The 93,496-nt window shown below is 72.8% G+C and carries 87 protein-coding genes, 8 pseudogenes and 1 riboswitch (1 of these 96 running past the window's edge); of the genes and pseudogenes, 41 read left to right on the forward strand and 54 right to left on the reverse strand.

The window, feature by feature from the left end:
- Both KYY02_RS18545 and KYY02_RS18550 read left to right on the forward strand, forming a co-directional pair.
- On the forward strand, window positions 1-969 hold the 3' portion of the coding sequence (locus KYY02_RS18545; protein ID WP_371239198.1) for a pectinesterase family protein. It extends 153 nt beyond the left edge of the window; 969 of the gene's 1,122 nt are visible here — the last part of the coding sequence; the start codon falls outside the window, past its left edge; it ends in the stop codon at window positions 967-969.
- The gene (locus KYY02_RS18550; protein ID WP_371239201.1) at window positions 953-2,029 is read left to right on the forward strand and encodes a dienelactone hydrolase family protein; all 1,077 of its coding nucleotides are present in this window, start codon (window positions 953-955) and stop codon (window positions 2,027-2,029) included. The genes KYY02_RS18545 and KYY02_RS18550 overlap by 17 nt, the downstream gene beginning before the upstream one ends.
- Here the strand turns inward: KYY02_RS18550 and KYY02_RS18555 are convergent.
- The 7 genes and pseudogenes from KYY02_RS18555 to KYY02_RS18585 form a co-directional block, all read right to left on the reverse strand.
- Window positions 2,022-2,390, reverse strand: a pseudogene (locus KYY02_RS18555) (SGBP N-terminal domain-containing protein); the annotation flags it as partial. The gene KYY02_RS18550 and the pseudogene KYY02_RS18555 sit on opposite strands and share 8 nt — an antisense overlap.
- Window positions 2,391-2,642: 252 nt before the next feature.
- Window positions 2,643-3,473, reverse strand: coding sequence for a pectate lyase (locus KYY02_RS18560; protein ID WP_371239203.1), 831 nt, complete (start codon window positions 3,471-3,473; stop codon window positions 2,643-2,645).
- Window positions 3,474-3,558: 85 nt separating this feature from the next.
- Window positions 3,559-4,425 (reverse strand): hypothetical protein, encoded by an 867-nt coding sequence (locus tag KYY02_RS18565; protein WP_371239205.1) that lies wholly within the window; start codon window positions 4,423-4,425, stop codon window positions 3,559-3,561.
- A complete protein-coding gene (locus tag KYY02_RS18570) occupies window positions 4,422-5,027 on the reverse strand; it encodes a SigE family RNA polymerase sigma factor (protein WP_371239207.1) in 606 nt (201 codons plus the stop codon). The genes KYY02_RS18565 and KYY02_RS18570 overlap by 4 nt, the downstream gene beginning before the upstream one ends.
- Before the next feature lie 352 nt (window positions 5,028-5,379).
- A pseudogene (locus KYY02_RS18575) lies at window positions 5,380-5,687 on the reverse strand (penicillin-binding protein 2); the annotation flags it as partial.
- 93 nt (window positions 5,688-5,780) lie between these two features.
- Window positions 5,781-6,254, reverse strand: a complete 474-nt coding sequence (locus tag KYY02_RS18580) for a GNAT family N-acetyltransferase (RefSeq protein ID WP_371239209.1) — start codon at window positions 6,252-6,254, stop codon at window positions 5,781-5,783.
- Window positions 6,255-6,257: 3 nt separating this feature from the next.
- Window positions 6,258-7,031 (reverse strand): IclR family transcriptional regulator, encoded by a 774-nt coding sequence (locus KYY02_RS18585; protein ID WP_371239211.1) that lies wholly within the window; start codon window positions 7,029-7,031, stop codon window positions 6,258-6,260.
- Window positions 7,032-7,173: 142 nt separating this feature from the next.
- Between KYY02_RS18585 and KYY02_RS18590 the strand changes: the two genes are divergently transcribed.
- Window positions 7,174-8,703: an aldehyde dehydrogenase (NADP(+)) gene (locus tag KYY02_RS18590; RefSeq protein ID WP_371239213.1), complete on the forward strand. Its 1,530-nt coding sequence runs from the start codon at window positions 7,174-7,176 to the stop codon at window positions 8,701-8,703.
- 3 nt (window positions 8,704-8,706) lie between these two features.
- On the opposite strand, the pseudogene KYY02_RS18595 reads toward KYY02_RS18590, so the two are convergent.
- Window positions 8,707-8,848: pseudogene (locus tag KYY02_RS18595) on the reverse strand (DNA-binding response regulator); the annotation flags it as partial.
- Between the two features lie 310 nt (window positions 8,849-9,158).
- Here KYY02_RS18595 and KYY02_RS18600 point away from each other — a divergent pair.
- The 3 genes from KYY02_RS18600 to KYY02_RS18610 all read left to right on the forward strand — a co-directional run bounded on the left by KYY02_RS18600 (window position 9,159) and on the right by KYY02_RS18610 (window position 11,709).
- Window positions 9,159-9,767, forward strand: coding sequence for a DUF1349 domain-containing protein (locus KYY02_RS18600; protein ID WP_371239215.1), 609 nt, complete (start codon window positions 9,159-9,161; stop codon window positions 9,765-9,767).
- An 82-nt stretch (window positions 9,768-9,849) separates the two neighbouring features.
- Complete coding sequence (locus tag KYY02_RS18605; RefSeq protein WP_371239217.1) at window positions 9,850-10,560, forward strand: DsbA family oxidoreductase; 711 nt, start codon at window positions 9,850-9,852, stop codon at window positions 10,558-10,560.
- 96 nt (window positions 10,561-10,656) lie between these two features.
- A complete protein-coding gene (locus tag KYY02_RS18610; RefSeq protein ID WP_371239219.1) occupies window positions 10,657-11,709 on the forward strand; it encodes an aminotransferase class V-fold PLP-dependent enzyme in 1,053 nt (350 codons plus the stop codon).
- An 89-nt stretch (window positions 11,710-11,798) separates the two neighbouring features.
- On the opposite strand, the gene thpD is transcribed toward KYY02_RS18610, so the two are convergent.
- The 6 genes and pseudogenes from thpD to KYY02_RS18645 all read right to left on the reverse strand — a co-directional run bounded on the left by thpD (window position 11,799) and on the right by KYY02_RS18645 (window position 17,095).
- Entirely contained in the window at window positions 11,799-12,695 is an 897-nt protein-coding gene (thpD, locus tag KYY02_RS18615) for an ectoine hydroxylase (protein ID WP_371239221.1), read from the reverse strand.
- Between the two features lie 6 nt (window positions 12,696-12,701).
- Window positions 12,702-13,100, reverse strand: a complete 399-nt coding sequence (locus tag KYY02_RS18620; protein ID WP_371239223.1) for an ectoine synthase — start codon at window positions 13,098-13,100, stop codon at window positions 12,702-12,704.
- Window positions 13,101-13,135: 35 nt separating this feature from the next.
- Window positions 13,136-14,407 carry a diaminobutyrate--2-oxoglutarate transaminase gene (gene ectB / locus KYY02_RS18625; protein WP_371239225.1) on the reverse strand — a complete coding sequence of 424 codons (1,272 nt, stop codon included), beginning with the start codon at window positions 14,405-14,407 and terminating at the stop codon, window positions 13,136-13,138.
- Between the two features lie 78 nt (window positions 14,408-14,485).
- The gene (gene ectA / locus KYY02_RS18630) at window positions 14,486-14,992 is read right to left on the reverse strand and encodes a diaminobutyrate acetyltransferase (protein WP_371239227.1); all 507 of its coding nucleotides are present in this window, start codon (window positions 14,990-14,992) and stop codon (window positions 14,486-14,488) included.
- A gap of 337 nt (window positions 14,993-15,329) precedes the next feature.
- A pseudogene (locus KYY02_RS33960) lies at window positions 15,330-15,865 on the reverse strand (DinB family protein).
- Between the two features lie 129 nt (window positions 15,866-15,994).
- Complete coding sequence (locus tag KYY02_RS18645) at window positions 15,995-17,095, reverse strand: pyridoxal-phosphate-dependent aminotransferase family protein (protein ID WP_371239231.1); 1,101 nt, start codon at window positions 17,093-17,095, stop codon at window positions 15,995-15,997.
- Between the two features lie 186 nt (window positions 17,096-17,281).
- On the opposite strand from KYY02_RS18645, the pseudogene KYY02_RS18650 reads away from it, so the two are divergent.
- The 3 genes and pseudogenes from KYY02_RS18650 to KYY02_RS18660 all read left to right on the forward strand — a co-directional run.
- Window positions 17,282-17,707: pseudogene (locus tag KYY02_RS18650) on the forward strand (transporter substrate-binding domain-containing protein); the annotation flags it as partial.
- A gap of 2 nt (window positions 17,708-17,709) precedes the next feature.
- Window positions 17,710-17,928: pseudogene (locus tag KYY02_RS18655) on the forward strand (amino acid ABC transporter ATP-binding protein); the annotation flags it as partial.
- A 21-nt stretch (window positions 17,929-17,949) separates the two neighbouring features.
- Window positions 17,950-19,041, forward strand: a complete 1,092-nt coding sequence (locus tag KYY02_RS18660; protein ID WP_371239233.1) for an amidohydrolase family protein — start codon at window positions 17,950-17,952, stop codon at window positions 19,039-19,041.
- 316 nt (window positions 19,042-19,357) lie between these two features.
- Here KYY02_RS18660 and cobC read toward each other — a convergent pair whose 3' ends face one another.
- Genes cobC through cobM form a run of 6 tightly spaced genes read right to left on the reverse strand, consistent with a single transcriptional unit; the run spans window position 19,358 to window position 25,648 of the window.
- A complete protein-coding gene (cobC, locus tag KYY02_RS18665; RefSeq protein ID WP_371239235.1) occupies window positions 19,358-20,425 on the reverse strand; it encodes an Rv2231c family histidinol phosphate aminotransferase CobC in 1,068 nt (355 codons plus the stop codon).
- The gene (locus tag KYY02_RS18670; RefSeq protein WP_371239237.1) at window positions 20,415-21,323 is read right to left on the reverse strand and encodes a sirohydrochlorin chelatase; all 909 of its coding nucleotides are present in this window, start codon (window positions 21,321-21,323) and stop codon (window positions 20,415-20,417) included. Before KYY02_RS18670 ends, cobC begins: the two co-directional genes overlap by 11 nt.
- Window positions 21,320-21,916 carry a precorrin-8X methylmutase gene (locus tag KYY02_RS18675; protein ID WP_371239239.1) on the reverse strand — a complete coding sequence of 199 codons (597 nt, stop codon included), beginning with the start codon at window positions 21,914-21,916 and terminating at the stop codon, window positions 21,320-21,322. Before KYY02_RS18675 ends, KYY02_RS18670 begins: the two co-directional genes overlap by 4 nt.
- A complete protein-coding gene (gene cobJ, locus KYY02_RS18680) occupies window positions 21,913-23,595 on the reverse strand; it encodes a precorrin-3B C(17)-methyltransferase (protein WP_371239241.1) in 1,683 nt (560 codons plus the stop codon). Before cobJ ends, KYY02_RS18675 begins: the two co-directional genes overlap by 4 nt.
- Complete coding sequence (gene cbiE, locus KYY02_RS18685) at window positions 23,592-24,833, reverse strand: precorrin-6y C5,15-methyltransferase (decarboxylating) subunit CbiE (protein ID WP_371239243.1); 1,242 nt, start codon at window positions 24,831-24,833, stop codon at window positions 23,592-23,594. The genes cobJ and cbiE overlap by 4 nt, the downstream gene beginning before the upstream one ends.
- Window positions 24,830-25,648 carry a precorrin-4 C(11)-methyltransferase gene (cobM, locus tag KYY02_RS18690; protein WP_371239245.1) on the reverse strand — a complete coding sequence of 273 codons (819 nt, stop codon included), beginning with the start codon at window positions 25,646-25,648 and terminating at the stop codon, window positions 24,830-24,832. Before cobM ends, cbiE begins: the two co-directional genes overlap by 4 nt.
- Before the next feature lie 95 nt (window positions 25,649-25,743).
- Between cobM and KYY02_RS18695 the strand changes: the two genes are divergently transcribed.
- Entirely contained in the window at window positions 25,744-26,472 is a 729-nt protein-coding gene (locus tag KYY02_RS18695) for a ZIP family metal transporter (RefSeq protein WP_371239247.1), read from the forward strand.
- Window positions 26,473-26,489: 17 nt separating this feature from the next.
- On the opposite strand, the gene cobI is transcribed toward KYY02_RS18695, so the two are convergent.
- The 9 genes from cobI to KYY02_RS18740 form a co-directional block, all read right to left on the reverse strand.
- The gene (cobI, locus tag KYY02_RS18700; protein ID WP_371239249.1) at window positions 26,490-27,221 is read right to left on the reverse strand and encodes a precorrin-2 C(20)-methyltransferase; all 732 of its coding nucleotides are present in this window, start codon (window positions 27,219-27,221) and stop codon (window positions 26,490-26,492) included.
- A complete protein-coding gene (locus tag KYY02_RS18705; protein ID WP_371239251.1) occupies window positions 27,218-28,645 on the reverse strand; it encodes a cobyrinic acid a,c-diamide synthase CobB in 1,428 nt (475 codons plus the stop codon). Before KYY02_RS18705 ends, cobI begins: the two co-directional genes overlap by 4 nt.
- Window positions 28,639-29,238, reverse strand: coding sequence for a cob(I)yrinic acid a,c-diamide adenosyltransferase (gene cobO / locus KYY02_RS18710; protein ID WP_371239253.1), 600 nt, complete (start codon window positions 29,236-29,238; stop codon window positions 28,639-28,641). Before cobO ends, KYY02_RS18705 begins: the two co-directional genes overlap by 7 nt.
- Window positions 29,238-31,253, reverse strand: coding sequence for a putative cobaltochelatase (locus KYY02_RS18715; RefSeq protein ID WP_371239255.1), 2,016 nt, complete (start codon window positions 31,251-31,253; stop codon window positions 29,238-29,240). Before KYY02_RS18715 ends, cobO begins: the two co-directional genes overlap by 1 nt.
- Complete coding sequence (gene cobN, locus KYY02_RS18720; RefSeq protein WP_371239257.1) at window positions 31,250-34,900, reverse strand: cobaltochelatase subunit CobN; 3,651 nt, start codon at window positions 34,898-34,900, stop codon at window positions 31,250-31,252. The genes KYY02_RS18715 and cobN overlap by 4 nt, the downstream gene beginning before the upstream one ends.
- Window positions 34,897-36,408, reverse strand: a complete 1,512-nt coding sequence (locus KYY02_RS18725; RefSeq protein ID WP_371239259.1) for a cobyric acid synthase — start codon at window positions 36,406-36,408, stop codon at window positions 34,897-34,899. Before KYY02_RS18725 ends, cobN begins: the two co-directional genes overlap by 4 nt.
- The gene (locus tag KYY02_RS18730) at window positions 36,405-37,346 is read right to left on the reverse strand and encodes a cobalamin biosynthesis protein (RefSeq protein ID WP_371239261.1); all 942 of its coding nucleotides are present in this window, start codon (window positions 37,344-37,346) and stop codon (window positions 36,405-36,407) included. Before KYY02_RS18730 ends, KYY02_RS18725 begins: the two co-directional genes overlap by 4 nt.
- Window positions 37,347-37,468: 122 nt before the next feature.
- Window positions 37,469-37,606, reverse strand: a riboswitch (cobalamin riboswitch).
- 154 nt (window positions 37,607-37,760) lie between these two features.
- Window positions 37,761-37,982 carry a hypothetical protein gene (locus tag KYY02_RS18735; RefSeq protein ID WP_371239263.1) on the reverse strand — a complete coding sequence of 74 codons (222 nt, stop codon included), beginning with the start codon at window positions 37,980-37,982 and terminating at the stop codon, window positions 37,761-37,763.
- 40 nt (window positions 37,983-38,022) lie between these two features.
- Window positions 38,023-39,276: an inorganic phosphate transporter gene (locus KYY02_RS18740; protein WP_371239265.1), complete on the reverse strand. Its 1,254-nt coding sequence runs from the start codon at window positions 39,274-39,276 to the stop codon at window positions 38,023-38,025.
- A 162-nt stretch (window positions 39,277-39,438) separates the two neighbouring features.
- Between KYY02_RS18740 and KYY02_RS18745 the strand changes: the two genes are divergently transcribed.
- From KYY02_RS18745 to KYY02_RS18770, 6 genes are all read left to right on the forward strand, one after another.
- Entirely contained in the window at window positions 39,439-40,134 is a 696-nt protein-coding gene (locus KYY02_RS18745) for a class II aldolase/adducin family protein (protein WP_371239267.1), read from the forward strand.
- Between the two features lie 200 nt (window positions 40,135-40,334).
- The gene (locus tag KYY02_RS18750; protein WP_371239269.1) at window positions 40,335-41,462 is read left to right on the forward strand and encodes an alpha/beta hydrolase; all 1,128 of its coding nucleotides are present in this window, start codon (window positions 40,335-40,337) and stop codon (window positions 41,460-41,462) included.
- 168 nt (window positions 41,463-41,630) lie between these two features.
- Window positions 41,631-43,103: a hypothetical protein gene (locus tag KYY02_RS18755; protein WP_371239271.1), complete on the forward strand. Its 1,473-nt coding sequence runs from the start codon at window positions 41,631-41,633 to the stop codon at window positions 43,101-43,103.
- A gap of 410 nt (window positions 43,104-43,513) precedes the next feature.
- Complete coding sequence (locus KYY02_RS18760) at window positions 43,514-45,112, forward strand: ABC-F family ATP-binding cassette domain-containing protein (protein ID WP_371239273.1); 1,599 nt, start codon at window positions 43,514-43,516, stop codon at window positions 45,110-45,112.
- 354 nt (window positions 45,113-45,466) lie between these two features.
- Window positions 45,467-45,688 carry a helix-turn-helix domain-containing protein gene (locus KYY02_RS18765; protein WP_029385158.1) on the forward strand — a complete coding sequence of 74 codons (222 nt, stop codon included), beginning with the start codon at window positions 45,467-45,469 and terminating at the stop codon, window positions 45,686-45,688.
- Between the two features lie 106 nt (window positions 45,689-45,794).
- Window positions 45,795-46,598 (forward strand): enoyl-CoA hydratase/isomerase family protein, encoded by an 804-nt coding sequence (locus tag KYY02_RS18770; RefSeq protein ID WP_371239275.1) that lies wholly within the window; start codon window positions 45,795-45,797, stop codon window positions 46,596-46,598.
- A gap of 243 nt (window positions 46,599-46,841) precedes the next feature.
- On the opposite strand, the gene KYY02_RS18775 is transcribed toward KYY02_RS18770, so the two are convergent.
- Entirely contained in the window at window positions 46,842-47,576 is a 735-nt protein-coding gene (locus tag KYY02_RS18775) for a nucleopolyhedrovirus P10 family protein (RefSeq protein ID WP_371239277.1), read from the reverse strand.
- Between the two features lie 86 nt (window positions 47,577-47,662).
- Here KYY02_RS18775 and KYY02_RS18780 point away from each other — a divergent pair, with 86 nt between their 5' ends.
- The 5 genes from KYY02_RS18780 to amaP are packed head-to-tail and all read left to right on the forward strand — an operon-like array spanning window position 47,663 to window position 49,933.
- The gene (locus tag KYY02_RS18780) at window positions 47,663-48,151 is read left to right on the forward strand and encodes an Asp23/Gls24 family envelope stress response protein (protein ID WP_371239279.1); all 489 of its coding nucleotides are present in this window, start codon (window positions 47,663-47,665) and stop codon (window positions 48,149-48,151) included.
- A 30-nt stretch (window positions 48,152-48,181) separates the two neighbouring features.
- Window positions 48,182-48,367 (forward strand): hypothetical protein, encoded by a 186-nt coding sequence (locus tag KYY02_RS18785; protein WP_371239281.1) that lies wholly within the window; start codon window positions 48,182-48,184, stop codon window positions 48,365-48,367.
- Window positions 48,364-48,744 (forward strand): hypothetical protein, encoded by a 381-nt coding sequence (locus KYY02_RS18790; RefSeq protein ID WP_371239283.1) that lies wholly within the window; start codon window positions 48,364-48,366, stop codon window positions 48,742-48,744. Before KYY02_RS18785 ends, KYY02_RS18790 begins: the two co-directional genes overlap by 4 nt.
- Window positions 48,741-49,352 carry a DUF6286 domain-containing protein gene (locus KYY02_RS18795; RefSeq protein WP_371239285.1) on the forward strand — a complete coding sequence of 204 codons (612 nt, stop codon included), beginning with the start codon at window positions 48,741-48,743 and terminating at the stop codon, window positions 49,350-49,352. Before KYY02_RS18790 ends, KYY02_RS18795 begins: the two co-directional genes overlap by 4 nt.
- Before the next feature lie 2 nt (window positions 49,353-49,354).
- Entirely contained in the window at window positions 49,355-49,933 is a 579-nt protein-coding gene (gene amaP, locus KYY02_RS18800; protein ID WP_371239287.1) for an alkaline shock response membrane anchor protein AmaP, read from the forward strand.
- 366 nt (window positions 49,934-50,299) lie between these two features.
- Here the strand turns inward: amaP and KYY02_RS18805 are convergent, their stop codons facing one another.
- From KYY02_RS18805 to KYY02_RS18845, 9 genes are all read right to left on the reverse strand, one after another.
- Window positions 50,300-51,055, reverse strand: coding sequence for an SDR family oxidoreductase (locus KYY02_RS18805; RefSeq protein WP_371239289.1), 756 nt, complete (start codon window positions 51,053-51,055; stop codon window positions 50,300-50,302).
- A 5-nt stretch (window positions 51,056-51,060) separates the two neighbouring features.
- A complete protein-coding gene (locus KYY02_RS18810; protein ID WP_371239291.1) occupies window positions 51,061-52,842 on the reverse strand; it encodes a glycoside hydrolase family 15 protein in 1,782 nt (593 codons plus the stop codon).
- A gap of 295 nt (window positions 52,843-53,137) precedes the next feature.
- A complete protein-coding gene (locus KYY02_RS18815) occupies window positions 53,138-53,932 on the reverse strand; it encodes an SURF1 family cytochrome oxidase biogenesis protein (protein WP_371239293.1) in 795 nt (264 codons plus the stop codon).
- 51 nt (window positions 53,933-53,983) lie between these two features.
- Entirely contained in the window at window positions 53,984-54,217 is a 234-nt protein-coding gene (locus KYY02_RS18820) for a metallothionein (RefSeq protein WP_142196184.1), read from the reverse strand.
- Between the two features lie 97 nt (window positions 54,218-54,314).
- Window positions 54,315-55,301, reverse strand: coding sequence for a DEDDh family exonuclease (locus tag KYY02_RS18825; protein ID WP_371239296.1), 987 nt, complete (start codon window positions 55,299-55,301; stop codon window positions 54,315-54,317).
- Between the two features lie 105 nt (window positions 55,302-55,406).
- Window positions 55,407-56,393: a CopD family protein gene (locus KYY02_RS18830; RefSeq protein WP_371239359.1), complete on the reverse strand. Its 987-nt coding sequence runs from the start codon at window positions 56,391-56,393 to the stop codon at window positions 55,407-55,409.
- Between the two features lie 198 nt (window positions 56,394-56,591).
- On the reverse strand, window positions 56,592-57,959 hold the full coding sequence (locus tag KYY02_RS18835; protein WP_371239298.1) for a CoA transferase: 1,368 nt from the start codon (window positions 57,957-57,959) through the stop codon (window positions 56,592-56,594).
- A 69-nt stretch (window positions 57,960-58,028) separates the two neighbouring features.
- On the reverse strand, window positions 58,029-59,564 hold the full coding sequence (locus KYY02_RS18840; RefSeq protein WP_371239300.1) for a S8 family peptidase: 1,536 nt from the start codon (window positions 59,562-59,564) through the stop codon (window positions 58,029-58,031).
- Window positions 59,565-59,624: 60 nt separating this feature from the next.
- Window positions 59,625-61,154, reverse strand: a complete 1,530-nt coding sequence (locus tag KYY02_RS18845; protein ID WP_371239302.1) for a S8 family peptidase — start codon at window positions 61,152-61,154, stop codon at window positions 59,625-59,627.
- A 266-nt stretch (window positions 61,155-61,420) separates the two neighbouring features.
- Here KYY02_RS18845 and KYY02_RS18850 point away from each other — a divergent pair, with 266 nt between their 5' ends.
- The 3 genes from KYY02_RS18850 to moaA all read left to right on the forward strand — a co-directional run bounded on the left by KYY02_RS18850 (window position 61,421) and on the right by moaA (window position 64,551).
- Window positions 61,421-61,777: a DUF485 domain-containing protein gene (locus KYY02_RS18850; protein WP_371239304.1), complete on the forward strand. Its 357-nt coding sequence runs from the start codon at window positions 61,421-61,423 to the stop codon at window positions 61,775-61,777.
- Window positions 61,774-63,411: a monocarboxylic acid transporter gene (locus KYY02_RS18855; protein WP_371239306.1), complete on the forward strand. Its 1,638-nt coding sequence runs from the start codon at window positions 61,774-61,776 to the stop codon at window positions 63,409-63,411. The genes KYY02_RS18850 and KYY02_RS18855 overlap by 4 nt, the downstream gene beginning before the upstream one ends.
- A gap of 150 nt (window positions 63,412-63,561) precedes the next feature.
- On the forward strand, window positions 63,562-64,551 hold the full coding sequence (gene moaA, locus KYY02_RS18860) for a GTP 3',8-cyclase MoaA (protein WP_371239308.1): 990 nt from the start codon (window positions 63,562-63,564) through the stop codon (window positions 64,549-64,551).
- Window positions 64,552-64,556: 5 nt separating this feature from the next.
- On the opposite strand, the gene KYY02_RS18865 is transcribed toward moaA, so the two are convergent.
- Both KYY02_RS18865 and KYY02_RS18870 read right to left on the reverse strand, forming a co-directional pair.
- The gene (locus KYY02_RS18865) at window positions 64,557-64,781 is read right to left on the reverse strand and encodes a hypothetical protein (protein WP_371239310.1); all 225 of its coding nucleotides are present in this window, start codon (window positions 64,779-64,781) and stop codon (window positions 64,557-64,559) included.
- A 244-nt stretch (window positions 64,782-65,025) separates the two neighbouring features.
- Window positions 65,026-65,424 carry a DUF3099 domain-containing protein gene (locus KYY02_RS18870; protein ID WP_371239361.1) on the reverse strand — a complete coding sequence of 133 codons (399 nt, stop codon included), beginning with the start codon at window positions 65,422-65,424 and terminating at the stop codon, window positions 65,026-65,028.
- Window positions 65,425-65,668: 244 nt separating this feature from the next.
- On the opposite strand from KYY02_RS18870, the gene KYY02_RS18875 reads away from it, so the two are divergent.
- Window positions 65,669-65,947 carry a GlsB/YeaQ/YmgE family stress response membrane protein gene (locus KYY02_RS18875; protein WP_371239312.1) on the forward strand — a complete coding sequence of 93 codons (279 nt, stop codon included), beginning with the start codon at window positions 65,669-65,671 and terminating at the stop codon, window positions 65,945-65,947.
- Window positions 65,948-66,026: 79 nt separating this feature from the next.
- Here the strand turns inward: KYY02_RS18875 and tyrS are convergent, their stop codons facing one another.
- The 4 genes from tyrS to KYY02_RS18895 form a co-directional block, all read right to left on the reverse strand.
- On the reverse strand, window positions 66,027-67,295 hold the full coding sequence (gene tyrS / locus KYY02_RS18880) for a tyrosine--tRNA ligase (RefSeq protein ID WP_371239314.1): 1,269 nt from the start codon (window positions 67,293-67,295) through the stop codon (window positions 66,027-66,029).
- A gap of 66 nt (window positions 67,296-67,361) precedes the next feature.
- Window positions 67,362-68,756: a metallopeptidase TldD-related protein gene (locus KYY02_RS18885; protein ID WP_371239316.1), complete on the reverse strand. Its 1,395-nt coding sequence runs from the start codon at window positions 68,754-68,756 to the stop codon at window positions 67,362-67,364.
- Between the two features lie 82 nt (window positions 68,757-68,838).
- Complete coding sequence (locus tag KYY02_RS18890; RefSeq protein ID WP_371239318.1) at window positions 68,839-70,362, reverse strand: TldD/PmbA family protein; 1,524 nt, start codon at window positions 70,360-70,362, stop codon at window positions 68,839-68,841.
- Window positions 70,363-70,452: 90 nt separating this feature from the next.
- A protein-coding gene (locus tag KYY02_RS18895) for an IS5 family transposase (protein ID WP_371239320.1) occupies window positions 70,453-71,407 on the reverse strand; the annotation gives its coding sequence in 2 pieces (ribosomal slippage) (window positions 70,453-70,987 and window positions 70,986-71,407; 957 coding nt in all).
- Between the two features lie 315 nt (window positions 71,408-71,722).
- Here KYY02_RS18895 and KYY02_RS18900 point away from each other — a divergent pair.
- The 4 genes from KYY02_RS18900 (at window position 71,723) to fabI (ending at window position 74,036) form a co-directional block, all read left to right on the forward strand.
- On the forward strand, window positions 71,723-72,007 hold the full coding sequence (locus tag KYY02_RS18900) for a type II toxin-antitoxin system Phd/YefM family antitoxin (protein ID WP_019522103.1): 285 nt from the start codon (window positions 71,723-71,725) through the stop codon (window positions 72,005-72,007).
- 5 nt (window positions 72,008-72,012) lie between these two features.
- On the forward strand, window positions 72,013-72,399 hold the full coding sequence (locus KYY02_RS18905; protein ID WP_371239363.1) for a type II toxin-antitoxin system VapC family toxin: 387 nt from the start codon (window positions 72,013-72,015) through the stop codon (window positions 72,397-72,399).
- A gap of 159 nt (window positions 72,400-72,558) precedes the next feature.
- On the forward strand, window positions 72,559-73,263 hold the full coding sequence (fabG, locus tag KYY02_RS18910) for a 3-oxoacyl-[acyl-carrier-protein] reductase (RefSeq protein ID WP_371239322.1): 705 nt from the start codon (window positions 72,559-72,561) through the stop codon (window positions 73,261-73,263).
- Between the two features lie 5 nt (window positions 73,264-73,268).
- Complete coding sequence (gene fabI, locus KYY02_RS18915) at window positions 73,269-74,036, forward strand: enoyl-ACP reductase FabI (protein ID WP_371239324.1); 768 nt, start codon at window positions 73,269-73,271, stop codon at window positions 74,034-74,036.
- Window positions 74,037-74,097: 61 nt separating this feature from the next.
- On the opposite strand, the gene KYY02_RS18920 is transcribed toward fabI, so the two are convergent.
- The gene (locus tag KYY02_RS18920; protein ID WP_371239326.1) at window positions 74,098-74,790 is read right to left on the reverse strand and encodes a FadR/GntR family transcriptional regulator; all 693 of its coding nucleotides are present in this window, start codon (window positions 74,788-74,790) and stop codon (window positions 74,098-74,100) included.
- Window positions 74,791-74,872: 82 nt separating this feature from the next.
- On the opposite strand from KYY02_RS18920, the gene KYY02_RS18925 reads away from it, so the two are divergent.
- The 4 genes from KYY02_RS18925 to KYY02_RS18940 all read left to right on the forward strand — a co-directional run bounded on the left by KYY02_RS18925 (window position 74,873) and on the right by KYY02_RS18940 (window position 77,599).
- Window positions 74,873-76,165 carry a CynX/NimT family MFS transporter gene (locus KYY02_RS18925; RefSeq protein ID WP_371239328.1) on the forward strand — a complete coding sequence of 431 codons (1,293 nt, stop codon included), beginning with the start codon at window positions 74,873-74,875 and terminating at the stop codon, window positions 76,163-76,165.
- A 367-nt stretch (window positions 76,166-76,532) separates the two neighbouring features.
- Complete coding sequence (locus KYY02_RS18930) at window positions 76,533-76,649, forward strand: SGM_5486 family transporter-associated protein (RefSeq protein ID WP_006132620.1); 117 nt, start codon at window positions 76,533-76,535, stop codon at window positions 76,647-76,649.
- Between the two features lie 159 nt (window positions 76,650-76,808).
- Window positions 76,809-77,015 carry a hypothetical protein gene (locus KYY02_RS18935; protein ID WP_371239330.1) on the forward strand — a complete coding sequence of 69 codons (207 nt, stop codon included), beginning with the start codon at window positions 76,809-76,811 and terminating at the stop codon, window positions 77,013-77,015.
- A gap of 65 nt (window positions 77,016-77,080) precedes the next feature.
- On the forward strand, window positions 77,081-77,599 hold the full coding sequence (locus tag KYY02_RS18940; RefSeq protein WP_371239332.1) for a SixA phosphatase family protein: 519 nt from the start codon (window positions 77,081-77,083) through the stop codon (window positions 77,597-77,599).
- 78 nt (window positions 77,600-77,677) lie between these two features.
- On the opposite strand, the gene serB is transcribed toward KYY02_RS18940, so the two are convergent.
- Both serB and KYY02_RS33965 read right to left on the reverse strand, forming a co-directional pair.
- On the reverse strand, window positions 77,678-78,886 hold the full coding sequence (serB, locus tag KYY02_RS18945) for a phosphoserine phosphatase SerB (RefSeq protein WP_371239334.1): 1,209 nt from the start codon (window positions 78,884-78,886) through the stop codon (window positions 77,678-77,680).
- A 617-nt stretch (window positions 78,887-79,503) separates the two neighbouring features.
- Window positions 79,504-80,019 (reverse strand): annotated as a pseudogene (locus tag KYY02_RS33965) (streptophobe family protein); the annotation flags it as partial.
- 234 nt (window positions 80,020-80,253) lie between these two features.
- Between KYY02_RS33965 and KYY02_RS18955 the strand changes: the two are divergent.
- A complete protein-coding gene (locus tag KYY02_RS18955) occupies window positions 80,254-82,737 on the forward strand; it encodes an ABC transporter ATP-binding protein/permease (RefSeq protein WP_371239338.1) in 2,484 nt (827 codons plus the stop codon).
- An 83-nt stretch (window positions 82,738-82,820) separates the two neighbouring features.
- Here KYY02_RS18955 and KYY02_RS18960 read toward each other — a convergent pair whose 3' ends face one another.
- Window positions 82,821-83,561, reverse strand: a complete 741-nt coding sequence (locus KYY02_RS18960) for a transglycosylase SLT domain-containing protein (RefSeq protein WP_371239340.1) — start codon at window positions 83,559-83,561, stop codon at window positions 82,821-82,823.
- Window positions 83,562-83,823: 262 nt separating this feature from the next.
- Window positions 83,824-84,215, reverse strand: a pseudogene (locus KYY02_RS18965) (S-adenosylmethionine:tRNA ribosyltransferase-isomerase); the annotation flags it as partial.
- Window positions 84,216-84,460: 245 nt separating this feature from the next.
- Between KYY02_RS18965 and KYY02_RS18970 the strand changes: the two are divergent.
- The 3 genes from KYY02_RS18970 (at window position 84,461) to KYY02_RS18980 (ending at window position 86,644) form a co-directional block, all read left to right on the forward strand.
- Entirely contained in the window at window positions 84,461-85,606 is a 1,146-nt protein-coding gene (locus KYY02_RS18970; protein WP_371239342.1) for a GAF domain-containing sensor histidine kinase, read from the forward strand.
- Window positions 85,599-86,240 (forward strand): response regulator, encoded by a 642-nt coding sequence (locus KYY02_RS18975; protein ID WP_371239344.1) that lies wholly within the window; start codon window positions 85,599-85,601, stop codon window positions 86,238-86,240. The genes KYY02_RS18970 and KYY02_RS18975 overlap by 8 nt, the downstream gene beginning before the upstream one ends.
- 158 nt (window positions 86,241-86,398) lie before the next feature.
- Window positions 86,399-86,644, forward strand: coding sequence for a chaplin (locus KYY02_RS18980; protein ID WP_030833995.1), 246 nt, complete (start codon window positions 86,399-86,401; stop codon window positions 86,642-86,644).
- Between the two features lie 226 nt (window positions 86,645-86,870).
- On the opposite strand, the gene KYY02_RS18985 is transcribed toward KYY02_RS18980, so the two are convergent.
- The gene (locus KYY02_RS18985; protein ID WP_371239345.1) at window positions 86,871-87,659 is read right to left on the reverse strand and encodes an Rv1486c family protein; all 789 of its coding nucleotides are present in this window, start codon (window positions 87,657-87,659) and stop codon (window positions 86,871-86,873) included.
- A 162-nt stretch (window positions 87,660-87,821) separates the two neighbouring features.
- On the opposite strand from KYY02_RS18985, the gene KYY02_RS18990 reads away from it, so the two are divergent.
- The 3 genes from KYY02_RS18990 to KYY02_RS19000 all read left to right on the forward strand — a co-directional run bounded on the left by KYY02_RS18990 (window position 87,822) and on the right by KYY02_RS19000 (window position 90,239).
- Complete coding sequence (locus tag KYY02_RS18990; protein WP_371239347.1) at window positions 87,822-88,619, forward strand: ABC transporter ATP-binding protein; 798 nt, start codon at window positions 87,822-87,824, stop codon at window positions 88,617-88,619.
- Between the two features lie 93 nt (window positions 88,620-88,712).
- The gene (locus KYY02_RS18995) at window positions 88,713-89,144 is read left to right on the forward strand and encodes an NfeD family protein (RefSeq protein ID WP_371239349.1); all 432 of its coding nucleotides are present in this window, start codon (window positions 88,713-88,715) and stop codon (window positions 89,142-89,144) included.
- A gap of 147 nt (window positions 89,145-89,291) precedes the next feature.
- Window positions 89,292-90,239, forward strand: coding sequence for an SPFH domain-containing protein (locus KYY02_RS19000; RefSeq protein WP_030834003.1), 948 nt, complete (start codon window positions 89,292-89,294; stop codon window positions 90,237-90,239).
- A 77-nt stretch (window positions 90,240-90,316) separates the two neighbouring features.
- Here the strand turns inward: KYY02_RS19000 and KYY02_RS19005 are convergent, their stop codons facing one another.
- The 3 genes from KYY02_RS19005 to KYY02_RS19015 form a co-directional block, all read right to left on the reverse strand.
- Complete coding sequence (locus KYY02_RS19005) at window positions 90,317-90,823, reverse strand: HNH endonuclease (RefSeq protein WP_371239351.1); 507 nt, start codon at window positions 90,821-90,823, stop codon at window positions 90,317-90,319.
- Window positions 90,824-91,032: 209 nt separating this feature from the next.
- The gene (locus tag KYY02_RS19010) at window positions 91,033-91,572 is read right to left on the reverse strand and encodes a YbhB/YbcL family Raf kinase inhibitor-like protein (protein ID WP_371239353.1); all 540 of its coding nucleotides are present in this window, start codon (window positions 91,570-91,572) and stop codon (window positions 91,033-91,035) included.
- Window positions 91,573-91,614: 42 nt separating this feature from the next.
- Window positions 91,615-92,397, reverse strand: coding sequence for a sporulation protein (locus KYY02_RS19015; protein WP_371239355.1), 783 nt, complete (start codon window positions 92,395-92,397; stop codon window positions 91,615-91,617).
- A gap of 189 nt (window positions 92,398-92,586) precedes the next feature.
- Between KYY02_RS19015 and KYY02_RS19020 the strand changes: the two genes are divergently transcribed.
- A complete protein-coding gene (locus tag KYY02_RS19020; protein WP_371239357.1) occupies window positions 92,587-93,228 on the forward strand; it encodes a DNA-3-methyladenine glycosylase in 642 nt (213 codons plus the stop codon).
- Window positions 93,229-93,496 lie beyond the last annotated feature (268 nt).

Below are 93,496 nucleotides of genomic sequence, written 5' to 3' on the forward strand. Positions count from 1 at the left end.
ACCCTGTACGTCCACCCGCACGGCGCCGGCGACTTCACAGCGGTCCAAGCCGCCGTCACCGCAGCCACCGGTACCGGACGCGTCCTCGTCATCGCCCCGGGCACCTATCGCGAGACGGTCTCCGTCGACGCCGACCGCACCGGCATGACCTGGCTCGGCGCCTCCGAGGACCCCCGCGACGTGGTGATCGTCTACGACAACGCGGCCGGCACCCCCAGGCCGGACGGCTCCGGCACCCACGGCACCTCCGGCTCGGCCACCACCACCGTGCGCCCCGACGGCTTCACCGCCCGCTGGATCACCTTCGCCAACGACTGGCTGCGCACCGACCTCCCCGGCACCAGCGGCACCCAGGCGGTCGCCCTCAAGGTGCAGGGCGACCGCAGCGCCTTCACCCACTGCCGGTTCCTCGGCCACCAGGACACCCTGTACGCCGACACCCGGTCCCTGGACACCTTCGCCCGCCAGTACTTCTCCCACTGCTACGCCGAGGGCGACGTCGACTTCGTCTTCGGCCGGGCCACCGCCGTCTTCGAGCACTGCCACTTCCGCACCCTGGTCCGCCCCGACCTCACGGCCCCGCCGTACGGCTTCGTCTTCGCGCCCTCCACCGCCGGCGCCAACCCACGCGGTTATCTGGTCACCCGGAGCAGGATCGGCAGCGAGGCCCCCGACGGCCACTACAAGCTGGCCCGCCCCTGGGTGCCCAGCTCCGACACCACCGCCCGCCCCATGCTCACCGTGCGCGAGACCCACCTCGGCGCGGGCATCGACGCGGTCGCGCCCTACGCCAACATGCGGGACGCGTACCCCTGGCAGGACCAGCGCTTCGCCGAGTACCGCAACACCGGCCCCGGCGCGGTGATCACCGTGCCCGAGAACCGTCCCCGGCTCACCCGCGCGCAGGCCGCCTCGCACACCCGGGAGACGTACCTCGGCGACTGGCGGCCGTATGCCCGCCACCGGTGAACTGCCCGGATTCCACACGGTGCTCAAGGAGGAGCTGACCTTCCCGCTCGCCTGGGGCACCTCGCCGGTCCGGGACTTCGACGCGTGGCGGCGCACGGCCCGCGCGGTGGTCGAGGAGCACCTCCTCGTCGACCGGCAGGACGGGACGCCGTACGCCCCGGAGTTCACCGCCCGCTCGGACGGCGACGGGTACACGCGGGAGCTGGTCACCCTCTCCCTCACCCGCTACGGACGGGTCCGCGGCGCCCTGCTCACCCCGCGGGGCGCCGGCCCGTTCCCGGCGGTCCTGCTGCTGCACGACCACGGGTCCCGGTTCGACATCGGCAAGGAGAAGGGCGTCCGGCCCTGGTACGACGACCCCCGCCTCGCCTCCGCCGAGGAGTGGGCGCACCGGTACTTCGGCGGGCGCTTCGTCGGCGACGAACTCGCCCGGCGGGGATACGTGGTGTTCTGCGCGGACGCCCTCGGCTGGGGCGACCGCGAGCCGCTCGTCCACGAGCGGCAGCAGGCCCTGGCGAGCACCCTCTTCCACCTCGGCGGCTCCCTGGCCGGTCTGCTGGCCCGGGAGGACGTGCGCGCCGCCGGCTTCCTGGCCGGTCTCGACCGCGTGGACGCCCGGCGGATCGCGGCCCTCGGCTTCTCGATGGGCGGCTACCGCGCCTGGCAGACGGCCGCCCTCAGCGACGACGTCGCCGCCGCCGCGAGCGTGTGCTGGATGACCGGGCTCAAGGAGATGATGGTGCCCGGCAACAACGTCCTGCGCGGACAGTCGGCGTTCCACATGCTCCACCCGGGGCTCGCCCGGCACCTCGACATCCCCGACGTGGCGAGCATCGCCGCGCCGAAGCCGATGCTGTTCTTCCACGGCGGGCGCGACACCCTGTTCCCCGCCGACGGGGTGCGGGTCGCGTACGACAGGCTGCGGGCCGTGTGGCGCTCGCGCGGCGCCGAGGAGCGGCTGCGGCTGAGGACGTGGCCGGAGCGCGGCCACGTCTTCGACGCCGTGATGCAGGACGAGGTCTTCGCCTGGCTGGAGTCGGTCAGCGGCGCACCGGCCTGACCGACTCCGGGGTCGGCACGACCGGTTCGATGGTGCCGTCGGCGGCCGTCACCGTGCAGGTCTGCGGCGCGCGGAAGTCGCGGCGCGCACCGGGCCTCGGGCTGACCGTCGCGCCCGCGGCCGGCCACAGCTTCGGCGCGAGGCGCCGCAGGTCCGCGTCCGGCTCCATCGGCAGCACGACCTTGTTCGTCTCCTCGCCGACGACGGCGTACCCCTTCCGGCCGGGGGCCGTGGCGTCCGCGATCGACGTGGGGCTCCGCGGGTACGCGGCGAGCAGCCGGTCGTACTCCGCCTGCGTCACCGGGATCACGGTACCGTGCCGCGGGCTCGCGGGCAGCCGGTGGTCCGTCGACGGGGTCCACAGTGGGGTGCGAGGCGTCGACAGATGCGGTCGGGGGCGGGGAGCGCCGAAAGTTCTCGGGTGCTCCCGCCGTTCGGAGGCCCGGACACAAGGCGGACGCCCCGCCGGGTGAACCGGCGGGGCGTCCTGGTCGGCGGGCCGGATGGGGGTCCGGACCGCCAGGGGTCCCGGCCGCCCGAGGGGGGGTCGGGCAGCCGGTCACCGGGCCGCCGCACGTCGGGGCGGCGGCCCGGGGTCATGGGCCCGGCGGGATCACTTGTAGGTGATGTCCGACGCCGAGAACTTGCAGTACTTCCCGTCGGGGCCGGAGCCGAGGTCCTTCGGTTCCTTGCCCGTGTTGTTGCCCTGGTAGCGGGTGCAGGTCTTGATCTTCTTCTTGCTGTCGCCCTGGATGCGGATGTTCGACAGCGTGGCGGTGTCGCCGTAGTTGGTGTTGATGCCGACGAGCGACTTGCCGGGCGCGACGACGTCGATGTCCTTCAGCACGATCGTGCGCTTGTACTGCGTCTTGCAGTTGCCGCAGGAGCGCACCAGCTTGCCGAAGTCCTCGACCCGGAAGCCGCTGACGGTCAGCGTGCCGGCGCCGTTGAACTGCAGCACCTTGTCGTCGGCCTTCCTCGCGCCGCCGCCGATCACCTTGTACTGGGCCGACGACGACTTGCCCTTGAAGCTGGCGGCGTCCTCGCCGACGTCCAGCCACCACACGTTCTGCAGGGTGCAGCTGCCCTTGCAGTGCACGCCGTCGGCGGCCGGGGTGCCGATGATCACGTTCTTCAGTGTGGCGCCGTCGGCCAGCTCGAAGACCGGGTCCTGGCCCTCGTCCTGGCCGCCGCCGCCGAGGGCGCCGGTGCCGTAGAACTTCTTCATGCCGCCGTCGTACGTCCCGGAGACCGGGACGGTCTTGGACACCGGCTTGCTGCCGGTGTCGGAGGGCCAGGTCGATGCGGCGCCCGCGGTGGACAGCATCGTCGTGGTGACGATCGCCGCCCCCGTGATGCCGAGCGCGGAGACTCCGGCGATCACGGCCCGCCGCGTGGTGGTCCGGCGGCGGTGGGAGGCGCGCTGTTCGGGTCGTGCAGTCATGCGCAATGTCCTTGCATGGAGAGGGTCTTTGCGCCTACTGGTCGCCGCCGCCCCGGAAAGGGTTGCCGCTCCGGACGATCTTTTTTCACGAGTCCTCGTCGTCCGCCTCGTCCCCGTCGCCCTCGTCGTCCTGCGCCGCGAAGCCGCCGCCGACCGCGAGCTGTTTGGAGCCGGTGCCGGCCCTCACCGTGTAGGTGTCGTCCCCGGCGTCCCGGCCGCCGCGCTCGTGGTCGTACTGCCCCGCGAAGACCCACTCGCCGGGCTTGATCGCACGGCCGTCCTTGAGCGTCCAGACGTAGACGAGGAAGCCGTCCCGCTCGTCCACCGAGAGCTCGAAGTCGTCCTCGGGCAGCGAGCGCCAGGCGCCCGTGGAGGTCACCCCGCCGGTCTGCGCGATCCGCAGTTCCACGGTGAGCGAGGCCAGCCGCTCGGTGGTCTTCAGGGTGACGTTGCTCTGCGCCCAGAACTCGTTGCTGTGCGGGTCCACCGAGCCGTCCGACCACAGCGGCCCGTCCTCGACCCCGGCCGGCGGGCGGGCGGGGCCGCCGGCCGGACTCGGCGTTCCCGCGGGCTCGGTGGCCGTGTTCCGGGGCTGCTCGGAGATGTCCGGCACGGGGTTCACCGACGGCTCGGGCGGCCGGCTCGTCGCCTCCGGGGACGGTGTGGGCGTCGGTGAGACGGCCACCTGCCGCTGCGGCGGCTTCTCGTCCTGCACCGAGGACGCGACCGCGTAGCCGCCCACCGCCAGCACCCCGGCCACCGCGGCCGTCGCACCCGCCACCCGGAACCAGCCGAACACCGGCGGGCGCGCGGCCCGGTGCTCGGGGCGGGCCGGTCCGGCCATGCCGCGCTCCACCCGGGCCAGCATGCGCTCCCTGTCGGGCTCGTGGGCCCCGGCCGCCTCCTGCAGCCGGGCGCGCAGCTCCTCGTGCACGTCCCGCCGCATCGTCATCGCTTCCTTCCCCTGGCCCCGTGGGGGCGTTTGCGCGCGTTCCCGACCGCTTCCCCGCCCGCGGTGGCCGCCACTGCCGCGTGCACCTGACGCGGTACCTCCCGCGTGCCCAGCAGTCGCTGCAGTTCGGCCATCCCCTTCGAGGTCTGGCTCTTCACCGTACCCACCGAGACGCCCAGAGCCAGCGCGGTGTCCTTCTCCGACAGGTCGAAGGCGTGTCGCAGCACCACACACGCCCGCTTGCGGAACGGCAGCCGGCGCAGCGCCTCCTGCACGTCCACCACCCCCGGCACGTCGGGATTCTCGATCCGTTCCTCGCGCGGCGACCAGAACAGCGCGATCCGCCGCCGTTCGCGCACCGCGCTGCGGATCCGGGTACGGGCCAGATTGGCCACCACGCCCCGGGCGTACGCCGCCGGATGGTCGGCGGCGCGCACCCGGTCCCAGCGGTGCCACAGTGCCAGCAGCGCGTCCGCCGCCAGATCGTCGGCGGTGTCCGCCTCACCCGTCAGCAGATGCGCCAGCCGGGACAGTTCGGCGTAGTGGCGTTCGAAGAACGCGTGGAACTCCGCGGAGGCGGTGTCGTCGACGACGGTGCCCACGGGCGACCTCCCCTCGCAGCGGCGTCGGGCGCCCGACGGGCACCGGTGACGGTGTGTGTCATGTAGATGACATGTGAACGACCGGAGTGACCGGCACGATTTCCGGAGCGTAGCAGTGATCATTCACAGGTCCGTGCGGAGGGTCGAACGATGTCTGGCCGGTCGGTGTACGCATCCGTACCACGGGCCGCGGCGGAGCGAGATCCGACACGGGCCCGGCCGCGTGGACGACCGACACGGAACAGCCGTCCGCGCGACGGGGGGCAGCCACCCGCGCGAGGTGACGGGCCGCCCCCGGGAGGAAGGGGCGGTCCGTCCGCACGGACGGCCTGCCGGCCGGGGAGACTCAGTCCTCCGGCTGCGTCGGCGCGTAGGCCTGCGAGGCGTAGCCCGTCACCGCCGCGTACAGCGGGCCGCCCTCGTACGTGCGCTTGTACGCGCGAGGTCGCCTCCCTCCGTCCGCGCCGAGCCGGTGACCGATTCACCGGCCACGACGATGTTCCCGAGCGGCTCCGCGTAGGTCTCGATCGCGTTGCGCCGGGTGTCACTGTCGTCCGCGAGCGCCCGGCCCTCGTAGAACTGCACCCAGGCCGCCCTGACCAGCAGGGCGGGCACCAGGAGCGGGGTGAGGACGCAGGCGCGCCTGATCGTCCTGTTCACCGCGATCGGACAGAAGAACGAGCGGCGTCGGATCGTTCCCGTCCCCCCGTTTTCTCGTCGGACGTTCATCGAGCGGCCGTGCCGCCCGGACGGTCAGCGGTCCAGTGCGAGCACCAGCTCGTCGACCTCCGCACCCCGCGCGGGCGCGTACGCGGCGGCCCGCCCGGAGACCTCGAAACCGCACCGCTCCAGCACCCGCCGCGACGCCGCGTTGTCCGCGGCCACGCGCGCGTACAGCGGGCGCTCGCCCACCTCCGCGAGGAGGGCGCGCAACGCGGCCGTGGCGATCCCCTTGCCCCAGTGGGCGCGGTCGACCCAGTACGTCACCTCGCGCTCGCCCGCCTCCCCGTACACCGACGCGTGTCCCACCACGTCGCCGTCGCCCAGCACCGTGCGCACCACGATCCCCGGCGAGCTGCGGAGGTGCGCCCAGTGGGCGTCGAAGCGGTCCCGGTCGGCCGGGTCCTCGGGGGTGAAGGCCGCCATGCGCAGCGCCTCCGGGTCGTTCAGCTGCCGGTAGAGGACCGGCAGGTCGCTGTCGTGCACCGGACGCAGGGCGATGTCCACGGGTCAGAGCCTCCGGGTGGCCAGGGTCAGCCGGTCGCGGGCGTCGAGCAGGGCGTCCTTGACCATCTGCTCGTGCGCGGGCGTGAGCCGTGCCACCGGCACCGAGCAGCTGATCGCGTCCCGCGCGGGGGTGCGGTACGGGATCGCCACACCGAAGCAGCGCAGCCCCAGCGTGTTCTCCTCGCGGTCCACGGCGAAGCCCTGCTCCCGCACCAGGCGCAGCTCCTCGATGAGCTTCTCCCGGTCCGTGATGGTGTTCTCGGTCAGCGCGGGCAGCGTCTCCGGGAGCATCTTGCGCACCTGCTCGTCCGGGTACGTGCTCAGCAGCGCCTTGCCCAGCGACGTCGAGTGCGCGGGCAGCCGTCGGCCGACCCGGGTGAACGGGCGCAGGTAGTGCTGCGACTGACGGGTGGCGAGGTAGACCACGTTGGTGCCGTCGAGCCGGGCGAGGTGGATGGTCTCCGTGGTGTCGTCGGAGAGCCGGTCCAGTGTGGGGCGGGCCGCCGCGACGACCTCGTCGCCGTCGATGTACGACGTGCCCACCAGCAACGCCCGTACGCCGATGCCGTACCGCGTGCCCGTCGCGTCCGTCTCCACCCAGCCGAGGTCCACGAGGGTGCGCAGCAGCATGTAGAGGCTCGACTTGGGGTACCCGACGGCCTCCTGGACCGCCGCCAGGGAGTGCATGCCGGGGCGCCCGGCGAAGTACTCGAGCAGTTCGACGGTCCGCACCGCGGACTTGACCTGCGCCCCACCGCCCGTCTCGCCAGCCGACATCGCCCTTGACCCCCTCGTTCGCCGGGAAATAGTCTCCGAAGTACATTCACCCACAGAGACACTGTTCAGTATATCGAACACGCCTGTGGGGTGAGGCACATACTGCGGCATCGCATGCGGCAATCAAGTGGAGGGACCCACGGTGGCAGCAGCACCAGTCTGGAGTGTCGACCCCCGAACCGGGAAGCAGCGTGAACAGGTTGCGGTGGAGGCCACAGCCCAGGAGGTCGACGCCGCCGTCCGCGCCGCGCACGACGCGCGCGGCGCGCTGACGGACCGCACCGTCCGCGCGGCCTTCCTGCGCACGGCCGCCGACGAGCTCGAGGCGGCCAGGGACCAGCTTGTCGAGGTCGCCGACGCGGAGACCGCGCTCGGTCCGGTCCGGCTCACCGGCGAACTCGCCCGCACCTGCTACCAGCTGCGGGCCTTCGCCGGCATCGTCGAGGAGGGCGCCTTCCTCGACGTCGTCATCAACCACCCCGACGACACCGCGACCCCGCCCGTCCCGGACCTGCGCCGCTACAAGATCCCGCTCGGCGTCGTCGCCGTCTACTCGGCGTCCAACTTCCCCTTCGCCTTCTCCGTGGCCGGCGGCGACACCGCGAGCGCGCTCGCGGCCGGCTGCCCGGTCGTCGTCAAGGCCCACCCCGACCACCCCGGACTGTCCGAACTGGTCGCCAAGGTGCTGCGCCGGGCCGCCGCCCGCCACGACGTCCCCGAGGGCGTGCTCGGCCTGGTGCACGGCTTCGAGGCCGGCATCGAACTGATCGAGCACCCGCTGGTCTCGGCGGCCGGTTTCACCGGTTCCGTCCGAGGGGGCCGTGCCCTCTTCGACGCGGCCGCCGCCCGGCCCGTCCCGATCCCGTTCCACGGCGAGCTGGGCTCGCTGAACCCGGTCGTCGTCACCGAGGCCGCCGCCGCCGAGCGCGGCGAGGCGATCGGCGCCGGGCTCGCCGGTTCGATGACGCTGGGCGTCGGCCAGTTCTGTGTGAAGCCGGGCCTCGTCCTCGCGCCGGCCGGCGCGGCCGGCGACGCGCTGGTCAAGTCGCTGACGGACGCCGTCAGCGACACCGACGCGGGTGTCCTGCTCGACCACCGCATGCGCGACAACTTCGTCGCCGGGGTCGCCGAACGCGCCCAGCTGCCCGACGTGGAGTCCCCGGTGACGCCGGGCGCGGGCGGCGAGCACACCGTCAGCGCGGGCTTCCTCACCGTCCCCGCGAGCCGGCTGGCCCAGGAGGGCGAGCACGACCTGCTGCTCGAGGAGTGCTTCGGGCCGGTCACCGTCGTGGCCCGCTACGAGGACGACGCCGAGGTGCGGGGTGTGCTGTCGCGGCTGCCGGGCAACCTCACGGCGACCGTGCAGCTGTCCGCCGAGGAGGCGGCGGGGGAGGGCCGCGGGGCGGAGCTGGTGCAGGAGCTGACGCCGCTGGCCGGGCGGGTCCTGGTCAACGGCTGGCCGACGGGCGTCGCGGTCGCCCCGGCCCAGCACCACGGCGGCCCGTACCCGGCGACCACCTCCACCTCCACGTCGGTGGGTGGCACGGCCATCGAGCGGTGGCTGCGGCCGGTCGTCTACCAGGGCACGCCCGAGGCCCTGCTGCCCGCGGAACTGAAGGACGACAACCCGTTGGGGCTGCCCCGGAGGTTCAACGGCCGGCTGGAGCGCTGAGGCTCACCCCGCGCTCGGCTCCTGGCCCGCGTCGCGGGCCAGGAGCGCCGCCCGCACCCTGTCGTCGCAGTCGAGCTTGGTCAGGATGCGGCTGGTGGGTCTTCACCGAGACCCCGGTCATGTGCAGGCGGGCGCCGGCGTCCGCGCGGCGGCGAGCCGGTGACGGAGCGGCAGGCCGGTACGGGGTGTCTTTGCTGCGTCCACGCGCAGACGATGGAAGGCCGCCCCCGGAGGCCCGCATCCCCCTTCGGCGCGGCTGCGGACGGCGAAAGTGGACCCCGGCCGTCAAGGGACCTGCCTCTTCGGTCGTTGCGGATGACGCCTCACGGAGAACGCTGCCGCGCCCGGTCCGGACCCGTGCCTCGTCACCGCCCGGGCCGTGGCCCCGGACAGGCTCCGGGACCGCCGACCGGAACCGCCCCCGGGCACCGGGCCCCGCCTGGAAGAATCCCGCCATGGACCTCGAGATCCCCGAACTGCCCTTCCCCTTGCACACCTACGGCCCCGACGGCCACTGGTCCCACGAGGACGGCGTCCTCACCGGATGGGCCGGGCCCCGGCAGGACCGTTTCGTGCCGCCCACCGACGAGGCCCTGGACCCCGCCTCCGACGCGCCGCGCCTGCTGGGCGCGCCCGAGGGGGACTTCCAGCTGATCGCCCGCGTCACGGTCGGCTTCGCCGCCTCCTTCGACGCCGGCGTCCTCTACGTCCACGTGGGCGAACGGACGTGGGCCAAGCTCTGTCTGGAGTACTCGCCGGACGTGCCCACCGTCTGCACGGTGGTCACCCGGGGCCACTCCGACGACGTCAACTCCTTCACTGTCGAAGGCAGTTCCGTCTGGCTCCGGGTGAGCCGCACCGGGCGTGCCTTCGCCTTCCACGCCTCCCGGGACGGCGAGCGCTGGATCTTCGTCCGCCTCTTCACCCTCGGTGACGAGAAGGAGACGGGGGCCGCCCTGGTCGGCTTCATGACCCAGTCGCCGACCGGGGAGGGGTGCGCGGTGACGTACGACCACATCGAGTACCGGCCCCACTGGCCGCGTGACCTGCGGGACGGCGGCTGAGGGAATGGAAGCAGCTCGTTGAACGTTCACGTAGTCACCGGAGGGAGTCTCCGTACCCGTACGACCTGGAGTGCCGATCACGATGCGCGTCGAAATCTGGTCCGATATCACCTGCCCTTGGTGCTATGTCGGAAAAGCCCGCTTCGAGAAGGCGTTGGCGGCCTTCCCGTACCGGGATCAGGTCCAGGTCGTGCACCGCTCCTTCGAGCTGGACCCGGGCCGCGCCAAGGACGACGTGCAGCCGGTGATCTTGATGCTCACCAGGAAGTACGGCATGAGCGAGGCGCAGGCCGAGGCCGGTGAGGACAATCTGGGCGCCCAGGCCGCCGCCGAGGGCCTGCCCTACCGCACCCGGGGCCGCGACCACGGCAGCACCTTCGACATGCACCGGCTGCTGCACTTCGCCCGCGAGCGGGGCCGCCAGGTGGAACTGCTCGACCTGCTGTACAAGGCGAACTTCGCCGAGGAGCGGTCCGTCTTCGACGACGACGAACGTCTCGTCCAGCTCGCCGGCGCCGCCGGTCTCGACACCGACGCGGTGCGCGAGGTCCTCGCCGACCCGCAGGCGTACGCCGACGCGGTGCGCGCCGACGAGCGCGAGGCCGCGCAGTTCGGCGCGAACGGCGTGCCGTTCTTCGTGCTGGACCGCAAGTACGGCGTCTCCGGCGCCCAGCCCGCCGAGGTGTTCACCCGGGCGCTGACCCGGGCCTGGGACGAGCGCCCGCCGCTGGCGCTGGTCGACGGCGACGCGGAGGCCTGTGGTCCGGACGGATGCGCGGTGCCGCAGAAGTAGGACGCGCCGGCCGGCGCGTACGCATAAGCCTTCCTTCGGGACACCGAACGGAACCCGGCAATGGACGGGGAGGCCCCGGGGCCGCAGAGTGGTCCCATGGAGACCTTCGAGAACCTCGTCCGTGCCGAGTTCGTCCCGGAGAACGCCTACCTGAACACCGCGAGCAACGCTCTCCTGCCCGCACGCACCGTGGCCGCGCTCCAGGACGCCGTGCGCCTGCGCGCACAGGGCCGTCCCCTGGATCCGCTGTTCGCCGACGTCGAGGCCTGTCGTGCCGCGTACGCCCGGCTGGCCGGCGTCCCGGCCGAGCGGGTGGCGGCCGGCGCCACGGTCGCCCTGCACACCTCACTGATCGCCGCCTCGCTGTCGCCGGGCGCAGAAGTCCTCACCGCGGAGGGCGACTTCACCTCCGTACTGAACCCCTTCCACGCGCGCGGCGACCTCAAGGTCCGGACCGCGCCGCTGGAGCGGCTCGCCGACTCCGTGCGGCGCGGCACCGCGCTGGTCGCGGTCAGCGCCGTACAGTCCGCCGACGGCCGGATCGCCGACCTGCCCGCGCTGGGAGAGGCGGCGCGCGGCCACGGGGCGCGCACCTACGTCGACTTCTCCCAGGCGGCCGGCTGGCTCCCGATCACGGCGGACGCCTACGACTACAGCGTCTCCATCACCTTCAAGTGGCTGCTCGGCCCGCACGGGGTGGCCTTCCTCGTCGTCCCCGAGGACTTCGGCGACCTGACGCCGGTGCAGGCGGGCTGGGTCGCGGGGGAGGACCCCTGGGACAGCTGCTACGGTCCCGTCACCGAACTCGCCCGCTCCGCCAGGCGGTTCGACTCCAGCCCCGCCCTGTTCGACTACGCGGGACTGCGCGCCTCCCTCGAACTCGTCGAGGAACTCGGGGTGGACGCCGTCCGCGCCCACGACCTGGCTCTCGCCGACCGCTTCCGCGCGGGGCTCGCCACGCTGGGCCACACGCCCGTGCCCTCGCCCGGTTCGCCGATCGTGTCCGTGCCCGGGCTCGGACGCCTCCAGCCGGAACTGGCCGAGGCGGGCATCCAGGTGTCGAACCGCGCGGGCAACCTGCGGGCGTCCTTCCACCTCTACAACACGGCCGCCGACGTGGACCGGCTGCTGGACGTGCTGTCCGGCTGACCGCAGAGCGGCGGGCCGGCGCCTCCCGTCCCTACTTCAGGAGGCCCGGCCCGCAGCCCTGTGGTGCGCCCACCGCACCGTCCCAGCGCCTACTTCACCGGGGTGAAGTCCCGCGCCCCGATGAACTCGGGCCGCCGGATCGGTGCCGCGAACGGTTCGACCGCCGCGTTCTCCACGCTGTTGAACACGATGAACACGTTGCTGCGCGGGAACGGCGTGATGTTGTCCCCGGAGCCGTGCATGGCGTTGCAGTCGAACCAGGTGGCCGAGCCGGCCTTGCCGGTGAACAGCTTGATGCCGTACTCCGACGCCATCTTCGTCAGCGCCTCGTCGGACGGCGTCCCCGCGTCCTGCATCTGCAGGGACTTCTTGTAGTTGTCCTTCGGCGTGGCCCCCGCGCACCCGAGGAACGTCTTGTGCGACCCCGGCATGATCATGAGGCCGCCGTTGGTGTCGTAGTTCTCGGTGAGCGCGATCGAGACCGAGATGGTGCGCATGTTCGGCAGGCCGTCCTCGGCGTGCCAGGTCTCGAAGTCCGAGTGCCAGTAGAAGCCGCTGGCGCCGAAGCCGGGCTTGACGTTGATCCGTGACTGGTGGACGTAGACGTCCGAGCCGAGGATCTGCCGGGCCCGTCCGACCACCCGCTCGTCGCGCACCAGGTTCGCGAACACCTCGCTGATCCTGTGCACTTCGAAGACGGACCGGATCTCCTTGGACTTCGGCTCGACGATCGAGCGCTCGTCCGCGCGGATCTCCGGGTCGCTGATCAGCCGCTCCAGCTCGCGCTGGTAGACGGTGACCTCGTCCGGCCCGATCAGCTGGTCGATGGCGAGGAAGCCGTCGCGGTCCAGGGCCTGCAGGTCAGCGGTCGAGACGGGACCGGGTGTGTCCGGGGAGCCCCAGACGACCGGGTCCTGGCGGGGGGTCGCCACCTCGGTGGCACCACGGGTCGGGTAGAGATCGGTGACGTGCGTACTCGTGGTCACGGTGACTCACACCTCCTCGGTGAGCAGCGGGTAGACGCCGTTCTCGTCGTGGTCCTCCCGCCCGGTGACGGGCGGGTTGAAGACACAGATGCAGTGGAAGTCCTCCTTGACCTTGAGCGTGTGCCGCTCGTGGCCGTCCAGGAGGTACATGGTGCCGGGCGTGATGTGGTACGTCTTCCCGGTCTCGCGGTCGGTCAGTTCGGCGTCGCCCTTGGTGCAGACGACGGCCTCGATGTGGTTCGCGTACCACATGTCGGTTTCCGTGCCCGCGTAAAGGATCGTCTCGTGCACGGAGAAGCCGACCTTCTCCTTGGCGAGGACGATGCGCTTGCTCTCCCACGTGCCGGACGCCGATCTCACGTGCCGGTCGGTGCCTTCGATCTCCTTGAACGAACGGACGATCACGGTGTTGCGATGCCTCCTCGGCTCGGATGTGTCTTTCAGGCGGTTTCCCGGACGGCCCGGGCGAGGGTGGTGAGACCCTCGTCCAGCTCGTCCGGGGTGATGGTCAGGGACGGCAGCAGCTTGACGACCTCGCTCTCGGGGCCGGACGTCTCGATGAGCAGCCCGAGTGCGAAGGCGCGCCGGGCGATGCGGTCCGCGCGCTCCTTGTCGTGGAACTCCATGCCCCACACCAGGCCGCGGCCGCGGTACTCCTTGACGTCGGCGAGGTTCTCCTCGGTGATGGCGATCAGCGCCTGCTCGACCTGCTCGCCGCGCGCACGGGTCTGCTTCTCCATCGCGGAGCCGTCGGCCCAGTACGCCTCCAGGGCCGCGGTGGCCGTGACGAAGGCGGGGTTGTTGCCGCGGAAGGTGCCGTTGTGCTCGCCCGGCTCCCAGACGTCCAGTTCGGGCTTGAACAGGGTCAGCGCCATCGGCAGCCCGTAGCCGCTGATCGACTTGGAGACGGTGACGATGTCGGGCGTGATGCCGGCCTCCTCGAAGGAGAAGAAGGCGCCGGTGCGGCCGCAGCCCATCTGGATGTCGTCGACGATCAGCAGCATGTCCTGGCGTTCGCACAGCTCGGCCAGGGCGCGCAGCCACTCGGGCCGGGCGACGTTGATGCCGCCCTCGCCCTGCACGGTCTCGACGATCACGGCGGCGGGCTTGTTGAGGCCGGACCCCTGGTCCTCGAGGAGCCGCTCGAACCACAGGAAGTCCGGGACCTGGCCGTCGAAGTAGTTGTCGAACGGCATCGGCGTGCCGTGCACCAGCGGGATGCCGGCGCCGGCCCGCTTGAAGGCGTTGCCGGTCACGGCGAGCGAGCCCAGCGACATGCCGTGGAAGGCGTTGGTGAAGGAGACGATCGCCTCACGCCCCTTCACCTTCCGGGCCAGCTTCAGCGCGGACTCCACGGCGTTGGTGCCCGTCGGTCCCGGGAACATGACCTTGTACGGCAGGTCGCGCGGACGCAGGACGTAGTTCTGGAAGGACTCCAGGAACGTGCGTTTGGCCGTCGTCGACATGTCGAGGCCGTGGGTGACGCCGTCGCGCTCCAGGTAGTCGATCAGGGCCCGTTTCAGCACGGGGTTGTTGTGCCCGTAGTTGAGTGAGCCGGCTCCGGCGAAGAAGTCGAGGTACTCGTGGCCGTCCTCGTCGTACATGCGGCTGCCGTGCGCGCGGTCGAAGACGGTGGGCCAGCCGCGGCAGTAGCTGCGCACCTCGGACTCGAGGGTCTCGAAGACGCTGAGGTCGGGCTGGGTGATGGTCACGACGAATCGCTCCTCGGTGGCGTGGGAGGTCAGAGGGAGTCGGAAGAAGTCGGGGGAATCGGGGGCCGGGCCGCGCGGTCAGCGCGTGAGCGGCCCGATGCGGTACAGCACCTCGGGGTCGTGCGGTCCGTCGGGGAACTGGCCGGAGTCGAACAGCACCTCGCGCTCCAGCAGGGCGCCGCGGCGCTCCGCGAACGCGGTGAACAGGCGCTCGGACGCGGTGTTGCCCGGCGTGATGGTGGTCTCCACGGTGTCCACACCGTGCTCCTGGGCGGTCCGGGCGGTCAGTCCGTCGAGCAGGGCGGCGGCGATACCGCGGCCGCGGTGCGACGCGTCGACCGCGACCTGCCAGACGAGCAGGGTGCGCGGGCTGTCCGGCCGCAGGTATCCGCTGACGAAGCCGATCGGCTCTCCGCGCTCGTCGCGAGCGACGGCCGAGGTGGCGGCGAAGTCACGGCACCACAGCAGATAGCTGTACGACGAGTTCAGGTCGAGGACCTTCGAGTCCCTGGCTATCCGCCACAGCACGGCTCCGTCCGCCACGGTGGGGCGGTCGATTTGCAGGTCTGCTTGTGCGGCAGTCATGTGAATTGAACTTACCCAGGTAAATTGAAAATTGCATCGCCTGTTGGGGTTACGCGCAGGCGAGATCTGTGTTATCACGCGGGCGGGTGGGGTCGCGCGAGGCGCAGCGAGATGCCTGATTTGTACCGGTACATAAGCCGCAGAACGGGCATCATGTGGAACCGGTCACAAGTGCGTAACTCCCGTGACGCCCTGCTCCCGGTCTCGAAAACGTGGCGTTTAGGTTCTGGAGAAACGGGCAGAAGAAGACGGGAAGCTGCTCCGCGAAGCAGCCGGTAAATGAGTAAAGAATGTCGCGGGAGAATTTGTGCGAAGGGTTCCGATGATTCCACGGAATTCAGGACCCGGTCACTCCGTCGATACGCTCCCGCAACAGATCCGCGTGGCCGTCGTGCCGCGCGTACCCCTCGACGAGGTGGATGAGCACCCAGCGCAGACCGACCTCCGCCCCGGCGAGCGGCCCCTCGGCGAGCCGCCCGGTGTCCTCAAGCGCCGGCCCCGCGCACAGCCCCCGCCCGCGCGCCACCTCCCGGCGCCGGACGCCGAGCGCCTCGTCGACCCCCGCGCGGGATCGAGGGCGAACCCGCCCCGGTCCTCGAACAGCGGCGGGGCACGTCGAGGCCGGCGATCACCCGCTGGAACCGGCTCCGCTCGACCTCGGCGAGGTGCTGCACCAGCCCCGGCAGGGTCGGCGACGACGGCTCGGCGGACGCGCGACGCGCCTGGGCGTCGTCCGGCCCCGCACACTGCAGCGCGAGCGTCCCGCGCTGGTGCTCCAGCCGCTCCTCCAGCATCGGCCGCTCCTCACCGGTGGACCGGGGGGCGTCCGTCGGGCAGTGCGGTCGGCACCGGCGGGGACGGGCCGGCAGTCATGGGGCGGCATGGTACGGCCCCCGGCGGCCGGACGCGGCTTTGAGGGAGAACGGCCGTGGGGCGCCCCCGCCTCCCGGCTGGTGGCGTCCGGTGCGCCGTCGGCCGACGCCGGGCCTCCTCCGGACCCGGCTACCGCCAGGCCTTCTCCGCCGCGTCCAGTGCTGCCGGGAGGTCCGCCGTCAGGCCCGCGTCCGTCATCGCCGTGCTCAGGGCCGTCAGGCAGGCGCGTACCGTGCCCGGAGCCGCCTCGGGGCCGTAGTGGTTGACGCGGATCATCTCCTGGGCGAGCGCGCCGCCGCCCGCGGCCAGCGGGAGGGCCGGATCGGCGGACAGGGCGCGGGCCACCAGGTCCGCGGCCGCCGTGCCGGACGGCGCCCGCAGGGTCGTGGCGACGGGCGCCGCCTCCGCCGCGTCGCGCACGTACGGCTCCAGGCCTCCGCCCAGCGCGAGGGCGCCCGCCCGCGTCGCCGCCGCCGCCGACGCGTGCCGTGCCACCAGCGCGTCGAGTCCCGCCGCCTCGATCCGCTCCACGCACGCCTCGAGCGCCAGCATCTCCAACTGCGCCGGAGCGTGCAGCAGCGCCTTGCGGCCGCCGTCGATCCAGCGCTCCTTCCAGTCCAGCAGCGACAGGTAGGAACGGCGCGGCGCCCGCGGGTTCGCCGCCATCCGCGCCCACGCCCGCTCGCTCACCGACACCGCCGACACCCCGGCCGGACCGCCCATCGCCTTCTGCGCCCCGATCACGCACAGGTCCACGCCCCACGCGTCCGGCAGCACCGGCTCCGCACCGACCGACGCCACCGCGTCCAGGTAGAACAGCGCCCCGTGCGCCCGCACCACCTCGCCGATCTCCGCGACCGGGTTGGTGTTCCCGGTTGCCGCCTCCGCGTGGACCAGGGACACGAAGTCGATCTCCGGGTGCTCGGCGAAGGCGGCCCGGACCTGCCCGGCCGTCACCGCCGTGTGGAACGGCACCGCCAGGTCGATCACGGTGGCGCCGCAGTCCCGCAGCCAGTCGCCGAAGGTCTGCCCGTAGGGGCCGGTGATGACGTTCAGCGCGGTCGTGCCGGGACCGGCCGTCGCGCGGATCGCGCCCTCCAGCGGCAGCAGTGCCTCACCCTGTGTGATCACGACGTCCTGCCCGGTGCGCAGCAGCCGCGCCACCCGGTCCTCGATCGAGGCGAAGCGTGCGGCGCTCAGCGGGGGCAGGTCGAGGAGGAGGTGGGTCACGGCGGTGCTCTCTTTACTTCGCGACGGCGCGGGTACGTACGACGAGGTCGAGGGTAAACCTTCGCCCGGTGCGCGGTCCGACCGCAGGGTTCCCAGGCCGGGCGGCCCCGTGACCATCGGTTTGGTTTGAGGGTCTCCAGCCTTTCCTTATCATGTGAAGCCACAGTTCCTTGACAGCAGGCTCCTGTGAAGACGCTTCCCGGCCGCCGGGCCCGTGCTCTGGCCGCCACCACCGCGACGGCCGGGCTGGTCCTCCTGACCGCCTGCACCTCCAGCGACGACGGAGGCGGCGGCTCGAAGACCGCCGCCGACGGGGTCGAGGTCGTCAAGGCGGTGCAGCTCACCACCTGCACCCACCTCCCGTACCCGCCCCTCCGGTCGGAGATCGACGGCAAGGTCCAGGGCTTCGACGTCGCGCTGATCGACCTGGTCGCCGAGGACCTGGAGGTGGAGCAGGAGGTCCTCGACAGGCCCTTCGAGAACTTCAGGACCGGCGCCTTCCTCAACTCCGGCGAGTACGACCTGGCCGCGGCCGGCATGACCATCACCGAGGAGCGGAAGAAGAACGTCGACTTCTCCGACCCGTACTTCCACGCCACCCAGGCCGTCCTCGGACGATGATGGTCGTCACCCACGAGATGACCTCCGCCCGCGAAGTCGCCGACCGGGTCGTCTTCATGGACGGCGGGGTGATCGTCGAGGACGGAGCCTCCGAACAGGTCATCGGCCGGCCCCGGCACGAACGCACCCGCCACTTCCTCCCCCGCCTCCTCGACCCCGCCATGGCGGACGTGGAGGAGGAGACCTCGGACCAGGTGGGCGGGCCCGGGTAACCCCTCATTAGGGTGCCGGGTATGAGCGAACGCGCGGTGCTGCACGTGAAGGGGCGGATCCTCGTCGGCCCGGACGAGGTCCGCGACGAGCTGTGGGTCGTCGACGGCCGGATCTCCTACGACCGTCCTGTCGGCGCCCGTGACGTCCGCGCCGTCGACGGCTGGGTGCTGCCCGGCCTGGTCGACGCCCACTGCCACGTGGGCCTCGACCGGCACGGCGCGGTTCCCCAGGGCGTCGCCGAGAAGCAGGCGCTCACCGACCGCGCCGCCGGCGCCCTGCTGCTGCGCGACGCGGGCTCACCGTCGGACACCCGCTGGACCGACGACCGCAACGACCTGCCGAAGATCATCCGAGCCGGCCGGCACATCGCCCGCACCCGCCGCTACATCCGCGGTTACGCCTGGGAGGTCGAGCCCGACGACCTCGTCGCGTACGTCGCGCAGGAGGCCCGGCGCGGCGACGGCTGGGTGAAGCTGGTGGGCGACTGGATCGACCGTGACCTGGGCGACCTGTCGGCCTGCTGGCCGCGCGGCGCGGTCGAGGCGGCGATCGCCGAGGCGCACCGGCTGGGCGCCCGCGTCACCGCGCACTGCTTCGCCGAGGACTCCCTGCGGGACCTGGTCGAGGCCGGCATCGACTGCGTCGAGCACGCGACGGGCCTGACCGACGACACCATCCCCCTCTTCGCCGAACGGGGCGTCGCGATCGTCCCCACCCTGGTCAACATCGCCACCTTCCCCGCCCTCGCCGACGGCGGCGAGTCCCGGTTCCCCCGCTGGTCGGCCCATATGCGCCGGCTCCACGAACGCCGCTACGACACCGTGCGCTCCGCGCACGACGCCGGCATCCCCGTGTTCGTCGGCACGGACGCCGGCGGCACCCTCCCGCACGGCCTCGCCGCCGACGAGGTCGCGGAGCTGACCAAGGCCGGCATTCCACCGGTCGAGGCGCTCGCGGCCGGGACCTGGGCGGCCCGGAAGTGGCTCGGACGGCCGGGCCTGGAGGAGGGTGCCCCGGCGGACCTGGTGGTCTACGGCACCGACCCGCGCGCGGACGTCCGTGTACTGGCGGATCCGCGCCGGGTGGTGCTGAACGGGCGCGTGGTCGGGTGAGGCGGACGCCGTGCGGGGCGCACGAGGGTGACGGCGGGGGACGGCCGCGCCTCCGGAATCCGCACGCATGCGCCAAGTCGCCCCCGAAGGGGTGAAGAAAGCTCGGATCGCCGACGAATCGCTCCCGGCGCGGACGTCCCCTCCGGCCCCGTACCTGCCTCATGGGATCCCACCGCCTCGGACAGCACCGGCTTCTGCACGCCGCACGCCGCCCGGCCGTGGTCGCCGCCCGCACGCGGGTCCCGCCGCCCCTCCTCCTTTCCGAACCCGGAACTCCGCGCCCCGGGGGCCGGGAAGGAGGAGGGGTGGGGGCGGATCACACTGTTCTCAGCGCCTGTCCCAGCGCGCCCAGGAACCCGTCCGCCGTCTTCCGGTCCCGCACCGCCAGACGCAGCCACTCCTCGCCCAGCCCCGGGAACGTGTCCCCGCGCCGCACCGCGTAGCCGAGGGCACGCAGCCGTCGCCGCACCGTCGCCGCGTGCGGCAGCCGGACCAGGACGAAGGGCCCCTCGGCGGGTTCCACCACCCGGAGGCCGTGCCCGGCGAAGTCGCGCAGCCCGGCGGTCAGATGAGCCCGCTCCGCCGCGATGCGGCGGGCCGCGTCGGCCGCCTCCGCCAGGGCCCGCGGCCCCACGCACGCCTCCGCCGCCGCCAGCGCCGGTGTGGACACCGGCCACAGCGGCTGCGCGCGTTCCAGTTCCACGACGGTCTCCGGGTCCGCCAGGACGTAGCCGATCCGCAGCCCCGCCAGCCCCCACGTCTTGGTGAGGCTGCGCAGGACGACGAGACCGGGGAGGTCCGTGCGCCCGGCCAGCGCCTCGCGCTCGCCCGGCACCGCGTCCATGAACGCCTCGTCCACCACCAGCGTCCGTCCCGGCCGGGCGAGCCGGGCGAGCGCCGCGGCCGGGTGCAGCACCGACGTCGGGTTCGTCGGGTTGCCGACCACCACCAGGTCCGCCTCCTTCGGCACCGCCGCCGGTTCCAGCCGGAAGCCGTCCGCCTCCCGCAGCAGCACCCGGTCCACCGTGTGCCCGGCGTCCCGCAGCGCCGCCTCCGGCTCCGTGAACTGCGGATGCACCACCACCGGCCGGCGCACCTTCAGCGCCCGCGCCAGCAGCACGAACGCCTCCGCCGCCCCGGCCGTCAGCAGCACCCGCTCCACCGGCAGCCCGTGCCGCGCCGCCACCGCCGCCCGCGCCGCCCGCCCGTCCGGGTAGGCCGCGAGCCCGGACAGCGACCCGGCGATGTGCTCCCGCAGCCACCCCGGAGGCGCGTCCGCGCGGACGTTCACCGCCAGGTCGACCAGCGCGCAGCCGTCGTCGCGGACCTCGGCGTCCCCGTGGTGCCGCAGGTCGTGCCCGCCGGCCGTCGGCTCAGTGTGCATGGGAGTGCGCGTGGCCGTGCCCGTGGTGGTGATGGCCGTCGTCGTCCGGGTGGAAGTGCGGCTGCTGCGCCAGTCCCACCTTGTCCTCGAAGCCCGGCAGCGCGATCCGGTACACGCACGAGTCGCAGTTCATCCGCAGGTCGCCCTTGACGGCCTCCTCGTACCGCTCCCACACCAGGTCCAGCAGTTCCGACTCCGGACCGATGACGTCCGCCGACCGCACCCCGGTGCCCGGGTTCGCCGCCGCCCACTCCTCGGTCTGCTGCCGCACCCGGTCCGGCAGGATCCCGGTGAACAGGAAGTAGGGCAGGACGACGACCCTGCGCGCCCCCAGCCGTGCGCACCGGTCGAGCCCGCTCGGCACGTCCGGTGCCGCCAGCGACACGAACGCCGTCTCCACGCCCGCGTACCCGCGGCCCTCCCACAGCAGCCGCGCCGCCTTGAACACCTCGGCGTTGGCGTCCGGGTCCGTCGACCCGCGCCCCACCAGGAGCACGGTCACCTCGGACGGGTCCCAGGAGGGGTCCACCGCCTGGGCCAGCCGCCGCTCCAGCACGCTCAGCAGCGCGGGGTGCGGGCCCAGCGGACGGCCGTAGGTGTACGAGATGCCCGGGTGCCGTTCCCTCTCGCGGGCCAGCGCGGCCGGGATGTCCCCCTTGGCGTGCCCGGCGGACACCAGCATCAGCGGCACGGCGGCGAACCGCCGCGCCCCCCGCTCCACCAGCTCGGCGACGGCCTCGCCCAGCGGCGGCGGGGACAGCTCGATGAACCCGCCGGCGACGGGCAGTTCGGGGTGGCGGCGCCCCAGCTCCCGCACGAAGTCGCGGAACGCCTCCGCTCCGGCGTCGTCCCGGGTGCCGTGGCCGGCGATGAGCAGGGCGGGCGGCGGGGTGGTCACAGGTTCTCCTCGGAATCCTCGGGTGAAGCGGGGTGGTACAGCAGGGCGTTGAGCGCGGCGGCGGCGACCGCCGACCCGCCCTTCTCGGACACGTTGCTCACGGCGGGCAGCCCGCTCTCCCGCAACGCGGCCTTGGACTCGGCCGCCCCGACGAAACCGACGGGCAGCCCGATGACGAGCGCGGGGGAGGCGTCCAGGGTCAGCAGTTCCTCCAGGGCGGTCGGCGCGCAGCCGATCACCCACAGGGCGCCGGGCCCGACCTCCTCGTACGCCAGCCGTACGGCGTGCGCGGAGCGCGTCAGCCCCGGCCCGGAGCGCGCGTCCCCGAGCCGGCACACGGTCTTCCGGCGGGTGATCCCGGCCGCGACCATCTCCACGTCCGCCACGACCGGCGCCCCGGCGTGCAGCGCGGCATGGGCCTTCGCCAGCTCGTCCTCGTCCATGACGAGGTCGGACGCGTACTCCAGGTCGGCCGCGGAGTGGATGACCCGCTCCACCACCGCCCGGGTCAGCGGCGAAAGGTGCGAGGTGTCGAGGCGGGCGCGCAGCCGTCGGAAGGACTCCTGCTCGATGGGGTGCACCACGCGGTTCACCGTGCCTCCTCCTGCCAGCGGTAGCCACGCGGGGTGACCATGCGCCCCGCGATCTCCCGGGTCGCCGTGTTGCCCACGGTCACGACCGTCATCATGTCGACCGTCGCCGGGTCCAGCGCGGCCAGCGTGGTCAGCCGGCTCGACTCGTCCGCGCGGGACGCGTTGCGCACCACCCCGACCGGCGTCGCCGGTTCCCGGTGCCCGGCGAGGATCGCGAGCGCCTTCGGCAGCTGCCAGTCACGGCCCCGGCTGCGCGGGTTGTAGAACGTCACCACGAGGTCCGCCTCGGCCGCCGCCCGCACCCGCCGTTCGATGACCTCCCACGGCGTGTGCAGGTCGGACAGGCTGATCGACACGTGGTCGTGGCCCAGCGGCGCGCCCAGGACCGCCCCGGCCGCCAGCGCCGCCGTCACGCCCGGCACCCCGACCACGTCGATGTCGTCGGACGCCTCCGCGAGCGCCGGGGAGGCCATGGCGTACACCCCGGCGTCGCCGCTGCCGATCAGCGCGACCGCCTGCCCGCGCCGGGCCTCGGCGACGGCCGTGCGGGCCCGCTCCTCCTCCGCCCCGAGACCGGACTCCAGCACACGCGTGCCGGGCCGCAGCAGATCGCGGATCTGGTCGACGTACTGGTCGAGCCCCACCAGCACGGAGGCGCGCCGCAGCTCGTCCCTCGCCCGCGGGGTGAGCAGGTCCCGGGCGCCGGGCCCCAGCCCGACCACCGCGAGCCGCCCGCGCCCCGGCCGCCGTACGACGGCGCAGGTCGCCATCGCGGGCCGTGCCGCCGACTTCCGCTTGGGCACGAGCAGTTCGCCCCCGCCCACCAGCGCGGCGGCCTCCGCGACCGACGGGGTGCCGACGGCGGCCAGCGGTGCGTCCGACGGGTTGGGCACCTCGACGCGCGCCAGCTCCTCGGCGGCGTACGTCACCAGGGGCACCCCGAGCCGTCGGGCCGCCGCCACGATGCCGGGCTCGTCGGCCTTGGCGTCCACGGTGGCCAGCTCGGCGAGCGACGCCGCCGACAGTCCGGCCTCGCGCAGGGCGTCCTCGACCAGACCGAGCACCTCGTCCACGGGGGCGCCCTTCGAGGCGCCGACGCCGACGACGAGGGTGGGCGGCCGGAGCACCGCCTCCCGCTCGCCCGGCTCGACCAGCCGGTCCGTGACCCGGAGCGTGTACGCCCCCTCGTCCGCGACCGGGAGCGGTGGCAGCGGCCAGGCCACCTCGGCCCGCAACGCCACCGCCTCCCCGTCCAGCAGGGCCCGCGACACGGCGGCGACGCCGCCCTCCACCGGCAGACCGAGGGTGTCCAGACCCGGCAGACCGGCCGCGTCGGTCGCCGTCGTCACCACCGGCTCGGCGCCCAGCACCTCGCCGACCGCGCGGGCCAGCTCGTTCGCCCCGCCGCCGTGCCCGCCGACCAGCGACACCGCGAACCGTCCGCCCTCGTCGACACAGACCACACCCGGGTCGCTCGCCTTGTCGTCCAGCAGCGGCGCCACCAGCCGCACCACGGCCCCGGTGGCGAGGAAGCACACGAGCTGCTCGCACTCGGCGAACGCGGTCCGCACGGCGTCCGGCACGGGACCCTCGTACACACGCGTGCGGTCCGGCCACACGGCGGCCAGCCGGTCCCGCGCGGCCGCTCCGGCCGCCGTGGCGGAGATGAGGCCGATCACTCGCAGACTCCTTCGGTGTACGCCGGGGGCCTGACGCCCCACAGCAGGAAAACGGGATTGGCCGCCGCCAGCCGGGTCACGTCCCCGGGCAGCGGCGCCAGCCGCGACGACTGCAACAGCACGCCGTCGCAGCAGAGACCGGCGTTCGTCAGCGCCTCGCGGGCCGCCGGAACCCGGTCCAGCGCGGCCACGGCGACGACGACCGTCCGCCGCGCCCGGCGCGCGCACGCGGTGACGACCGCCGGCAGTTCGCGTCCCCCGCCGCCGACGAACACGGCGTCGGGTTCCTCGTCGAGGCCGGCCAGCACATCCGGCGCCGCCCCGTGCACCACGCGCACGTCGACCCCGTGCGCGGCGGCGTTGGCGCGGACGCGCTCCACCCCGTCGGGCGCCTTCTCGACGGCGGTGACGGCGGCACCGAGCCGCGCGCACTCCACGGCCACGGACCCCGACCCCGCGCCGATGTCCCACACCAGCTCGCCGGGGCGCGGACCGAGCCGGGCCAGGGCCAGGGCCCGCACCTCGAACTTGGTGATCATGGAGTCACGGTGGTCGAACCCGGCCTCGTCCAGCGCCCAGCCGGCGGGCTCCCCGCCCCCGGCCCCGCCCGCGACGGTCCGTACCGGCCCGAGGGCCCGCGCCTCGTCCAGGCACAGCACCACGCTCACCGCCGGACCCCAGTCCCGCGCGGCGGCCTCGGCGGGCGTCACCCGCTCCACCCGCTCCTCGGCGGAGCCGAGCGCGGAGGCGACGACCAGCACCCGCGCGGTGTCCCGCAGCGCGGCCCCCAGCTCGGCCGGGCCCGCACCCGGCCCCGTCAGCACGGCGACCTTCGGACGGGCCCGGCACAGGTGCACCGCCGTACGCGGATCCCTGCCGTGCGCGCTCACCACCACGGCGTCGTCCCACGGCAGCCCGACCCGCGCGAAAGCGGCGGCCACGGAGGAGACGCCGGGCCGCACGTCGAGCCGCTCCGGCCCGAACCGCTCGGCCAGCGCCCGCACGATCCCGAAGAACCCGGGGTCCCCGGACGCCAGCACCACGACCGGCCGCTCCTCGGCGACGTACTTCTCCACGATGTCGAGCGCGGGCGCCAGCGGTCCGAGCACGATCCGCTCGGCCCCCTCCGGCAGCCGCACGGCGTCCAGGTGCCGCCGCCCGCCGACCACCAGCTCCGCCCCGGCCGCGCACCGCTCGTCGAGCGGCGTCCCCGCTCCCATCCCGACGACGGTGATCACGTGCTCGCACCCCGCGAACGCAACGCCCGGCGCGCCTCCGGGTCGGCCTTGCGGAAGCCGTGGAAGTGACCGGGGTGGTACAGGTGCGAGCGGGTGCCGTGCGCGTCGAGCGCCGGGCCGACCAGGAACAGCGTGTGCTTCCAGAGCTTGTGCTCCTTGACCGTCTCCTCCAGCGTGCCGATCGTGCACTTCACGACCAGCTCCTCCGGCCAGGTCGCCTGGTACGCGACGACGACCGGCGTGGACGTCGGATAGCCGCCCTCCAGCAGCTCCCGCACCAGCTGCCCACTGCGGGCGGCCGACAGGAAGACCGCCATGGTGGTGCCGTGCCGCGCGAACTCGCGGACCTCCTCACCGGGCGGCATCGGCGTCTTGCCGCCGCCGAGCCGGGTCAGCACCACGGACTGCGCCACCTCGGGAATGGTCAGTTCCCGCCGCGCGAGCGCCGCGACGGCGGAGAACGACGACACACCCGGCACGATCTCGGTGGCGACACCGAGCTCCGCGCACCGGTCGACCTGCTCCTGGGTGCCGCCCCACAGCGCGGGATCGCCCGAGTGGATCCGCGCGACCTTCAGCCCTTCCGCGTGGGCCCGCTCGTAGACGGCCACGACGTCCTCCAGGGACATCGTCGCCGAGTCGAGGACCTCGGCGTCCTCACGCGCGTGCCGGAGGACCTCCTCCTGCACCAGGCTTGCGGCCCAGATCACGACATCGGCCTCGGCGATGGCGCGCGCGGCACGGAACGTCAGCAGATCGGCGGCGCCGGGGCCGGCTCCGACGAAGGTCACCTTGCCGCCTGCGGCATCGGCCATGGAAATCGGTCCTCTCTGGCGAACGGTCAAAGACAGTGGGCGGTGAGCGGCTGTCACGCGTGCGTGAACGAGCGCCGATCGGATACGAAGAGCACATGGCGGTCCTCGTCGCGCTCGGCGCGTTCCTGATGACGCTGGCCGGCGGCTGGGCGGCGCACCGCGTGACCGACCGACGCCACCTGGTGCTGGGCCTGGCCGGCGGGCTGATGCTCGGCGTCGTCGGCCTCGAACTCCTCCCGGAGTCCCTGGAGGCGGCCGGCACCGAGGTGTACGGCGTCCCCGCGGCCCTGCTGCTCTTCGTCGCCGGCTTCCTGCTGGCCCACCTGGTGGAACGCCTGCTGGCCCACCGCCAGGCCGCGCACGGCGCCGGGGAGAGCGACGGCCGCACGCCCGAGGTGGGCCTCACGGCCGCCGCCGCGATGGTCGGCCACAGCGCCATGGACGGCGTGGCGATCGGCGCCGCCTTCCAGGTCGGCGGCGGCATGGGCGCCGCCGTCGCGGTGGCCGTGATCGCCCACGACTTCGCGGACGGCTTCAACACGTACACGCTCACGCGCGTCTACGGGAACGCCCGCCGCCGCGCGCTGACGATGCTGTTCGCGGACGCGGCGGCGCCGGTGGCGGGCGCCGCCTCGACCCTGTTCCTCACCATCCCGGAGCCGCTGCTCGGCGGCTACCTCGGTCTGTTCGGCGGCGCCCTGCTCTACCTCGCGGCGGCCGAGATCCTGCCCGAGGCCCACCACGAGCACCCGGCCCGTTCCACTCTGCTGTGCACGGTCGCGGGCGCGCTGTTCATCTGGCTGGTGGTGGGCGTCGCGCACTGAGCGCGACCCGGCCCGGCTCACAGTTTCCCGCCCCGCCCGCCGTCACGCCGCGGCGGCGCGATGAGCGTCGAGAGGTACGGCAGCGGCGCCCCGTCCAGCTCGGCGGCCGGCCGCACCGACTCCTCCGGCAGCCCGAGCGCCGACCCCCACACCGCGTCCCCGATCCGCCCGGTCTCCCGCAGCGCCTCGGCGACCTCGCCGGCCTGCCGCCCGAACTTGTACGCGACGACGGTCCCGGGTCCGGCCAGGGCGTCCCTGAGCACGGCGGCCCCGGCGGTCACCGGAACCAGCGTGAGCGGCTCGGTCCCCTCGGTCAGCACCGCACCCGACCGCGCCGCCAGATCCTGCATGGCGGTGATCCCCGGAACGGTCTCGACGACGGTGTCCGGCACCAGCTCCACGAGGGTCTGGGCCAGATACGTGAACGTCGAGTACACGTTGGGGTCCCCGATGGTCGCGAAGGCGACGGCCCCGTGCTCCCGCAGCAGTCCGGCGACCCGCTCGCCGGCGGCGTCCCAGGCCGCCTCGCGCCGTGCCCGGTCGCTCTGCTCGTTCAGCGCGAACACCACCCGGACGACCTTCCCGGCGGGCACGTAGTGCAGCACGGTCGCCTCGGCCCGCCCGCGCTCACCGGAGTCGAGGACCGGCACCACGACGACGTCGGCGGCCCGCAGCGCGTTGACCCCCTTGACGGTCACCAGCTCCGGATCCCCGGGTCCGACCCCGACCCCGACCAGCCTGCTGCTCATGACGTCCGGCACCTCTCCACGAACCGACGGGCGACACCGGGCTCGGACGCCCAGTGCGTGTGCAGATAGCTCGCGTGCACACCACGCTGTACGAATCCCTCGACACGCCGTTCGGGCGCCCGCATCCCCCAGGCGGGTTCCTGCCCGGCCCCCGGCTCGACGACGGTCCGGTGGAACTCGTGCCCCCGCATCCGGGTACCGGCGCCGGCCAGCACACTGTCGCCCACGGCCACGGCGTCCCGGTACCCCAGGGTCAGTCGCTCCGACATCCGCGCGGAGGCGTCCAGCACCCCGCACATGGGCAGCCCGTCGAGTTCCCGGCACAGGTACAGCAACCCGGCACACTCGGCCGCGACGGGAGCACCGCCGAGGGCGAGTTCGGCGACGGCCTTGCGCAGCGACCCGTTGGCGGACAGCTCCGAGGCGTACACCTCGGGGAACCCCCCGCCGATGACCAGCCCGGCGGTCCCCTCGGGCAGTTCCTCGTCCCGCAACGGATCAAAGGTGACGACCTCGGCCCCGGCAGCGGTCAGCAGCTCGGCATGCTCCGCATAGGAGAACGTGAAAGCCGCTCCACCGGCGAGCGCGACGACCGGCCCGCCCGGGGGAGTCGGAGGAGGGGACCCGGCCGGGGCCGAAGGGGAGCCCGGGGACGGGACCGGAAGGGACGGCGAGGGCGAGGAGAGCAGAGCCGCACCCGCATCCCACGCCGCACCGGGCAACGCCCCCGCACTGCGCGCCAGCGAGACCAACGCCGCCAGATCACACCCGTCGGCGACCTGAGCGGCCATCGCCGAAACGGCCTCGACAGCAGCGGCCCGCCGCTCGGCCACGGGCACCAGCCCCAGATGCCGCGACGGCGTGTCGACCTGCCGTGCCCGCCGCAGGACACCGAGCACCGGCACCCCGACGGAGTCCAATGCCTCCCGCAGCAACCCTTCGTGCCGGTCCGAGGCGACCTTGTTCAGGATCACGCCCCCGACCCGCACCTTTGGGTCCCAGCTCACGAACCCGTGCACCAGCGCCGCCACCGACCGCGACTGCGCCGACGCGTCGACGACGAGCACGACCGGCGCCCGGAGCGTCTTCGCCACCTGCGCGGTGGACGCCAGCTCGCCCTCACCGGCCGCCCCGTCGTACAACCCCATCACGCCCTCGACGACGGCGACGTCGCACCCGCCCGCACCGTGCGCGAACAGCGGGGCGACCAGCTCGGGACCGCACAGGTACGCGTCGAGGTTCCGCCCCGTCCGCCCGGTGGCCAGCGCGTGGTAACCGGGGTCGATGTAGTCGGGCCCCACCTTGTGCGGGGACACGGTGAACCCCCGCGCGGACAGCGTGGCCATCAACCCCGTGGCGACGGTGGTCTTCCCGCTCCCCGACGAGGGCGCGGCGATCACCAGCCGCGGGACGGAGCTCACCACTCGATGCCCCTCTGCCCCTTCTGCCCGACGTCCATGGGGTGTTTGACCTTGGACATGTCGGTCACGAGGTCGGCGACCCCGACCAGCTTCTCCGGCGCGTTCCGCCCCGTGATCACCACGTGCTGCGTCCCCGGCCGCTCCCGCAGCACGGACACCACCTCGTCGGTGTCGACCCACCCCCAGTGCATCGGGTAGGCGAACTCGTCGAGCACGTACAGCCTGTACGTCTCGGCGGCGAGGTCCCGCTTGACCTGTTCCCAGCCCTCGCGGGCCTTCTCCTCGTTGTCCATCTGCGCGTCGCGCTGGACCCAGGACCAGCCCTCGCCCATCTTGTGCCAGTCGACGGTCCCGCCCTCACCGCTGGCGCCCAGCACGCGCAGCGCGTTCTCCTCGCCGACCTTCCACTTCGCCGACTTGACGAACTGGAACACCCCGATCGGCCACCCCTGGTTCCAGGCCCGCAGGGCAAGCCCGAACGCGGCGGTCGACTTCCCCTTGCCGATGCCCGTGTGCACGACGACCAGCGGACGGTTGCGCCGCTGGCGGGTCGTCAGCCCGTCATCGGGTACGACACTCGGCTGTCCCTTCGGCATTACGCGGCCCTCCTCGAAGTCGAAGTCCCCTGCACGTCCCTCACCAGCCCGGCGATCGAGTCGGCCCGCAGCTCGTCCAGCGTCACGGCGCTGCCGCCCAGCTCACCGGCCAGCCGCCCGGCGAGCCCCAGCCGCACCGGCCCCGACTCGCAGTCCACGACCACCGACGCGATCCCCTCGGCCGCGAACAGCCGCGCCGCGCGCGAGGCCAGCGCGACCGGATCCGGACCACCGGTGGCCCGCCCGTCCGTCACCACCACGACCAGCGGACGCCGTGCCGGGTCCCGCAGCCGCTCCACCCGCAGCACGTCGTGCGCCTTGAGCAGTCCCGCCGCCAGTGGGGTCCGCCCACCGGTCGGCAGCGACTCCAGCCGGGCCGCCGCCGCGTCCACCGACGACGTGGGCGGCAGGGCGACATCGGCCGCCGACCCCCGGAAGGTCACCAGACCCACCTTGTCCCGCCGTTGGTAGGCGTCGAGCAGCAGCGACACCACGGCACCCTTCACGGCGCCCATCCGCTGCCGCGCCGCCATCGACCCCGAGGCGTCCACGACGAACAGCACGAGGTTCGACTCACGCCCCTCGCGCGTGGCCTGCCGCAGATCGTCCCGGCGCACCACCAGCCCCGGCCCGGAGCGGCCCCGCGCCCGCTGGTGCGGAGCCGCCGCCCGCACGGTCGCCGCCAGATGCAACTTCGTCAGCGCAGCCCCGGGCCGCCGCGCACCCGTCGTGCGCCCGTGCTCGGTCCGCGCCCGTGACCGACGCCCGGCGGCGCCCTCACCGATCCCGGGCACGCTCAGCACCTTCGTGCGGAAGGGATCGGCGGCGCCCGCCGGGGACCGCTCACCGGAACCGGTCCCCGCGGACTGCTCGGCCTCCCCGGTTTCCCCGGCCTCGGCCGGCGCCCCCGCGTCACCACCGCCCTGCGGGCCCTCCGGGCCTTCCGCGGGCGGCTGCCCGCCACCCCCGTCGGGCCCGTCCGGATCGGTGTCGGGGCCGTCGTCGCCCCCGGACTCCTCCAGCGTCTCGTCGAGCTTGTCCTCGTCGAGGCCCGGCGCGTCGAACGGATTCCGCCTCCGCCGGTGGGGGAGGGCCAGCAGCGCGGCCTGCCGCACGTCCTCGGCCAGCACGTCCGTCCGCCCCGCCCAGGCCGCCAGCGCGGTCGCCGTACGCGCCATCACGATGTCGGCCCGCATGCCGTCCACCTCGAACGCCGCGCAGGTCGCCGCGATCTGCCGCAGCGCCGCGTCCCCGAGCCGCACCGACGGCAACAGCTCCCGCGCCGCCACGATCCGTGCCCGTACGGCGGCCTCCTCGCCGGCCCACCGGGCGGCGAAGGCGGCGGGGGCGTCGTCGTACGCCAGCCGCCGCCGTACGACCTCCACCCGCTGGTCGGGTTCGCGCGAGGCGGCCACCTCGACGGTCAGCCCGAACCGGTCGAGGAGCTGCGGACGCAGTTCGCCCTCCTCGGGATTCATGGTCCCGACGAGCAGGAACCGCGCCGCGTGCCGCACGGAGACGCCCTCGCGCTCGACGTACGAGGCGCCCATCGCCGCGGCGTCCAGCAGCAGGTCGACCAGGTGGTCGTGGAGGAGGTTGACCTCGTCGACGTACAGGATCCCCCGGTGCGCGTCGGCCAGCAGCCCCGGCTCGAACGCCTTCACGCCCTCCGCCAGCGCCCGCTCGATGTCGAGCGCGCCGACCAGCCGGTCCTCGGAGGCGCCCACGGGCAGTTCGACCATGCGGGCGGGCCGCGCGGCACCGCCGCCGCTCTCGTGCGGACCGTCCGGGCAGCCGGGGTCCGGGGCCGCGGGGTCGCAGGAGAAACGGCAGCCGGGCACCACGGCGACCTCCGGCAGCAGCGCCGAGAGGGCACGCACCGCCGTCGACTTCGCGGTGCCCTTCTCGCCGCGCACCAGCACACCGCCGACCGCCGGGGAGACGGCGTTCAGCAGCAGCGCGAGCCGCAGGTCGTCCTGGCCGACGACGGCCGTGAACGGAAAGGGGGTGGTCACTGGTCGCCCTCCAGATCGCCTTCGAGTTCCAGGTAGGTGGCGCGCAGCCGCTCCAGCGTGTCCGCGTCCGGTTCGGCCCACAGCCCGCGGTCGGCGGCCTCCAGCAGCCGCTCGGTGATGCCGCGCAGGGCCCACGGGTTGGACTGCTTCATGAAGTCCCGGTTCTCCGGGTCGAAGACGTACTCCGCGCTGAGCTTCTCGTACATCCAGTCGTCCACGACACCGGCCGTGGCGTCGTACCCGAAGAGGTAGTCGACGGTGGCCGCCATCTCGAAGGCGCCCTTGTAGCCGTGCCGCCGCATCGCCGCCATCCAGCGCGGGTTGACCACGCGGGCCCGGAAGACCCGGTGCGTCTCCTCGCCGAGCGTGCGGGTCCTCACCTGGTCCGGAGTCGCCGAGTCCCCCACGTACGCCTCGGGGCTGGCCCCCGTCAGGTGCCGCACCATGGCGACCATGCCGCCGTGGTACTGGAAGTAGTCGTCGGCGTCGACGAGGTCGTGCTCGCGCGTGTCGACGTTCTTCGCCGCCACCGCGATCCGCCGGAACGCCGTCTCCATGTCCCCGCGCGCCGCCCGCCCGTCGAGCCCGCGACCGTAGGCGTAGCCGCCCCAGACCGCGTACACCTCGGCGAGGTCCGCGTCCGAGCGCCAGTTCCGCGCGTCGATCAGCGGCAGCAGACCGGCCCCGTAGGCCCCCGGTTTCGAGCCGAAGATGCGCGCGGTGGCCCGCCGCCGGTCGCCGTGCCCGGCGGTGTCCTCGTCGGCGTGCGCCCGTACGTAGTTGGACTCGGCGGGCTCGTCCAGCTCCGCCACCGCCCGCACCGCGTCGTCGATCAGCCCCACCACGTGCGGGAACGCGTCCCGGAAGAACCCGGAGATGCGGACCGTCACGTCGATGCGCGGCCGGCCCAGCTCCTCGAGGCCGACCACCTCGAACCCGGTCACCCGCCGCGACGCGTCGTCCCACACCGGACGGCACCCCAGCAGCGCCAGGATCTCGGCGATGTCGTCGCCCTGGGTGCGCATCGCGGAGGTGCCCCACACCGTCAGGCCGACGGACTTCGGGTACGCGCCCGTGTCCTGCAGGTACCGCTGCACCAGCGAGTCCGCGAGGGACTGCCCGACCTCCCAGCTCAGCCGCGAGGGGATCGCCTTGGGGTCGACGGAGTAGAAGTTCCGCCCGGTCGGCAGCACGTTGACCAGCCCGCGGGTGGGCGATCCCGACGGTCCCGCCGGGACGTAACCGCCGTCCAGCGCCCGCAGGATGTGCCCGATCTCGTCCGTCGTCCGGGCCAGCCGGGGCACGACCTCCTCACAGGCGAACCGCAGCACGGCCACGGCGTCGGGGAGCTCCGTGCCCAGCACCTCCCGCACCAGCGGGGGGACCGAGCCGGCCGCCCAGCCGCGCTCCTCCATCCCCTCCGCGAACCGCCGGCACAGCTGCTCCAGCAGGTCGATCACGTCCGCGCCGCTGCGCGCCGGACCGTCCACCAGATCCGTCAGTTCCACCGGCGCCTTCACCGGTGCGCCCGGCTCGGCCAGCAGTTCCTTCTCCACCAGCCCGAAGTGCGCGGCCAGCGCGGCCCGCAGACCCGGCAGCGCGTTCGCCCGCCCGCCCCACACCTGCGAGGCGCGGAGCACCGCCAGCACGAGGTTCACGCGCGGCTCGCCGACCGGGCCGCCGCCGAGAACGTGCAGGCCGTCCCTGATCTGCACGTCCTTGATCTCGCACAGATAGCCGTCGATGTGCATGACGAACTCGTCGAAGGCGTCGTCGTCCGGCTGGTCGTCCACGTGCAGGTCGTGGTGGAGCTCGGCGGCCTTCACCAGCGTCCAGATCTGCGCGCGCACCGCCGGCGCCTTCGCCGGGTCCAGGTCGGAGACCAGCGCGTACTCGTCGAGCAGCTGCTCCAGCTTGGCCAGATCGCCGTACGTGTCGGCCCGCGCCATCGGCGGCACCAGGTGGTCGACCACCGTCGCGTGCCCGCGCCGCTTGGCCTGGGTGCCCTCGCCGGGGTCGTTGACGATGAACGGGTAGATCAGCGGCAGGTCGCCGAGCACCGCGTCCGGCGCGCACCCGGCGCCCAGCCCCAGCCCCTTGCCCGGCAGCCACTCCATCGTGCCGTGCTTGCCCATGTGCACGATCGCGTCGGCGCCGAAGCTGTTCTCCAGCCAGCGGTAGGCCGCCATGTAGTGGTGCGAGGGCGGCATGTCGGGGTCGTGGTAGATCGCGATCGGGTTCTCCCCGAAGCCGCGCGGCGGCTGGATCATCACCACGACGTTCCCGAACCGCAGGCACGCCAGCACGATGTCGTCCCCGTCGACGTACAGCGACCCCGGCGGCTCGCCCCATGCCTGACGCATCCCGTCCCGCAGCTCCGGGTCCAGCTGCTCGAACCATGCCCGGTAGTCCGCCAGCGGCACCCGCGCGGGCGCGGCGGCCAGCTGCTCCTCGGTCAGCCACTCGACGTCGTGTCCGCCGGCCTCGATGAGCCGGTGGATCAGCTCGTCACCGCCGGAGGGGTAGCCGTCGACCGCGTACCCCGCCTCCCGCAGCGCGTCCAGCACCCGGACCGCCGACGCGGGCGTGTCCAGGCCGACCGCGTTGCCGACGCGGGAGTGCTTGGTCGGGTACGCGGTGAAGACGAGCGCGAGCTTCTTCCCGGCGTTCGGCTTGTGCCCCAGCCGGGCGTGCCGTACGGCGATCCCGGCCACCCGCGCGGCCCGCTCCGGATCGGCGACGTACACCGGGACGTCGTCGGGGCCCTGCTCCTTGAAGGAGAACGGGACGGTGATCAGCCGGCCGTCGAACTCGGGGATGGCGACCTGCATCGCCGCGTCCATGGGGGACAGGGCGGCGTCGGACTCCTCCCACGCGGCGCGCGAGGAGGTGAGGCAGAGCCCTTGCAGCACCGGCACGTCCAGGTCGGCGAGCGCCCCGATGTCCCAGGCCTCCTCGTCACCGCCCGCCGACGCCTGCGAGGCGTGCGTGCCGCCGGCCGCCAGCACGGTGGCGACCAGGGCGTCGGCCTCGGCCAGCAGCCCGTAGAGTTCCGGGTCGGCGCCGCGCAGCGAACCGCAGTACACGGGGAGGGCGTTGGCGCCCCGCGCCTCGATCGCGTCGCACAGCGTGTCCACGAAGGCGGTGTTGCCGCTCAGTTCGTGGGCGCGGTAGAACAGCACGCCGACCGTCGGGCGGCCCCGCTCCAGGGCACGCTCGCCGTGGACGCCGTACTCCGGCATCTTCCGCGGCTCCTCGAAGCCCTCGCCGGTCAGCAGCACGGTGTCCGACAGGAAACGGGCCAGTTCGGTGAGGTTGTCCGGGCCGCCCTCGACGAGGTACCGCAGCGCCTCCGCCACCACACCGGCCGGCACCGTCGACTCGGCCATGAGCTCCGCGTCCGGCACCGTCTCCCCGCCGAGCAGCACCGCGGGGATCCCGGACGCCTTCAGCGCCGCGAGCCCGTCCTCCCAGGCGCGCTTGCCGCCCAGCAGCCGTACGACGGCGAGGTCCGCCCCGTCCAGCAGCGCGGGCAGCTCGGCCGCCACGTCCACGCGGGTCGGGTTGCCGATCCGGTAGGGGGCGCCGGAGGCACGGGCCGCCAGCAGGTCCGTGTCGGCGGTCGACAACAACAACACAGTGCTCATGCGGGTGCTCCCGGTGGGATGAAGGGCAGTCCTTGCGGCGCGCCGGACTCGATGAGCCGCCACAGCGCGTCCGTGTCCGCGTGCTGTTCGATCAGGTCGCCGAGCCGGTCGAGCTGCTCCTCGCGCAGCGCGGCGAACGAGGTGTCGGGGGACGGTACGAAGCGGCGCCCCGCGGCGGCGGCCACCTCGCGCAGGAAGGCCCGCCGGAAACCGTCCGACTCCAGCGAGCCGTGCCAGTGCGTGCCCCAGGTCTGTCCGACCCGGCAGCCGTCCAGGAAGGGGTCTCCCCCCAGCACGTCGGCGACCCCGTGATGGATCTCGTACCCCTCGACGGGCTCCCCGAGCGCCCGGCCGGCGGGGCGGGTGAGCGTCTTCTCGTGGGCGAACCGCACCCGTACGGGCAGGACGCCGAGCCCGGCGACCCGGCCCCGCCGGCTCTCGACGTCGTCCTCGATGCGCTCCCCGAGCACCTGGAACCCGCCGCAGATCCCGAGCACCGGGCGTCCCTCGGCCGCCCGCCGCCGCAGCGCGTCCGCCAGCCCGCGCTCCCGCAGCCACTCCAGCGCCCGCACGGTGCCGCGCGTACCCGGCACCACCACGAGGTCGGCGTCGGCCAGCTCCTCGGGACGGTCCACGAACCGCACCACGACACCCGGCTCGGCGGCGAGCGCGTCCACGTCGGTGAAGTTGGACATCAGCGGCACCGCGCACACGGCGACCCGCAGCACGTCCTCACCGACCGGCGCGGCGACCACGGACTCCCGTACGGCGCCGCGCAGCGACACCCTGAGTCCGTCCTCCTCGTCGATGCCGAGCCCGTGCCGGAAGGGCAGCACGCCGTAGGTCCGCCGCCCGGTCAGGCCGCGCAGCATGTCGAGGCCCGGTTCCAGCAGCGACACGTCGCCCCGGAACTTGTTCACCAGGAACCCGGCGACCAGCTCCTGGTCCTCGGGGGAGAGCAGTGCGACGGTGCCGAAGAAGGACGCGAAGACGCCGCCCCGGTCGATGTCGCCGACCACGAGGACCGGCAGCCCGGCGTTCCGGGCGATCCCCATGTTCACGATGTCGGTGCGCCGCAGGTTGATCTCGGCCGGGCTGCCGGCCCCCTCACAGATCACCGCCTCATACGTGCCCCGCAACTGCTCCAGGCAGTCCAGCACCGTGCCGAGGAGCCGCTGCTGCCGCCCGCCGTGGTAGCCGCGCGCGCTCATCTCGCCGACCGGCCTGCCCAGCAGCACCACCTGGCTGGACCGCTCGCCGCCCGGCTTGAGCAGCACCGGGTTCATCAGCGCGGTCGGCTCGACCCGGCAGGCCTGGGCCTGCATGGCCTGCGCCCGCCCGATCTCGGCGCCCTCCCGCGTCACGAACGAGTTCAGCGACATGTTCTGCGCCTTGAACGGCGCGACCTTGACGCCCTGCCGCACCAGCCACCGGCAGATCCCGGCGGTCACCACGCTCTTGCCGGCGTCCGAGGTGGTCCCGGCGACCAGCAGCCCTCCGCCGCTCACGACGTACGTCCCTTCATGGCGCTCCGTGCGACGGCGCCGGCCGCGAGCGCGAGCCAGCCGACCCGCCGCGAGAGCCGTACCGCCCGGTCGATGTCGGACACGGCGACGGCACGTCCGCCGCCGTTGAGCACGGGCCGGTGCTCGACCCGCCCGCCGTAGGAGAGGGGTCCGCCGAGCCGCACGCCGAGCGCGCCCGCGAAGGACGCCTCGACGGGTCCGGCGTTGGGGCTCGGGTGCTCCGCCGCGTCCGCGCGCCACGCCCGCACGGACCCGCGCGGGTCCGGTCCCGCGAGCGCGGCGAGCACGGCGGTCAGCCGCGCCCCGGGCCACCCGGCGACGTCGTCGAGGCGGGCGGAGGCCCAGCCGTAGCGGCGGTAACGGGGGGACTTGTGGCCGACCATCGCGTCCAGTGTGTTGACGGCCCGGAACCCGAGCAGTCCCGGCACCCCGGCGACGGCGCCCCACACCAGCGCGCCCACCACGGCGTCGGAGGTGTTCTCGGCGACGGACTCGACCACCGCGCGGGCGATCCCGTCGGCGTCCAGGGCCTGCGGGTCCCGGCCGCACAGGTGCGGCAGCCGCGCCCGGGCCGCCTCGACGTCCCCGGCCTCCAGCGCCCGTCCGATGGCGCGGGCCTCCCGGGCCAGCGAGGTCCCGCCGACGACGGCCCAGGTGGCGACACCGGTCAGGGCGGCGGAGGCGGCGGGGGAGGAGCGTACGAGGCGTGCGGCCAGGCTCCCCAGCGCCACGGTCCCGCCGACGCACACGGCGGTGTGCATCGCGCCCCGGCCCCGGTCGTCCCGCCACAGCACCCGTTCCACGGCGGCCGCGGCCCGCCCGAAAGCGGCGACCGGATGCCCCCGGCGGGGATCGCCGAGCAACAGGTCGCCGAGGAGGCCGGCGGCGGCACCGTACGCGAACACGCGATCGGTACCCATGGGGTCAGCCGACCGCGGATCCGCAGGGGACGGCCCCCGGACGGGGCGGAGTGTCGCTGGTCGACCTCGGCAGGCAGCCGCGCATGGCGTTATGTCCTCACTCAGGGTGTCCACGCCCTGGTTCGACGAGACCGGCGGTGAGAGTTCCTGGCTCCCGGGATGTTCACCCCGGTGACAGTGGCGGGACCGCGCCGGAATCGCACCGGCTTCCTCTCCTGCCGCCGTAGTGGCTGAGGCAGTCCACCACGGCCCTGGAAGGGCCGTCAACTTGCCGTTGACCTGCGAGGCTGAAGTGTGCTGAGGCCCACAGGGGGACTCCGGTGGGTGAACCCCGGGAGGGGGTGCGTACACGCGGGCGGGCGGTGCGGGAGCCTCGGCTCCCGCACCGCCCGCCCGGACCGGTGCGGCCCGTGATCAGGCCATGATCAGGTAGATGCCGTACCCCACCGCCGCCGCGCACGCCGCGAAGCAGGCGTAGGCGCCGGTGACCGCCAGGGCCGCCGGCTGGCCCTGGGCGGCGGCCCGCTCGCGGCGGGAGAGGCCGTTGATGCCGAGAGTGAACAGGCCCACCAGGACCACGGTGACCACGAGGCTGACGCCGAAGACGGAGCCGAGGGCCGCCCAGTCGATCTTCATGGTGCTCTTCTTCCTTCGTACCGGGTCTGCCGGGTCGCGGTCAGACGGTGGTCGTGGCCGGCGGGGCCGCCGGGTCGGCGGGGGCCGGCGCCGGGATGGTGGCCGAGAGGTCGTCGGTCAGGGTGCCCGCCGGGGGCGGGGTCACCGCGGCCATCGCCTGCGTCACCACGCCGGACGGCTCCGCCTCCGGTGCCTCGTGGTCGTTGACGTTGGTGTGGTCGACGACCTCGCGCCGGGAGATCTTCCAGATCGCCGCACTGGAGGCGATCAGGAAGACGGCCACGAGGGCGGTGCCCCAGTCGCCGAAGCCGCAGACCCACTCGGCGAGCGCCGCGACCAGGGCCGCCGCCGGCAGTGTCAGACCCCAGGCGACGAACATCCGGGTGGCGGTCGACCAGCGGACGACGCCGCCCTTGCGGCCCAGGCCCGCGCCCATCACGGAACCGGAGACGGAATGCGTGGTGGAGAGGGAGAAGCCGAGGTGCGAGGAGGCCAGGATGACCGTCGCGGCGCTGGTCTGGGCGGCGAAGCCCTGCTGCGGCTGGAGGTCGGTCAGGCCCTTGCCCATGGTGCGGATGATGCGCCAGCCGCCGAGGTAGGTGCCGAGCGCGATGGCGATGCCCGCGGAGAGGATGACCCACATCGGGGGGTCGGAGTCGGGGGCGACGGCGCCGCCCGCGACCAGGGCGAGGGTGATGATGCCCATCGTCTTCTGGGCGTCGTTGGTGCCGTGGGCCAGGGAGACCAGGCCGGCGGAGGCGATCTGGCCGGCGCGGTAGCCCTTCTCGGAGGCCTTGCCGTCGGCCTTCCTGCCCAGGCGGTAGGTCAGCCGGGTCGCGAACATCGCGGCGACTCCGGCCACCAGCGGGGCGGCGATCGCGGGGATCAGGACCTTGGTGACCAGCACGTCGCCGTGCACCGCGCCGAGACCGGCGGAGGCGACGGCGGCGCCGATCAGACCGCCCATGAGGGCGTGCGAGGAACTGGACGGCAGACCGACCAGCCAGGTCAGGAGGTTCCAGAGGATCGCGCCCACCAGCGCGGCGAAGATGACCTCGGGACGGATGCCGGACTCGTCGACGAGTCCTTTGGAGATCGTGTTGGCGACCTCCACCGAGAGGAAGGCGCCCACGAGGTTGAGTACGGCGGACATGGCCACCGCGACCTTGGGCTTGAGAGCACCGGTCGAAATGGTCGTTGCCATCGCGTTCGCGGTGTCGTGGAAACCGTTCGTGAAATCGAACGCGAGTGCGGTTACCACCACAATCGCGAGGATCAGCGAGAAGCTTTCCATTTACCCAGGCAATCGTTCGAGGTCATTGGCTGGTCGAATGTAGGTAACCAGGATGAACGGAAGATGAACTGGAACGGGCATCGTGGTGACCGTAAGAGGGGGTGGAGACTCCGCCGGACGGCGGTGCCGCGACGAGGGAGGGTCGCCTGGCAGGATCGCGGCATGACTGAGCGGCGAGGGGACGTACGGGAAGCGGGGGGCGCCCGGGACGTGAGCGAGGAGGAGGCGCTCGCCTGGGCGGAACTCGTCGGGGCCGCGCGCAGGACCGTCGCGGACGGACTCGTCGTCGGCACCTCCGGCAACGTCTCGGTGCGGGTCGGCGAGACCGTCCTGGTCACGCCGTCGGGAGTGCCCTACGACCGGCTGGCGCCGGACGACGTGACGGGCGTCGACCTCACCGGCCGGCAGGTCCTCGGCTCGCTCGTCCCCACCAGCGAGCTGCCCATGCACCTCGCGGTGTACCGCACGACCGGCGCGCGCGCCGTCGTGCACACGCACGCCGTGCACGCGACGGCCGTCTCCACGCTCGTCGAGGAGCTGCCGCTGATCCACTACATGGCGGCGGCGCTCGGCGGGCCCGTCCGGGTCGCCCGCTACGCGACGTACGGTACGGACGAACTGGCCGAGAACATGCTCCGCGCGCTCGACGGCCGCACCGGCTGCCTCCTGCAGAACCACGGCACCGTCACCCACGGCGCGACCCTCGACCAGGCCTACGACCGCACGGCCCAGCTGGAGTGGATGTGCCGCCTCTGGCTGACCGCGTCCTCCGTCCCGGGTCTGTCCCCGCACCTGCTGACCCCGGAGCAGGTGACGGAGGTGGGGGAGCGGCTGCGGGGGTACGGGCAGCGGGGCTGAGGACGGCACCCGGTCCGTCCGGCGTCCGGAGACGGGGGCCGGGGCGCAGCCTCCGGGGACGGGAAGGGGCGGCGGGGGCGGAGCAACCCGCCCCGAACTCCCCGCCGGTGCGCCCGCGTCCCGCGGCCGGACGGACCCGCCGGCCCTGCGGTGCCCGCCCCCGCTGGCCGGGTACACGTTCCGACATGACACTGGAGAACGTGCGCACTGCCAGAGCGACGGCCGCTGCCGTCACCGCCGTGATAGGCGCCGGCGCCGCCGCGGTGGCCGTCGGCCGGTACGCCAGCGACGCCGCGCTCAGGACGTCCCCGGGCGGCCCCCTGCCCACCGACCCCGGCCTCACCGTCCACTCCACCGCCGCCGGCCAGATGGCCCTCACCAGGGACTTCACCACACTGCGGCCCGGACGCCACGGTCTCACCGGCGACGGCTTCCACGCGGTCGTCGGTCCCGTACTGCCCGGTGCCCCGGACTCCGCCGACACCGTCGTGCGCCGTCTCGAACGCGTGACGTACGGCACCCCGAAACCCGGCGACCGCGCCCGGCTCACCCCGAACCTGTACGTCGGCGACCCGGGCAGCGCCCTCGGCCTGGACCACACCGACCTCGAGGTTCCCGGCGAACTCGGCCCCCTGCCCGCATGGTTCGTCCCGGGAGCCCGGGACACCTGGGTGATCGCCGTCCACGGCCTCGGCGCCACCCGGGAGCACACCATGAACCTCATGGAGTTCCTGCACCGCCACCGCTTCCCGGTGCTCGCCCCCGCCTACCGGGGCGACCCCGGCGCGCCGCGTCCCCCGCACGGCCTCAACCACCTCGGCGAGACCGAGTGGCGCGATCTCGACGCGGCGCTCCACCACGCCGTGGACTCCGGCGCCCGGCGGGTCGTCCTGTACGGCTGGTCCACCGGCGCGACCATGGCGCTGCGCACCGCCGCCCGCTCCGAGGTGCGCGCCCGCGTCGCCGGCCTCGTCCTGGACTCCCCGGTGCTCAGCTGGGAGGCGACCCTGCGCGCCCTCGCCACGGCCCGGCGCACCCCGGGCGCGCTGCTGCCGCTCGCGGTCCGCGCCGCCCAGGGGCGCACGGGCCTGTACGGCGACCGCAGGCCCGAAGCCGTCCACCTGGACCGGATCGCGGTCCCCACGCAGATCTTCCACGGCCCCGACGACACGGTGGCGCCCTGGCGGTTCTCCCGCCGCCTCGCCGCCGGCCACCCGAACACCGTCACCCTGCACACCGTCAGGGACGCCTCCCACGGCGCGATGTGGAACGCCGACCCACAGGCCTACGAAGAGGCGCTGCGGCGCTTCCTCACCCCCCTGATGTGACCGCGACGGGGGAGCGCCGGACAGCCGGTGCCGGGGATTCCGTTTATGGCCGTACCAGTGGCCCGAATCCTCCCTCCGGCCGCGTCCGGAGTCGAGGCGCGAGCCGCCCCGGCGTCCCCGTCGGCATTCCGTTTGGGTTTTCGGACCGTCAACAGGAAGACTGCACCCGTGACGTCCCGTATCCCGCGCGACTCCAGGCTCCGACTCGTCCGCCCGCGATCCCTGGCCGCCGCTCCCACCGCGGTGAACCAGCGGCGCTCGCGCCGCCCCGCGCCGCGCCCCCCGGAGGGCACGCCGGCCCCGGCGGAGCTGGCCAGAATGGCGCGCTCCGTTCTGGCCGCCGCGGCCCGCGTCGCCCGCTGGGCCGACGCCGCCCTCGGCCCCGGCGGGGACAGTGCCACCGCCGACGGCAAGGCCACCCTCTCCGACACGACCGCCGAACGGGCGGCCCGCGCTCTGGACCTGACCCCCGCTCAGGTCCGTGCCGACTGGGACACCGCCCGCCTGGCCGGCCTCATCGAGGTGCACGGCGACAGTGCCCGCCCGGGTTGGCGGCTGCGCGCCTGGGACCGCGACGACAGCGCCGTGCTGCGCGGCTGGGTCGCCCTCTGCGACGCCTGGTCGCTCGCCCACCCGGAACCCGAGGAGTACGAGGCCGCCGCCGTCGCCGAGGTCGTCACGGCCATGCCGCAGGTCCTCTCCTTCCTCCAGCTCTCCGCCGGTCCGGTCCCCGTGCCCCAGCTCCTCGACCTCCTCCAGCAGCGGGTGACCGAACTGCGCACGGAGCGCTGCGAGGTCGACTACGTCCCGCAGCCCGACCCGGCCCAGCCCGGTACGCACGGGTCCGGGCTCCCCCGGGAGCTCAGACCCAAGGTGCCGCTCCAGCGGCCCCGGCCCGCGAGCGCCGTGCCCGCCGCGGACGCCCCGCTGGAGCCGCTGCTCGACTGGGCGCTGTGCGCCCTCGCCTCCGTCGGGGCCCTCACCTACGGCGACGGGCAGGCCACGCTCACCCCGCTCGGCAGCTGGGCGGTGTGGGTCAAGCTGGAGCAGATCTGCGTCGCCGCGCAGAGCCCCGCCGGGAACATCGAGCAGGGCGCCGAGGACATGCTGCGCGGCTGCGCCCAGCTGCGCCCCAACGCGGCCCGCGCCGAGTACCGCGCCTGGCTCGCCGCCCGGCCGGTCGGCAGCGCCGTCACGGAGCTGATCGACGCCGCCCGGGGCGAGGACGCCCTGCTGCGCGGCCTCGCCTTCGAGGCGCTGCGCGTGGTCGGCGCCCCCGCCGAGCCCGAGGTCCGCACCGTGCTCGACGAGCCGGCGCTGCGGCCGTACGCCCTGCTGTGGCTGGCCGAGCACGACGGCGCCGACCCCGAGGACGCCCACGAGGTCCTCACCCGCGAGGAGGCCACCTGGCTGTGGGTGGACACCGCGGCCGCCGTCGCCGACCACGGCGAGGCCCCGCTGCTGGTCCGCCACCTGGAGTCCGCGGTCCAGCCGACCGTCCACGCACTGCTCGCCGAGGTACGCGCCGTCGGCCACCCGCGCACCGTCCAGGTCCTGGTCGCCCTGGCCGCCGCCCACCCCGACCCGGCCCTGGCCAAGGCGGTCCGCCGGGCCGCCTTCCAGGTGCACACCGGCGGCTGACCGGGTTCCGGCCCGGACCGGGCTCCGGATCTCCGTTCCGGCACGGACCCGGCGAAGCTCCGGATGCCACCGGGACCGCGGTCCGTGCGGTCGCCGGAGCCACGGCCCCGGTCCACCGCCCGCCGGCGGTGCGCGTCGACGTCGTCCACGGCGACGTGCGCCCCGGCCGGACCCGCGCCGGCCCGGCGTGCGCCACCGTGCCGTCCCCGCCCTCGGGCACCGACGGCTCCATGGGGCCGGAGGCCTCCGCGAGCCGCCCGGTCCGGCACCGGCCGGGCACACCCGCGCCCAGGAAAAGTGGTTGCACGGTCCCGTTAGAATGGCTTGCATGGCCATTCTCCTCGCGCATTAGACGGCGGGAACGTCCTCAGCCGTCCACCGCCACCTCATACCCGCCCAGGAGTCTGTCCGTGATCTCCGCCTCCGGCATCGAGCTGCGCGCCGGTGCCCGCGTCCTCATCGAAAGCGCCACCTTCCGCATCGCCAAGGGCGACCGCATCGGCCTCGTCGGCCGCAACGGCGCCGGCAAGACCACCCTCACCAAGGTCCTCGCCGGCCAGGGCATCCCCGCCGGCGGCACCGTCACCCGCTCCGGCGAGGTCGGTTACCTGCCCCAGGACCCCCGCACCGGCGACCTCGACGTCCTCGCCCGCGACCGCATCCTCTCCGCCCGCGGCCTCGACGTGCTGATCCGCAAGATGCGCGAGAACGAGCAGCGCATCGCAGGCGGCCAGGGCGCCACCCGGGAGAAGGCGCTTCGGCAGTACGAGCGCCAGGAGACGGAGTTCCTCACCAAGGGCGGCTACGCCGCCGAGGCCGAGGCCGCCACCATCGCCGCCGCGCTGAACCTGCCCGACCGCGTGCTCGGCCAGCCCCTGCACACCCTCTCCGGCGGCCAGCGCCGCCGCGTCGAGCTCGCCAGGATCCTGTTCTCCGACGCGGACACCCTGCTGCTCGACGAGCCGACCAACCACCTCGACGCCGACTCCATCGCCTGGCTGCGCGACTACCTCAAGACCTACCGCGGCGGCTTCATCGTGATCTCCCACGACGTCGACCTGGTCGAGACGGTCGTCAACAAGGTGTTCTACCTGGACGCCAACCGCGCCACCATCGACGTCTACAACATGGGCTGGAAGCTCTACCAGCAGCAGCGCGAGGCGGACGAGAAGCGCCGCAAGCGCGAGCGGCAGAACGCCGAGAAGAAGGCGTCCGCACTGCATTCGCAGGCCGACAAGATGCGCGCCAAGGCCACCAAGACCGTCGCCGCGCAGAACATGGCCCGCCGGGCGGACAAGCTGCTGGCCGGCCTGGAGGCCGAGCGGAAGTCCGACAAGGTCGCCAAGCTGCGCTTCCCCGAGCCGTCCCCGTGCGGCAAGACCCCGCTCATGGCGGAGGGACTGTCGAAGTCCTACGGCTCGCTGGAGATCTTCACCGACGTCGACCTGGCCATCGACAAGGGCTCCCGCGTGGTCATCCTCGGCCTCAACGGTGCGGGCAAGACCACCCTGCTCCGCCTCCTCGGCGGCGCCGAGGAGCCCGACACCGGCCGGGTCATCAAGGGCCACGGCCTCAAGCTGGGCTACTACGCGCAGGAGCACGAGACCCTCGACCCGGAACGCACGGTCCTGGAGAACATGCGCTCCGCCGCCCCCGACCTCGACCTCGTCGAGGTCCGCAAGACGCTCGGCTCGTTCCTGTTCTCCGGCGACGACGTCGACAAGCCCGCCGGTGTCCTCTCCGGCGGCGAGAAGACCCGTCTCGCGCTCGCGACCCTCGTGGTCTCCTCGGCCAACGTGCTGCTCCTGGACGAGCCGACCAACAACCTCGACCCGGCCAGCCGCGAGGAGATCCTCGGGGCGCTGCGCACGTACAAGGGCGCGGTCGTCCTCGTCACGCACGACGAGGGCGCGGTCGAGGCGCTCCAGCCGGAGCGGATCATCCTGCTGCCGGACGGCGTCGAGGACCTGTGGGGCGCCGACTACGCGGACCTGGTCGCCCTCGCCTGAGAGACGTCAACCGGGGTTGATCGAAGGTGCGATCCCCTGCGTATGGATCATTCGGCCCATCGGTGATCCGTCATTCGTGTGAGATCTCCTCATCCCGAGGTGTGTCCTACACGGATTTCGCGGCCGAGCCCCGGTGAACCAGGGCTCGGCCGCCGCGCCTTTCTGACCTGGCACTTCACGGAAGAACTGGTGCGGAAGCGCTGTCTGCGCCTCGCGGAATATCTGATTCCGAATGTGGGGACGCGCTCCCGTCGTCACCACCTTGTCTCATCGACCTTGCCGAATGGGTGGCCATGAGGGCCGGGAGGGGTGATCATGAGGAGACCAGAGCGCACTTCCCTTGAGGAGGCACGGGTGGCCGAGACTCTGAAGAAGGGCAGCCGGGTGACCGGCGCCGCGCGCGACAAGCTCGCGGCAGACCTGAAGAAGAAGTACGACGCCGGTGCGAGCATCCGGGCGTTGGCCGAGGAGACCGGCCGCTCGTATGGCTTTGTGCACCGCATGCTCAGCGAATCGGGCGTCACGCTGCGAGGGCGTGGCGGGGCGACACGGGGCAAAAAGGCCCCTTCGGCCTGATCCCGGGCGCCTCGAGAACCCGATGGTGGCCACCCGGTCGGCCGACTGACCGGCCGGGTGGTTACTGTGCGGTCACTTGGATGACCGCACCCATCGGAGGCGCCCCATGGCTTCGTCCGCCCAGGACCTCGGTCCCGTACTCGACAAGGACGGCGTACGGCTCACCGTCGACGACGCGATCGCCACGGTGACGCTGACCAACCCGGCCAAGCGCAACGCCCAGAGCCCCGCTCTGTGGCGGGCGCTGACCGAGGTGGGTCGGCTGCTGCCCGGCTCCGTCCGGGTCGTGGTGCTGCGCGGGGAGGGCAAGTCCTTCTCCGCCGGGCTCGACCGTCAGATGTTCACGCCCGAGGGAATCGAGGGCGAGCCGTCGTTCGTCGACCTGGCGCGTCGCGACGACGCCACGCTGGACGCGACCATCGCCGAGTACCAGGAGGCGTTCACCTGGTGGCGGCGCAGCGACGTCGTGTCCATCGCGGCCGTGCAGGGCCACGCCATCGGGGCCGGGTTCCAGTTGGCCCTCGCCTGTGACCTGCGTGTCGTCGCGGACGACGTGCAGTTCGCCATGCGCGAGACCAGCCTCGGCCTCGTCCCCGACCTGACCGGCACGCATCCGCTGGTCGGCCTCGTCGGATACGCCCGCGCGCTGGAGATCTGCGCGACCGGGCGCTTCGTCACGGCCGAGGAGTCCGTGAACACCGGTCTGGCCAACCTCGCCGTGCCCGCGGCCGACCTGGACGCGGCGGTCCAGGACCTCGCCGCGGCCCTGCTGGCCGCCCCCCGCGACGCCGTCATCGAGACCAAGTCCCTGCTCCGCGCCGCCCAGAACCGCACCTACGACGAACAGCGCACCGCCGAACGAGCCTCCCAGTCCCGCCGCCTACGCGACCTGGCCGGCCTCGGCGAGTGACCCCCGTACCGGCGGGCGGCCGTCCCCCGTACCCGTGGGCAGGCCGTGCCGCTGGGGCGGCGCGGGCGGGAGGCGGGGACACTTCCCGCTCGTGGGGGTTCCCCGCTCGAGCGAAGCCGAGTGCGGGGAAGGCACCCCGCGAGCGGCCGGGCTGCGCGACCTCCCCGCCCCGGCGGACCGCTCCGGCCACGTCCACGAACCCGGCCCAGCGGAAGGAACCCCTCACCAGCCGGTGCGGTTCCGTCAGCCGACCGCTGTGATCAGCACGGCCACCGTGGAGCCACCCGTCGGAGCGGACGCCACCGCTGAACGAACATCCCGGGCCACGTCCAGAGCGCAGGCGTCCGCCACCAGCGCGAGGTCCACGCGCACATGGCGGCGGGGCAGGGCGCCCCCGGCCGGGTGCTCGGTCAGGTGCACGGACCGCCCCAGCGTGCCCGTCAGCCGGCTCACCCCCGCCACCGTGAGCGCCGCCGCAGCGACACGCCCCGCCTCGGAGTCACCGCCGTCCGACGACGGCTCGGACACCGAATCCGGCTCCGGCCCCACGACGGGCACAGACACAGGCACAGCCTCCGCGTCCAGCAACTCCGTCACCCGCAGGTCCACCGACGTGACGGACAACCCGATCCGCTCCACCACCGCTTCCGCCAGCACCGTGCGCAGACGCGCCGCCGTCACCGGCACCGGCTGTGCCGCCGTGGCCGCGAACTCGACGGTCAACCGCAGCGGCCCCGGCGGCAGCGCACTCGGTGGAGGCGGTACCACCGGCTCGTCCGTCGCCGCCTCCGGATCGGCGAGCCCGATCCGCACGCCGTTCAGGCGTACGCCCGGCGCGTTCCGCACCACCTCGCGCCGCAGGACCGTCTCCACCGCCTGCTCCGCGATCCACGCTCCGTCGCGCGCTCCTCCCAAGGGCAGGATCCTGCCCAGCCCCACCTGCTGCCGCACCGCCAGGGTCAACCGGTCCACCGTCATTCCCCCAGCCTGACGCATCCCCGGCGCGGTATCGGGCAACCACGCATACCGTGGTCGGAGAAGGACGTTCGAAGGGATATGCGGAGATGACCGACATGTCAGAGGGAAGCCCGGTACGGGACTCCGACCCGGAGAAAGGCCTCTCCACCCCCCGCAAGGGCCAGGGGGCCCGGCGCGGAGGCGGTGACCCCGCGACCCGTGGCCGTACCACCATCGCCGACGGTGTCGTGGAGAAGATCGCGGGGCTGGCCGCGCGGGACGTGCTCGGCGTGCACACCATGGGCAGTGGCCTGTCACGGACCTTCGGCGCCGTACGAGACCGGGTGCCCGGCGGCTCGAAGTCGGCGACGCGCGGCGTGAAGGTCGAGGTCGGCGAGTCGCAGACCGCGCTCGACCTGGAGATCGTCGTCGACTACGGCGTGTCCATCGACGACGTCGCCGGGGCCGTACGGGAGAACGTCATCGCGGCGGTCGAACGGATGACCGGCCTGGAGGTGGTCGAGGTCAACATCGCGGTGAGCGACGTGAAGCTGCCCGAGGAGGAGGACGAGGAGCCGGAAACCCGCCTCCAGTGAGGCTCGGTGAGGTGAGCGGAGGAACACACCATGAGCATGGCCGTGGTCGGCATGATCGCCGGCATGGCGCTGGGCTTCGCCGGATACTTCGGTGGGTTCGGGGCGTTCCTGCTGGTGGCGGCCCTGGGCGCCGTCGGCTTCGTCGTCGGGCGGTTCATCGAGGGGGATCTGGAACCCGGCGACTTCTTCCGCCCCCGTGACGAACGACGGCGGTGACGGCGGTGAGCACGATCGCCGAGCCCGGCCGGGGCCGGGCCGCCGTCGCGCCGGGCGAGCGCGGGGCGACCAGGATCACCGACCGGGTGGTCGCGAAGATCGCCTCGCAGGCGGCCCGCGAGGCGGTCGGCCCCCTGCCGCCGGGTGCCGCTCCGCCGCACGCCACGGTGGTGACACACCATGAGGCCGCCCGGGTCCGGGTGCGTGTCGAACTCGGCTACCCCGGTGACATCGGCGGCCGGTGCGCGCGGGTGCGGCGCCAGGTGGTCGACCGGGTGCGCGCCCTGGCGGGGATGCACGTGCCGGAGGTCGTCGTCATGGTCGAGCGGCTGCACCTGACGGCCGCGCCGGAAGCGATCCGGGGGAGGACGCGGTGAGCGATCCCGAGGGCACGGTCCTGGAGAAGGAACCGCCCGCGGGGGAGTCCGGCGGATCCGGCGGGCACCGGCGGTTCCGGTCGGCCCGCCGGGTCCCCGCGGGCCTGGTCGCGCTGCTGACCCTGCTGACCACGGGCGCGTTCCTGTACGACGTCGTCGCGGTGCGGGCCCACCGCTCCGCGCTGGGTCCGCGCCGGGAACTGGCCCGGGAACTCGCCGAACGGCCCCTGGAGGACATCTGGGTGCTGACCGGCGCCGGTGCCGCCGCCGTCCTCGGACTCTGGCTGCTGCTGCTCGCCCTGACCCCAGGCCTGCGCGCCCTGCTCCCGATGCGCCCCGTGGATCCCCACGTCCGCGCGGGACTGCACCGGGACGCCGCCGCCGGGCTGCTGAGGGACCGGGCCCTGGAGGTGGCCGGCGTGCGGTCGGTGCGGGTCAGGGTGAAACGACACCGCGCGGACGTCCGCGCGGTGTCGCACTTCCGTGAGCCGGAGGACGTACGGGCCGACTTGACCGCGGTGCTCGACGACGCCGTGGAGGGGCTGGGCCTGGCCCGGCCGCCCTCGCTGTCGCTGCGCGTACGGCGGCCCGGCCGGAAGGAGAGGTAGAGGTGCTCGAGGGCGTCAACCGGGTGCTGCTCGGAATCGTGGGGCTGGTGCTGGTCCTCCTCGGCGGGTCCGTGCTGGCGATCGGGCTGGGGGCGCCCGCGCCCTCCTGGTGGCCGCACGACGGGCGGCACGACGTGCTGCTGGACGCGGCCGAGCGGACCCGGTGGCGGGACGAGGGCTGGTGGTGGCCGGCCGTCATCGCCGTTCTCGCCGTCCTGGTCCTGCTCTCCCTGTGGTGGCTGCTCGCGGTGCTGCGCCGGCGGCGACCGGCCGAGGTCCTGCTCGACACCGGCGACGAGGAGGGCGCGTCGCTGCGGGGCCGGGCGCTGGAGCAGGCCCTCGCCGAGGAGGTGAGCCACCTAGACGGCGTGGACCGGGCCCACGTCCTGCTCACCGGCCGCCGAAGCGCCCCCAGAACCCGGATCCTCCTCCGTCTGCAACCCCGCACCGGCCCGGCGACCACCCTGCGAGCCCTCACCAGGGGCCCCCTCGCCCACGCCCGGGACTCAGCCGGTCTCCCCGCCCTCCCCACCGAGGTCCGTCTGCACGCCGTCACACACGCCCCGGAACGGGTGACCTAGTTCCTTGCGCGCCCGGCAGCCGGCCCGCGTGCCGTGCCCCACCGCCGCTACCGCAGAATCGCCTCCCCAGTGCCTCAAGGGCCTGGGAGGCCCCCAGGGCGATGGGGCCCCGCTCGAGCGAGGCCGGGGGTGGGAGGAGGCAGCCCGCAAGCGCCGGGCCGCGCGGCTTCCCCCGCCCCGTGCCGGCACAGCGCAGCCGTCGGCCGGTCCCCGCTTCAGAACCCGTGCCGAAGTCCCCCGTCCACCGGCAGCATGACGTCCCGCTCGAGCGAGGCCGGGGGTGGGAGGAGGCAGCCCGCAAGCGCCGGGCCGCGCGGCTTCCCCCGCCCCGTGCCGGCACAGCGCAGCCGTCGGCCGGTCCCCGCTTCAGAACCCGTGCCGAAGTCCCCCGTCCACCGGCAGCATGACGCCCGAGAGATAGGAAGCCGCCGGCGACAGCAGGAACGCCGCCGTGCGGCCGAACTCCGCGGGGCTTCCGTACCGCCGCAACGGAATCCGGGACTCCGCCGCCTGCCGCGTGGCCTCCGGATCCGCCGACAACGAGTCCAGCTCCCGCACCCGATCCGTATCGATGCGCCCGGGCAGCAACCCCACCACCCGGACCCCCCGCGGCCCCAGCTCGTCCGCCAGCGACTTCGCGAACCCGGCCAGCCCCGGCCGTAGCCCGTTGGAGATGGTCAGCCCGGGGATCGGCTCGTGCACCGACCCCGACAGCACGAACCCGATGACACCCCCCTCGCCCAGCTCCGCCGCGGCAGCCCGCGCCATCCGCACCGCACCCAGGAACACCGACTCGAACGCCGCCTGCCACTGCTCGTCGGTGATGTCGGCGACGAACCCCGGCGGCGGCCCGCCCACGCTGACGAGAAGGCCGTCGAAGCGCCCGAACCGCTCCCGCGCGGTGGCGATCAGCCGCGCCGGAGCCCCGGGGTCGGCGTTGTCGGCGGCCACTCCGACCGCTTCCGGCCCCAGCGCGGACGCCGCCTGCGCGACGGACCTCTCCTCCCGCCCCGAGACGACCACCTTCGCGCCGTCGGCGACCAGCTCCCGCGCGCAGGCGTGGCCCAGCCCGCGGGTCGCCCCGGTGACGACGTACACCCGGTCCTTCAGTCCAAGATCCATGGCGCCTATCCTGCCTTCTCGTCCCCGAACAGGGCGAGGGCGGTGTTCACCAGCCCGATGTGGCTGAACGCCTGCGGGAAGTTGCCCAGCAGCCGCCCGCCCACCGGTTCGTACTCCTCCGCCAGCAGACCCACGTCGTTGGCGAGCCCCACCAGCCGTTCGAACAGCGCGTGCGCCTCCTCCGTCCTGCCGGTCATGTGCAGGGCGTCCGCGAGCCAGAACGAACAGACCAGGAACGTGCCCTCCCGGCCGGGCAGTCCGTCGACGGCCGCGGCGTCCGGGGTGTAGCGGTGCAGGAACCCGTCCTGCCCCAGCTCCGCGCGGACCGCGTGGATGGTGCCGAGCACCCGGGGATCGTCGGGCGGCAGAAAACCCACCCGGGGGATCAGCAGCAGCGCGGCGTCGAGCTCCCGCGAGCCGTACGACTGGGTGAAGGTGTTCCGCACGGGGTCGTAGCCCTTCTCGCACACCTCCCGGTGCACCTCGTCGCGCAGCTCCCGCCACGCGTCCAGGTCCCCGCCCAGGCCCGGGTGGTCCTCCAGCGCGCGCACCGCGCGGTCGGCGGCCACCCACACCATCACCTTGGAGTGCACGAAGTGGCGCCGGCCGCCGCGCACCTCCCACAGCCCCTCGTCCGGCTGCCGCCACGCCGTGCGCAGGAAGTCCATCAGCACCGACTGCAACGCCCACACGTCCGGCTGCGCGGACAGCCCCGAACGCCGCGCCAGCGCCAGGGAGTCCATGACCTCGCCGTACACGTCCAACTGGAGTTGGTTCACGGCGTCGTTGCCGATCCGCACGGGCGTGGCACCGTCGAAACCGGACAGCCACGGCAGTTCGAACTCCGGCAGCCGTCGCTCGCCCGCGAGCCCGTACATGATCTGCAGGTCCGCCGGATCGCCCGCGACCGCGCGGAGCAGCCAGTTGCGCCAGGCCTCCGCCTCCTCCTGGTACCCGGCGGCCAGCAGCGCGTTCAGGGTCAGGGTGGAGTCGCGCAGCCAGCAGAAGCGGTAGTCCCAGTTGCGCACCCCGCCCGGTTCCTCCGGCAGCGAGGTGGTGGGCGCGGCGACGATACCGCCGGTGGGGCGGTAGGTGAGCGCCTTGAGGGTGATCAGCGACCGGACGACCTCGTCCCGGTACGGGCCGTCGTAGCGGCACCGGGCAGCCCAGGCACGCCAGTCCGCGACGCTGTGCCGCAACGAGGAGTACGGGTCGACCAGCGGGGGCCGCGGCTCGTGGGAGGGGTGCCAGGTGAGCACGAACGCGACCTGCTCGCCCTCCCGCACCGTGAACTCCGAGACCGTGCGCCGGTCCTCGCCCCAGGTGTCCACGTCCGGCACGCTGCGCAGCCACGCCGAGTCCGGACCGGCCACCGCCACCCGGTGTCCGTCCGTCTTGCGCACCCACGGCACGACCGAGCCGTAGTCGAAGCGCAGCCGCAGCGTGCTGCGCACGGTCACCTCACCCCGTACGCCCTGCACGATCCGCACCAGGTCCGGTGCGCGGTGGCGCTGCGGCATCAGGTCGGTGACCAGCACGGCACCCTCGGGAGTCTCCCATTCGGTGTCCAGGACCAGGGTGTCCTTGCGGTAGGAGCGGCGGGCGCACCGGTCCGCACCGGCCGGGGCGATGCGCCAGTGCCCGTTGTCCTCGTCCCCGAGCAGCCGTGCGAAGCAGGCCGCCGAGTCGAAGCGGGGCAGGCAGAGCCAGTCGACCGAGCCGTCCGTGCCCACCAGGGCAGCGGTCTGTTCGTCGCCTATGAGCGCGTAGTCCTCGATACGGTGCACGGGGTGCGTCTTCCCGGCGGCCGGGGGTGGCAATCAGGGGCGCAGCCGGGGAGTGACGTCCCGTCGGCGCCCGCGCGGGCGCCGGAGCCGCCGGCCGGGGACGCCGCCCGCCTCCCACGGGGTGTTCGCTCCCGTTTGCGGACACCGCCCGGCCCCGGCCGGGGCGGCGGACAGGTGGGGCGCCCGTCCGGTACGCCGCGTCACTCGCGTGCGGGCCGCCCGAACCGGGGGAGGAGAGCAGGCACAGCACCGGCCGGCCGTTCCCGCCCACGGCGCGCGTCCCCGGCGGGCCCCACTACACCGCCGCCGGTTCCGTCTCCTCGGCGCCCGTCCTCCCGGCCGCGGCCCGGCCCCGCTCGCGGGCCTCGCGGCGGACCAGCACGAACCAGCCGGCCGGCACGGCCGCCGCGAACAGCCACCACTGTAGGGCGTACGCGTAGTTCAGCGCGGAGTTCTCCCTGCCGGGGTTCCCGAGCTGCTCCGGGGTGCCGTCCTCCGGCTCGGGCGCCGTCTGCGCCACGTAGCCGCCGAGCACCCGGGCGCCGAGGCGCTCCGCCTCCTGCTCGCTGTTGATCAGCATGATCTGCCGGTCCGGCAGGCCCTCGAGGTCCTTGATGCCGCTCGCCTCGGTCGTCTCGTCGGGCATCAGCCGGCCCTCGATCGTGATCTCGCCGCGCGGCGGCGCGGGGACCTCGGGGAACGCGGTCCGGCCCGCCTCCGCGGGGATCCAGCCCCGGTTGACGAGCAGGACCCGGCCGTCGCCGAGGACGAAGGGGGTGAGGACGTGGAAGCCGACCCGGTCGTCGGCGTTGGTGCGGCGGCGGACGACGACCTCGTCATCCGTGTCGAAGCGGCCCCTGGCGGTCACGGTGCGGTACCGCTCGGCGCGGGTCACGGCGTGCCCCGGGGCGGCCAGCTGCTCCACGGGGACCGGATCGGCGGCCAGCGCGTCGGCGACCAGCCGGTTCCGGGCGTCGCGCTCCTCGTAGCGGTCCATCTGCCAGAAGCCCAGCCAGATCATCGTGGGGATGAGGAGCAGGGCGACCAGGGTGATGGTCACCCATTGGCGGGACGACAGAAAGCGGTACACCCCACGACCGTACAACTTGGCCGCGGGGTGCTTTGAGGCGGGTACGTCCCTTCAGACCCGGTCGACGATCCCCGCCTTTCCCTCCGCGCGGGCGCAGTGGGCGCCGCAGTACCAGTGACCGTCCGCCTCGACGCCCTGGCCGATGATCTGCACCCGGCAGTGCTCGCAGATCGGGGCCATACGGTGGATCGCACAGGAGAAGCAGTCGAAGACGTGCACCGCGCCCTGCGCGTGCACCTCGAAGGTCATTCCGTAGCTGTTGCCGCAGACTTCGCATGTCGCCATGGGCCACAGGGTGAGCCGTCGGCCCGGCGCGGGCGAGCGGGCGGCGGGCGAGTCGCCCGCCAATCACCCGTCCGTACGGTCGGCCCCGGCTTCCGGGTCAGTCCTCCGGCGCGGGTTCGACGTCCCCGAGCAGCTGACCGAACGCGGCCTCGTCGACGACCGGGGTGCCGTACTGCCGGGCCTTGACCACCTTGGACGTGCCCGAGTCCGGATCGTTGGCGACGAGGAGGCTGGTGAGCCGGGAGAGGCTGCCGGCGACGTGCAGGCCCGCCTCCGTCGCGCGGTCCTCCAGCAGGTCCCGCTCGACGGAGGTGTCCCCGGAGAACGCCACCCGCATGCCCTGCTTGAGCCGCTTGCCCGGCTCGTACCGTCCCGGGTTGGGGTACGGGCACGCGGGCCGCTTGCGGGAGGGGCGCCAACTGGCCGGCCGGTAGCCGCCGGGGCCCGACTGCTGCCCGGCACGGGGAGGACGGTCCGCCCACTCGGTCAGCGGCAGGCACTCGTGCAGCGGCAGCCGTACGCCGCCAGCCGCCGCGGCCCGCAGGCTGGGACGGAACGCCTCCGCCAGCACGCGCGCGTCGTCCAGCGCGTGGTGCGCCCGCCGTTGCACGACGCCGAAGTGCGCGGCGAGCGACTCCAGCTTGTGGTTGGGCAGCGGAAGCTTCAGCTCCTTGGAGAGGGCGATGGTGCACAGCCGCTGCTTCACCGGCGCCTCGCTGCGCGCGCGGGCGTACTCCCGGGCGATCATCTGCCAGTCGAAGACAGCGTTGTGCGCGACCAGCACCCGGCCCTCCAGCCGGGCCGCGAACTCCGCGGCGATGTCCTGGAAGAGGGGCGCCCCCTCCAGCACGTCGCTCGTCAGGCCGTGTATCCACACCGGGCCCGGGTCCCGCTCCGGATTGACCACCGTGTACCAGTGGTCCTCGACCCCGCCGCGCGCGTCCAGCCGGTAGACGGCCGCGGAGATGATGCGGTCGTCCCGGGCCAGCCCCGTGGTCTCCACGTCGACGACCGCGTATCCCTGCGGGTACGCGGCCGGCCACGGGGCGGGGGAGGACGCTGCGGTCGTGAGGTCGTCGAGCATGGTTCACGAGGATACGGGCCGGGACCGACACCGCCGACCGCCAGGCCCCCGCCCCGCCCGCACCTCCGGGCACCGGGAATGTCCGCGCGAGTCGTGACACCCCGTTCACCAGCGGATCGGCACCGGAAGCGCCGTCAGCAGCCCCGACACCGCGACCACCACGCCGAGCGCGTACACCTCCGCCCGCGCGGGGGAGCAGGCGGTCAGCGGATCCTCCGCGCGGGCCAGCCTGATCCGGGCCCACAGGGCGAGGACGGCGACCCCGGCCATCAGGATCACCTTGGCGAGCAGGACACGCCCGTAAGCCGTGTCCGTCGACTGCTCCAGGATCGTCTCCGGCGGCATCCGGCGCAGCGAACTGCACACGCCCGTCGCGGTGACGGCGACGAGCAGGACGGCCGCCACGCGCGCGTAGCGTCCCAGCAGCGCGGCGCCCGCCTCCGCTCGCGGCCACAGCCGCAGGACGCGCAGCACGTAGAGCAGACCGCCCGCCCAGAGCGACGCGCAGACCAGGTGCACCAGGGTCAGCCCGGAGCCGATGAGCGGGCTGTACTCGGTCGTCGGGTGCGCGCGCAGCGCCTCCGCGACGATCACCGCGGCCAGCGGCCACACCTGGGTGCCGGGACGGCCGGACGCCGCGCACAGGGCCGCCGCGAGGAAGGCGTTGACCTCCAGGAGGGCGAGCTTGCCGTCCCTGGAGTCGTAGAGACCGCCGACGTCGATGTCGGCGAGGCCGCCGGGCACCAGGTTGCCGGTGGCCACGACGGAGGCCAGTCCGAGAGCGGCCACGAAGCCGACGGAGTTCGCCGCGGTGGACCAACTGCGGGGTACGACGGCCGGAGCGCCGGGCACGGAACGCGCCAGCCGCCGCGCGAACAGCTCGCCCACGGGTACGGACAGCGCCGCGAACAGCACCGCCCGCAGCAGGGCTATGCCCCCGGTGCCGGGCGCGTCGGCCTCCCCGGTGCCGTGCAGCGCGGGCGACGGCCCGAGCAGTGGTACCGCCGCCCCGGCCGCCACCCACACGAGCACGGCGACGGCCCGCCCCGGCCCGCCCCTGGATACCTCGTCCGCCCCGACCCCGGTTCTCATCAGACTCACTCCGGGATCTTCACAAGGCCCCACAGAAGCGGGCAAGTCCGTGGGCGAAGGCAGCCGTTTCGCCACAGCCGCAGGCGATCGCGCCGCGGGGCGGCACGGGTGGGCGGTGGGGCGCCTTCCGCTCGGGCGCAGCCGGGAGCGGGGGAGGCGCCCCACCGACGCGGGCGAGTGACACCGCCTCGCGGTCCCTCAGACCCACCGGGCCGCATCGGCTCCCCAACGGCCGGGCGGCCGCGCCCAGTCACGCGGCCCGCCCTCGAACGTCACCGGGGGCAGCGCGTATCGCAGCCTCCCCAGCGCACTGTCCCGCTCCGCGAGCCACCGCCCGACGGCCACGCCCCCGGAAGACCCGGCGGGCTCTGGCGCCGTACCTTCCAGCAGCCATCCGGCCGTCCGCGCCAGCGCCACCCGCACCACCCTGCTCCCGCCCTCCTGCGCCTGCTCGCCGAGCGCCCGCAACACCCCCGCCGCCAGCAGATACCCCGTCCCGTGATCGAGCGCCTGCGCGGGCAGCGCTCCCGGCCGCCCCGCCGGAGCGCCGCCCTCGACCACCGCGATCCCCGTGGCCGCCTGCACCAGACTGTCGAAGCCACGCCGGCCGCCCCACGGCCCGTACGCGCCCCATGCCGACAGTTGGGCCACCACCACCCCGGGCCGCCGCCCGGCCAGCGCCGCGGGGGTCAGTCCGAAGCGGTCCAGGGCGCCCGGCCGGTACCCCGTCACCACCACGTCCGCCGTCGCGAGCAGTTCCTCGAACACCTTCCGGTCGGCCGGGAGGTCCAGCAGCGCCGACCGCTTCCCGAAACCCGTGTCGGCGTGCTGGTCGGCGAGTTCGGGCAGCCCCGGCGCGTCCACGCGCAGCACGTCCGCGCCGAGCAGGGCGAGCGTGCGGGTGGCGACCGGACCCGCGATCACCCGGGTGAGGTCCAGCACCCGCAGCCCCGCGGCGGGCAGCAGCGGATCCCGGTCCACCGGAGCGAGCACCCGCGCCGGGGCCGCGTCCAGCCGCTCGCGCTCCACGAGGGGCCGCTTCCCCACCCGCACGCCCTGCTCGTGCGCCGCCCACTCCCCGGGCGTCCGCAGGGCGACGGCCAGGCCCCCGGCCGCGTACACCGCCTCCTCGACCTCCCGCGCGGAGCGTTCCGCGAGCGCCGCCGCCACCGCCTTTGGGTCCTCCGGCACGCCCAGCGCGGCGAGCAGCCGGGCCCGGTGGTGCGGATAGTTGGCGTGCGTGCGCACCCACCCGTCGGCCGTGCGCCAGAACCGCGACAACGGCGCGAAGGTCTCCGGGGTCCGCCCGCCCACGAGCAGATGCCGCTCGCTGACGAACGCCGTGGCCACCGCCCCGTCGTCCACCCGCACCGACGGCGCCCCGCCGCCCGTCCGCCGCGCCCCCAGTTCGGCGGCGGCCAGCGCGCACGCGCCCACACAGGCGCGCGCCGCCTCCCGTGCCGGCAGCCGGGAGGGGAGGACGCCGGGCCGTTCGACGGCCGACACGCGCGCGAGGAGGGCGGGGTCGCCGCCCAGGGCGGACCAGACGGAGGCGAGATCGGTCATGCCCGCACTATGCCGCGCAGGGGTCCGGACGCGACCGCCCGGACCCCTGCGCTCACCGCTTCCGCGCGACTACCGCGTCACCGCGTCCAGCGCGTCGGCCATGCCCCGGCCGTAGAAGCCGTTGCGGTTCTTCGGGCCCTCGCACACCGCGTCGACCTTGCCGTCGCCGTCGATGTCGTACGGGTCCGTGCACGCGGTGGCGTCGGCCTGCGCGTACAGCAGGGCCTTGACCAGCGCCGGCGAGGCGTGCGGGTGCGTCGACTTGATCAGCGCGGCGACGCCCGCGACGTGCGGGGACGCCATCGACGTACCCGCCATGTAGCCCCACGACCCGCCGGGCAGCGTGCCCAGGATCAGACCGCTGGTGGCGGGCGGCTCCGGCTTCTGGTACGCCGTCGAGTCACCGCCGGGCGCGGCGATGTCGACGACCCCCCGTCCGTAGTTGGAGAACGACGACTTCAGCCCCTTCGCGCCGGTCGCCGCGACCGTCACCACACCCGGCAGCTGGGTCGGTATGTCGAGGCACTCGGACGGGTCGACCACCCGGTCCGACGGGGTGCCGTCGTTCGGGGAGGAGGGGTCGGTGATCTCGTCGGCCGCGAGGTCGTAGTTCTCGTTGCCGGCCGCGGCCACGTTCACCGCGCCCTTGCGCTCCGCGTACCGCGACGCCCGGGTGACGGCCTCGACGAGCGCCTTCTGGTCCGGGTCGTCCGTGCAGTTGAAGTACCAGGGGTCGGTGTAGTAGCTGTTGTTGGTGACGTCGACCCCGTGCTCGGCCGCCCACACGAAGCCGCACACCACGGCCTCGGTGTAGAAGTAGCCGTCCGGGTTGGAGACCTTGATGCCCGACACCTTCACGCCCGGGGCGACACCGGTCATGCCGACGCCGTTCTTCGCGGCGGCGATCTCACCGGCGACGTGCGTGCCGTGCGGGCTCTCCTCGGCGCTGGGCCGCCAGGCGCCGTCGCTGGTGTCCGGCTTGCCCGACACACAGTTGACCGACGCGGCCCGGTCGAAGTTGGGCGCGATGTCCGGGTGGGTGTCGTCCACGCCGGTGTCGATGACGGCGACGGTCACCTCGGGGCTGCCCAGCGACTTCTCGTGCGCCCGGTCCGCCTTGATGGCGGGCAGGTCCCACTGCAGGCCCTGCAGCGGGTCCTGTCCCTCGGTCGCCGCCGACTCGGCCCGGGCGAGCTCGGAGTCGCTGAGCGCCTTCGGGGCGACCGTGTCCGCGGTGGCCGCCGACGGCAGCGGCGCGTTGCGGGTGGCGCCGGCCGACTGCACCCCGCGCACCTTGCGGACGGTCCTCGCGAAGTCGGCGTCCGACGAGTGGACGACGATGACGCCGATCTTGTCGTACGACGTCACGATCGTCCCGCCGGCCCTGCGGATCGCCTTCTTCACATGCGCCGACGTGCCGTGTCCGCCCTTGACGTTGACCACGTAGCTGAGCGGGGTCGCGTCGGCGGGGGCCGCGGCCGGCCGCTCGGGGGCCGCCGGGGCGGCCGTGGCCGCGGTGTTCGGCAGGAAGACGAGTGCCGTCGCCATGGCCATCCCGGCCGGGACGACGAGTGCGCGGCGGTGGCGCGGGTGAGACGTTGTCATGGAGTCTCCAGTTCGTTCACGAGTGCGGTCGGACGGGCGGGAAGCGCGGAGCCGCGCAGGTCACTTGACGGCGCGCAGCGCGTCGACGATGCCGAAGCCGTAGAAGCCGTTGACCCGGTCGCCGCCCTCGCAGGTGGCGTCCTGCGCGCCGTCGCCGTCCTGGTCGTAGGACTCCGGGCAGCCCGGGTTGTCCGCCTGGGCCTTCAGCAGCGCCTGCAGCTGGGCGGGCGTGGCCCACGGGTGCTCGGACTTCAGCAGCGCGGCGACGCCGGCGGCGTGCGGCGAGGCCATCGAGGTGCCCTGCAGGAAGGCGTACTCGCCGTTCGGCATGGTGGACAGGATGCGGCCGTCCTTCGACGGCGTGTCCGGCAGCTGGTAGCGGCGGTCGCCGCCCGGTGCCGCGACGTCGACGACGCCCTTGCCGTACGTGGAGTAGTACGACTTGAGGTTCTGCACGCCCGTCGCACTGACGGTGACGACGCCCGGGAGCTGGGTCGGCACGTCGAAGCACTCGTGCGGGTCGATGGTCCGCGTCACCGGCGTGGAGTCGTCGGGGCTGGAGTCGTCGACGATCGCGTCGGAGTCCAGGTCGTGGTTGGAGTTGCCCGCCGAGGCGAGGTGCAGCGTGCCCTTCCTCTGGGCGTACAGCTGGGCGCGGTTGACCGCGTCGACGATCGCCTTCTGGTCCGGGTCGTCCATGCAGTTGTACAGCCACGGGTCGACGTAGTAGCTGTTGTTCGTGATCTCCACGCCGTGGTCGGCGGCGAAGACGAACGCGCAGACGACGTTCTCCGGGTAGAACAGGCCGTTGTCCGGGTCGCTGACCTTGATGCCGGCCACCTTCACGCCGGGCGCGACACCGGCGACGCCGACGCCGTTGCGGGCCGCGGCGATCTCGCCGGCCACGTGCGTGCCGTGGTAGTCCTCGTCCGTGTACGGACGCCAGGCGCCCTCGCTGGTGTCCGCCTTGCCGCCGACGCAGTTGGCCGACTGGGAGGCGGAGAAGTTCGGGGCGAGGTCCGGGTGGGTGTCGTCGACGCCGGTGTCGATCACGGCGACGGTCACCTTGCGGCTGCCCGGGTTGATCCTCGCTGCCTTGTCGGCGCCGATCGCCCGCAGGTCCCACTGGTCGGCCTCGAGCGGCTCGCTGCCGGGCGTCCGCGCGGAGACGGCCCGGGTGCGCGCGGCCTCGGCGGCGCTCACGTAGTCGGCGGCGCCCTCGTCCGTCGTCCCGGCCGCGGTCAGCGGCGCGGTGCGGGTGGCGCCGGCCGACTGGACCCCGCGCGCCGCGCGGATCTCCTCGCCGAAGCCGGGGTTCGCCGAGTGGACGACGATCACGCCGATCCGGTCGTACGTGACCACGACCTTCCCGTCGGCCGCGGCGATCGCCCGCTTCACCGACGCGATCGTGCGGCGGTCCGCCTTGGTGTTGACGACGTACGCCAGGGCCGGCGCGTCCGTCGCCTGCTCGGCCGACACCGTCCGCGGGGCCGCCGAGGCCGCCGCGGGCAGGAAGCCGAGCGAGGCGGTCAGGGACAGCACGACGGGCACGGCGAGGGCGAGACGGCGTCTGGAACGCAGATGAGCCATGGGGTCTCCACATCATCCGGAAACGAAACCGGCCCGAGGCACGGATGCTGCTCGGGCAGGTACATGACGGGGTGGTGCAGGGTGAAGCTATCCCGCGCTCTCGCTGGTCAGCAATGTTTTGCCGGAAACGACTTCGGAAAACGCCAGGGGAAAGAAGGGCGGAGAGTTGAACCGGTCCTCGCGTGGCGCCGTGCCCTTGGGCAGGAAGCGCGAGGACACTCGCCTTCCGTCCCCACCCGAACCGACCCGTAACGCGAGGAGACTCCGTGGCCGCCGAAGCACCGCCCCCCTCGACGGAACGACGCGAACTCCCCACACCGGAGGAGTTCACCGAGGTGCAGGAGAGCGCTGAGTTCGGTGAACTGCGCCGCTCCTACCGCTCCTTCGCCTTCCCGCTGACCATCGCCTTCATCATCTGGTACCTGCTGTACGTCCTGCTCTCCAACTACGCGGGCGGCTTCATGGGCGCCAAGCTGGTGGGCAACATCAACGTCGCCCTCGTCTTCGGCGTCCTGCAGTTCGTCACCACGTTCCTCATCGCGTGGTGGTACTCCCGGCACGCCGCCGCCAAGCTCGACCCCAAGGCCGAGGCCATCAAGAAGCGTATGGAGGGCGGCGCATGAGTCCCGCTGTCACCCACGTCACCCACGTCACCCTCGCCGCGAACGAGGCGAGCGAGCACCGTCCACTGATCATCACGCTGTTCGCGCTGTTCGTCCTCGCCACCCTCGGCATCACCGTCTGGGCCGGCCGGCAGACCAAGGACGCCGCCGACTTCTACGCCGGCGGGCGTCAGTTCAGCGCCTTCCAGAACGGACTCGCGGTCTCCGGCGACTACATGTCGGCCGCGTCCTTCCTCGGCATCGCGGGCGCCATCGCCCTCTTCGGCTACGACGGCTTCCTGTACTCCATCGGCTTCCTGGTCGCCTGGCTGGTAGCCCTTCTCCTGGTCGCCGAGCCGCTGCGGAACTCCGGCCGCTACACCATGGGCGACGTCCTCGCCTACCGCTTGCGCCAGCGCCCCGTGCGCACCGCGGCCGGCACCTCCACCATCGTCGTGTCGATCTTCTACCTGCTGGCCCAGATGGCGGGCGCGGGCGTCCTCGTCTCGCTGCTGCTCGGCATCACCTCCGACGCCGGCAAGATCCTCATCGTCGCCCTCGTCGGCGTCCTGATGATCGTGTACGTCTCCATCGGCGGCATGAAGGGCACCACCTGGGTCCAGATGGTCAAGGCCGTGCTGCTGATCGGCGGCACGCTCCTCATCACCTTCCTGGTACTGCTGAAGTTCAACTTCAACATCTCCGACCTGCTGGGCAGCGCCGCCGAGAACAGCGGCAAGGGCGACGCCTTCCTCGAGCCCGGCCTCCAGTACGGCGCCGACGGCACCACCAAGCTGGACTTCGTCTCCCTCGGCATCGCCCTGGTGCTGGGCACCGCCGGTCTGCCGCACATCCTGATCCGCTTCTACACGGTGCCCAACGCCAAGGCCGCCCGTAAGTCCGTGAACTGGGCCATCGGCATCATCGGCGGCTTCTACCTGATGACCATCGCCCTCGGCTTCGGCGCGGCGGCACTGATCTCCCAGGACGAGATCATCGCGTCCAACCCGTCCGGCAACACCGCGGCCCCGCTGCTCGCTCTGCACCTGGGCGGCACCGACTCGACCTGGGGCGCGATCCTGCTCGCCACCATCTCGGCGGTCGCCTTCGCGACGATCCTCGCCGTGGTCGCCGGCCTCACCCTGGCCTCGTCGTCCTCCTTCGCGCACGACATCTACGCCAGCGTCATCCGCAAGGGACAGGCCACGGAGAAGGAGGAGATGAGGGCGGCCCGCTGGGCGACCGTCCTCATCGGCGTCGTCTCCATCGCGCTCGGCGCCCTCGCCCGTGACCTGAACGTGGCCGGCCTGGTCGCGCTGGCCTTCGCGGTCGCCGCGTCCGCCAACCTGCCGACCATCCTCTACAGCCTGTTCTGGAAGCGGTTCACCACCCAGGGCGCCCTGTGGTCGATCTACGGCGGTCTCATCGTCGCCGTCGGCCTGGTGCTGTTCTCGCCCGTGGTCTCCGGCGACCCCAAGGCGATGTTCCCGGACGTCGACTTCGCCTGGTTCCCGCTGAAGAACCCGGGCATCATCTCCATCCCGTTCGGCTTCCTGATGGGCTGGCTCGGCACCGTCCTGTCCAAGGAGGAGCCCGACGCCAAGAAGTACGCGGAGCTGGAGGTCCGGTCCCTGACGGGTACCGGCGCCCACTGAGCCACACTCCGTCCGGCCGCGTCGTCCCGTCGTCCCGTCGTCCCGTCCTCCCGTCCCGCCGGGGCGCCGTCCCGCCGGGGATTGTCGGCGGTGTCGCGTAGGCTCGAAGTAGCCGGGCACGAGTGATCCGCGTCGAGGGAGGGGGCCCACGTGCTCATCGACACCTACGGCCGAGTGGCCACCGACCTGAGGGTCTCGCTGACCGATCGGTGCAATCTGCGCTGCACCTACTGCATGCCCGAGGAAGGGCTGCAGTGGCTGGCCAAGCCCGACCTGCTCACCGACGACGAGATCGTCCGCCTCGTCGGCATCGCCGTCACCTCCCTCGGCATCGAGGAGGTCCGCTTCACCGGCGGCGAGCCGCTGCTCCGTCCCGGACTCGTCGGCATCGTCGAGCGTGTCGCCGCCCTGGAACCCCGCCCGCAGACGTCCCTCACCACCAACGGCATCGGGCTGCGGCGCACCGCCACCGCCCTGAAGGAGGCGGGCCTGGACCGGGTCAACGTCTCCCTGGACACGCTCCGCCCGGACGTCTTCAAGACCCTCACCCGCCGCGACCGCCACCAGGACGTCCTCGACGGCCTCCACGCGGCCCGTGAGGCCGGCCTGACCCCGGTGAAGGTCAACTCGGTCCTGATGCCGGGGCTCAACGACGACGAGGCCCCCGACCTCCTCGCCTGGGCCGTGGAGCACGACTACGAGCTGCGCTTCATCGAGCAGATGCCCCTGGACGCCCAGCACGGCTGGAAGCGCGACGGCATGATCACCGCCGGGGACATCCTGACCTCCCTGCGCACCCGCTTCGAGCTGACCCCCGAGGGCGACGAGGCACGGGGCTCCGCACCGGCCGAGCGCTGGCTGGTCGACGGCGGCCCGCACCGCGTCGGCGTCATCGCCTCCGTCACCCGCCCGTTCTGCGCCACCTGCGACCGCACCCGGCTCACCGCCGACGGACAGATCCGCACGTGCCTGTTCGCCGCCGAGGAGACCGACCTGCGCGCGGCCCTGCGCTCCGGTGCCCCCGACGAGGAGATCGCCCGCATCTGGAAAGCCGCGATGCGGGGCAAGAAGGCGGGGGCGGGCCTGGACGACCCGGCCTTCGTCCAGCCGGACAGGCCGATGTCCGCCATCGGAGGCTGAGGGGACTAGGCTCCCTCCGACGCCTCCCACTCCTCGAACCGGACGACGTCCTTCAGGAACCCCCGGACCCCGAGGAACTGCGAAAGGTGCTCGCGGTGCTCCTCGCAGGCGAGCCAGGTCTTGCGGCGCTCCGGCGTGTGCAGCTTGGGGTTGTTCCACGCCAGCACCCATAGGGCGGCGGCACGGCACCCCTTGGCGGAGCAGGCCGGCGTCTCGGGATCAGGGACCATCACACCGTTGACCCTAACCCGGCCACGGGGAGCGGGATCCACCGGAAAAGGCGACGCCGAGCAGCCACGGGGGGAGCTGCCCGGCGTCGGTCCGTCGCTCCGACGGGGGATGCGGAGCGCATACGAAGTATGTCACGGGTCGCCCCGCCCCCGGCACCGGAACAACGTGATTGATCTGAGCTTTCCCTGTGGCTGGCGGGTAAGCGCCTTCCGCTTGACAGGACCTTCCCGCACGCCCCGGTCCTCACGGCCGCTCGGGCCGCTCCGTTCGTGCGTTCGGCACCGCCTGTGACGCCATGTCCTCCGCACCGGATTCCGCGGAACCGTCGTTCGTCCGCGGCGATGCGATCGCCGGCCTCGTCGGCGTCGTCACGAAGGTCGACGGCAAGGACGGCGCATTCTCGCGCCCGGCGTTGGCGATCACCACCGCGACGTACGGCAGGATCGTTCCGAGCACCAGCGCCACGATCGCGACGTGCCGCTCCACGTTCCACAGCGTCGCCGCGAGGATGACCGAGACCGTACGGACGGCCATCGAGATCACGTACCGGCGTTGCCTCCCCCGTACGTCCTCCTGGAGGCCCGTCCGGGCACCGGTGATCCGGAACACCTGGACGCTGCCGCCGCCATGCTGTTTCCGCATCACATTCCACCATCCGCCCGCATCGGGCCTTCTCCGCACCTGGCCGTCCGGCACCCCGTCCCATTGACACCGGTTCCGGACATGTCCACGTTACGCCGCGTCCGGCCGGGTCACGAGAGCGGGTCGCCCGCCCCGCGGCGCACCGCCTGTGCCGTAACGCGTACGACATGCCCGACATGCGGCGTACCGCCTCTCGGCCGACACTGGCCGTAATGCTCGCGTCAAGCCGTACAAGGAGGCAGTCATGGGCTGGTTGTGGGCGATCATCGTGGGACTCGTGCTCGGTCTGATCGCCAAGGCGGTGATCCCCGGCAAACAGCACATCCCGCTGTGGCTGGCCACCATCTGCGGCATGATCGGCGCCGTCGCGGGCAACGCCCTCGCGCGGGGCTTCGGGATCGAGGAGACACGGGGCATCGACTGGGGTCGGCACATCTTCCAGCTGGGCGCGGCGATCGTCATCGTCCTGCTCGCGGAGATGCTGTACACCGCGATGAAGCGCAGGGGGCACCAGCGGGTCTGACCCCTCGCGGTACGGGTGACAAAAGGGCGGTCCCCGGCATCCGCCGGAGACCGCCCCGGGGCAGGCGCGGGCCGCCTGCTCAGCCGGCCGTGACCTCCACCGCCGCCAGGTTCCTCTTGCCCCGGCGCAGCACCAGCCAGCGCCCGTGCAGCAGGTCCTCCCGGGCGGGGACGGCGTCCTCGGCGGTGACCTTGACGTTGTTCACGTAGGCGCCGCCCTCCTTCACCGTGCGCCGTGCGGCGGACCTGCTCGGCGCCAGGCCGACCTCGGCGAACAGGTCGACCACCGGACCCAGCTCGCTCACCTCGACGTGCGGCACCTCGGAGAGCGCGGCGGCCAGCGTGCGGTCGTCCAGCTCACCCAGCTCGCCCTGGCCGAAGAGGGCCTTGGACGCGGCGATCACGGCGGCCGTCTGGTCGGCGCCGTGCACCAGCGTCGTCAGCTCCTCCGCCAGCGCGCGCTGCGCGGCCCGGGCCTGCGGACGCTCCTCCGTCTGCTTCTCCAGCTCCTCCAGCTCCTCGCGGGACTTGAAGGACAGGATCCGCATGTAGCCCGAGATGTCCCGGTCATCCGTGTTCAGCCAGAACTGGTAGAACGCGTACGGCGTCGTCATCTCCGGGTCGAGCCAGACGGCCCCGCCCTCGGTCTTGCCGAACTTGGTGCCGTCCGCCTTGGTCATCAACGGTGTGGCGTAGGCGTGGGCCGTGGCGTCCGGCTCCAGCCGGTGCAGCAGGTCCAGGCCCGCCGTGAGGTTGCCCCACTGGTCGCTGCCGCCCTGCTGCAGCGTGCAGCCGTAGCGCCGGTACAGCTGGAGGAAGTCCATCGCCTGCAGCAACTGGTAGCTGAACTCCGTGTAACTGATGCCCTCGGAGGACTCCAGGCGCCGGGCGACGGAGTCCTTGGTCAGCATCTTGTTGACGCGGAAGTGCTTGCCGATGTCCCGCAGGAACTCGATCGCGGAGAGGTTCTGCGTCCAGTCGAGGTTGTTGACCATCGTGGCCGCGTTCTCGCCCTCGAAGGACAGGAACGGCTCGATCTGGCCGCGCAGCCGCTCGACCCAGCCCGCGACGGTCTCCGGCGGGTTCAGCGTGCGCTCGGCGGTCGGGCGCGGGTCGCCGATCTGGCCCGTGGCGCCGCCGACCAGCGCCAGCGGCCGGTGACCGGCCTGCTGGAGCCGGCGCAGGGTGAGCACCTGCACCAGGTGCCCCACGTGCAGGGAGGGCGCGGTCGGGTCGAAGCCGCAATAGAACGTGACGGGACCGTCCGCGAGCGCCTTGCGCAAAGCGTCCTCGTCAGTGGACTGGGCGAACAGCCCGCGCCACTTCAGCTCGTCGACGATGTCCGTCACGGTTCTCGTGTCTCCTCGATGATCTCCGGCCGTTCGGGTGACGGCCGCTTGCGAACTCCTACGAGGTTATACGCCCTGGCTGACGGAGCTCATATTGAAATCGGGGATGCGCAGCGCGGGCATCGCGGCCCGGGTGAACCAGTCGCTCCACTCCCTGGGCAGCGTCTTCTCCGTACGGCCCGCCTCCGCCGCCCGGCCGAGCAGGTCCACCGGCGACTCGTTGAACCGGAAGTTGTTCACCTCGCCGGTGACCTCGCCGTTCTCGACGAGGTAGACGCCGTCCCGGGTCAGGCCCGTGAGCAGCAGCGTCGCCGGGTCGACCTCGCGGATGTACCACAGGCAGGTCAGCAGCAGCCCGCGCTCGGTGGCCGCGACCATCTCCTCCAGGGAGCGGTCCTCGCCCCCGTCCAGGATCAGGTTGTCGATGCCGGGCGCCGTCGGCAGCCCGGTCAGGCCCGCGCTGTGCCTGCTGGTCGTCAGCCGGTTCAGCTCGCCCTCGCGCACCCAGTCCGTGGCCGTCAGCGGCAGCCCGTTGTCGAACACCGACTGGTCGCCGCCGGAGGAGTGCGCGATCACGAACGGCGCCGACTCCAGGCCCGGCTCGTTCGGGTCGCTGCGCAGGGTCAGCGGCAGCTCGGTCAGCCGCTCGCCGACCCGGGTGCCGCCGCCCGGCTTGGAGAACACCGTGCGTCCCTCGACCGCGTCCCGCCCCGATGCCGACCACAGCTGGTAGATCAGCAGGTCCGCCACCGCGGTCGGCGGCAGCAGCGTCTCGTACCGGCCCGCGGGCAGCTCCAGCCGGCGCTCCGCCCAGCCCAGCCGTACGGCCAGCTCCGCGTCGAGCGCCGCCGGGTCGACGTCCTTGAAGTCCCGCGTGGAGCGCCCCGCCCACGCCGACCGCGTACGGTCCGGCGACTTGGCGTTCAGCTCCAGCGTGCCGTTCGGCTGGTCGTGCCGCAGCCGCAGTCCCGCCGAGGTGCCGAGGTAGCTGGAGACCAGCTCGTGGTTGGCGAAACCGTACAGCTCCCGGCCGCCGGCCCGTGCCCGTGCGAACGCCTCGCCCAGCGCCGGGGCGAAGCCGGCGAACACCGCGGAGGAGGTCTCGGCGGGCGCCTCGGTGAACTCGGGGGAGTGGGCCACCCCGGTGACCAGCGGCTGCGCGTCCTCGGCCGGGCCCGCGCCCCGCGCGGCGGCCTCGGCGGCCCGCACCAGCGGCTCCAGTTCGTCCACGGTCACCGCGGACCGGGACACCACCCCGGAGGCCGTGCCCTGCGCGCCGTCCACCGTGGCGATCACGGTGAGCGTGCGCCCGCGCGTGACACCGTTCGTGGTGAGCGCGTTGCCCGCCCAGCGCAGATTGGCGGTCGAGTGCTCGTCGGCGATCACGACACAGCCGTCGGCCCGGGACAGTTCGAGAGCGCGCTCGACGATCTCGTGCGGCTTGTTGGTGCGTGCGTTCATCGCCCGGCCTCCTGCGTGGTGTTCAGGCTGTGCTTTCCCGGGGGGCGACCCCCGGCCCCCCGGCCGGTCCCGGTGCGTGCGTTCATCGCCCGGCCTCCTGCGTGGTGTTCAGAATGTTGACTCCCTTGAAGAGGGCGGACGGGCAGCCGTGCGAGACCGCCGCGACCTGCCCCGGCTGGGCCTTGCCGCAGTTGAAGGCGCCGCCCAGGACGTACGTCTGCGGACCCCCGACGGCGGCCATGGAGCCCCAGAAGTCGGTGGTCGTGGCCTGGTAGGCGACGTCCCGCAACTGCCCCGCCAGCCGCCCGTTCTCGATCCGGTGGAAGCGCTGTCCGGTGAACTGGAAGTTGTACCGCTGCATGTCGATCGACCACGACCGGTCCCCGACGACGTAGATGCCCCGGTCCACGCCCCCGATCAGGTCCTCCGTCGACATCCCGGCCGGATCCGGCCGCAGCGACACGTTGGCCATGCGCTGCACCGGCACATGGCCGGGGGAGTCCGCGAACGCGCACCCGTTGGACCGCTCGAACCCGGTCAGCCTCGCGATCCTCCGGTCCAGCTGGTAGCCGACCAGCGTGCCGTCCTTCACCAGGTCCCAGGACTGCGCCTCGACGCCCTCGTCGTCGTAGCCCACCGTGGCGAGCCCGTGCTCGGCGGTGCGGTCACCGGTGACGTTCATCAGCTCGGAGCCGTACTTCAGCTTCCCGAGCTGGTCGAAGGTGGCGAACGAGGTCCCCGCGTAGGCCGCCTCGTAGCCGAGCGCGCGGTCCAGCTCGGTGGCGTGACCGATGGACTCGTGGATGGTCAGCCACAGGTTGGAGGGGTCCACCACCAGGTCGTACAGACCGGGGTCGACGCTCGGCGCGCGCATCTTCTCGGCGAGCAGCTCGGGAATCCGCTCCAGCTCGTCGTCCCAGTCCCAGCCGGTGCCCGTCAGGTACTCCCAGCCGCGGCCGACGGGCGGCGCGATCGTGCGCATGGAGTCGAACTCACCGCTGGAGTCGTCGACGGACACGGCCGTGAACACCGGGTGCAGCCGCACCCGCTGCTGCGTGGTCACGGTCCCGGCGGTGTCGGCGTAGAACTTGTTCTCGTGCACGGTGAGCAGCGAGGCGTCGACGTGGTCCACCCCGTTCGCCGCCAGCAGCCGCGCGCTCCACTCGGCCAGCAGCCCGGCCTTCTCCCCGTCGGGCACGGTGAACGGATCGATCTCGTACGACGACACCCAGGTCCTCTCCGGGTGCACCGGCTCGTCGGCCAGCTCGACGCGCTCGTCGGACCCGGCCGCCCGGATCACCTGGGCGGACAGCTTCGCCATCGCCACGGCCTGCGAGGCGACCTTGGCGGCGGCGTCCAGGGTCAGATCCACCCCGGACGCGAACCCCCAGGTCCCGCCGTGCACCACGCGCACCGCGTAACCGAGGTCGGTGGTGTCCGACGACCCGGCCGGCTTGGCGTCCCTCAGCCGCCAGGACGCGCTGCGCACCCGCTCCAGGCGGAAGTCCGCGTGCTCCGCCCCGAGCGCACGCGCGCGGGCGAGCGCGGCGTCGGCGAGCGCGCGCAACGGCAGCGCAAGAAACGACTGATCCATCTCATGGGCCATGTGGGGCCTTCCCTTCGTTCATGGCGCGGTCTGGGTGAGTGAACCACGGTGCCAAGGGCGCCGGCGTGGCAATTCGACGGTGCCGGGGAGCTAGGTCGTTTCTGATGGCTCTTGGACGGTGTCTCGGAGCCAGATGGCGATTGCTGTGACGGCCAGGGTGCCGTTGAAGATGTAGTCGCGCTTGTCGTACCGGCTGGCCACTGCCCGGTACTGCTTCCACTTGCTGACGCACCGTTCGACGGCACTGCGGCGGCGGTACTGGGTCTTGTCGAACGCTGGTGGGCGCCCTCCGGCCCGGCCCTTGCGCCTGCGGTTGGCCCGCCGGTCGTCGGGCTGGGCGATGGTCGCCTTGATACCCCGCCGCTGCAGGTAGGCGCGGTTGTCCCGGCTGGAGTACGCCTTGTCGCCGCGGACGCGGCCCGGGCGGCTGCGCGGCCGCCCGGACCCGTGCCGCCGGATCCGTAAGCTCTCCAGCACGGTCACGAACATGGGGCTGTCGCCCCGCTGGCCCGGGGAGGTCTGCCAGGCCAGCGGGCGGGCCCGGTCGTCGGACAGCAGATGGGTCCTGGTGGTCAGTCCGCCCCGCGAGCGTCCCAGGGCCTCGCGCCCATCGGTTTCCTCACGCGTCCCGCCCCCTTTTGTGGGAAGTCGCGCGGCGACGGGCACCGGCGCCGTGCTGGTGGGCCCGGCAGGAGGTGGAGTCGATGTTCACCGCCCACTCCCGCCCACGCCGGCGACTCTCCTCCCGCTCCGTCTGGGCCGGAGTGCCGTCCGGGTCGGCAGCATCGGCCTCGATCTGCGGCTCGCCCAGAATCCGCCGCCACGTTCCGTCCGCGGACCAGCGGCGATGCCGCTTGTAGACGGTCTGCCAGGGACCACAGCGCTCGGGCGGATCCGGCCACGGCACACCGGTACGGGCCCGGAACAGCACCCCGTTGATCACTCTGCGATGATCGGCCCATTGCCCACCCGGCCTGCCGTTGACAGGCAGTAACGACTCGATCCTCCGCCACTGCGCATCCGTGAGCTCATGCCGCCGCACCATGAGGTGCACCTGCCCAGCCGAAGCGCTGATCCACCCAGCCCAGCAAGAGCCACCAGAAACGACCCAGTGGCCTCATCGCACGGATGTGGGAGCTGGCCGAATGGGAAGGGCGCCCTGTCTCGAATCAGGGCACCGTCCGTTGGGTCACCCAGGAGGGAGAGACGCTTGCCATCCTCGCCCGGCGGCTCCTTGACAGCATGGAGGAAGAGGAAGACGCGCAGTAACGGTCGAGTAGGACGGGATCGTCCAGCCGTGACGCGAACCCCTCATTTGTGGTTACAGTGAATGCTATGTAGGCACAACTGAGGGGCCGCCATGAGCACCATTTCCGTCCGCGAGTTCTCGTACAACCCCAGCGCGGTCTTCGCCCGGGTCGAGAAGGGCGAGGCGATCGAGGTCACCCGGCACGGCAACGTGATCGCGATACTGTCACCGGCCGGAAGCCCCATGGAGCGGTACGCGCACCTGGTGGCGCAGGGGAAGATCAAGCTGAAGCCGGTCACCGCCGCCGAGCGCCACAGCATGCCGCACTACGAGGTGCCGGAAGACGTCGACCCCGTGGCGCTCCTGCTGGCCGAGCGCGAGGAAGACGACCGTTGATCTACATGGACACGTCCGCGCTCGTCACCTGGATGACCCGCCGCAGTCACTGGAGTGCGCTGGACGCCTTCCTCCAGGAACGGGCCACGGAGCCGCTCGCCACCAGCACGCTCGGCTTCGTGGAGACCGTACGGACCCTGGACCTCATGGGGCACTTCCCGAAGGCCATGGAGGACCTGGATGCCCGGATCACCGAGATCCTCCTCACCCGGGAGGCGCGCGATGCGGCGGCTCTGCTGGTCGGGCGCCTGAGGACGTTGGACGCGATTCACGTGGCCAGCGCCCTCTCCCTGAGGGACGACCTGACCGCCCTGGTGACCTACGACCGAAGGATGCTCGAGACCGCTCGCGCCGAAGGACTGTCGGCTCACGCACCGGGTGCGGCGGACTGACAGGGGGCACGGACTGTAGGAATCCGACAGGAGGCCAGGGGCGCCACTGTCGGTGCCCCAATGTTCCGCGGCGGATCCGGACCGATAGGTTTTCGGTGAAGCCGCCTGTCACCCAGGTGTCGGGGCGGTGCACCAGACCGCTATCGAAAGGGTGATCCGTTGAGCCGCTCGGTTCTCGTCACCGGAGGCAACCGGGGCATCGGCCTCGCCATCGCCCGTGCGTTCGCCGACGCCGGCGACAAGGTCGCCATCACGTACCGCTCGGGGGAGCCGCCGGCCGGCTTCCTGGCCGTCAAGTGCGACATCACCGACCCCGAGCAGGTGGAGCAGGCCTACAAGGAGATCGAGGAGAAGCACGGCCCCGTCGAGGTCCTCGTCGCCAACGCCGGTGTCACCAAGGACCAGCTCCTGATGCGCATGTCCGAGGAGGACTTCACCTCGGTCGTCGACACCAACCTCACCGGCACCTTCCGTGTCGTCAAGCGCGCCAACCGCGGCATGCTGCGCGCCAAGAAGGGCCGTGTCGTGCTGATCTCCTCGGTGGTCGGGCTGCTCGGCTCCGCGGGACAGGCGAACTACGCCGCCTCCAAGGCCGGTCTGGTCGGCTTCGCGCGCTCCCTCGCCCGTGAGCTGGGCTCGCGCAACATCACTTTCAACGTCGTCGCGCCCGGTTTCGTCGACACCGACATGACGAAGGTGCTCACCGACGAGCAGCAGACGAAGATCCTCGCGCAGGTGCCGCTCGCCCGGTACGCGCAGCCCGAGGAGATCGCCGCGACGGTGCGGTTCCTCGCCTCGGACGAGGCCTCGTACATCACTGGAGCCGTCATCCCCGTTGACGGCGGACTGGGAATGGGTCACTGAAACACATGAGCGGAATTCTCGAGGGCAAGCGCGTCCTGATCACCGGTGTGCTGATGGAGTCCTCCATCGCCTTCCACACCGCCAGGCTGGCCCAGGAGCAGGGCGCCGAGATCATCCTGACCGCGTTCCCGCGGCCCACCCTGACCGAGCGCATCGCCAAGAAGCTGCCCAGGCCCACCAAGGTCATCGAACTCGACGTCACCAACGACGAGCACCTGGGCCGACTGGCCGACGTCGTCGGCGAGGAGCTGGGCGGCCTCGACGGCGTCGTCCACTCCATCGGCTTCGCCCCGCAGGACGCGCTCGGCGGCAACTTCCTCAACACGCCGTTCGAGTCGGTCTCCACGGCCATGCACGTCTCGGCGTTCTCCCTGAAGTCGCTGACCACGGCCTGCCTGCCGCTGATGCAGAACGGCGGCTCGGTCGTCGGCCTCACCTTCGACGCGCAGTTCGCCTGGCCGCAGTACGACTGGATGGGCCCGGCCAAGGCCGCCCTGGAGGCCACCAGCCGCTACATGGCCCGTGACCTGGGCAAGCAGAACATCCGCTGCAACCTGATCTCGGCGGGCCCGATCGGCTCCATGGCCGCCAAGTCCATCCCGGGCTTCGGCGAGCTGGCCTCCGTGTGGGACAGCCGCTCCCCGTTGGAGTGGGACCTGAAGGACCCGGAGCCGGCCGGCCGCGGTGTCGTCGCCCTGCTGAGCGACTGGTTCCCGAAGACCACGGGCGAGATCATCCACGTCGACGGCGGTCTGCACGCCATCGGCGCCTGACCGGACGCCCTGCCGAGGGCCCGCGTCCCGTACGGGGCGCGGGCCCTCGCGTCGGTCCGGATCAGCCGGCGGAGGACGGACCGAACAGTCCCGGGCGGCACATGAACGGGTAGGCGGCGGCCTCCTCGGCCGCCGTCCCCGCGTCACCCGCGCGGATCGCGTCCACCAGCCGGCCGTGGTCCATGTGCGCCTCGGGGGACATGTCCTCGCCCACGGCGCCGCGCAGCCGGTCCCGCAGCACCTCGCTCAGGTCCGCGTACATCGCGGTCATCACGTCGTTGTGCGAGGCGGCCACGACCGCCAGGTGGAACGTGGCGTCCGCCGCCACGAACGCCTCCGCCTCGCCCGACTCCCAGGCATCCTCCCGGCGCAGCAGCAGTGCGTCGATCTGCTCGAGGTCCTTCTCCGTGCGCCGCTCGGCGGCCAGCCGCGCCGCCGCCGACTCCAGGGTCGAACGCAGCTCGGCGACGTGCCGGGGATCGGCGCCGGCGAAGCGGCGGTGCATCACGCCCGCCAGCTCGCTCGTGGCCACCACGTACGTGCCCGAACCCTGGCGGATGTCCAGCAGCCCGTTGTGCGCCAGCGCGCGGACGGCCTCGCGGACCGTGTTGCGGGCCACCCCCAGCTGCTCCACCAGCTCCGGCTCGGTGGGGATGCGTGCGCCGACCGGCCACTCACCCGAGGTGATCTGGGCCCGCAGGGCGGCGATGACCTGCTCGGACAGGGCCGAGCGACGGGGATGGCTCAACGGCATGGCACACCTTCGCGCGACAGCGGAGCCGCACGGCGGCCTCGGCATGGACAACCAATCATCCCATGATTCTATGATGGGCGTCATGACTGGCGAGGAACTCCGGACACTCACGTCCAGGACCGTACGCACACCGGCCGCGTCCGAGGTCCGGACCGTCCGCCGGACCGGCACCGCGCACGCGTGGCGGACGCGGCTGCTCGTCGTCGGCATCGTGCTGGCCGCGTTCAACCTCCGCCCCGCCATCACCAGCCTGGGCGCGCTGCTCGAGGAGGTCCGCGACGGACTCGGCATGAGCGGGGGCGTGGCCGGACTGCTCACCTCCGTGCCGCCGCTGTGCTTCGCCGTCTTCGGCGTCACCGCCCCACGGCTGGCCCGCCGGTTCGGTGCGGGCGCGGTGGTCTGCGCCGGCATGGCCGCCATCGGCGCCGGCCTGCTGATACGCCCGTACGCGGGCGGCACGGCGGCGTTCCTGGCCACCAGCGCGCTGGCGCTGATGGGCATCGCGGTCAGCAACGTCCTGATGCCGGTCATCGTCAAGCGCCGGTTCCCCGACCGGGTCGGCTCCATGACCGGCCTGTACTCCATGGCCCTCGCCCTGGGTACCGCCACGGCGGCGGCCGTGACCGTGCCGCTGACCGACGCGCTGGGCGGTGACTGGCAGTCGGGCCTCGCCGTGTGGGCGGCCCTGGCGGCAGCCGCCGTACTGCCGTGGCTGCCGTTCGTGCGGGAGCGGGACGGGGCACGGGGCGCCCGGAGCGAGCGGACCGCTTCCGCCGCGGCGCCCGCGCTGCGCATCACCCGCAGCCGTACCGCCTGGGCGCTGGCCGTCTTCTTCGGGCTCCAGGCCACCGCCGCCTACATCACCATGGGCTGGATGGCGCAGATCTTCCGGGACGCGGGCGTCCCCGCCGGCAGGGCCGGACTGCTCCTCGCGGTCACCATGGTGATGGGCGTGCCGCTGGCCTTCGTCATCCCGCGCCTCGCCACCCGGCTGCCCAGCCAGGGCCCGATCGTGCTCGCACTGGGCGTCAGCGGTCTCGTCGGATACGCGGGACTGTACCTCGCGCCGGCCGCCGGCGCCTGGGTCTGGGCGGTGCTGCTGGGCGTCGCGAACTGCGCCTTCCCGCTGGCGCTCACCATGGTCGGGATGCGGGCCAGGACCGGCGCGGGCGTGGCCCAGCTGTCGGCCTTCGCGCAGAGCACCGGCTACCTGATCTCCATCCCCGGGCCGCTCCTGGTGGGCGTGCTCTACCAGCACAGCGGCGGCTGGGGACTGCCGATCGCGCTGATGGCCGGCCTGATGATCCCGCAGATGATCGTGGGCGTCCTGGCAGGCCGCGACCGCACGGTGGAGGACGAGGCGTCCTCCCGCTGAACCCCCTCCCGGCCGACGGGCCACCCGTACGTACCGTTCCCGCCCGCTGCCCCGTTCCCCCCGGGCAAGCCGGCACCCCCAGTGGCCCAAGGGCCTGGGAGGCACCCCCAGCGCGGCACGGGCGAGCGCGACGGCACCCTGTCGGCGCCGGGCTGTGCGACACCCGCCGCGCTGTTCCGGGCTGTGCGACACCCGCCGTTCCGCGCCGGCACCGTCCGGCCGGTACACCGTCGGCGTCCGGCCGGCCGGCTCCCGTCGCCGGGCCGCCGGCGAGGTCGTGGAGCCTTCCCGCGTCCGCCCGGCAGGCCACCCGCGCCACGCGCCCCCCGGAGCCCGCCGCAGGCGAACGGGGTGCGAGACTTGCCGCATGCCAGTCCTCGACCCGAACCCGCAGAACGGCCAGAAGAAGATGCTGCTCGTCTTCGGCGCGTTCTTCGCCATCTTCATCGTCATCGGCGTGATCGCGACCGTCCTCGCGCCGTGACGGCCCATGGTGGTGCTGGCCCCCCATCCCCTAGGGGGTCTGGCTCAGGGTCAAGTGGGTGGATCACCGGATGGATGGGGCTTCCGGGAATTCGTACCTTCGAGATGTGGCCGCGAACGGCGGGCCACGGACCGTACCGTACGAAGAGCGGAGGCCCCCATGTCGGCGCGCACACACACCCGGCCCCACCCGGCTCCCCGGGGCGGCGCCGACACCCGGCTGCCGTGGTGGGCCCTGGCCCTGCCCACCCTCGCCTTCGTCGCCCTGCTCACTCTGATCCTCAACCCCGCCGACGCCCACGCGACCGTCGGTGAGCCCGCGCTCACCCACCTCGTCGAGCGTGCGCAGCAGCTCATAGCCCGTTGAAAACCCCCGGAAGCGCCGGTCAACTCCCTGCGCCTCATGGTCTGTTTCATGCGAAGCTGGGTCACATGAGCGTCGCAGAACCTCGCAGGATCGTCCTTTTCCGGCATGCGAAAGCCGACTGGCCCCCGGTACCCGACCACGAACGCCCACTCGCCGAGCGGGGCCGGATGGATGCCGCCGTCGCCGGACGCAAGCTCGCCGACACCGGCATCGCCTTCGACCTGGCCCTGTGTTCCACCGCGGCCCGGACCCGCGAGACCTGGAAGCTCGCGGTCCACGAGTTCCCGGAGCGACCGAAGACCGTCTACGAGGAGCGGATCTACGACGCCTCGCCCGGTGAGCTGATCGCCCTGCTCAACGAAACCCCCGACGACGCGCGGAACGTCCTCCTGGTCGGCCACAACCCGGGCGTCCAGGCGCTCGCCGACATCCTGGCCGGCGCGGCGGAGGGCGACGCCCGCGAGCGCATGAGCCGACGCGGCTACCCGGCCGCCGCCTTCGCCGTCCTGTCCTTCACCGGCTCCTGGAAGTCCCTCGAGCCCGGCGTCGGCACGCTGGTCGACTACTGGGCGCCCACCGAGTGACGCCCGGCACGGCAGGGGTCCGGCGCCGACGTCCGCCGGCTCCGGGCCCGCCCCTTCCCGTGCCCCGGTCCGGGCGGCTCAGCCCACGTCGAGCGTGTCCGCCGCCTCGACCTCTTCACGGGTGACGCCGAGCAGGTACAGGACCGTGTCCAGGAAGGGGAAGCTCACCGCCGTGTGCGCGGCCTCGCGCACCACCGGCTTGGCGTTGAAGGCGACACCGAGCCCCGCCGCGTTCAGCATGTCGAGATCGTTCGCGCCGTCACCGATCGCCACCGTCTGTGAGAGCGGCACCCCCGCCTCGGCGGCGAACCGGCGCAGCAGCCGGGCCTTGCCCGCCCGATCCACGATCTCGCCGGTGACCTTGCCCGTCAGCTTCCCGTCGACGATCTCCAGGGTGTTGGCCTGGGCGAAGTCCAGCCCCAGCCGCTCCTTCAGGTCGTCCGTGACCTGGGTGAACCCACCCGACACCACACCCACTTGGTAACCGAGGCGCTTCAGCGTGCGGATCAGCGTGCGGGCGCCCGGCGTCAGCCGCACCTCGCTGCGGACCTTGTCCACCACGGAGGCGTCCAGCCCCTCCAGCAGCGCCACGCGCGCGTGCAGCGACTGCTCGAAGTCCAGCTCCCCGCGCATCGCGGCCGCCGTCACCTCGGCGACCTCGCCCTCGCAGCCGGCGTGCGCGGCGAAGAGCTCGATCACCTCGTCCTGGATGAGGGTGGAGTCCACGTCCATGACGACCAGGCGCTGCGCCCGCCGGTACAGTCCCGCCCCGACCACGGCCACGTCCACTCCGAGCCGTGCCGCGTCGGTCACCAGCGCGGTGCGCAGCGGTTCCGTCTCCACACCGGACACCGCGAACTCCACGGCCGTCACCGGATACTTGGCGAGCCGGAAGATACGGTCGATGTTGCCGCCGGCCCTGGTGATCCGCGAGGCGATCGCCGCCGTCGCCTCAGCCGTGAGGGGGTGGCCCAGCACGGTGACCAGGGAGCGGCCGAGCCCGCGCGGCCGGTTGTCGCCCATGCCGGAGATGATCTCCGCCTGCATCTTCATCGACTCCGCCCAGCTGTGGACGGTCGCCCGCAGGCCCCCCTCCAGCCCCTCGGGCGGCTCGGTCACGAGCGCGCAGAGCACGATGCGGCCACGGGTGACGACCTGCTCGATGTCGACCACGTCGACCGAGTAGGCGGCGAGGGTGTCGAAGAGGCCGGCCGTGATGCCCGGCCGGTCCTTGCCGAAGATCTTGACAAGGAGGGTGGGAACGTCGGTGGTCTGCGATGCGCTCATGGTGTTCCCACCGTATCCGGCACCCAGTGCCCCGCGCCTCCGAGGTCCGCCAGCCGGACAGCGAACACTGCCCGTCACCAGGGTGTACCGGGGCTTACGCGCCGTCCGGCCTCCGCGGCGGCGGAGGGGGCGGCGGTGGCGGCGGTTCGTCCGGCCACAACGGCGACCGGTCCCGGCCCCGCGGTCCGGGCCCTCGCCGGGGCGGCTTCACCGGCCCGATCACCGTGGGCGCCTCGTGGACGTCGTCGCACGGTGCGGGCGGGACACCGGAGCCGTGGGCACCGCCCGGCGACGGGGTACCGCGTCCTTCGGCCGCCGGGGCTCCCGGGAGGCCCCCGTCTGCCGTCCCGCCCGCAGATACGGATTGGTGTCCGGGTCCGGGGGCCGGCAGGGGACCCCGGCGCGTACGGCCCGGCGGCCGTCACCCCGCCCGGGCAACCGGCGGCCGGCGCCGGCCGCCACCCCTCGGCCAGCCCTGTGGCACCCCGTGCCAGCGGCGTCGCCCGCACCCCCGCCGCCCCGCTCGCCCGGGCCAGCAGCGCTCCGGCGGCGCCCGCCCCCGCGCCCCAGACCGCGCCCAGCAGCAGCGCCGTGCCGAGCCGGCCGCGCAGCTCGACCCCGCCACCGCCCGTCCCCGGCAGGTCGTCCAGCCCCAGCGGGCCCCCGTCGACGGTGACGACGTCGTGCCCCGCCCGGACCAGCCCGCCCGTCATCGCCACGAACAGCGCGACCACCGCACCCGCACGCGCGAGGAGTTCGGCGCCGCAGACCACGCCTCCCGCCGTCCGCAGGGACCGCAGGAAGAAGTACGACAGCAGCAGCGCACCCACCAGGCTCACGCCCAGCGGCGTGACCTCCAGGACCGCGGCGGCCTCCGCGCCCGGCAGCCCGGAGGCGGACACGTCACCGGACGGGGCGACCGAGCCACCCGCCCCCAGGGCCACCACCACCGCGGCGGTCGTCGGGCCCGGCGAACCGGCCGCGTCCGCCTCCAGCAGACGCAGCCCGAGCGCGGCCGTCCCCGCCATCCCGATCAGCGCCCAGCTCACCGCGGCGACCGCGGACATCACCACATCGACCCAGGGCACGCGTCCGTCCCGCTCCGCGGTCCGGACGTTCGTGGCAGTGCTCATGGCAGACCCCCCGAGCCGCGACGCGGCGGCCGCGCTTGTCCCCCTCGCGTGGTTTACCACTCTCCGGGCCGGTTTCAACCCCGCCGGCGAAAGCCGGTGAACACCTTGGTGCGCGCTCGTGACAAGGCCGACTTTCGGTCAGAGGGCCGAGCCTGAAATAGTTCCTCCGATGTTCGACATCCCTAGACTCCCTGCGACGGGGGAAATTCGGGGGACAACTCAGTGGGGCATGGAGTGCCGGAACTCGTACTGGAATCAAACGGACGGACCTGGACGCTCGATCCGTCCAGGTCCTACACCCTCGGACGTGATCCGCAGGGCGACGTCGTGCTGGACGACGCCAGGGTCTCCTGGCGCCACGCCACGATCAGCTTCAACGGGCGCGGTTGGGTCGTCGAGGACCACGGCAGCACCAACGGCACGTTCGTGCAGGGGCAGCGGATCCACCACCTGGAGCTCGGCTCCGGCACGGTGCTGAACCTGGGCAACGCCACCGACGGCCCACGCGTGACGCTGTCCGGCGCGGGAGCGGACGCCCCGGCCACCGCGCCGCAGGCCCAGCCGCAGCAGCCGTACGCGGCCCAGGCGGCGAACGCCGGCCGGTCCCAGCAGCCCGTCCGGCAGCAGCCGTCCACGCCGCACATCCCGCAGCAGCAGGGCGGCCCCGGCAGCGGCGCGGGGGCGCCGCCGGTCCACGGCGACCGCAGCCCCACCACGTTCCACCAGTTCTCCCTCGGCCGTGTGATGCGCATCGGCCGTGCGCTGGAGAACGACCTGGTCGTCTCCGACCTCCAGGTCTCCCGCAACCACGCCGAGTTCCACTCGACGCCCGACGGTCGTATGGAGATCCGCGACCTGGGCTCGCACAACGGCACGTACGTCAACGGTCAGCCGATGGCCAAGGGCGGTTCGCAACTGCTCGGCCCCACCGACATCGTGGGCGTCGGTCACTCGACGTTCCGGATAGTCGGCGACCGGCTCGAGGAGTTCGTCGACACCGGTGAGGTGTCCTTCTCCGCCCGCCACCTGACGGTCACCGTCGACGGAGGCAAGCAGATCCTCAGGGACGTCTCCTTCGGCGTCCCCGAGAAGTCGCTGGTCGCGGTCATCGGCCCGTCCGGCTCCGGCAAGTCCACGCTCCTCAAGGCCCTCACCGGCTACCGCCCCGCCGACCGGGGCGAGGTCCTCTACGACAACCGGAACCTCTACAAGCAGTTCGCCGAGCTGCGGCAGCGCATCGGTCTGGTCCCGCAGGACGACATCCTGCACAAGGAGCTGACCGTCAAGAAGGCCCTCAAGTACGCGGCCAAGCTCCGCTTCCCCGCCGACACCACGGCGGCCGAGCGCCAGTCCCGCATCGACGAGGTGCTGCGCGAGCTCAAGCTGGACATCCACAAGGACAAGAAGGTCACGTCCCTGTCCGGCGGCCAGCGCAAGCGTGTCTCCGTCGCCCTGGAGCTGCTCACCAAGCCGTCGCTGATCTTCCTGGACGAGCCCACCTCCGGCCTCGACCCGGGCATGGACCGCGACGTCATGCAGTTGCTGCGCGGCCTCGCCGACGACGGCCGCACGGTCCTCGTCGTCACCCACTCGGTGGCCGAGCTGGCGATCTGCCACAGGCTCCTGGTGATGGCGCCCGGCGGCTCCGTCGCCTACTTCGGCCCGCCCGGGGAGGCGCTGAACTTCTTCGGTTACGACACCTGGGCCGACGTCTTCTCCGCCTTCGAGAACTACCGCGACTACGACTGGGCGGGCCGCTGGAAGGGCTCGCAGCACTACCAGATGTACGCCGCGGACATCGACGCGGTCGCGCCGCAGTCCGTACAGGTCCCGCAGATGCGGGCGATGAGGCCGCCGAAGCCGCAGAGCTGGATGTCGCAGTTCGTGACCCTGGTGCGCCGCTACGTCTCGGTGATCGTCTCCGACAAGGGCTTCCTCGCCCTGATGGTGATCCTGCCGGCCGTCCTCGGCGCGGTCAGCCTGCTCATCGACGCGGACAAGGGCCTGCTGCCCAACCCGCCCAACGCGGCGGGCCGGATCGTCCCGAACGGCACGGCGACCACGGTCCTGCTGATCCTCGCGGTGGGCGCCTGTTTCGCGGGCGCGGCGAACTCGGTGCGTGAGCTGATCAAGGAACGGGTCATCTACGAGCGGGAGCGCGCCACCGGCCTGTCCCGCTCGGCGTACCTGATGTCCAAGGTGTTCGTGCTCGGCATGATCACCGTGCTGCAGGGCCTGCTGGTCGGTGTGATCGGCTTCTCCAGCCGGGAGATCCCGGAGGAGGGCCTGGTCTTCGGCGGCTTCACGCTGCTGGAGCTCTCCGTGCCGATCATGGCGCTCGGCTTCACCTCGATGATGTTCGGCCTGGTCATCTCCTCGCTGGTGAAGACCGCGGAGAAGACCATGCCGCTGCTGGTGATGTTCGCGATCGTCCAGGTCGTCTTCACCGGCTGCCTGTTCGCCCTGCACGGCTCGATCGGCGTCAACCAGTTCTCGTTCCTGATGCCGTCGCGCTGGGCGGTCGCCGCCTCGGGCGCCACGCTGGACTTGAACAGGATCAGCCCGCCGGAGACGGCCGGGGACACCGACCCGCTGTGGGAGCACACGGTCGGGGCCTGGGCGATGGACATGTCCGCGCTGATCGTCCTCGGCGTGATCTGCGGCTTCTTCGTGGCCCGCTTCCTGCGCCGCCACGAGCCCGAGGTCATGCGCAAGTAACCGGCGCCGTACGCCCCGAAGGGCGGCACCCCGTCAGGAGGGTGCCGCCCTTCGGCGTCCGCGAGAAGAGGCCCGCGCCGGCCTCAGTACGCGCTGTCGACGTTGTCCATGGTGCCGTACTTGTCGGCCGCGTAGTTGCAGGCGGCGGTGATGTTGGCGACCGGGTCGTAGATGTCCTTCGGGGTGCCCGGGACGTGGTAGGCCTCGAACGTCGGCGGGATCACCTGCAGCAGGCCCTTGGACGGGATGCCGTTCCGGGCGTTTATGTCCCAGAGGTTGATCGCCTTCGGGTTGCCCGAGGACTCCCGCATGATGTTGCGGTGGATGCCCTCGTAGGAGCCCGGGATGCCGTGCTTCTTCATGATGGCCAGGGATTCACGGATCCAGCCGTCCAGGGTGTCGCTGTAGCTCTTGCGCGGGGCGGCCTTCTTCACCTCGGCGCGCTCGGCGGCGCGGTCGGCGGCCTCCTCGGCCTCGCGGGCCTGCTCGGCCCTGGCCTTCGCGGCAGCGGCGGCGGCCCCCTTCTCGGCGGCGGCCTCGGCCGCGGCCTCCTTCTTCGCCGCGATCCGCTCGATCTTGACGCCGGAACCGGCGAGCTGGTCGGTGACGCCGGCCTTGACACCCTCGATCGGCTCGGTGCTGTACACCACCTTCGCGGTCGGGGCGGCGACCTCGGTCGTCGTGGCAGCGGACGCGGACGCGTTGCTCGGGACGGCCGAGAAACCGATCGCGGCGGCGCCGAGGGCCGCGACGCCGGCGGCGGCGATCCTGTGGTGACGGGTCAGGGCACGACTATGACCACGGGTGAGGATGTTCTTGGACATGCGGGACGGACCTCTTCGGATAGCGCGGAGGTCGCTCAACGTCCGGTGCTTCCAGCACGAGCGCCGTGGGGAGATACCCACGGCGCTGAGCGACACAGCCATTCTTAGCGGCCGCAAAATGACAGGGCAAAGATGTGACGTACGAATCCGAGTAGTAGAACAGGGAGAGGGGAGCGGGGTAGATGGCCTATATGTCCCGTTCGGATGGCTGTTGCGCCCCTCCTAATCCTCTTCGTACGTGAGGTGCGCCCTATGCTCGGCCTCACACCGACCACCCCCCTTCCTTGCCGAAAGTTGCTGAAGCGATCCCCTGTGTGAGCAGGCTCGGCCACTCCGGCGGAACCAGGCGCACATCACCGAACTCGTGCCACAGAGAGCGTCCGCGCAGCGCCTCCTCATATCCCCGGTCGATCGCCGCCCGCCCCGCGACCGCCTCCAGCATCAGCAGCTGCGAGGCCTCCGGCTCGTGCGGCCCGGTCAGCAGCCCCTCCACCACCCGCACCCCGCGCTCGGGGGCCACCACCGGATCGGTCCACCCCGTGCGGGCCCGCACCGCACCGTCCGCACCGGCCGCCGGCTCCACCGCCCTCACGGCCGTCGTTCCCACCGCGATCACCCGGCCGCCCCCGCCCGCACCGCCCCGACCAGCCGCGCCGGCCCCCCGGTACCGTCCGACGCCGTTCGATCGGCGTGCCCTCAACGCAGGGACCGGTCCGCCGCCACCGCCTCGGGCCCGGGACGCAGCGCCCCGGGTCCCTTCGCCCTACGCCACCGACCCCGGTCCCGCGGTCCTGCGCCCCGACCGGGGCGGCCGGGACCTTTGGCCTAGGGCCTGCGGCCCGCCCGACGGCCGACACACGTCCGATCCCGCTGTCGCGGTCCGCCGGTACCGTGAGGGCATGAGCCACGGCCCCCGGTCCGGCCTCGCCGCGGTGAGTTCCGCGTTGCTGGCCATGAGCAGGCACCTCGAGGTGCGCGACGTCCTCAAGACGATCGTCGCCTCGGCCCGCGAACTCCTAGACGCGCAGTACGCCGCGCTCGGCGTGCCCGACGACCACGGCGGCTTCGCCCAGTTCGTGGTCGACGGCGTCAGCGACGACCAGTGGAAGGCCATCGGACCCCTCCCACGCCAGCACGGCATCCTCGCCGCGATGCTCAACGAGGCCACCCCGCAGCGCCTCGCCGACGTGCGCCGCGACCCCCGCTTCGAAGGCTGGCCCAGCGCCCACCCAGAGCTGGTCGACTTCCTGGGCCTGCCCATCCGCGCCGGGGACGAGGTCATCGGCGCCCTCTTCCTCGCCAACAAGGACTGCCCCAGACCCGAGGGCACCTGCGGCTTCACCGCCGACGACGAGGAACTGCTCGGCATCCTCGCCCAGCACGCCGCGATCGCCCTCACCAACGCCCGGCTCTACGAGCGCAGCCGTGAACTGACCATCGCCGAGGAGCGCTCCCGCCTCGCCCACGAGCTCCACGACGCCGTCAGCCAGAAACTCTTCTCCCTGCGGCTCACCGCCCAGGCCGCCGCCCGCCTCGTGGACCGCGACCCCGCCCGCGCCAAGGGCGAGCTCCAGCAGGTCGCCGCCCTGGCGGCCGAGGCCGCTGACGAACTGCGCGCGGCGGTCGTCGAACTGCGCCCCGCGGCGCTCGACGAGGACGGCCTCGTCGCCACGCTGCGCACGCAGGCCCAGGTCCTCGACCGCGCCCACACCGCACGCGTGACCTTCGCCGGGAACGGCGTACGCGCCCTCCCGGCCGCCCAGGAGGAGGCGGTGCTGCGCGTCGCCCAGGAAGCGCTGCACAACGCCCTGCGGCACTCCGGCGGCGACCACGTCGACGTCACCCTGGACCGCAGGGGCGGCGGGGCGGTGCTGCGGGTCAGCGACGACGGCGGCGGCTTCGACCCGCGGATCGTCCGCAGCGCTGGCCGCCATCTGGGTCTGGTCTCCATGCGGGACCGGGCGAGCGGGGTCGGCGGCAGGCTGACCGTGGAATCGGCGCCCGGCAAGGGCACCACGATCGAGATGGAGGTTCCCGGTGGCTGAGGCAATCAAGGTGCTGCTGGTCGACGATCACCAGGTGGTGCGCCGGGGCCTGCGCACCTTCCTCGAGGTGCAGGACGACATCGAGGTCGTCGGCGAGGCCGCGGACGGCGCCGAGGGAGTCGCCCTGGCGGGGGAGCTGGGGCCCGACGTCATCCTCATGGACGTCAAGATGCCCGGTATGGACGGCGTGGACGCGCTGCGCCGGCTCCGTGAACTGGACCACCCGGCGCGTGTGCTGATCGTCACCAGCTTCACCGAGCAGCGCACGGTCGTCCCCGCCCTCCGCGCGGGTGCCGCCGGTTACGTGTACAAGGACGTCGACCCCGACGCGCTCGCCGGAGCCATCCGCTCCGTGCACGCCGGACACGTCCTGCTCCAGGCGGAGGTGGCCGGAGCGCTGCTGTCCCAGGAGGGGACCGGCTCAGGGCCGGGACGCGCCGGCTCCCTCACCGAACGGGAGCGCGAAGTCCTCGGGCTCATAGCGGACGGTCGTGCCAACCGGGAGATCGCCCGGGCCCTGGTGCTCTCCGAGAAGACCGTGAAGACCCACGTCTCGAACATCCTGATGAAACTCGACCTGGCGGACCGCACCCAGGCAGCCCTGTGGGCCGTACGCCACGGCCTGAGCGGCTGACCCGGGACGCCGCACGCCCTGCGGAAGGTTCCCGTCCAATCCGAGATTCATACCGTAGTGGGAATATCCCTCGGATGGCCGTATCCCTCGTCGGTGTCCGCCGTTCTCCAGTGCGTACCGCGGCGCCTGCCGCGGTCATCGCTAGGAGGGCTCGGAAAGTGAAGAACCTGAAGAAGGCAGCGGCCGTGACGATGGTGGCCGGCGGTCTGCTCGCGGCCGGTACGGGAATGGCCTCCGCCACCGACGGCAGCCACGCCGACGGCACGGCCGTGGGCTCCCCGGGCGTCGTCTCCGGCAACGTCGTCCAGGTCCCGGTCGACGTCCCGGTCAACGTGTCCGGCAACAGCGTCAACGTGATCGGCCTCCTGAACCCGGCCTTCGGCAACACCGCCGTCAACCACTGACGCGCACCCGGCACAGCCCCGGCCGCCCGCCCCTACCGAGCGCCGGGGCTCACCCGCGCCCGCCGTTCCCGCGGACAGCCGTGCCGCTGGGGCGGCACGGGCGAGTGCGACGGCACCCGTCGGCCCCGGGCCGCGCGACCCGCCTCGGTCGGCACCGACGCCAAGGGTCCACGGAAGCCGGGTCGCACAGGCCGCCCGGCCCGCGCCGGCACCGGGCAAGCAGACCTCACCCCACCCCCCGTTCCTCCACGACGGAGTTGTACGCAGCCACCTGCGCCCGCCGAGCCGTACGCTCCACGGGCCGCAACGCGGCGGCCCGCCCCGCCATCTCCGACGCACTCACCGCGCCCCCGTGCCCCCCGCCCCCCGCAAGCGACACCAGCGCCCCCACCCGCTGAGCCAGCTCCAGCACCCGCACGGCCCGGGGCGGATACCCCGGCGCCAGCACCTCCCGCCCCCGCGAGGCCAGGGCCCGAGCCCGGTACGCGTCGACCGCCGCCTCCGCCACCGGCCCCGACCCGGCCACATCCAGCCGCGTCAGCACCTCGGTGGCCTCCCGCAGCGCCTCCGCCAGCTCCCGCTCCGCCTCACCGAGCGACGGCACGTCCGCCGGTACCGCCTCCCGTACCGGCAGGCAGTGCCACACCACCTCCACGTGCACATCACCCGAGGGTCCGGCCTCGTGCACCTCCGGCACCAGCCCCAGCGCGGTCCCGTGGCACACCACCGCCTCCTCCGCCTCCAACGCCCGCGCATTGAACTCCGGCGGCCCGCTCAGCCCCAGCGGATGTCCCGGCGCCGGCAGCGCCACCCGCAGCCCGGACGCCCCGAGCGCCCGCAGCCGTCCCAACGCCAGCGTGAGCCCCACGGACACCGGCTCGCCCGGCAACCCCTCCACCCGGTGCACCGCGTCCTCCCCGACGATCGCGAGCGCGGCGTCATCCGGTGGGACAAGTCCGGCGAGAAGGGCGTTTCCCCAAGCGGCAAGGCGTCCAGAGCGAGGTTCCGAGAGCATGCGTACACCCTAGACAGAGCCCAGGAACCGGACCGGAGGAATGTCCGGGTCGACCGGTGGCGTAGATTTCATGATGGGCTGCGCCCGCGGGCGCGGCGGACCGACCCACAGGCGTACGCGACAGCCGAGACCGGCCACACTGCAAGGGGAGACAACGCGCTCATGAGCGATGTTCTGGAGCTTCAGGACGTATCCGTGGTCCGCGAGGGCCGGGCTCTGGTGGACCAGGTCTCCTGGTCGGTCAAGGAGGGCGAGCGTTGGGTCATCCTCGGCCCCAACGGCGCCGGCAAGACCACCCTCCTCAACATCGCGTCCAGCTACCTCTACCCCAGCAGGGGCACCGTCAGCATCCTCGGCGAGACCCTCGGCACCCCCGGCACCGACGTCTTCGAACTGCGCCCCCGCATCGGCATGGCCGGTATCGCCATGGCCGACAAGCTCCCCAAGCGCCAGACCGTCCTGCAGACCGTGCTCACCGCCGCCTACGGCATGACCGCCGGCTGGCAGGAGGAGTACGAGGACATCGACGAGCAGCGCGCCCGCGCCTTCCTCGACCGCCTGGGCATGTCCGAGTACCTGGACCGCAGGTTCGGCACGCTCTCCGAGGGCGAGCGCAAGCGCACCCTCATCGCCCGCGCCCTGATGACCGACCCCGAACTGCTGCTCCTCGACGAGCCCGCCGCCGGACTCGACCTCGGCGGCCGTGAGGACCTCGTACGCCGTCTCGGCCGGCTCGCCCGCGATCCGATCGCCCCCTCCATGATCATGGTCACGCACCACGTCGAGGAGATCGCCCCGGGCTTCACCCACGTCCTGATGATCCGCCAGGGCAAGGTCCTCGCCGCCGGACCGCTGGAGCTCGAACTCACCTCCCGCAACCTCTCCCTCTGCTTCGGCCTCCCGCTCGTCGTCGAACAGGTCGGCGACCGCTTCACCGCCCAGGGCCTCCCGATGTCCTGACCCCTTCCGTAGCCCAAGAACCGGATCCGCACGGCGTGTTCAAACCGATCGGCGCTCTGTCGGCGACCGGGTGCGCGGTCCTACCATGACCACGTGGACATCGACGCATGGCTGTGGTGGTTGATCGGCGCGGCGGCACTCGGCATCGGGCTCGTGATCACCGCGATGCCCGAACTCGGCATGCTCGCGGTGGGTGCCGTCGCCGCGGCAGTGGTCTCCGGCGTCTTCGGCGGCGGCGCCGTCGCCCAGGTCGCGGTCTTCGCCGTCGTCTCGACCGCCCTCATCGCCGTCGTACGCCCCATCGCGAACAGACACCGGGCCCAGCTGCCCCGATTCGCCACCGGCGTGGACGCCCTGAAAGGGAGACAGGCCGTGGTGCTGGAACGCGTCGACGGCTCCGGCGGCCGGATCAAGCTGGCCGGCGAGGTCTGGTCGGCACGCGCACTCGACGCCGGCCACACCTATGAAGTGGGCCAGGAAGTGGACGTGGTGGACATCGAGGGGGCCACGGCCGTCATCATGTGAACCCCGCGACACAACTGGGGCGAACAACACCCCAGTTGCACCGATGGTCTGTCAGACTCGACCAGCAAGATCCTCAACCGCAGGATCTGCCACAGGCACGATGCCTGCCGTAGGCGCCGAGGCGAAGAAGGGTTCGGGGAACCGACGATGCAACCGATCATCATCGTCCTGATCATCCTGGTGGTGTTGGTCTTCATCGCCCTGATCAAGACGATCCAAGTCATCCCACAAGCCAGCGCCGCCATCGTCGAGCGCTTCGGCCGCTACACGCGGACGCTCAACGCGGGCCTCAACATCGTCGTCCCGTTCATCGACACCATCCGCAACCGCATCGACCTGCGCGAGCAGGTCGTGCCGTTCCCCCCGCAGCCGGTCATCACCCAGGACAACCTGGTCGTCAACATCGACACCGTCATCTACTACCAGGTGACCGACGCCCGCGCCGCCACCTACGAGGTCGCCAGCTACATCCAGGCCATCGAGCAGCTCACCGTCACCACACTGCGCAACATCATCGGCGGCATGGACCTCGAGCGCACCCTGACCTCCCGCGAGGAGATCAACGCGGCCCTGCGCGGCGTCCTCGACGAGGCCACCGGCAAGTGGGGCATCCGCGTCAACCGCGTCGAGCTCAAGGCCATCGAACCGCCCACCTCCATCCAGGACTCGATGGAGAAGCAGATGCGCGCCGACCGCGACAAGCGCGCCGCGATCCTTCAGGCCGAGGGCGTCCGCCAGTCCGAGATCCTGCGCGCCGAGGGCGAGAAGCAGTCCCAGATCCTGCGCGCCGAGGGCGAGGCCAAGGCAGCGGCCCTGCGCGCCGAGGGCGAGGCCCAGGCCGTTCGTACGGTCTTCGAGGCCATCCACGCCGGCGACCCCGACCAGAAGCTCCTCTCCTACCAGTACCTCCAGATGCTCCCCAAGATCGCCGAGGGCGACGCCAACAAGCTCTGGATCGTCCCCAGCGAGATCGGCGACGCCCTCAAGGGCCTCTCCGGCGCGATGGGAAACTTCGGCGCGATGGGCGGCGGCAACGGCGCCCCGGCCCCCAACGTCCCCGCCCAGGAACGCCGCGAGAAGCCGTCCATCGACTGAGATCCCAGGGCGCGGGGAACTGTGCGAACGACCGCGCACGATCCGCGCCCGGGGCCCCCGACCTCTGCGGCGAAGCCCTATGCCGCGTCCAACGCCAACCATTCGGGCAACGCCTCGAAGTCCTCGGCACCCAGCGCCAGCAACATCGCATCGGCCGGAGTCGGCTCGAAAGGCCGTCGCAACAGCGGCATCCCCGCCTGCTCGGGCGTCCGGTTCGCCTTCCGGTGGTTGTCCTCCGCACAGGACGCCACCGTGTTCAGCCACGTGTCCTGCCCACCGTGCGACCGCGGTACCACGTGGTCCACGGTCGTCGCCCGACGCCCGCAGTACGCGCACCGGTGCCGGTCCCGCACCAGAACGCCCCGCCTCGACCACGGCGCTCGTCTTCGGAACGGCACCCTCACGTACTGGCAGAGCCTGATCACCCGGGGCGCCGGTATGTCGACCGCGGCTCCACGCATCCGGAGCTCGGGGTGGGCCTGCTCGACGACGGCCTTGTCCTGAAGGACCAGAACGACGGCTCGGTTCAGCGTCACCGTCGACAACGGCTCGAAACTCGCGTTCAGTACCAGCGTGTCCCGCATACCAGCCCACCTCCCGTGTGCACCGGCCCACCCCTCGGCGGACTGGGATCAACTCTGGCCGGGCACGCCGAGACGGACAACGCAATATCTGCTGCTCCTGCGGGAGGCGACCCCGCGATCCCGGCAACAAAAATGCCCTCCCCCGATCACTTCCATGACCGGGGGAGGGCAAACGTTCCATGAACGCTCGAGGCCGTGCGGGAAACCGCTCAGGACTCCGCGGGCACCTCGTACTCACCGATCAACCGGGCGCGCGCCAGCGTGTGGAACCGCAGGTTGAAACCCACCACGGCGGGAGACGCGTCCGAGTCCGGACCGAGCTTCTCCTGGTCCACGGCGTACACCGTGAACACGTACCGGTGCGGCCCGTCCCCGGGCGGCGGCGCGGCACCGCCGAAGTCCTTGCTGCCGTAGTCGTTGCGCGCGTGGACCGCGCCCTCGGGCAACCCCTCGAACGTGCCGCTCCCCGCGCCGGCCGGCAGCTCGGTCACCGTGGCCGGGACGTCGAACAGCACCCAGTGCCAGAACCCGCTGCCCGTCGGGGCGTCGGGGTCGTAGCAGGTCACGGCGAAACTCCTGGTCTCCGGCGGGAACCCCTCCCACCGCAGGTGCGGCGAGGTGTTGCCGGCCGCGTGGACCTGAGCCTCCTTGAGCGTCGCCCCCTCCTGCACGTCCTCGCTCGTCACCGCGAACGAGGGCACGGGCGGATGGAAGTCGTGGGGGAGCGGCCGCCGCTTGAGCTCGGTCACCTCGGTACCTCCTGATCGATTGCGTTCAGTCGCGGACCGAGCCTAGAACCAGTTGCGCTTGCTGCCGACCTCCGACAGCCACTGGTTGAGGTACGCCGTCCAATCGGTGCCCTGGTAGTCGTTCAGCCCCACCTTGAAGGAGCGGAAGGTGTCGCTGCCCTCGCTGAACAGACCCGGCTTCTTGTCCATCTCCAGCACGACGTCCATGGCCTGCTCGTCGGCCACGAAGCTCAGCTCGACCTGGTGCAGCCCCCGGTACTGCTGCGGCGGGAAGAACTCGATCTCCTGGTAGAACGGCAGCTTCTGCCGGGTGCCCCGGATGTGGCCGCGTTCCATGTCCGCGTTCTTGAAGCGGAAGCCCAGCTGGACGAACGCGTCCAGGATCGCCTTCTGCGCCGGCAGCGGGTGCACGTTGACCGGGTCCAGGTCACTGGAGTCCACGGCCCGCGCGATCGCCAGCTCGGTGCTCACCCCGATGTTCATCCCGCGCAGCGCCTGCCCGTCGATCATCGTGATCGGCGTCTCCCACGGGATCTCCAGACCGAACTGGACGGCGTGCACGGCACCCGCCTGGAGCTCGAAGGCACCGCCCAGCGACGACTTCGTGAACTCGATGTCCTGCTTGTGCTCCTGGTCGCCGCTCTCCACCTCGACCTTGGCCTGGAGTCCGACCGACAGACCCTCGATCTGCTGGTTCACGGATCCGCCCTGGATCCGCACCTCGCCCTGGACGACCCCGCCCGGAACCACGTTGACCTCGTGCAGCACCGTCTCGACCGAGGCCCCGCCGGCACCCAGACTCGCCAACAGCTTCTTGAACGCCATGTCTCTCCCTCTCCAGGCGACCCCCGTGGGCCACACCTGATCCGTCGTCCTGCGTCGAGCCGTACGTATGGACCCTCGAGCCCTAACAACGCGATCCGGCTGTGGCCGGTTCCGCGGCCCGCGCCCTGGCGACTGCGGAGCCCGCTGACCACCCCGTGACACCGTCCGCCTCCAGTACCCTCGGACGGCATGATCGCGACCTCCGACCGTACGCCCCTGCCCAGAGAGTTCTTCGACCGCCCCGTCCTCGAGGTCGCCCCCGACCTCCTCGGCCGGATCCTGGTCCGCAGCACCCCGGACGGTCCGATCGCTCTCCGCCTCACCGAGGTCGAGGCCTACGACGGCCCGAACGACCCGGGCTCCCACGCCTACCGCGGTCGCACCGCCCGCAACGACGTGATGTTCGGTGCGCCCGGCCACGTGTACGTCTACTTCACTTATGGCATGTGGTTCTGCATGAACCTCGTGTGCGGCCCCGAGGGTCGCGCGAGTGCGGTGCTCCTCCGCGCCGGCGAGATCATCGAGGGCGCCGAGTCGGCCCGCGCCCGTCGGCTCTCGGCCCGCAACGACAAGGAACTCGCCAAAGGCCCGGCCCGCCTGGCCACCGCGCTCGGCGTCGACCGCGCACTCAACGGCACGGACGCCTGCGCCGTCGGCGACACCCCGCTACGGATCCTCACCGGTACCCCTGTGCCCTCCGGGAGGGTGAGCAACGGCCCCCGCACCGGAGTCTCCGGCGAGGGAGCCGTCCATCCCTGGCGCTACTGGGTCACCGACGACCCGACGGTGAGCCCTTACCGGGCCCACGTGCCGCGCCGCCGCCGAAGTTGACTCAAGGGCGGAAGGTGCGTAATGTAGCCCGAGCCGCTTGAACCGGGTACGGCGATCGCCTGCAGCCGGAAGCGGCCAACCCACTACCTACGATCACCCCCAGCCGGGTCGAATCCGTCATGTTCGCGTGACTGAATTCCGGACCGCGCAGCTCGATTGTGAATCGAGCAGGGGAATCGGCTAACGTAGTGAATGTCGAAAGGTCGACAGGCGGAAGCCGAGGGCTGGACGACGGAACCCACCGACTGGGAATTCGGGACCGAAAGGA

Origin of the sequence: Streptomyces pimonensis, assembly GCF_041380215.1 — a bacterium.
GTDB lineage: Bacteria > Actinomycetota > Actinomycetes > Streptomycetales > Streptomycetaceae > Streptomyces > Streptomyces pimonensis.

Coding starts and splice junctions, on each gene's coding strand:
- KYY02_RS18610 (WP_371239219.1), top strand. CDS start 10,657: ATGGAGACCTTCGAGAACCTCGTCCGTGCCGAGTTCGTCCCGGAGAAC.
- KYY02_RS18960 (WP_371239340.1), bottom strand. CDS start 83,561: ATGTCCAAGAACATCCTCACCCGTGGTCATAGTCGTGCCCTGACCCGT.
- KYY02_RS18865 (WP_371239310.1), bottom strand. CDS start 64,781: ATGGTCCCTGATCCCGAGACGCCGGCCTGCTCCGCCAAGGGGTGCCGT.
- KYY02_RS18985 (WP_371239345.1), bottom strand. CDS start 87,659: ATGCTCTCGGAACCTCGCTCTGGACGCCTTGCCGCTTGGGGAAACGCC.
- KYY02_RS18875 (WP_371239312.1), top strand. CDS start 65,669: ATGGGCTGGTTGTGGGCGATCATCGTGGGACTCGTGCTCGGTCTGATC.
- KYY02_RS18845 (WP_371239302.1), bottom strand. CDS start 61,154: ATGGCTCATCTGCGTTCCAGACGCCGTCTCGCCCTCGCCGTGCCCGTC.
- KYY02_RS18735 (WP_371239263.1), bottom strand. CDS start 37,982: ATGAAGATCGACTGGGCGGCCCTCGGCTCCGTCTTCGGCGTCAGCCTC.
- KYY02_RS18905 (WP_371239363.1), top strand. CDS start 72,013: ATGGACACGTCCGCGCTCGTCACCTGGATGACCCGCCGCAGTCACTGG.
- KYY02_RS18740 (WP_371239265.1), bottom strand. CDS start 39,276: ATGGAAAGCTTCTCGCTGATCCTCGCGATTGTGGTGGTAACCGCACTC.
- KYY02_RS18560 (WP_371239203.1), bottom strand. CDS start 3,473: ATGACTGCACGACCCGAACAGCGCGCCTCCCACCGCCGCCGGACCACC.
- KYY02_RS18970 (WP_371239342.1), top strand. CDS start 84,461: ATGAGCCACGGCCCCCGGTCCGGCCTCGCCGCGGTGAGTTCCGCGTTG.
- KYY02_RS18840 (WP_371239300.1), bottom strand. CDS start 59,564: ATGACAACGTCTCACCCGCGCCACCGCCGCGCACTCGTCGTCCCGGCC.
- fabI (WP_371239324.1), top strand. CDS start 73,269: ATGAGCGGAATTCTCGAGGGCAAGCGCGTCCTGATCACCGGTGTGCTG.
- KYY02_RS18775 (WP_371239277.1), bottom strand. CDS start 47,576: ATGACGGTGGACCGGTTGACCCTGGCGGTGCGGCAGCAGGTGGGGCTG.
- KYY02_RS18605 (WP_371239217.1), top strand. CDS start 9,850: ATGCGCGTCGAAATCTGGTCCGATATCACCTGCCCTTGGTGCTATGTC.
- cobN (WP_371239257.1), bottom strand. CDS start 34,900: ATGAGCACTGTGTTGTTGTTGTCGACCGCCGACACGGACCTGCTGGCG.
- KYY02_RS18820 (WP_142196184.1), bottom strand. CDS start 54,217: ATGGCGACATGCGAAGTCTGCGGCAACAGCTACGGAATGACCTTCGAG.
- KYY02_RS18900 (WP_019522103.1), top strand. CDS start 71,723: ATGAGCACCATTTCCGTCCGCGAGTTCTCGTACAACCCCAGCGCGGTC.
- KYY02_RS18585 (WP_371239211.1), bottom strand. CDS start 7,031: ATGTCGGCTGGCGAGACGGGCGGTGGGGCGCAGGTCAAGTCCGCGGTG.
- ectA (WP_371239227.1), bottom strand. CDS start 14,992: ATGACTGCCGCACAAGCAGACCTGCAAATCGACCGCCCCACCGTGGCG.
- KYY02_RS19000 (WP_030834003.1), top strand. CDS start 89,292: ATGCAACCGATCATCATCGTCCTGATCATCCTGGTGGTGTTGGTCTTC.
- KYY02_RS19005 (WP_371239351.1), bottom strand. CDS start 90,823: ATGCGGGACACGCTGGTACTGAACGCGAGTTTCGAGCCGTTGTCGACG.
- KYY02_RS18890 (WP_371239318.1), bottom strand. CDS start 70,362: ATGGCCCATGAGATGGATCAGTCGTTTCTTGCGCTGCCGTTGCGCGCG.
- KYY02_RS18870 (WP_371239361.1), bottom strand. CDS start 65,424: ATGCGGAAACAGCATGGCGGCGGCAGCGTCCAGGTGTTCCGGATCACC.
- KYY02_RS18920 (WP_371239326.1), bottom strand. CDS start 74,790: ATGCCGTTGAGCCATCCCCGTCGCTCGGCCCTGTCCGAGCAGGTCATC.
- cobC (WP_371239235.1), bottom strand. CDS start 20,425: ATGCACACTGAGCCGACGGCCGGCGGGCACGACCTGCGGCACCACGGG.
- KYY02_RS18935 (WP_371239330.1), top strand. CDS start 76,809: ATGTCGGCGCGCACACACACCCGGCCCCACCCGGCTCCCCGGGGCGGC.
- KYY02_RS18565 (WP_371239205.1), bottom strand. CDS start 4,425: ATGACGATGCGGCGGGACGTGCACGAGGAGCTGCGCGCCCGGCTGCAG.
- cobO (WP_371239253.1), bottom strand. CDS start 29,238: ATGCCGAAGGGACAGCCGAGTGTCGTACCCGATGACGGGCTGACGACC.
- KYY02_RS18885 (WP_371239316.1), bottom strand. CDS start 68,756: ATGAACGCACGCACCAACAAGCCGCACGAGATCGTCGAGCGCGCTCTC.
- KYY02_RS18600 (WP_371239215.1), top strand. CDS start 9,159: ATGGACCTCGAGATCCCCGAACTGCCCTTCCCCTTGCACACCTACGGC.
- KYY02_RS18930 (WP_006132620.1), top strand. CDS start 76,533: ATGCCAGTCCTCGACCCGAACCCGCAGAACGGCCAGAAGAAGATGCTG.
- KYY02_RS18695 (WP_371239247.1), top strand. CDS start 25,744: ATGGCGGTCCTCGTCGCGCTCGGCGCGTTCCTGATGACGCTGGCCGGC.
- cobM (WP_371239245.1), bottom strand. CDS start 25,648: ATGGCCGATGCCGCAGGCGGCAAGGTGACCTTCGTCGGAGCCGGCCCC.
- KYY02_RS18745 (WP_371239267.1), top strand. CDS start 39,439: ATGACTGAGCGGCGAGGGGACGTACGGGAAGCGGGGGGCGCCCGGGAC.
- KYY02_RS18990 (WP_371239347.1), top strand. CDS start 87,822: ATGAGCGATGTTCTGGAGCTTCAGGACGTATCCGTGGTCCGCGAGGGC.
- KYY02_RS18855 (WP_371239306.1), top strand. CDS start 61,774: ATGAGTCCCGCTGTCACCCACGTCACCCACGTCACCCTCGCCGCGAAC.
- KYY02_RS18770 (WP_371239275.1), top strand. CDS start 45,795: ATGGCTTCGTCCGCCCAGGACCTCGGTCCCGTACTCGACAAGGACGGC.
- cobI (WP_371239249.1), bottom strand. CDS start 27,221: ATGAGCAGCAGGCTGGTCGGGGTCGGGGTCGGACCCGGGGATCCGGAG.
- KYY02_RS18805 (WP_371239289.1), bottom strand. CDS start 51,055: ATGGATCTTGGACTGAAGGACCGGGTGTACGTCGTCACCGGGGCGACC.
- KYY02_RS18940 (WP_371239332.1), top strand. CDS start 77,081: ATGAGCGTCGCAGAACCTCGCAGGATCGTCCTTTTCCGGCATGCGAAA.
- serB (WP_371239334.1), bottom strand. CDS start 78,886: ATGAGCGCATCGCAGACCACCGACGTTCCCACCCTCCTTGTCAAGATC.
- KYY02_RS19015 (WP_371239355.1), bottom strand. CDS start 92,397: ATGGCGTTCAAGAAGCTGTTGGCGAGTCTGGGTGCCGGCGGGGCCTCG.
- KYY02_RS18835 (WP_371239298.1), bottom strand. CDS start 57,959: ATGACCGATCTCGCCTCCGTCTGGTCCGCCCTGGGCGGCGACCCCGCC.
- KYY02_RS18730 (WP_371239261.1), bottom strand. CDS start 37,346: ATGGGTACCGATCGCGTGTTCGCGTACGGTGCCGCCGCCGGCCTCCTC.
- KYY02_RS18825 (WP_371239296.1), bottom strand. CDS start 55,301: ATGCTCGACGACCTCACGACCGCAGCGTCCTCCCCCGCCCCGTGGCCG.
- KYY02_RS18830 (WP_371239359.1), bottom strand. CDS start 56,393: ATGAGAACCGGGGTCGGGGCGGACGAGGTATCCAGGGGCGGGCCGGGG.
- KYY02_RS18785 (WP_371239281.1), top strand. CDS start 48,182: ATGAGCATGGCCGTGGTCGGCATGATCGCCGGCATGGCGCTGGGCTTC.
- KYY02_RS18925 (WP_371239328.1), top strand. CDS start 74,873: ATGACTGGCGAGGAACTCCGGACACTCACGTCCAGGACCGTACGCACA.
- KYY02_RS18780 (WP_371239279.1), top strand. CDS start 47,663: ATGACCGACATGTCAGAGGGAAGCCCGGTACGGGACTCCGACCCGGAG.
- KYY02_RS19020 (WP_371239357.1), top strand. CDS start 92,587: ATGATCGCGACCTCCGACCGTACGCCCCTGCCCAGAGAGTTCTTCGAC.
- KYY02_RS18550 (WP_371239201.1), top strand. CDS start 953: ATGCCCGCCACCGGTGAACTGCCCGGATTCCACACGGTGCTCAAGGAG.
- KYY02_RS18660 (WP_371239233.1), top strand. CDS start 17,950: ATGAGCGAACGCGCGGTGCTGCACGTGAAGGGGCGGATCCTCGTCGGC.